This window comes from uncultured Pseudokineococcus sp. (assembly GCF_947495735.1).
Classification (GTDB): domain Bacteria; phylum Actinomycetota; class Actinomycetes; order Actinomycetales; family Quadrisphaeraceae; genus Pseudokineococcus.
Map to the genome: position 1 here is coordinate 1 of NZ_CANMAA010000003.1, position 115,343 is coordinate 115,343.

Annotated in this window: 92 protein-coding genes, 1 tRNA gene and 2 pseudogenes (1 of these 95 running past the window's edge); 33 read left to right on the forward strand and 62 right to left on the reverse strand. The window is 77.7% G+C overall.

Annotation, left to right across the window (positions count from 1 at the left end):
* Nucleotides 1-199: 199 nt before the first annotated feature.
* Together rlmB and cysS are read right to left on the reverse strand one after the other, a co-directional pair.
* A complete protein-coding gene (gene rlmB / locus Q0848_RS05345) occupies nucleotides 200-1,171 on the reverse strand; it encodes a 23S rRNA (guanosine(2251)-2'-O)-methyltransferase RlmB (protein WP_299035808.1) in 972 nt (323 codons plus the stop codon).
* 133 nt (nucleotides 1,172-1,304) lie between these two features.
* Nucleotides 1,305-2,729: a cysteine--tRNA ligase gene (gene cysS / locus Q0848_RS05350; protein WP_299035810.1), complete on the reverse strand. Its 1,425-nt coding sequence runs from the start codon at nucleotides 2,727-2,729 to the stop codon at nucleotides 1,305-1,307.
* A gap of 165 nt (nucleotides 2,730-2,894) precedes the next feature.
* On the opposite strand from cysS, the gene Q0848_RS05355 reads away from it, so the two are divergent.
* From Q0848_RS05355 to Q0848_RS05390, 8 genes are all read left to right on the forward strand, one after another.
* Entirely contained in the window at nucleotides 2,895-3,980 is a 1,086-nt protein-coding gene (locus Q0848_RS05355) for an S-(hydroxymethyl)mycothiol dehydrogenase (protein ID WP_299035812.1), read from the forward strand.
* Entirely contained in the window at nucleotides 3,980-4,621 is a 642-nt protein-coding gene (locus Q0848_RS05360; protein WP_299035813.1) for an MBL fold metallo-hydrolase, read from the forward strand. Before Q0848_RS05355 ends, Q0848_RS05360 begins: the two co-directional genes overlap by 1 nt.
* Nucleotides 4,622-4,803: 182 nt before the next feature.
* On the forward strand, nucleotides 4,804-5,067 hold the full coding sequence (locus tag Q0848_RS05365) for a hypothetical protein (RefSeq protein ID WP_299035815.1): 264 nt from the start codon (nucleotides 4,804-4,806) through the stop codon (nucleotides 5,065-5,067).
* A gap of 109 nt (nucleotides 5,068-5,176) precedes the next feature.
* Nucleotides 5,177-6,409 (forward strand): JmjC domain-containing protein, encoded by a 1,233-nt coding sequence (locus Q0848_RS05370; RefSeq protein WP_366146446.1) that lies wholly within the window; start codon nucleotides 5,177-5,179, stop codon nucleotides 6,407-6,409.
* On the forward strand, nucleotides 6,406-7,533 hold the full coding sequence (locus Q0848_RS05375) for a sucrase ferredoxin (RefSeq protein ID WP_299035819.1): 1,128 nt from the start codon (nucleotides 6,406-6,408) through the stop codon (nucleotides 7,531-7,533). The genes Q0848_RS05370 and Q0848_RS05375 overlap by 4 nt, the downstream gene beginning before the upstream one ends.
* A gap of 240 nt (nucleotides 7,534-7,773) precedes the next feature.
* Nucleotides 7,774-8,469, forward strand: a complete 696-nt coding sequence (locus tag Q0848_RS05380) for a GAF domain-containing protein (RefSeq protein ID WP_299035821.1) — start codon at nucleotides 7,774-7,776, stop codon at nucleotides 8,467-8,469.
* An 83-nt stretch (nucleotides 8,470-8,552) separates the two neighbouring features.
* Nucleotides 8,553-9,275, forward strand: a complete 723-nt coding sequence (locus Q0848_RS05385) for a GAF and ANTAR domain-containing protein (protein WP_299035823.1) — start codon at nucleotides 8,553-8,555, stop codon at nucleotides 9,273-9,275.
* A gap of 226 nt (nucleotides 9,276-9,501) precedes the next feature.
* On the forward strand, nucleotides 9,502-11,316 hold the full coding sequence (locus Q0848_RS05390; protein ID WP_299035825.1) for a diguanylate cyclase domain-containing protein: 1,815 nt from the start codon (nucleotides 9,502-9,504) through the stop codon (nucleotides 11,314-11,316).
* A 183-nt stretch (nucleotides 11,317-11,499) separates the two neighbouring features.
* Here the strand turns inward: Q0848_RS05390 and ispF are convergent, their stop codons facing one another.
* From ispF to Q0848_RS05405, 3 genes are all read right to left on the reverse strand, one after another.
* Nucleotides 11,500-11,985, reverse strand: a complete 486-nt coding sequence (gene ispF / locus Q0848_RS05395; protein WP_366146447.1) for a 2-C-methyl-D-erythritol 2,4-cyclodiphosphate synthase — start codon at nucleotides 11,983-11,985, stop codon at nucleotides 11,500-11,502.
* A 59-nt stretch (nucleotides 11,986-12,044) separates the two neighbouring features.
* Nucleotides 12,045-12,779, reverse strand: coding sequence for a 2-C-methyl-D-erythritol 4-phosphate cytidylyltransferase (gene ispD, locus Q0848_RS05400; protein WP_299035828.1), 735 nt, complete (start codon nucleotides 12,777-12,779; stop codon nucleotides 12,045-12,047).
* 83 nt (nucleotides 12,780-12,862) lie between these two features.
* Complete coding sequence (locus tag Q0848_RS05405) at nucleotides 12,863-13,345, reverse strand: CarD family transcriptional regulator (protein WP_299035830.1); 483 nt, start codon at nucleotides 13,343-13,345, stop codon at nucleotides 12,863-12,865.
* Nucleotides 13,346-13,690: 345 nt separating this feature from the next.
* Between Q0848_RS05405 and Q0848_RS05410 the strand changes: the two genes are divergently transcribed.
* Nucleotides 13,691-14,284 (forward strand): hypothetical protein, encoded by a 594-nt coding sequence (locus tag Q0848_RS05410; RefSeq protein WP_299035832.1) that lies wholly within the window; start codon nucleotides 13,691-13,693, stop codon nucleotides 14,282-14,284.
* A gap of 93 nt (nucleotides 14,285-14,377) precedes the next feature.
* Here Q0848_RS05410 and Q0848_RS05415 read toward each other — a convergent pair whose 3' ends face one another.
* The 3 genes from Q0848_RS05415 to Q0848_RS05425 form a co-directional block, all read right to left on the reverse strand.
* The gene (locus Q0848_RS05415) at nucleotides 14,378-14,794 is read right to left on the reverse strand and encodes a VOC family protein (protein WP_299035834.1); all 417 of its coding nucleotides are present in this window, start codon (nucleotides 14,792-14,794) and stop codon (nucleotides 14,378-14,380) included.
* Nucleotides 14,795-14,964: 170 nt separating this feature from the next.
* Complete coding sequence (locus Q0848_RS05420; RefSeq protein WP_299035836.1) at nucleotides 14,965-15,648, reverse strand: response regulator transcription factor; 684 nt, start codon at nucleotides 15,646-15,648, stop codon at nucleotides 14,965-14,967.
* 83 nt (nucleotides 15,649-15,731) lie between these two features.
* The gene (locus tag Q0848_RS05425) at nucleotides 15,732-16,925 is read right to left on the reverse strand and encodes a cell wall metabolism sensor histidine kinase WalK (protein ID WP_299035838.1); all 1,194 of its coding nucleotides are present in this window, start codon (nucleotides 16,923-16,925) and stop codon (nucleotides 15,732-15,734) included.
* A 122-nt stretch (nucleotides 16,926-17,047) separates the two neighbouring features.
* Here Q0848_RS05425 and phoU point away from each other — a divergent pair, with 122 nt between their 5' ends.
* On the forward strand, nucleotides 17,048-17,722 hold the full coding sequence (phoU, locus tag Q0848_RS05430; protein WP_299035840.1) for a phosphate signaling complex protein PhoU: 675 nt from the start codon (nucleotides 17,048-17,050) through the stop codon (nucleotides 17,720-17,722).
* 103 nt (nucleotides 17,723-17,825) lie between these two features.
* On the opposite strand, the gene Q0848_RS05435 is transcribed toward phoU, so the two are convergent.
* Both Q0848_RS05435 and mshA read right to left on the reverse strand, forming a co-directional pair.
* Nucleotides 17,826-18,581: a phosphoglyceromutase gene (locus Q0848_RS05435; protein WP_299035842.1), complete on the reverse strand. Its 756-nt coding sequence runs from the start codon at nucleotides 18,579-18,581 to the stop codon at nucleotides 17,826-17,828.
* A gap of 162 nt (nucleotides 18,582-18,743) precedes the next feature.
* Entirely contained in the window at nucleotides 18,744-20,078 is a 1,335-nt protein-coding gene (mshA, locus tag Q0848_RS05440) for a D-inositol-3-phosphate glycosyltransferase (RefSeq protein ID WP_299035844.1), read from the reverse strand.
* A gap of 300 nt (nucleotides 20,079-20,378) precedes the next feature.
* Here mshA and Q0848_RS05445 point away from each other — a divergent pair, with 300 nt between their 5' ends.
* Complete coding sequence (locus Q0848_RS05445) at nucleotides 20,379-21,257, forward strand: class I SAM-dependent methyltransferase (protein WP_299035846.1); 879 nt, start codon at nucleotides 20,379-20,381, stop codon at nucleotides 21,255-21,257.
* Nucleotides 21,258-21,548: 291 nt separating this feature from the next.
* Here the strand turns inward: Q0848_RS05445 and Q0848_RS05450 are convergent, their stop codons facing one another.
* The 4 genes from Q0848_RS05450 to Q0848_RS05465 form a co-directional block, all read right to left on the reverse strand.
* Nucleotides 21,549-24,092: an HNH endonuclease signature motif containing protein gene (locus Q0848_RS05450; RefSeq protein ID WP_299035848.1), complete on the reverse strand. Its 2,544-nt coding sequence runs from the start codon at nucleotides 24,090-24,092 to the stop codon at nucleotides 21,549-21,551.
* A 232-nt stretch (nucleotides 24,093-24,324) separates the two neighbouring features.
* Nucleotides 24,325-24,669 (reverse strand): DUF2516 family protein, encoded by a 345-nt coding sequence (locus tag Q0848_RS05455; protein ID WP_299035850.1) that lies wholly within the window; start codon nucleotides 24,667-24,669, stop codon nucleotides 24,325-24,327.
* 34 nt (nucleotides 24,670-24,703) lie between these two features.
* Nucleotides 24,704-25,141 carry a D-aminoacyl-tRNA deacylase gene (gene dtd, locus Q0848_RS05460; RefSeq protein ID WP_299035852.1) on the reverse strand — a complete coding sequence of 146 codons (438 nt, stop codon included), beginning with the start codon at nucleotides 25,139-25,141 and terminating at the stop codon, nucleotides 24,704-24,706.
* Complete coding sequence (locus Q0848_RS05465) at nucleotides 25,138-26,175, reverse strand: asparaginase (RefSeq protein ID WP_299035854.1); 1,038 nt, start codon at nucleotides 26,173-26,175, stop codon at nucleotides 25,138-25,140. Before Q0848_RS05465 ends, dtd begins: the two co-directional genes overlap by 4 nt.
* A gap of 354 nt (nucleotides 26,176-26,529) precedes the next feature.
* Here Q0848_RS05465 and Q0848_RS05470 point away from each other — a divergent pair, with 354 nt between their 5' ends.
* The gene (locus Q0848_RS05470) at nucleotides 26,530-28,554 is read left to right on the forward strand and encodes a CocE/NonD family hydrolase (RefSeq protein ID WP_299035856.1); all 2,025 of its coding nucleotides are present in this window, start codon (nucleotides 26,530-26,532) and stop codon (nucleotides 28,552-28,554) included.
* 46 nt (nucleotides 28,555-28,600) lie between these two features.
* A complete protein-coding gene (locus tag Q0848_RS05475; RefSeq protein ID WP_299035858.1) occupies nucleotides 28,601-29,413 on the forward strand; it encodes an MOSC domain-containing protein in 813 nt (270 codons plus the stop codon).
* A gap of 103 nt (nucleotides 29,414-29,516) precedes the next feature.
* Here Q0848_RS05475 and hrpA read toward each other — a convergent pair whose 3' ends face one another.
* The 12 genes from hrpA to dacB form a co-directional block, all read right to left on the reverse strand.
* Nucleotides 29,517-33,899: an ATP-dependent RNA helicase HrpA gene (hrpA, locus tag Q0848_RS05480; protein ID WP_299035860.1), complete on the reverse strand. Its 4,383-nt coding sequence runs from the start codon at nucleotides 33,897-33,899 to the stop codon at nucleotides 29,517-29,519.
* A 348-nt stretch (nucleotides 33,900-34,247) separates the two neighbouring features.
* Nucleotides 34,248-34,889: a HEPN domain-containing protein gene (locus Q0848_RS05485; RefSeq protein WP_299035862.1), complete on the reverse strand. Its 642-nt coding sequence runs from the start codon at nucleotides 34,887-34,889 to the stop codon at nucleotides 34,248-34,250.
* Between the two features lie 126 nt (nucleotides 34,890-35,015).
* Nucleotides 35,016-35,498, reverse strand: coding sequence for a DUF3180 domain-containing protein (locus Q0848_RS05490; RefSeq protein ID WP_299035864.1), 483 nt, complete (start codon nucleotides 35,496-35,498; stop codon nucleotides 35,016-35,018).
* The gene (folB, locus tag Q0848_RS05495) at nucleotides 35,495-36,496 is read right to left on the reverse strand and encodes a dihydroneopterin aldolase (RefSeq protein WP_299035865.1); all 1,002 of its coding nucleotides are present in this window, start codon (nucleotides 36,494-36,496) and stop codon (nucleotides 35,495-35,497) included. The genes Q0848_RS05490 and folB overlap by 4 nt, the downstream gene beginning before the upstream one ends.
* Nucleotides 36,493-37,308 (reverse strand): dihydropteroate synthase, encoded by an 816-nt coding sequence (folP, locus tag Q0848_RS05500; RefSeq protein WP_366146448.1) that lies wholly within the window; start codon nucleotides 37,306-37,308, stop codon nucleotides 36,493-36,495. Before folP ends, folB begins: the two co-directional genes overlap by 4 nt.
* 104 nt (nucleotides 37,309-37,412) lie before the next feature.
* Nucleotides 37,413-38,021: a GTP cyclohydrolase I FolE gene (folE, locus tag Q0848_RS05505; RefSeq protein ID WP_366146449.1), complete on the reverse strand. Its 609-nt coding sequence runs from the start codon at nucleotides 38,019-38,021 to the stop codon at nucleotides 37,413-37,415.
* 41 nt (nucleotides 38,022-38,062) lie between these two features.
* The gene (gene ftsH / locus Q0848_RS05510; protein WP_299035872.1) at nucleotides 38,063-40,144 is read right to left on the reverse strand and encodes an ATP-dependent zinc metalloprotease FtsH; all 2,082 of its coding nucleotides are present in this window, start codon (nucleotides 40,142-40,144) and stop codon (nucleotides 38,063-38,065) included.
* 202 nt (nucleotides 40,145-40,346) lie between these two features.
* On the reverse strand, nucleotides 40,347-43,529 hold the full coding sequence (locus Q0848_RS05515) for an FAD-binding and (Fe-S)-binding domain-containing protein (protein WP_299035873.1): 3,183 nt from the start codon (nucleotides 43,527-43,529) through the stop codon (nucleotides 40,347-40,349).
* Nucleotides 43,530-43,601: 72 nt separating this feature from the next.
* Nucleotides 43,602-44,156, reverse strand: coding sequence for a hypoxanthine phosphoribosyltransferase (hpt, locus tag Q0848_RS05520; protein ID WP_366146441.1), 555 nt, complete (start codon nucleotides 44,154-44,156; stop codon nucleotides 43,602-43,604).
* A gap of 96 nt (nucleotides 44,157-44,252) precedes the next feature.
* The gene (tilS, locus tag Q0848_RS05525) at nucleotides 44,253-45,470 is read right to left on the reverse strand and encodes a tRNA lysidine(34) synthetase TilS (RefSeq protein WP_299035874.1); all 1,218 of its coding nucleotides are present in this window, start codon (nucleotides 45,468-45,470) and stop codon (nucleotides 44,253-44,255) included.
* A gap of 10 nt (nucleotides 45,471-45,480) precedes the next feature.
* Nucleotides 45,481-46,671, reverse strand: a complete 1,191-nt coding sequence (locus Q0848_RS05530; protein ID WP_299035875.1) for a zinc-dependent metalloprotease — start codon at nucleotides 46,669-46,671, stop codon at nucleotides 45,481-45,483.
* Between the two features lie 64 nt (nucleotides 46,672-46,735).
* A complete protein-coding gene (gene dacB, locus Q0848_RS05535) occupies nucleotides 46,736-48,220 on the reverse strand; it encodes a D-alanyl-D-alanine carboxypeptidase/D-alanyl-D-alanine-endopeptidase (protein ID WP_299035877.1) in 1,485 nt (494 codons plus the stop codon).
* 163 nt (nucleotides 48,221-48,383) lie between these two features.
* Between dacB and Q0848_RS05540 the strand changes: the two genes are divergently transcribed.
* The gene (locus tag Q0848_RS05540; RefSeq protein WP_299035879.1) at nucleotides 48,384-48,878 is read left to right on the forward strand and encodes an inorganic diphosphatase; all 495 of its coding nucleotides are present in this window, start codon (nucleotides 48,384-48,386) and stop codon (nucleotides 48,876-48,878) included.
* A gap of 106 nt (nucleotides 48,879-48,984) precedes the next feature.
* Here Q0848_RS05540 and Q0848_RS05545 read toward each other — a convergent pair whose 3' ends face one another.
* Nucleotides 48,985-50,226 carry an MFS transporter gene (locus Q0848_RS05545; protein WP_299035881.1) on the reverse strand — a complete coding sequence of 414 codons (1,242 nt, stop codon included), beginning with the start codon at nucleotides 50,224-50,226 and terminating at the stop codon, nucleotides 48,985-48,987.
* A 21-nt stretch (nucleotides 50,227-50,247) separates the two neighbouring features.
* Between Q0848_RS05545 and Q0848_RS05550 the strand changes: the two genes are divergently transcribed.
* On the forward strand, nucleotides 50,248-50,844 hold the full coding sequence (locus Q0848_RS05550) for a TetR/AcrR family transcriptional regulator (RefSeq protein ID WP_299035883.1): 597 nt from the start codon (nucleotides 50,248-50,250) through the stop codon (nucleotides 50,842-50,844).
* 199 nt (nucleotides 50,845-51,043) lie between these two features.
* On the opposite strand, the gene Q0848_RS05555 is transcribed toward Q0848_RS05550, so the two are convergent.
* Together Q0848_RS05555 and Q0848_RS05560 are read right to left on the reverse strand one after the other, a co-directional pair.
* Nucleotides 51,044-51,553, reverse strand: a complete 510-nt coding sequence (locus Q0848_RS05555; protein WP_299035885.1) for a MarR family winged helix-turn-helix transcriptional regulator — start codon at nucleotides 51,551-51,553, stop codon at nucleotides 51,044-51,046.
* A gap of 11 nt (nucleotides 51,554-51,564) precedes the next feature.
* Nucleotides 51,565-53,877 (reverse strand): HAD-IB family hydrolase, encoded by a 2,313-nt coding sequence (locus tag Q0848_RS05560; RefSeq protein WP_299035886.1) that lies wholly within the window; start codon nucleotides 53,875-53,877, stop codon nucleotides 51,565-51,567.
* A gap of 438 nt (nucleotides 53,878-54,315) precedes the next feature.
* Here Q0848_RS05560 and Q0848_RS05565 point away from each other — a divergent pair, with 438 nt between their 5' ends.
* Nucleotides 54,316-54,873 carry a type 1 glutamine amidotransferase domain-containing protein gene (locus tag Q0848_RS05565; protein WP_299035888.1) on the forward strand — a complete coding sequence of 186 codons (558 nt, stop codon included), beginning with the start codon at nucleotides 54,316-54,318 and terminating at the stop codon, nucleotides 54,871-54,873.
* Nucleotides 54,874-54,940: 67 nt separating this feature from the next.
* Here the strand turns inward: Q0848_RS05565 and Q0848_RS05570 are convergent, their stop codons facing one another.
* The 3 genes from Q0848_RS05570 to Q0848_RS05580 all read right to left on the reverse strand — a co-directional run bounded on the left by Q0848_RS05570 (nucleotide 54,941) and on the right by Q0848_RS05580 (nucleotide 57,534).
* A complete protein-coding gene (locus tag Q0848_RS05570) occupies nucleotides 54,941-55,594 on the reverse strand; it encodes a hypothetical protein (RefSeq protein WP_299035890.1) in 654 nt (217 codons plus the stop codon).
* Nucleotides 55,591-56,898 carry an MFS transporter gene (locus Q0848_RS05575; RefSeq protein WP_299035891.1) on the reverse strand — a complete coding sequence of 436 codons (1,308 nt, stop codon included), beginning with the start codon at nucleotides 56,896-56,898 and terminating at the stop codon, nucleotides 55,591-55,593. The genes Q0848_RS05570 and Q0848_RS05575 overlap by 4 nt, the downstream gene beginning before the upstream one ends.
* Nucleotides 56,899-57,024: 126 nt before the next feature.
* Nucleotides 57,025-57,534 (reverse strand): SRPBCC family protein, encoded by a 510-nt coding sequence (locus tag Q0848_RS05580; RefSeq protein WP_299035893.1) that lies wholly within the window; start codon nucleotides 57,532-57,534, stop codon nucleotides 57,025-57,027.
* A 247-nt stretch (nucleotides 57,535-57,781) separates the two neighbouring features.
* Between Q0848_RS05580 and Q0848_RS05585 the strand changes: the two genes are divergently transcribed.
* Nucleotides 57,782-58,483 (forward strand): winged helix-turn-helix domain-containing protein, encoded by a 702-nt coding sequence (locus tag Q0848_RS05585; RefSeq protein WP_299035896.1) that lies wholly within the window; start codon nucleotides 57,782-57,784, stop codon nucleotides 58,481-58,483.
* Nucleotides 58,480-59,739: an MFS transporter gene (locus tag Q0848_RS05590; RefSeq protein ID WP_299035898.1), complete on the forward strand. Its 1,260-nt coding sequence runs from the start codon at nucleotides 58,480-58,482 to the stop codon at nucleotides 59,737-59,739. Before Q0848_RS05585 ends, Q0848_RS05590 begins: the two co-directional genes overlap by 4 nt.
* 13 nt (nucleotides 59,740-59,752) lie before the next feature.
* Here Q0848_RS05590 and Q0848_RS05595 read toward each other — a convergent pair whose 3' ends face one another.
* The 5 genes from Q0848_RS05595 to Q0848_RS05615 form a co-directional block, all read right to left on the reverse strand.
* Nucleotides 59,753-60,952 carry an ABC transporter permease gene (locus Q0848_RS05595; protein WP_299035900.1) on the reverse strand — a complete coding sequence of 400 codons (1,200 nt, stop codon included), beginning with the start codon at nucleotides 60,950-60,952 and terminating at the stop codon, nucleotides 59,753-59,755.
* A complete protein-coding gene (locus Q0848_RS05600; RefSeq protein ID WP_366146450.1) occupies nucleotides 60,949-61,803 on the reverse strand; it encodes an ABC transporter ATP-binding protein in 855 nt (284 codons plus the stop codon). Before Q0848_RS05600 ends, Q0848_RS05595 begins: the two co-directional genes overlap by 4 nt.
* A gap of 26 nt (nucleotides 61,804-61,829) precedes the next feature.
* Complete coding sequence (locus Q0848_RS05605; protein WP_299035904.1) at nucleotides 61,830-62,882, reverse strand: efflux RND transporter periplasmic adaptor subunit; 1,053 nt, start codon at nucleotides 62,880-62,882, stop codon at nucleotides 61,830-61,832.
* Between the two features lie 131 nt (nucleotides 62,883-63,013).
* Complete coding sequence (locus Q0848_RS05610) at nucleotides 63,014-63,460, reverse strand: hypothetical protein (RefSeq protein WP_299035906.1); 447 nt, start codon at nucleotides 63,458-63,460, stop codon at nucleotides 63,014-63,016.
* The gene (locus tag Q0848_RS05615) at nucleotides 63,457-64,200 is read right to left on the reverse strand and encodes an SOS response-associated peptidase (protein ID WP_299035908.1); all 744 of its coding nucleotides are present in this window, start codon (nucleotides 64,198-64,200) and stop codon (nucleotides 63,457-63,459) included. Before Q0848_RS05615 ends, Q0848_RS05610 begins: the two co-directional genes overlap by 4 nt.
* A gap of 122 nt (nucleotides 64,201-64,322) precedes the next feature.
* Between Q0848_RS05615 and Q0848_RS05620 the strand changes: the two genes are divergently transcribed.
* Nucleotides 64,323-65,030: a flagellar brake protein gene (locus Q0848_RS05620; protein WP_299035910.1), complete on the forward strand. Its 708-nt coding sequence runs from the start codon at nucleotides 64,323-64,325 to the stop codon at nucleotides 65,028-65,030.
* Between the two features lie 105 nt (nucleotides 65,031-65,135).
* On the opposite strand, the gene Q0848_RS05625 is transcribed toward Q0848_RS05620, so the two are convergent.
* From Q0848_RS05625 to tmk, 8 genes are all read right to left on the reverse strand, one after another.
* Nucleotides 65,136-65,209 (reverse strand) — tRNA-Thr (locus tag Q0848_RS05625).
* Between the two features lie 119 nt (nucleotides 65,210-65,328).
* Entirely contained in the window at nucleotides 65,329-65,832 is a 504-nt protein-coding gene (locus Q0848_RS05630) for a glutathione peroxidase (RefSeq protein WP_299035912.1), read from the reverse strand.
* A 10-nt stretch (nucleotides 65,833-65,842) separates the two neighbouring features.
* Complete coding sequence (locus Q0848_RS05635; protein WP_299035913.1) at nucleotides 65,843-67,216, reverse strand: MFS transporter; 1,374 nt, start codon at nucleotides 67,214-67,216, stop codon at nucleotides 65,843-65,845.
* Between the two features lie 80 nt (nucleotides 67,217-67,296).
* On the reverse strand, nucleotides 67,297-69,855 hold the full coding sequence (locus tag Q0848_RS05640) for a bifunctional diguanylate cyclase/phosphodiesterase (RefSeq protein ID WP_299035916.1): 2,559 nt from the start codon (nucleotides 69,853-69,855) through the stop codon (nucleotides 67,297-67,299).
* Between the two features lie 134 nt (nucleotides 69,856-69,989).
* The gene (locus tag Q0848_RS05645; protein ID WP_299035918.1) at nucleotides 69,990-70,547 is read right to left on the reverse strand and encodes a hypothetical protein; all 558 of its coding nucleotides are present in this window, start codon (nucleotides 70,545-70,547) and stop codon (nucleotides 69,990-69,992) included.
* A 101-nt stretch (nucleotides 70,548-70,648) separates the two neighbouring features.
* Nucleotides 70,649-72,256, reverse strand: coding sequence for an alpha/beta hydrolase (locus Q0848_RS05650; protein ID WP_299035920.1), 1,608 nt, complete (start codon nucleotides 72,254-72,256; stop codon nucleotides 70,649-70,651).
* Nucleotides 72,253-73,407, reverse strand: a complete 1,155-nt coding sequence (locus Q0848_RS05655; RefSeq protein ID WP_299035922.1) for a DNA polymerase III subunit delta' — start codon at nucleotides 73,405-73,407, stop codon at nucleotides 72,253-72,255. The genes Q0848_RS05650 and Q0848_RS05655 overlap by 4 nt, the downstream gene beginning before the upstream one ends.
* Nucleotides 73,404-76,760, reverse strand: coding sequence for a dTMP kinase (gene tmk, locus Q0848_RS05660; RefSeq protein WP_299035924.1), 3,357 nt, complete (start codon nucleotides 76,758-76,760; stop codon nucleotides 73,404-73,406). The genes Q0848_RS05655 and tmk overlap by 4 nt, the downstream gene beginning before the upstream one ends.
* Before the next feature lie 226 nt (nucleotides 76,761-76,986).
* Here tmk and Q0848_RS05665 point away from each other — a divergent pair, with 226 nt between their 5' ends.
* The 5 genes from Q0848_RS05665 to Q0848_RS05685 all read left to right on the forward strand — a co-directional run bounded on the left by Q0848_RS05665 (nucleotide 76,987) and on the right by Q0848_RS05685 (nucleotide 84,899).
* A complete protein-coding gene (locus Q0848_RS05665; protein ID WP_299035926.1) occupies nucleotides 76,987-78,192 on the forward strand; it encodes an acyl-CoA dehydrogenase family protein in 1,206 nt (401 codons plus the stop codon).
* Between the two features lie 52 nt (nucleotides 78,193-78,244).
* Nucleotides 78,245-79,330, forward strand: a complete 1,086-nt coding sequence (locus tag Q0848_RS05670) for an XRE family transcriptional regulator (RefSeq protein WP_299035927.1) — start codon at nucleotides 78,245-78,247, stop codon at nucleotides 79,328-79,330.
* Nucleotides 79,330-79,881, forward strand: coding sequence for a hypothetical protein (locus tag Q0848_RS05675; protein WP_366146451.1), 552 nt, complete (start codon nucleotides 79,330-79,332; stop codon nucleotides 79,879-79,881). Before Q0848_RS05670 ends, Q0848_RS05675 begins: the two co-directional genes overlap by 1 nt.
* A 70-nt stretch (nucleotides 79,882-79,951) precedes the next feature.
* The gene (locus Q0848_RS05680; RefSeq protein ID WP_299035930.1) at nucleotides 79,952-82,555 is read left to right on the forward strand and encodes an RNA helicase; all 2,604 of its coding nucleotides are present in this window, start codon (nucleotides 79,952-79,954) and stop codon (nucleotides 82,553-82,555) included.
* A gap of 262 nt (nucleotides 82,556-82,817) precedes the next feature.
* A complete protein-coding gene (locus Q0848_RS05685) occupies nucleotides 82,818-84,899 on the forward strand; it encodes an EAL domain-containing protein (protein WP_299035932.1) in 2,082 nt (693 codons plus the stop codon).
* Between the two features lie 55 nt (nucleotides 84,900-84,954).
* Here Q0848_RS05685 and Q0848_RS05690 read toward each other — a convergent pair whose 3' ends face one another.
* Complete coding sequence (locus Q0848_RS05690) at nucleotides 84,955-85,941, reverse strand: Gfo/Idh/MocA family protein (RefSeq protein WP_299035934.1); 987 nt, start codon at nucleotides 85,939-85,941, stop codon at nucleotides 84,955-84,957.
* 553 nt (nucleotides 85,942-86,494) lie between these two features.
* On the opposite strand from Q0848_RS05690, the pseudogene Q0848_RS19000 reads away from it, so the two are divergent.
* Nucleotides 86,495-86,560, forward strand: a pseudogene (locus Q0848_RS19000) (hypothetical protein); the annotation flags it as partial.
* 160 nt (nucleotides 86,561-86,720) lie between these two features.
* Here Q0848_RS19000 and topA read toward each other — a convergent pair.
* The 7 genes and pseudogenes from topA to Q0848_RS05725 form a co-directional block, all read right to left on the reverse strand.
* The gene (gene topA / locus Q0848_RS05695) at nucleotides 86,721-89,606 is read right to left on the reverse strand and encodes a type I DNA topoisomerase (RefSeq protein WP_299035936.1); all 2,886 of its coding nucleotides are present in this window, start codon (nucleotides 89,604-89,606) and stop codon (nucleotides 86,721-86,723) included.
* 796 nt (nucleotides 89,607-90,402) lie between these two features.
* Nucleotides 90,403-90,885, reverse strand: a pseudogene (locus Q0848_RS19005) (DUF309 domain-containing protein); the annotation flags it as partial.
* Nucleotides 90,886-90,890: 5 nt separating this feature from the next.
* Complete coding sequence (locus Q0848_RS05705) at nucleotides 90,891-92,534, reverse strand: methyltransferase (protein WP_299035941.1); 1,644 nt, start codon at nucleotides 92,532-92,534, stop codon at nucleotides 90,891-90,893.
* Between the two features lie 99 nt (nucleotides 92,535-92,633).
* A complete protein-coding gene (locus tag Q0848_RS05710) occupies nucleotides 92,634-93,674 on the reverse strand; it encodes an L-idonate 5-dehydrogenase (protein ID WP_299035943.1) in 1,041 nt (346 codons plus the stop codon).
* A gap of 78 nt (nucleotides 93,675-93,752) precedes the next feature.
* The gene (locus Q0848_RS05715; protein ID WP_299035945.1) at nucleotides 93,753-94,520 is read right to left on the reverse strand and encodes an SDR family oxidoreductase; all 768 of its coding nucleotides are present in this window, start codon (nucleotides 94,518-94,520) and stop codon (nucleotides 93,753-93,755) included.
* A gap of 322 nt (nucleotides 94,521-94,842) precedes the next feature.
* On the reverse strand, nucleotides 94,843-95,727 hold the full coding sequence (locus Q0848_RS05720) for a phosphatase PAP2 family protein (RefSeq protein ID WP_299035948.1): 885 nt from the start codon (nucleotides 95,725-95,727) through the stop codon (nucleotides 94,843-94,845).
* Between the two features lie 17 nt (nucleotides 95,728-95,744).
* A complete protein-coding gene (locus Q0848_RS05725) occupies nucleotides 95,745-96,098 on the reverse strand; it encodes an STAS domain-containing protein (RefSeq protein WP_299035949.1) in 354 nt (117 codons plus the stop codon).
* A 137-nt stretch (nucleotides 96,099-96,235) separates the two neighbouring features.
* Here Q0848_RS05725 and Q0848_RS05730 point away from each other — a divergent pair, with 137 nt between their 5' ends.
* On the forward strand, nucleotides 96,236-98,674 hold the full coding sequence (locus tag Q0848_RS05730) for a DEAD/DEAH box helicase (RefSeq protein WP_299035952.1): 2,439 nt from the start codon (nucleotides 96,236-96,238) through the stop codon (nucleotides 98,672-98,674).
* 91 nt (nucleotides 98,675-98,765) lie between these two features.
* On the opposite strand, the gene Q0848_RS05735 is transcribed toward Q0848_RS05730, so the two are convergent.
* From Q0848_RS05735 to ssd, 7 genes are all read right to left on the reverse strand, one after another.
* Nucleotides 98,766-99,254 carry an Rv3654c family TadE-like protein gene (locus tag Q0848_RS05735; RefSeq protein ID WP_299035954.1) on the reverse strand — a complete coding sequence of 163 codons (489 nt, stop codon included), beginning with the start codon at nucleotides 99,252-99,254 and terminating at the stop codon, nucleotides 98,766-98,768.
* Nucleotides 99,251-99,658, reverse strand: coding sequence for a TadE family type IV pilus minor pilin (locus Q0848_RS05740; RefSeq protein ID WP_299035956.1), 408 nt, complete (start codon nucleotides 99,656-99,658; stop codon nucleotides 99,251-99,253). The genes Q0848_RS05735 and Q0848_RS05740 overlap by 4 nt, the downstream gene beginning before the upstream one ends.
* 169 nt (nucleotides 99,659-99,827) lie before the next feature.
* A complete protein-coding gene (locus tag Q0848_RS05745; protein ID WP_299035958.1) occupies nucleotides 99,828-100,253 on the reverse strand; it encodes a DUF4244 domain-containing protein in 426 nt (141 codons plus the stop codon).
* A 984-nt stretch (nucleotides 100,254-101,237) separates the two neighbouring features.
* Nucleotides 101,238-101,903, reverse strand: a complete 666-nt coding sequence (locus Q0848_RS05750; protein ID WP_299035959.1) for a type II secretion system F family protein — start codon at nucleotides 101,901-101,903, stop codon at nucleotides 101,238-101,240.
* Nucleotides 101,900-102,508 (reverse strand): type II secretion system F family protein, encoded by a 609-nt coding sequence (locus Q0848_RS05755; RefSeq protein ID WP_299035960.1) that lies wholly within the window; start codon nucleotides 102,506-102,508, stop codon nucleotides 101,900-101,902. Before Q0848_RS05755 ends, Q0848_RS05750 begins: the two co-directional genes overlap by 4 nt.
* A 197-nt stretch (nucleotides 102,509-102,705) precedes the next feature.
* Nucleotides 102,706-104,019, reverse strand: coding sequence for a TadA family conjugal transfer-associated ATPase (locus Q0848_RS05760; protein WP_299035961.1), 1,314 nt, complete (start codon nucleotides 104,017-104,019; stop codon nucleotides 102,706-102,708).
* Nucleotides 104,016-105,308 (reverse strand): septum site-determining protein Ssd, encoded by a 1,293-nt coding sequence (ssd, locus tag Q0848_RS05765; protein WP_299035962.1) that lies wholly within the window; start codon nucleotides 105,306-105,308, stop codon nucleotides 104,016-104,018. Before ssd ends, Q0848_RS05760 begins: the two co-directional genes overlap by 4 nt.
* 231 nt (nucleotides 105,309-105,539) lie before the next feature.
* On the opposite strand from ssd, the gene Q0848_RS05770 reads away from it, so the two are divergent.
* Genes Q0848_RS05770 through Q0848_RS05780 form a run of 3 tightly spaced genes read left to right on the forward strand, consistent with a single transcriptional unit; the run spans nucleotide 105,540 to nucleotide 108,480 of the window.
* Entirely contained in the window at nucleotides 105,540-106,313 is a 774-nt protein-coding gene (locus Q0848_RS05770; RefSeq protein WP_299035963.1) for an HAD family phosphatase, read from the forward strand.
* Nucleotides 106,310-107,440, forward strand: a complete 1,131-nt coding sequence (locus tag Q0848_RS05775) for a hypothetical protein (protein WP_299035964.1) — start codon at nucleotides 106,310-106,312, stop codon at nucleotides 107,438-107,440. Before Q0848_RS05770 ends, Q0848_RS05775 begins: the two co-directional genes overlap by 4 nt.
* A 5-nt stretch (nucleotides 107,441-107,445) precedes the next feature.
* Entirely contained in the window at nucleotides 107,446-108,480 is a 1,035-nt protein-coding gene (locus Q0848_RS05780) for an endonuclease/exonuclease/phosphatase family protein (RefSeq protein ID WP_299035965.1), read from the forward strand.
* A gap of 43 nt (nucleotides 108,481-108,523) precedes the next feature.
* On the opposite strand, the gene Q0848_RS05785 is transcribed toward Q0848_RS05780, so the two are convergent.
* Together Q0848_RS05785 and Q0848_RS05790 are read right to left on the reverse strand one after the other, a co-directional pair.
* Nucleotides 108,524-109,684 carry a hypothetical protein gene (locus Q0848_RS05785; protein ID WP_299035966.1) on the reverse strand — a complete coding sequence of 387 codons (1,161 nt, stop codon included), beginning with the start codon at nucleotides 109,682-109,684 and terminating at the stop codon, nucleotides 108,524-108,526.
* The gene (locus Q0848_RS05790; protein WP_299035967.1) at nucleotides 109,681-110,172 is read right to left on the reverse strand and encodes a hypothetical protein; all 492 of its coding nucleotides are present in this window, start codon (nucleotides 110,170-110,172) and stop codon (nucleotides 109,681-109,683) included. Before Q0848_RS05790 ends, Q0848_RS05785 begins: the two co-directional genes overlap by 4 nt.
* A 465-nt stretch (nucleotides 110,173-110,637) precedes the next feature.
* Between Q0848_RS05790 and Q0848_RS05795 the strand changes: the two genes are divergently transcribed.
* From Q0848_RS05795 to Q0848_RS05810, 4 genes are all read left to right on the forward strand, one after another.
* Nucleotides 110,638-110,946, forward strand: coding sequence for a DUF485 domain-containing protein (locus tag Q0848_RS05795; RefSeq protein WP_366146452.1), 309 nt, complete (start codon nucleotides 110,638-110,640; stop codon nucleotides 110,944-110,946).
* Nucleotides 110,943-112,613 carry a cation acetate symporter gene (locus tag Q0848_RS05800; protein WP_299035969.1) on the forward strand — a complete coding sequence of 557 codons (1,671 nt, stop codon included), beginning with the start codon at nucleotides 110,943-110,945 and terminating at the stop codon, nucleotides 112,611-112,613. The genes Q0848_RS05795 and Q0848_RS05800 overlap by 4 nt, the downstream gene beginning before the upstream one ends.
* 114 nt (nucleotides 112,614-112,727) lie before the next feature.
* Nucleotides 112,728-114,737, forward strand: coding sequence for an acetate--CoA ligase (gene acs, locus Q0848_RS05805; protein ID WP_299035970.1), 2,010 nt, complete (start codon nucleotides 112,728-112,730; stop codon nucleotides 114,735-114,737).
* 228 nt (nucleotides 114,738-114,965) lie between these two features.
* Nucleotides 114,966-115,343 carry the 5' portion of a phage holin family protein gene (locus Q0848_RS05810; protein WP_299035971.1) on the forward strand. Its footprint extends 27 nt past the window's final position, so 378 of the gene's 405 nt are visible here — the first part of the coding sequence; the start codon lies at nucleotides 114,966-114,968; the stop codon falls past the right edge of the window.

Sequence of the window (115,343 nt, forward strand, 5' to 3'; positions counted from 1 at the left end):
GGGGGGGGGGGGGGGGGGGGGGGGGGGGGCCTTGTGTCCTTTGCTGTGGGGGGGGGGGGCCCCCCCGGGGGGGGGGGGGGGCGGGGGGGGGGGGGCCCCCCCCCCCCCGCCCGACCCAGCCACCCCGCACTGCCCCAGCCACCCCGCCCGACCCCAGCCGCTGAGCCGCTGAGCCGCTGAGCCGCTGAGCCGCTGAGGATCAGCCCCGGCGGCGCGCCACCTCGTAGAGGGCGACCCCCGCCGCGATGCCGGCGTTGAGGGACTCGGTGGAGGACTCCATGGGGATGGAGACGACCTGGTCGCAGGACTCGCGCACGAGCCGGCCGAGGCCCTTGCCCTCGGAGCCGACGACGAGGACGACGGGTCCGGTGGCGAGCTCGAGCTCGGGCAGCTGGACGTCACCGCCCGCGTCAAGGCCGACGACGAAGAGCCCCGCGCTCTTGAGCTGCTGGAGTGCGCGGGTCAGGTTGCCCGCGCGGGCGACCGGGACGCGCGCGGCCGCGCCGGCGGAGGTCTTCCACGCGGACGCGGTCACGCCCGCCGAGCGGCGCTCGGGCACGACGACCCCGTGGCCGCCGAAGGCCGCCACCGAGCGCAGGACGGCGCCGAGGTTGCGGGGGTCGGTGACGCCGTCGAGCGCGACGAGCAGCGGCGGTCGGCCGGTGCGGGCCGCGGCCTCGAGCAGGTCCTCGACGTCGGCGTACTGGTACGGGGGCACCTGCAGCGCGAGGCCCTGGTGGACGGCGCCGTCGGTGAGGCGGTCCAGGTCGGTGCGCGAGGCCTCCAGCAGCGGGACGCCGCGGTCGGCCGCCGTCTTGATGGCCTCGCGGGTCCGGTCGTCGGACTCGACCCGGGCGGCCACGTACAGCGCCGTCGCGGGGATGTCGGCGCGCAGCGCCTCGACGACGGAGTTGCGCCCGGCGACGACCTCGGTGCTGCCGGCAGCACCGCGGCGGCGCTGCCCCGCGGCGCGACCGCCCTGGGGGCCGCTGCGGCCGGCGCCGGAGGTCTGGGCGCGCTTGTGAGCCACGTGGTAGGGCCTGTCCTCGGCCTTCGGCGTGGGCCCCTTGCCCTCGAGGGCCCTGCGCCCCTTGCCGCCGCTGCCGACGACGGCGCCCTTCTTGGACCCGGCGCGGCGCACGGCGCCGCGCCGCTGGCTGTTGCCGGCCACTTGGTGCTCCTGACTGATCGGGTGTGGTGCTCGGGGGTCGTGCTCAGTGGTGGTGCTCGGGGGTCGTGCTCAGTGGTGGTGCTCGGGGGTCGTGCTCAGTGGTGGTGCTGGGTGGTCGTGCTGACGACCGGGGTCAGGCGCCGTCGGCCCAGGACCAGCGGGCGCCGTCGGGGGTGTCCTCGACGGCGACGCCCAGGTCGGCGAGCCGGTCGCGGACGCCGTCGGCGGTCGCGAAGTCGCGCTGCTCGCGCGCCGCCTGGCGGCGCACCAGCTCGCCCTGGACGAGCTGGTCGACGGCCACCTCGGCACGGCTGGCGGTGGAGGACGCCGCGCCCCAGTGCGGGTCCAGAGGGTTGAGGCCGAGGACGTCGAGCATGGCGACGACCGCGTGCGCGGCCGCCTGCGCGGCGGCGCCGTCTCCCGCGTCGAGGGCGGTGTTGCCCGCCCGGACGGTCTCGTGGACGACCGCGAGAGCCCCGGGCACGTTGAGGTCGTCGTCGAGCGCCGCGCGGAAGGCCTCCGGGAAGGCCATCTCGAAGGGCGCGTCGGCGGCACCGGGCGCCTGGCGGGCCCGGCGCAGGAAGCCCTCGAGCCGGTCGAGGGCTCGACCGGCCTCCACGAGGTGCTCCGGCGAGTACTCGATCATCGAGCGGTAGTGCGCCGTCCCCAGCGCGTAGCGCAGGGCCAGCGGCCGCGCGCCCGAGGCGAGCACGGTGTCGACGACGAGGGAGTTGCCGAGCGACTTGCTCATCTTCTCCCCGCCCACGGTGACCCAGCCGTTGTGCAGCCAGGTGGTGGCGAAGGCGTCGCCCGCGGCGCGCGACTGCGCCTGCTCGTTCTCGTGGTGCGGGAAGCGCAGGTCCAGGCCGCCGGCGTGGACGTCGAAGGCGCGCCCGAGGTAGCGGCGCGCCATGGCCGAGCACTCCAGGTGCCAGCCCGGCCGGCCGCGGCCCCAGCGGGAGGGCCAGCTGGCCGCCTCGCCGTCCTTGGCGCCCTTCCAGAGGGCGAAGTCCCGCGGGTCCCGCTTGCCGCGCGGGTCGGCGTCGGCGGCGGGCTCCATGTCGGCGAGCGCCTGGTGCGTCAGCGAGCCGTACTCGGGCCACGAGCGGACGTCGAAGTAGACGTCGCCGCTGCCGTCGGGGGCGGGGTAGGCGTGCCCGGCGTCGACGAGCTCGTCGACCATCTCGAGCATCTCGGTGACGTGCCCCGTCGCCCGGGGCTCGTACGTCGGGCGGCGGACGCCGAGGGCGTCGTAGGCGCGCGTGAAGGCCTGCTCGTGCCGCGACGCCCACGCCCACCACGCGACGCCGGCCTCGGCCGACTTGGCGAGGATCTTGTCGTCGACGTCGGTGACGTTGCGGATGAGGGTCACGCGCAGGCCGTGGCCCGCCTCGAGCCAGCGAGCGAGGACGTCGAAGGCGATGCCGGACCGGACGTGCCCGATGTGCGGGGGCGCCTGCACGGTGGCGCCGCAGAGGTAGATCGAGACCTCGCCGGGGACGAGGGGGGTGAGGTCGCGCACCGCTGCCGTGGCGGTGTCGTGCAGGCGCAGGCTCACCCGCCGAGACTACCGGCGCGCGCGGCCCCGGCCGGGCGGCCGCCGATGACGGCTGCTCGCCGGGCCCAGCGCGCCGCGCCGAGCGTGGTTAGGGTCTCGGACGGGGGTCGGTGCGGACCGCCCGACCCTCGACGCACGTCAGCCGCCGCAGGATCGGAGCACGCGATGCCGCACACCGTCCAGGGGGTGGTCTCCCGCAGCAAGGGGGCCCCCGTCGAGCTCGTGGACGTCGTCGTCCCCGACCCGGGTCCGGGCGACGCCGTCGTCGACGTGCAGGCCTGCGGGGTCTGCCACACCGACCTGCACTACCGCGAGGGCGGCATCGGCGACGACTACCCCTACCTGCTCGGCCACGAGGCCGCGGGCGTCGTCTCGGCCGTCGGCGAGGGCGTCGTCGGCCTCGAGGTGGGCGACTTCGTCATCCTCAACTGGCGCGCCGTGTGCGGCGTCTGCCGTGCCTGCTCCGCCGGCAGGCCCTGGTACTGCTTCGACACCCGCAACGCGAGCACGCCCATGACGCTGGCCGACGGCACCCCGCTGTCGCCCGCGCTGGGCATCGGCGCCTTCGCGAGCAAGACGCTCGTGGCGGCCGGCCAGTGCACGAAGGTCGACAGCCGCATCGCGCCCACGGCCGCCGGCCTCCTCGGCTGCGGCGTCATGGCCGGCTTCGGCGCGGCCGTCAACACCGGCGGGGTGACCCGCGGCCAGTCGGTCGCCGTCATCGGCTGCGGCGGCGTCGGGGACGCCGCGATCGCCGGAGCGCGCCTCGCGGGCGCCTCGACGATCGTGGCCGTGGACGTCGAGGACCGGAAGCTGGAGTGGGCGAAGGGCTTCGGCGCGACGCACACCGTCAACAGCCGCTCCGAGGACGTGGTGGAGCGGATCCGGGAGATCTGCGGCGGGGTCGGCGCCGACCTCGTCGTCGACGCCGTCGGCCGCCCGGAGACCTACCGCCAGGCCTTCGAGGCCCGCGACCTCGCCGGCACCGTCGTGCTCGTGGGCGTGCCGAACCCCGAGCACGTGGTCGAGCTGCCTCTGGGGGACGTGTTCGGCCGCGGCGGGGCGCTGAAGTCCTCCTGGTACGGCGACTGCCTGCCGAGCCGGGACTTCCCGATGCTCGTGGACCTGGCGCTGCAGGGCCGGTTCCCGCTGGAGGACTTCGTCTCCGAGACGATCGGCATCGGCGAGGTCGACGAGGCCTTCGCCAGGATGCAGCGCGGCGACGTGCTGCGGTCCGTGGTGGTGCTCTGATGGCGGGCGGCTCCGGCGTGCGGGTCGAGCACCTCGTGACCTCGGGGACCTTCAGCCTCGACGGCGGCACCTGGGACGTCGACAACAACGTGTGGCTGGTCGGGGACGACGAGGAGGTGCTCGTCGTCGACGCGCCGCACGAGCTCGGCCCCATCGCCGAGGCGGTCGGCACGCGCCGCGTGGTCGCGGTGGTCTGCACCCACGCGCACGACGACCACGTGACCGTGGCGCCCGACCTCGGGGAGCGCTTCGCCGCGCCGGTGCTCCTGCACCCCGCGGACATGGGCCTGTGGACCCTCACGCACGCCACGCGCGCCCCGAGCGGCACCCTGACCGACGGCCAGGTGCTCAGCGTCGCCGGCGTGGACGTGCACGTCCTGCACACCCCTGGCCACTCCCCCGGCTCCGTGTGCCTGCACGTGCCCGCCCTCGGCGTCGTCTTCACCGGGGACACGCTGTTCCAGGGCGGGCCGGGGGCGACAGGGCGCTCGTACAGCGACTTCCCGACGATCATCTCCTCCATCCGCGACCGGCTGCTCGCGCTCCCGCCGGAGACCGAGGTGCGCACCGGCCACGGGGACGGCACGACGGTCGGCGACGAGGCGCCCCACCTGCAGGAGTGGGTCGACCGCGGCTCCTGAGCCCCGGCGCGACCGCACGCCCCGCGCCGGCGCGGCGCCTCGCGCTCGCCGGCTGGCGCCGACGCGCTCGGCGTCGTAGGCATAGGACGTGCCGGTCGGCCGTCCCGACGGTCCGGCGCGCACACGCACGACCGCACGGCTCGACCGCACGAGGCACGACACCGACCACCCCAGGAGGAGCCATGAGCACCAACGACATCGAGGGTCCCGCCGACAGCGGCGCGGGCCAGGGCGTCCCCGGCCAGCACGACGGCGGCGCCGACGGCGGCGCCGAGGGCCCGGCGGACTCGGGCGCCGGCTCGGCCACGCCCGGCCAGCACGACGGCGGCGCGGACGGCGGCGCCGACAGCGGTGCCGACAGCCCCGTCGAGGGCCCGGCCGACGCGGGCGCCGGCGAGACGAGCGTCCCCGGCCACCACGACGGCGGCGCGGACGGCAGCGCCTGAGGTGACCGCCCTGCACGAGGACCGGGCGGCCGGGCGCGAGCCCGGCCGCCCGGCCCAGCGCTCGCGCGGTGCGGAGGACCCCGGCGCCGCGCTCCCCGCGCTGCGCCGCCTGGTCGGACCCGCCGCGGACGGCTTCGCGGGGTCCACCTGGGGCGAGCGCCCGCTGCTGACCCGCGCCGAGGACCTGCCGCGCGGCTTCGAGGACCTGCTGTCGGCCGGCGCGGTCGACGAGCTGGTGTCCCGCCGCGGCCTGCGCACGCCCTTCCTGCGGGTGGCCAAGCAGGGCAGCACCCTGCCGGACCGCTCCTTCACGGCCGGCGGGGGCGTCGGCGCCGCGGTCGGCGACCAGGTCAGCGACGACAAGCTGGTCCACCTCTTCGCCGACGGCTCCACGATGGTGCTGCAGGGGCTGCACCGCACGTGGCCCCCGCTGGTCGACCTCTCGCAGGCGCTGGCGGCCGACCTCGGCCACCCCGTCCAGGTCAACGCCTACGTCACGCCGCCGCAGTCGCGCGGCTTCGACGACCACTACGACGTCCACGACGTCTTCGTGCTGCAGGTCGAGGGCGAGAAGCGCTGGCGCATCCACGAGCCCGTGCACCCGCGGCCCCTGCGCGACCAGCCCTGGACGGCGCACCGCGCCGCTGTCGAGGAGGAGGCCGCGCGCGAGCCCCTCATCGACGTCGTCCTGCGCCCCGGCGACTGCCTGTACCTCCCGCGCGGCTACCTGCACGCGGCGACGGCGCTCGGCGGCGTCAGCACGCACCTGACGATCGGCGTGCACGCGTGGACCCGGCACGCCCTGGCGGACCAGCTGGTGCGCGCCGCGCTCGCCGACCTCGCGGAGGACGAGGAGGTGCGCGCGTCCCTGCCGCTCGGCGCCCGCGTCGAGGACCCGGCGTCGACGGCCGACGACCTCGAGCTCGTGCGGGACCGCCTCCTGCGCGCGGTGGAGGCCGTCGACGCGGCGCGCCTCGCCGCACCGCTCGGGGCGCAGGTCCGCGCGAACCAGCGCGCCGAGCCGGTGGGACCGCTCGCCCAGCTGCGGGCGGCCCAGGAGGTCGAGACCTCCGGGGACGCCGGCGGCCTCGTCCTGCGCGCGCACCTGGCCGCGACGGTGGAGGAGCGGCCCGACGGCAGCGCCCTCCTGCGCAGCCGCGCCGGCGACCTGCCGCTGGCCGCGGAGGACGTCGCGCCCGTGCGCCGGCTCCTGGACGTCGACCCACCGGCGGTCGGCGACGAGACCGCCGGCGGGCGGGACCGGAGCACCGGTGGTGCCGCGGACCTCGGCCCCGACCTCGCGCGCCGCCTCGTGCTCGCGGGAGTCCTCGTCCCCCGGTGAGCACCCCTCACGACGCCGGGGCGGGGACCGAGCAGGACGCCTCTCGCGGGCTCGCGGTCCCCGCCCAGGTCGACCCCGGCAGCGCCGAGGCGCCCCAGCGCCGACGCGACCTGCCGCGCTGCTCGGACGCCGCGCGCGAGCGGTGCGACCCGCTCGGCGCCACGGCCGCCTGGACGCACCGCTGGCTCCTGCTCGAGCACCCCGGCCCCTGGGCGCCGGACGCGCTCGCCGGGTCGGGGCTGCCGGAGGACCGCCAGCAGCAGCTGCGCGAGGCCGCAGCCGCCGCCGGAGGGCGCGTGCTGCTCGTGCGCCGTCCCGGCGGACGGCGCACCCCGGGCGTCCCCGCCTCGACGGCGCCCGCGGGGGCCCCCGACGACGCGGAGCTCTCCGAGACGGCCGGAGCCCGCCGGTGGGCGGTCGTGGACCAGCCCTCGGGCCTCGTGCGGTGGGGCTGGTGGGACGCCGACGCCGCCCGGCCGGACGCCCCGCCGCAGGCGGGAGCGGGGCTGGACCGCGCGGCGGCGGCCCTCGCCGAGCCCGTCGTCCGGGGACGCGACGGCGGCACGGACGCGCCGGTGCTGCTCGTCTGCGCGCACGGCCGGCACGACGCCTGCTGCGCCGTGCGCGGCCGTCCCGTGGCCGCCGCCCTCGCGGCGCGCTGGCCCGCCGCGACGTGGGAGTGCTCCCACGTCGGCGGTGACCGCTTCGCCCCCAACCTCCTCGTGCTGCCCGACGGCGCCTACTACGGCGACCTCGACCCGGGCTCGGCCGAGCAGGTCGTCGCGGACCACCTCGCGGGCGCCGTCGGCACACGCCACCTGCGCGGGGTGAGCAGCGGGCCGCCGGTCGTGCAGGCGGCCGTCCTCGGCGTCCTCGGGCGCTTCGGCCCCGCCCCGGTGCGCGCCGCCCGCGGCGGGGCCCCGGTGCCGGTGGGCGAGGACCGGTGGGAGGTCGTCGTCACCGGCTCGACGCCGCTGCCCGCGCGCTGCGTCGTCACGGTGGCGCGCTCGCGGCGGGCCCCGGCCCGCCTGACCTGCCGGGCTCCCGGCGAGGCCGTCGCCGCGGTGCACGAGGCCGTCGACGTGCGCGTCGAGGACGTCGACGACGAGGCCCGCTCGACCTGAGAGGCCCTGCGGCACATCGTCTTGCGCGGCCGGCGTCCCGCCCCCGACCCCGCGCCGGGGCCGCCTCGGCCCGCCGCGACGGGCGCCGGCGACCCGGACGACGGGTGGGCGACCTCGCGGGCGCGAGCCCGCAACCGGACACGCTCCCGCACAGGCGCTTCGGGAGACCCGCGCCCCCACGGCGTGCGGGCCCGCCCCCGCGAGACGGGCGCGATCTCCCTGAGACGGGACACTGCAGGCATGACGACCACGCGGACGACCGAGATCCTGTCCGAGGTCGCGCGCGGGGACGTCGACAGCGCCGTGCTCCCCGACCGGCTCGTCGCGCTGTGCGCGCAGGCGCTGCCGGTCACCGGCGTGGGGATGGTGCTGATGACCGACGCGGGCCCGGCCGGGATGGTCGCGGCCTCGGACGGTGCGGCGGCGACGCTGGAGGAGCTGCAGTTCACCCTGGGCGAGGGCCCGTGCGTGGACTGCTCGACCTCCGGGCGTCCCGTGCTGGTGCCGCACCTCGCCGTGGTCGGCGGAGCCCAGTGGCCCGCGTTCACCCCGGGAGCGCTCGGGGCGGACGTGGCGGCGGTGTTCGCCTTCCCGCTGCAGGTCGGGGGCATCCGGCTGGGGGTGCTGGACCTCCACCGTGACGTCACCGGGCCGCTGGCCGCCCCCGACCTCGCCGAGGCCCTGGCGTTCGCGGACGCCGCCACGACGGTCCTGCTGCACCTGCAGGCCCACGCACCGGCGGGCACGGCCGTCGCCGTCCTGGAGGACCGGACGGAGGTCCACCAGGCCACCGGCATGGTCTCGGCGCAGGCCGGCGTGGACCTCGCCTCGGCGCTGCTGCTGCTGCGGGCCCGGGCCTTCGCGACCGAGCGCCCGGTCGTGGACCTCGCCCGCGACGTCCTGTCCCGCCTCGTCCGCTTCGACGACGAGGCATGATCGGGGTCCGGCCCCCGACGGGTCCGGACCTGCACCACGACCACCCGCGGTGCAGACCTCGCCGCGGTGAGGAGGAGACCGACATGAGCGGACCGCAGCGGCTGGCCGAGGTGTTCGTGGAGCTGGCGGACACGCTCGTCGACGAGTTCGACGTCGTGGACTTCCTGCAGGTGCTCACCGAGCGGGCCGTGGAGCTGCTGGGCGCCGACGCCGCCGGGCTGATGCTCGCCGACCAGCGCGGTGGCCTGCGGCTGATGACCTCGACCACGCAGCGGGCGGGGTCGCTGGAGGCCTTCGAGATCCAGAGCTCCGAGGGCCCGTGCATGGACTGCTTCGCCACGGGCGCGCCGGTAGTGAACGTCGACCTGGCCGGCGCCGGCGAGAGGTGGCCGGCGTTCACGGCCGCGGCGGCCGAGCAGGGCTACGGCGCCGCGCACGCCCTCCCGCTGCGGCTGCGCGGGCACGTCGTCGGGGCGATGAACCTCTTCACCGACGCAGCGGTGCGCCTCGGGGAGGAGGACGTCGCGGTGGGGCAGTCGATGGCCGACATCGCCACCATCGGCCTGCTCCAGCAGCGCTCCCTGCGCGAGCAGACGGTCCTCTCCGAGCAGCTGCAGGGCGCCCTGACCAGCAGGGTCCTCGTCGAGCAGGCCAAGGGCGTGCTCGCCGAGCGCGCCGGCGTCGACGTCGGCGAGGCGTTCGCGCTGATGCGCTCGCACGCCCGACGCCGCGGGACGACCCTGACCTCGATCGCGACCGCCGTCGTCGAGGGCTCCCTGGACGCGCGCGAGCTCGCCCCCTCCTGACCGACCTCGCCCCCTCCCGGCCACCGTCGGCGGCGGCACGCGCACGACGGCGACGCCGCCCGTACTCGTGCCGGTCGCCAGGACGTCATCGGCACGGCTACCGCGACGGCGCCCCGTCTGCGACGATGGCACCCTTCGGCCCCCCGACCAGCACGGGTGGGCGCGGCTGCCCCGGTCCCGGCAGCACATCGATCCCCCTGCGATGTGCTCTGGACGGGAGACCCAGATGGCCACCGGCACCACCACATCCTCGCCGCTCGGACCGGCGGCCCCCTCCCGCCCGGACCCCCCCGGCGACGTCCTCGCCGGCGGGGCCGACGCCGCCACCGCGGCCGACGTCGTGCGGCTCGAGGTGGAGGGCGACCTGGACCTGACCACGTCGGCCCAGCTGCAGGAGCGGATCGAGGGCGCCGGGCGGTCGTCCGTCCGGGCCGTGGTCGTGGACCTGTCCCACGTCGCCTTCATCGACTGCCACGGCCTGGGCGTCCTGCTCGCCGCCCGCACGCAGCTGGGCACCCGCCTGGTCCTGCTGGCACCGGCGCCGGTGGTGACCCACCTGCTCGCGATGACCGGCACGCAGCACCACTTCGACGCCCCGGACGCCGGGTCGGGGACGAGCACCGAGTCCCCCGACGACGGGCCGGCGCCGAGCGGCGGCACCTCGCACGGCGGCCCGGCAACCGGGGACTCGGCGACCGGGGACTCGGCGACCGGCGGCACGGCGACCGGCGGCACGGCGACGGGAGGCACGGCGACCGGCGGCACGGCGACGGGAGGCACGGCGACCGGGGACGGGGCCACGGACGACGCGGCGACCGGCGACCCGACGGCCAGCAGCACCCCCTGGTCGGAGGAGGTGCTGCGGGTCGTCACCGAGGCCGTGGAGCAGCTGCAGCTCGAGCGCCCGGCAGACCTGTGGCTGGCGACCCGCGTCGAGGGCGACCACCAGGTCGTCGCGGCCGCGGCGGGCCCCTGGTCGGGCGAGGTGCCGACGGGGACGACGCTGCCCTGGCGGGGGACCCTCGAGGCCACGGACGACCTGGACGGCAGCGCCTGGCCCGTGACGGACGCCGACGAGCTGCTGGGGAGGGGGAGCGGCACCGGGCGCCCCCTCGGGGTCGGCGGCAGCACGGGCGCCCTGCTCCTCGCCGGCGAGGAGGTCGTGGGCACCGTGTGCGGCTTCACCTCCCGCACCACCACGACCGAGGATCCGCTGGACGCCGCCGCCCCCGTCGTGCGCCTGCTCGGCCAGGTCCTCTCCCTCGCCCTCACGGCCGTCCGCGCGCAGGGGGTGAGCCGCGACCTGGCCGAGACCGACGTGCTGACCGGCCTGCGCAACCGCCGCGGGTGGCAGGAGTGCCTGGCCCGCGAGAGCGGCCGGTGCTCGCGCTACGGCACCCGGGCCGGTGTCGTCGCCATCGACCTCGACGGCCTGAAGGCCACCAACGACACCTACGGCCACCCCGCCGGCGACGCGCTGCTCGTCGCGACCGCCGAGGTCCTGCGGCGCACCTGCCGGCCGAGCGACGTCCTCGCCCGTCCCGGCGGCGACGAGTTCGCCGTCCTCGCCGTCGAGGCCGACCCCGCGGCCCTCGCCGCCCTGAGCGCGCGGATCGGGGAGCACCTGCACGCCGCCGGCATCCCGGCCTCGGTGGCGGCGGCCCCGCACGAGGTCACCGGTCCCCTCGAGGACACCTGGGCCCGGGCCGACGAGCAGATGTACGCCGTCAAGGCCCTGCGCCGCACCGGGACCGCGACCTCGGCGTCGCACGTCGCCGAGCACGCCGCGGCCTCCGCGGTGCTCCGCTTCTACGCCCAGGAGCGGCTCCTGCCGACGTCCACCGCTCCCGCGGGCGAGGAGGAGGAGCGCAGCAGCACCGCCTCCCGCCTCGACTTCATCCACCGGGCCCGCGGGGCCGGCCTGAGCCCGGCCCAGGTCCGCGGCGCCCTGGCCCTGCGCCACTCCCCCACCCGTCCCAGCCAGCAGCTGCAGGACCTCCTCCAGGCGCGGCTCGCGCTCCCGGACGGCCGTCGCGCCTGATCGCCCGCGGGGGACCAGCCCGCGCCAGGGCACCCGCGCCACCAGCACCCGCACCACCAGCACCGGCCCCGACAGCAGTGGCCCCGTCAGCACCCCGCCCGTCAGCGGGGCACGCGAGCTCGCCCGGTCAGCGCTCGCCCCGTCAGCGGGGCACGCGAGCTCGCCCGGTCAGCGCTCGCCCCGTCAGCGGGGGACGACGAGGGCGGTGGCCACGGCCGCGAGCCCCTCGCCGCGGCCGGTCAGGCCGAGCCCGTCCGTCGTCGTCGCCGAGACCGCCACGGGCGCCCCCGCGGCGCGCGAGAGCACCTCCTGGGCCTCGGCCCGCCGGGGCGAGAAGCGCGGGCGGTTGCCGAGGAGCTGCACGGACACGTTGCCGAGCTCGAAGCCGGCGGCGCGCACCCTCCGGGCCGTCTCGGCCAGCAGGGTCGCCCCGGAGGCCCCGGCCCACTGCGGCTCGGCGGTGCCGAAGTGCTGCCCGAGGTCCCCGATGCCGGCCGCGGCCAGCAGGGCGTCGCACGCCGCGTGCGCGACGACGTCGGCGTCGGAGTGGCCGTCCAGACCGCGCTCCCCCGGCCAGTGCAGACCCGCGACCCACAGCTCGCGGTCGGAGCCCTCGGCGGCCAGGGCGTGCACGTCCACACCGGTGCCGACCCTCGGCAGGCCCGCCAGCGGGCCGCCGCCGTCCCGCTCGCCCCGCTCGCCCCGCGGCGGGAGCTCCCCGCCGGCGCTCACGAGCGCGCCTCCGCCGCGGCGGAGCCGCGCCGGGCCAGCACGGCCTCGGCGAGCAGCAGGTCGAGCGGGCTGGTCACCTTGAAGGCCTCCGGGTCGCCGACGACGACGTGCACGTGCTCCCCCAGGGCCTCGGCGAGGCCGGCGTCGTCCGTGGCGCCCTCCCCGGCGGCCGGTGCGGCGTGCGCGCGGCGCAGCACGCCGGCTGCGAAGCCCTGCGGCGTCTGGACGGCGCGCAGCCGGGCGCGGTCCACGACGCCGCCGTCGACGTCGCGCAGCGTGTCGTGGACGGGCACCGCGGGCACGACGACCGCGGCCCCCTGGTCGCGGACCGCCCGGACGACCCGCTGGACGAGCGCCGGCGGGGCCAGGGCTCGCGCGGCGTCGTGCACGAGCACGACGTCGAGGTCGCCCGGCACGGCCGCGAGACCGGCCGCCACGGACGCCTGCCGGCTGGGGCCGCCCGGCACGACCCGCAGCGGCGGCAGGTCCGGGACGTCGGCCAGCAGGCCGCGCGCCTCGTCCTCCAGGCCGGCGGGGACGACGGCGACCACGAGCACCACGGCGCCGGAGGCGGCCAGGCCCCGGGCCGCGTGGACGAGCAGGGCCGTGCCGCCGACGGGCACGAAGGCCTTGGGTCGCCCGGCCGCGAGCCGGGTGCCGCTGCCCGCGGCGACGAGCACGCACGCCGCCCCGGGCCCGGCCGAGCCCGGCACCTGGCCCGGAGCGCGCAAGCGCTCGGGCGGAGCCCCGCCCCGGACGCACGCGGAGCCCGTCGCCCCGGGAGGGACGACGGGCTCCGGCGGTGGTGCGGTGCTCAGGACGCGAGGACCTCGTCGAGGATGGCCTCGGCCTTGATCTCCTCGGTCTTCTCCGCGAGCGCGAGCTCGGAGACCAGGATCTGGCGGGCCTTGGCCAGCATGCGCTTCTCGCCGGCCGACAGGCCGCGGTCCTGGTCGCGGCGCCAGAGGTCGCGCACGACCTCGGCGACCTTGATGACGTCGCCCGAGGCCAGCTTCTCGAGGTTCGCCTTGTACCGGCGCGACCAGTTGGTCGGCTCCTCGGTGTAGGGGGCGCGCAGGACCTCGAACACCTTGTCGAGCCCCTCCTTGCCGACGACGTCGCGGACGCCGACGAGGTCGCAGTTCTCCGCGGGGACCTCGATGGTCAGGTCTCCCTGGGCGACCTTGAGGCGGAGGTAGAGCTTCTCCTCCCCCTTGATCATCCGGGTCTTGATCTCCTCGATCAGAGCCGCCCCGTGATGGGGGTACACGACAGTCTCGCCCACAGTGAAAGCCATCTGCTTATCCCCTTTCGCGGCCTCGAGGTTACCACGGCGAAGAAGTGGCCTCGGGCGCCGAGTGGTGCATCATCGCAGGTCAGAGGCCCGCCGTGCGCCGATCGGACATCTCGCGGGCCTTGACAGCGCACCCCGCGGCGTGCTGTCCGGAGCCGGCGCGAAGGGTCCCTCGCACGCCGCCGGCCTCCTGGGCCCGATCCTGCGCCCGCGCGGCCGGGGGTCCCCGTCGCTCCCGACAGGGCCCCGGCGAGAGCCGCGACGCCCGCGGGCCGCGCCCCGAGGGCGGGGGCGGCTCCCCCACGGCTAGTCTCGCCCGAGACGTCCTGCCGACCCGAGGAGACGCCCGTGCACCGCCCGTCCCGCCCCGCAGCGCGCCGCGCAGCCGCCGTGGTCGTCGCCGCGTCCGCGGTCCTCGCCAGCGCCGGCTGCGCCGTCTCCCCCGTGGTCAACCAGTACTCCACCGAGCTGGACTACGCGCCGTCCGACGGCGTGCAGGGCTACTTCACGCTCACCGAGACCGACGCCGAGGGGCCCGGCACCTCGCTCCTGATCCGCAACGCGCTGCTGATCGGCCCCGAGGCCGACGGGCCCGCCCGCCTCTACGGCGTGCTGGTCAACGAGGACCTCGAGGAGGTCACCGTCACCATCAGCGGTCCCGGCGACCTCCTGGCCGAGGTGGTCGTGCCCGGCCGCAGCAGCGTGCCCCTGGGCGAGGAGCAGACGGAGGACCTCGGCGACCAGTCGCTGCCCGAGGGCGCCGAGATCACCGGGGACCTCGTGGCCGACCCGGTCGACGCCGTCCCGGGCGAGCTGGTGCCCGTGCTCATGGCGATCGACGACGAGGTCCTCGAGATCGAGATCCCGCTGCTCAACGGCTCCCTGCCGGAGTACCAGACCCTGGTGCCCACCGCCGCGGCCACGACGCCGGGCGTCGGCTAGCCCGTCCAGCGGCCCCGCACCAGCGGTCCGCAGCGCACGAGCGGCGCCCGCCCCCCGACGGGGCGGGCGCCGCTGCTGCGTCCGGCCGACGCCTCAGCCGCCGGCGCCCGCTCCGGCGACGTCGACCATCCAGCTCACGCCCCAGCGGTCCCGGCACGAGCCGAAGAGGCTCCCCCACGGCGAGGGCGCCAGCGGGTGCTCGACCTCGCCGCCCTCGGACAGCACCTCCCACGCCCGGCGCAGCGCCGCCTCGTCGTCGCCCGACAGGCACGCGGAGCCGGCGGGCGGCGACCCGGCGCCCGGCGGCACGTCCGAGACCATCAGCAGACCGCCGAGCTCGGTCCGCAGGGCCGCGTTCGCCACCAGGTCGGCCAGCTGGGCGTCGTCCATCCCGATGTCGCCGTAGCTGGTGACCTCCGGCTCGCCGCCGCCCAGGGCGCGGCGGTAGGCGTCCAGCGCCTCGCGCGCGCTGCCGCGCGGGTGCAGGTAGGGGCACATCTCGACGGTCATGGCGCTCTCCTCCTCGTGGGCCGACCTCCGGCCCCGCACCCTTCGACCGCCGGGGGGCCGCGTCCTCATCGGTGGCGGGCGCGTCCTCATCGGTGGGCGCGGCCGCTCGTCGGGGGGGGGCTCGCCGCTCAGCCTCCACGCGCGCGCCCCGGGCCCGGGAGCTCGCCGGCTCAGCCCTCGAGCTTGTACCCCAGGCCCCGGACCGTGACCAGGCGCTGCGGGGAGGCCGGGTCCTCCTCGATCTTGGCGCGCAGCCGCTTGACGTGGACGTCGAGGGTCTTGGTGTCCCCCACGTAGTCGGCGCCCCACACGCGGTCGATCAGCTGACCCCGCGTGAGCACCCGGCCCGCGTTGCGCATCAGCACCTCGAGGAGCTCGAACTCCTTGAGCGGCAGGGCGATCGGCGCGCCGTCCAGGGTGACGACGTGCCGCTCGACGTCCATGCGCACGGGGCCCGCGGCGAGCGCGCCGGGGTCCTCGTGCTCGTCGACGTCGCCGCCGCGCCGCAGCACGGCCCGGATGCGGGCGAGCAGCTCGCGCGAGGAGTACGGCTTGGTGACGTAGTCGTCGGCGCCCAGCTCCAGCCCGACGACGACGTCGACCTCGCTCTCCTTGGCCGTCACCATGATCACCGGGACGGTGCTGCGGGTGCGGATCTGGCGGCACACCTCGGTCCCGGGCAGCCCCGGGAGCATCAGGTCGAGCAGCACGAGGTCGGCGCCGCCGCGGTCGAACTCGGCCAGCGCCGAGGGGCCGTCGGCGGCCACGGCGACGTCGTAGCCCTCGCGGCCGAGCTGGTAGGCGAGCGGGTCGCTGAGCGACTCCTCGTCCTCGACGAGCAGGATGCGGGTCACGCGGGGGTCCTCCCGGTCGGGCGCCGCCGGGGGCGGCGCGGGGTGCAGGGGCCGTCGGCGCGGGGCCGCCGCGGCGGTGGGCGTCAGGGAGTGCGCTGGGCCTCCTCGGCCCGTCGCAGCGGCAGTCGCAGCGTGAACGTGGAGCCCTCCCCCGGGCTGCTCCACACGGCCACCTCGCCGCCGTGGGTGGCGGCGACGTGCTTGACGATCGACAGGCCGAGGCCGGTGCCCCCCGTGGCCCGCGAGCGCGCCGGGTCCAGCCGGTAGAAGCGCTCGAAGACGCGGCCGACCTCGGACTCCGGGATGCCGATGCCCTGGTCGCTGACCACGACCTCGACGCGCTCGTCGACCACGGAGACGACCACGGCGACGCGGGTGCCGGCGTCGGAGTAGGACACGCCGTTGTCGACGAGGTTGCGCACCGCCGTGACGACCAGCTCGCGGTCCCCCCACACCTCGGCCGGCCCGCTCCCGTGGCGGGAGGGGTCCGAGCCCTCGCCGGAGAGCTGGGTCGTGATGCGCACGCCCCTGCCCTCGGCGACGAGCCGGGTGCGGTCGACGGCCTCCAGGACGGCCTCGTCGACGTCCACCGGCACCGGCTGGTGGCGGACGTCGGCGTCCTGGAGACGCGAGAGCTGGACGATCTCCTGCACCAGCGCGGACAGGCGCTGGGACTCGCGGGTCATGCGCTGGGCGAAGCGGCGCACCGTCGCCGGGTCCTCGGCGGCCTGGTCCATCGTCTCGGCGAGCAGCGCGATGGCGGCGACCGGCGTCTTCAGCTCGTGGCTGACGTTGGCGACGAAGTCGCGGCGGACCTCCTCGAGGCGCTTCGCCTGCGTGCGGTCCTCGACGAGGACCAGGACGTGCAGCGAGCCCAGGGGCGCCACCCGCACGCCCACCACGAGCACTCCCGCGCCGTCGGCGCCGGGCGGCACGAACGGGCCGCGCGGCAGGGCCATCTCCGCGTCGCGGATCTCCCCGTCCCGGCGCACCCGGGTGACCATGTCCGCCAGCTCCGGGTGCACGAGCTCGCGGTCGCGCACCAGGCCGAAGGCGTGGGCGGCGGCGCTCGCCCGCACGACCGCGTCGGCGACGTCGACCACCACGACGGCCGAGGAGAGCACCGCGAGGACGTCGGCGGCCCCGGCCGGCAGGTCGTCCTCCGGCGGGGGCATCGGCTCGGGCCGGCGCTCGCTCCACCGCGAGGCGAGGACGCCGACGACGCCCACCAGGACTCCCAGGAGGCCCGCGAGCGCCACCGTCCAGGAGCCGTCCACGGGTGGAAGCGTAGGGCTGGCGCCCGGCTCGGCCAGCGCTCCGCGCGGTGGGCACCGGCAGGTCGCCCCGTGTTCACCGACGGGGTCGACGCCGTTCATCCGCCGGTGACAGGCTCTCCCGCATGCGAGAGGTCTTCCACGACGAGCTGCGGTCCCTGGCCGAGCAGCTCACCCAGATGAGCGGGCTCGTCAGCGCCGCGATGGCCAACGCCACGCAGGCGCTCCTGGAGGGCGACCTGGCCCTGGCGGAGAGCGTGATCAGCGCCGACGCCCAGATCGACGCCCAGCAGCGCCACCTCGACGACCGCGCCGTGGCCCTCCTGGCGCGCGAGTCCCCGGTGGCCACCGACCTGCGCGTCGTCGTCTCGGCACTGCGCATGTCCACCTCGATCGAGCGGATGGGCGACCTGGCGCGCCACGTCGCTAGCCAGGCGCGGCTGCGCCACCCCCACCCGGTGGTGCCGGACTCGCTGGTGCCGACGATCACCGCGATGGGCGAGGCGGCCGCGAGCATCGCCATGACGGCCGGCACCGTGATCGTCACGCGCGACCTGGAGCTCGCCGCCCAGGTCGAGCGCGACGACGACCGCCTCGACGAGCTGCACCGGTCGGTGTTCGCCGCGATGCAGGCCGCGGAGTGGCAGGAGTCGGCCGAGCGCACCATCGACATGACGCTCTGCAGCCGCTACTACGAGCGCTTCGGCGACCACGCCGTGTCCGTCGTCCGCCGCGTCGGCTTCCTCGTGACCGGCGAGTGGATGAAGCCCGTCCACCCGGTCCAGTCCGTCGCCGGCTGACGAGCTCCGCTCCTCGCGCGCCGGAGGGCCCGCACCGCTGCTGCGGTGCGGGCCCTCCGGCGTCTCGCCCCGACGGCGCGGGGTCAACGGTGGACGGGGTGCGTCAGCGCCCGCGCCCCTGCGCGGCCACGGCGGCCGCCGCCTCGGCCGCGGCGTCCGGGTCCAGGTAGCGGCCGCCGGGGGTCACCGGGGACAGCTGCTCGTCGAGCTCGTACAGCAGCGGGATCCCGGTGGGGATGTTCAGGCCCGCGATGTCGTCGTCGCTGATCCCGTCGAGGTGCTTGACCAGGGCGCGCAGGGAGTTGCCGTGCGCGGCCACGAGGACCGTCTTCCCCCCGCGGAGGTCCGGGACGATCGCGCTGTCCCAGTACGGGAGCATCCGCGCGACGACGTCCTGCAGGCACTCGGTGGCCGGCATGTCGTCGCCGAGGTCGGCGTAGCGCGGGTCGCCGGCCTGGCTGAACTCGTCGCCCGCCTCGATCTCCGGCGGCGGCGTGCTGTACGAGCGGCGCCAGAGCATGAACTGCTCCTCGCCGTAGGTCTGGAGCGTCTGCGCCTTGTCCTTGCCCTGGAGCGCGCCGTAGTGGCGCTCGTTGAGGCGCCAGGAGCGGGTGGCGGGGATCCAGTGCCGGTCGGCGGCGTCGAGGGCGAGGTTCGCGGTGGTGATGGCCCGGCGCAGCAGCGAGGTGTGCACGAGGTCGGGCAGCAGCCCCTCGGCGGCCATGAGCTCGCCGCCGCGGCGGGCCTCCGCCTGCCCCTTCTCCGACAGGGGCACGTCGACCCAGCCGGTGAAGAGGTTCTTCGCGTTCCACTCGCTCTCGCCGTGGCGGAGCAGGACCAGGGTCATCGTGCTGGACATGCTCGCCAGCGTAGGGGCGCCGGGCGGGCGGGGCGCGGAGCCGGGCTCGGGGGCACGCTTCGGGAGAGGGCCCCGAGAGCCGGCCTCGGGGCAGGCTCCAGGAGCAGGGCCCCGAGAGCCGGCCTCAGGGGCACGCCCGAGAGCAGGCCTCGGGAGCAGGCCTCAGGAGCAGGCGGCCCTCACCGGCGGCCTGTCCTCCCCGCGCACGCCCCGCCCGGCGGCGGCGCGCGCGTACACCTCCTGCGTGCGCCGGGCGGTGGCGGCCCAGCTGAAGCCCGCGGCGTGGGTGGACGCGGCCTCGCCGAGGACCCGACGGCGGGGCTCGTCGTCCAGCAGGGCCCCGAGCGCGTCGGCCCAGCGGCCGGGGTCGGCATCCTCGACGAGCAGCCCCGTGCGCCCGTCGGCGACGGCCGTGCGCAGGCCCCCGGTGGCCGTGGCGACGACCGGGGTGCCGCAGGCCTGGGCCTCCAGGGCGACGAGGCCGAAGGACTCCGTCCTCGAGGGGACCGCGACGACGTCGGCCGCGCGGTACCAGCGGGCGAGCTCCGGCGCGGGCTGCGGGTCGAGGAGGCGGACGACGTCGCGGTGGCCGGCGCGGCCCGCGAGGCCGAGGCGGCCGGCCAGGGCGCGCAGGTCCTCGCGGGCCCGCTGGCCCGTGCCCCGGCCGGACGGGCCGCCGACGACGGCGACCACGAGGGAGCCGCGGAGGGCGCCGTCCGGGCGACGCGCGAGCAGCTCCGCCGCCGCGCGCAGCAGCACGTCGGGGCCCTTGAGCGGCTGCAGCCGGCCGGCGAAGAGCAGCACCCGGTCCTCCGGCCGCAGGCCGAGCGCGGCGCGCTCGCCCCCCTCGACCGGGCTCGGGGAGAACGCCGAGAGGTCCACGCCCGGCGGCACGACGGCGACGCGCGCCGGGTCCGCGCCGTACAGCTCGACGAGCTCGCGCGCCTCGTCGGCCGTGCTCGCGACGAGGCCGTCGGACGCCGCCACCACGGCGCGCTCCCCGCTCACGCGCACCTGCGGCTCCCGGGCCTGGCCGGGGCCCCGGTGCAGGTCCTTGACCAGGGCCATGGTGTGCATGCTGTGCACCAGGGGCGCGTGCCAGGCCGCGGCGAGGCGCCGTCCCACCTGGCCGGAGAGCCAGTAGTGCGAGTGGACGACGTCGTAGCCGCCGTCGGCAGCGGCGTCGGCGACGAGGTGGTCGGCCATGGCCCCCACCAGCCCCGGCAGCTCCTCCTTCTCGACCTCGCGCAGCGGACCCGCCGGCACGTGGCGCACCCGGACACCGGCCTCCACGGGCACCACGGGAGGCTGGTCGGGCGCCGTGGCGCGGGTGAGGAGGTCGACCTGGTCCCCGCGCGCGGCCAGGGCGCGGGCCAGCCCGACCACGTAGGTGTTGAGCCCGCCGGCGTCGCCGGTGCCGGCCTGCGCGAGCGGGGAGGTGTGCGCCGAGACCAGCGCGACCCGACGGGGCCCTCGCCGGGAGCGCGCGACGTCCACGCGGGCGAACCTACGCCCTGGCGCGGGCCTCGGCGGCACGCGCTCCTCCGCGCACCGCACCGCGGTCGTCGCGCGGGAGGGGCCGCGCGGACGAGGACCGGACCGGAGGAGGAGCAGGAGCGGGAGTGGGCGCGCGGGAGTGGCGCGCGGGCGCGGGTGCCGGTGCCGCTGCCGGTGCCGGTGCCGCTGCCGGTGCCGGTGCCGGTGCCGGAGAGAGCGCGAGAGCGCGAGAGCGCGAGAGCGGAAATGGGCGCGGGAGCGGGCGCGGGTGCACCCACGGACGGGCGGGAGGATGGGCACGTGCCCGCGCCGTCCTCCGCCGCTGTGCCGGCCGGTGCCCTGCGGCGTGGCCGGGGGGCGGGCGCGCCGCTGGGGGTCGCGACGCGCGGCACGACGGGCGTGGACCGGCTGCGCCGGACGGACCGCTGGCTCGCCGGCCCCGGCGCAGGGGCGCTGCGGGCGGCCGAGGACCCGCTCGTCGTGGACCTCGGGTTCGGCGCCTCCCCGGTCACCACGCTGCACCTGGCGAGGGCCCTGCGCCGCGTGCGGCCGGACGTCGAGGTGCTCGGCCTCGAGATCGACCCCGCGCGAGCGGCGCGCGCGACCGAGGTCGTCAGCGCCCTGGCGCCCGAGCAGCGCCGGGGGGTGGCCTTCGGCGTCGGGGGCTTCGAGCTCGGCGGGCCGGCTGCCGGCCGGCGCCCCGTCCTCGTGCGGGCCGCCAACGTGCTGCGCCAGTACGACGTCGCGGACGTGCCCGCGGCGTGGGGCGCCGTCGGCGAGCGCCTGGCGCCCGGGGGCCTGCTGCTCGACGTGACGTGCGACGAGCTGGGACGGCGCGCCGGCTGGGCCGTCGTCGAGCGGTCCGGGCCGCAGCAGCTCGTGCTGTCCGTCCGGCTCGCCGACCTGGGGCGGCCCTCGGAGGTCGCCGAGCGGCTCCCGAAGGCGCTGATCCACGCGAACGTGCCCGGGCAGCCGGTGCACGCGCTGCTGACGGCGCTCGACGCCGCGTGGGACCGCGCCGCACCGCTGGCGCCCTGGGGACCGCGCCAGCGCTGGCTCGCCTCCTGCCGCGGGCTCCGCGACGACGGCTGGCCCGTCCTGGACCGAGCCCCCGCCGGAGGGCCCCGCCGATGGCGCCTGGGCGAGGTGGCCGTGCGGTGGTCGGCCGTCGCCGGGTGACCCCGGCGGCCCCGGTCGACCTGGGCCCAGAGGCCCGAGAGCGCTCAAGGGCCCGAGAGCGCTCAGGGGCCCGAGAGCTCGAGAGCGCCCAGGGGCCCGAGAGCTCGAGAGCGCTCAGGGGCCCGAGAGCTCGAGAGCGCCCAGGGGCCCGAGAGCTCGAGAGCGCCCAGGGGCCCGAGAGCTCGAGAGCGCCCAGGGGCCCGAGAGCTCGAGAACGCCCAGGGGCCCGAAGAGACCCGGATGGCTCGAGCACCCCCGCGGAGCCTCGCCCCGGCACTCCGCGACCACCGCTCAGAAGGGCGGCGGGTCGTCGTCCGGTCCGGGCGCCCTCGTCGGTGCACCGCGCGACCTCGACGCCGGCGTCTTCGGCGCGCGGGGCCCGACCCCGGCGAGCGTGCGAGCGCGGCCGGCGTCGTCGCGCGCGTCGTCGTGGAGCGGGTAGGTCTCCGGCACCTGCGAGGTCGGCGGCCACGTCCCTGCCGCTCCTGCCGACCCGCGCACCGGGAGGTCGGCGGGCACCACGCCCCCGACGAACGCCTCGTCCGCCGCCGTCACCGTCTCGCCGAGGGCGACGACGGCTGGCAGGAACGGCTGGCCGGGGACGGTGACGACCTGGCCCAGCGGTGACCTCCACCGGGCGCTGGTGTCGCGGGGATCGGGACCGGCGGCCTCCACGCGCCACCCGAAGCGGTGCTTGGCCAGGTGGTGGCGCCGGCACAGCGGGGCCAGGTTGCACGGGCAGGTCGGCCCCTGCGGCCAGGCGGTGCGGTGGTCGAGGTCGCAGCGCGTGGCCGGGACCCGGCACCCCGGTGCGCTGCACCGCGGTGAGCGCGCGCGCACGAACCGCGCCAGCGCGACGCCGGGGACGTAGCGGCCACCGCCAGCGGCGGCCACCCGGCACTGCGCCCACTCACCGGGCTCCGCGCGGGTCCGCGTCGCTGGCTCGACCATCCGGGATCGGCCGTCCACCCCTGGCCCTTCGCCCGTGTCCGCGCCCCGCTCCACGAGCACGTGTCGGATCGGGTCCCGCTCGACGACCGCGTGCCGGCCAGCGTCTCGAGGCACGTCCCCGTGCTGATCTGCGCCCCGGTCCACGACCGCGCGCCGGCCTGCGCCCCGCTCGGCATCCGCGCCCGCACCTGTGCCTGAGCCCCGGTCCGCACTGGCGCCCGGGGCGCGGTGGACGTCCGCGTCCAGGTCTCGTGCCGCGGGCGACTCGGCGCCCTGCGACGCGGCGTCCTGCGACGCGGCGACCTGCGACGCGGCGTGGACCTCCCGCGCGCAGGGCGGCACGACGAGGCCACCGCACCGCGCGGCCACGCCTCCGGATGGCCCAGGAGGCTCAGCCGGTCCGCTGCTGCCCGGGACGCCCGCGAGAGCGGGTCCAGAGTCGAGCCCACCACCCAGCCCGGGCCCATCAGCCAGCCCGGGCCCATCAGCCAGCCCGGGCCCATCACCCGTCCCGGGACGCCCACGCGGGGCAGGCCCACGGCCCCGACCAGGCCCGCCCGGGGCAGGCCCACCACCCGGTCCGGGCCCGCCCGGGCCGGGCCCGCCCGGGCCGGAGCCACCGGGCCCCCCGTCCTCGGGCGCCCCGTCTCCCTCGACCGGTGGCAGGGGGCCCGGAGCCATCAGATGCCCGTCCACCCCGAGAAGCTGCCCGGTGAACGGGTGGGTGAGGACCCTCCGGAAGGGGTGCTCGACCAGCACCTGGCGGACCACCTCCACGGGCACCGGCCCCACCCCCGCGACCTGCGCGGGCTCGGCGTCCAGCCCCAGCACGCTGGTCAGCGCCACGAGCACCTGCGGACCCGTCGGGCGGGGCCACCTGCTGGCCCCACCCGCACCGCCGTCGGGCCCCCCGGCTCCCTCGCCGACGCCCAGGTCACGACCGCTCACGAGGTCGACCAGGGCGTCGAAGCGCCGCGCTCCCATCCCGCGCCGGTCCGCCAGCCCGGCCCCGGGGTCAGCCGCCGACCCGGCGGCCCCCTCGGGCCGGTCGGTCCGGGCGGGCTGGTCCGTCCCAGCGGCCTGGGGGTCGACCCCGGCGACGAAGGCGGCGTGCGGGTCCGTGCGCCCACCCGGGCGCGTGCGGTCCCGCGCCAGCCCCGTCAGCCGGTCGAACACCACCGCGAGGTCCAGGGCCGGACCCACGGCCGACAGCTGGGCCACACCGTCCTCGAGCGCCACCAGGCGCACCTGGCGATCGCAGACCGCCCGGCGCGCCCTCGTGCGCACCGCGCCCGCGTCCACCACCGCGACCACGTGCCGCACCCGCGCCCTCAGCTGCCCCGCTGTCAGCTCGGCCATCTCCGGCGCCAGCACCGCCTCGACGCGCGCCGCCGCCACCGGACCCAGCACCGCCGTCTGCTCCGCCACCACCCGCGCGCGGCCGTCGTCGATGCGGCCCGTCTCCAGCGCGGCCAGCGTCACCGGCAACCGCGTGCACAGGGCCACCGCCTGGTCCACCAGACGCTGCGCCGCCATCCCCGAGACCCGCAGGCGCAGCGCCACCTCCGCGGCTGCGGCGTCCTCCGCGTGACCCATCGGCCCCCCGCTGCCCCGCGGGCCCGGCTCTCCCTCGCCGACGACGTCGGGCAGACCCTCCAGCTCGCCCACGAGCTCCGCGACCGCCCGCAGCTGCGCCGCCCGCAGCGACGACATGCGCGCCCCCAGCGCCCCGACCCGCTCCACCAGCTCCGCCGCACGGCGCCGCCCCACCGGCAGGAGCGTCTCCGCCGCAGGGCTCTGCTGGTCCGCGTGCGAGCGGGCCGACGAGGACGACGACCCCGCCCACCCCTCGGTGGGCGACCACGACGAGCTCCCGACGCCCACCTCGCCCCCTCTCGCTCGAACGTCTGTTCGGTCGAGGAGACGCTACGAGACGGGCGCGGGACGCCACGGCCGTCGTCAGCACCTGTGGACAGCGCCGCACCGGGCCGGGGTTGTGGGCACCGCCCGGACTCGGTCCGCGGCGGTCGACCGGGAGTGCAGCACGACGCTCGGAGCGACAGGGGCGTCCGCCCCCGGGCCCCAGCCCGCGCGGACCCGCGTCAGCGGTGGCGCGTCACCAGCCGGTCGGGCCGGACCCGCTGCCGCGGCGCCCGCCGCCGACGGAGCGCAGCGCCGGGCGCACGTCGGCCAGGTAGATGCCGGCCGCCACGACGGGCAGCAGGACGAGGAAGCCGAAACCGCCACCGCCGCCGGCCAGGCGGCCCAGGAGGTCGGCGAGCATGAGCAGGAAGGCGACCGCGGTGATGCCGACCCACGCGGGCTTCGAGAGCTTGCCCGCGGCCTGGTAGGCGCCGGCGGGGTGGCGGACGGCGTCGGCCACCGCCACGACGGTCAGGACGAACGCCGCGAGGCTGAGGAGGAAGAAGATCCCGTACTGCGCTGCAGCGATGGCGCCCATGGTCGGAGCCTAGACGCCGCTCCCCCGCGGGCCCTCAGACGTCGAGCACCAGGGTGACGGGCCCGTCGTTCACCAGCTCGACCGCCATGTCGGCGCCGAAACGGCCGGTCGCCACCTCCAGGCCGCGCTCGCGCAGGCCCGCGACCACCGCGTCGACGAGCGGCTCCGCGACGTCGCCCGGCGCCGCCGCGGACCAGCTGGGACGGCGCCCCTTGCGGGTGTCCCCCTGCAGCGTGAACTGGCTGACGACGAGGACCGGCGCACCGGCGTCCACGGCGGAGCGGTCGCCGCGCAGCACCCGCAGCTCGGCGGTCTTGCGCACGAGCGCGGCCGCCTGCTCGGGGCCGTCGTCGCGGGCCACGCCCACGAGCAGGACCAGGCCCTGCCCGCCCGCGGGCGGCTCCACGGCGCCGACCACCTCGCCGTCGACGACGACCGACGCCCGGGTGACGCGCTGCAGGACGGCCCTCACGGCCGCTGCGCCGCCGGCTCGTCGGACTCCGGCCCGCCGCGCAGGGGCACCTCCACGCCGCGGACCTCGCCGACGGGCTCGCCGTGCCCGAGGACCGGTGCGCTGGACTGCTCCTCGACGACCGCGGCCTCGACCCCGAGCGCTCGCAGGGCCGCCGCCATGACCACCGGGCGCGCCCGGTCGCCGCCGTCGAGGATCTTCAGCGCCACCGCGCGCCCGTCCGGCAGCGCGGCGGCGTAGACGGCCTCGGCGCCGTCCTTGGCCACGAGGCCGGGGACGCCCCGCAGCAGCGCCGTCACGTCGCGGCGAGTGCCGCCCACCCACAGCGGGAAGTCGCGCACGGCGCCCGCGAGGGCGTGCTCGGGCGTCCCCGCGCCGGCCGTCGCGAGACGCGAGAAGGCCCGCGCCAGACCGGAGAGCGGGACGGCGGGCAGCGGGGTGCCGCAGCCGTCGGTCGTCAGGTGGTCCTCGACGTCGGCCGCGCTCGCACCGGTCGTCTCGCGCACGGCCTCCAGGACGGCTCGCTGCAGCGGGTGGCGCGGGTCGAGGTAGTCCTCGAGGGACCACCCGGCCTCCACGCAGGTGGCGAGCATGGCCGCGTGCTTGCCGGAGCAGTTCTGCGCCAGGCGCTCCGGCGCGCGGCCCTCGGCCTGCCACCGGGCGCGCAGCTCGACGTCGAAGGGGAGGTCCGGGGTGTTGCGCAGGGCGCCCTCGTCCAGGCCCACGGACTCCAGCACGCGCCGGGCGCCCCGCAGGTGGAAGTCCTCGCCGCTGTGGCTCGCGGTCGCGAGCGCCAGCAGGTCCCCGCCCAGGCGCAGCCCGGAGCGCAGCATCGCCAGCGCCTGCACGGGCTTGAGCGAGGAGCGCGGCAGCACGAGCGCGTCGGGGTCGCCCAGGCCGCCGAGCACCGCGCCGTCGGCGCCGACGAGCACGACGTGGCCGAGGTGGGCGGACTCCACGACGCCCCCGCGCCGGAGGAGGGCGATCGGGACGGCGCCCGCCAGGGGGCCGGGGGCGGAGGTCGTCGTCGTCACCTCGCGAGGGTAGGACGCGCCCGCCCGGCGCGGCACGGGTGCGCCCGGCGCCCGCCCGCCCCCGGACCCGGCTCCCGCCCCCGGACCCGGCTCCCGCCCCCGGACCCGGCTCCCGCCCCCGGACCCGGTTCCCGTCCCCGGACCAGCCCAAGACCCGGCCCCACCCGCACCCGGTCCTCGTCCTCGGTCCTCGGTCCTCGGTCCTCGGTCCTCGGGCCGGTCCACCCCAGATGCCCGGTAGACCCTGGTGCGGCCCGGTTCGCCCTGGGAGAGTGCCGCCGACCGGCGCGGGTCCCGCGCTCGTCCCTCCGCCGGCGACCGCCGCGGGGGCGACCGATCCCCTGGAGCCCGCCCGTGCCAGCACGTCCGCCCCTCGCTCGCACCGCCTGGGCCGCCGCAGCCCTCGTGGCACCGCTGCTGGTCGTCCCCGCCTCTGCCGGCGCCGCCACCGCTCCGGTCCCGACCGCACCGGCGCCGGCTGCCCCCGCTCCTGCTGCTCCGGCCCCGACTGCCCCCGCCCCCGCTGCTCCGGCCCCCGCTGCTCCGGCCCCCGCGCCGTCGGCGCCCGTCGTCGCGGACGGCCTCACGCAGCCGGTCTTCGACTACGAGGGCGCGGTCCGCGAGAGCGTCCGCGTCGAGGCCCCCGACGCCGACGGCGACGGGCAGCCGGACCTCGTGGTGGCCGACATCATCCGGCCCGCCGAGCTCGACGCCGACGTCCCGGTGATCATGGACGCGAGCCCGTACCACCTCTGCTGCGGGCGCGGCCTGGAGTCCCAGCGCAAGACCTACGACGCCGACGGGCAGCCGGTGGACTTCCCGCTCTTCTACGACAACTACTTCGTGCCGCGGGGCTACGCCTACGTCGCCGTGGACATGGCCGGCACCGGCCGGTCCACCGGCTGCACCGACGTCGGCGGCCGCTCCGACGTCGACTCGGTCGCCGCCGTCGTGGAGTGGCTCGCGGGCGAGGGCACGGCCTACGACGCGGACGGTGAGGTCGTCGAGGCCTCGTGGAGCGCCGGGCGCACGGGCATGATCGGCAAGTCCTACGACGGCACGCTCGCCACCGGCGTCGCCGCGGCCGGCACGACCGGCCTGGAGACGATCGTGCCGATCGCCGCCATCAGCAGCTGGTACGACTACACGCGCGCCGGGGACCTGCCCTTCTCCACCGGCTACCTGCCCTACCTCGGGCGCTACGTCTCGCAGCAGCGCACCGAGCCGGTCGACTGCGCCGCCTCCCTCACCCAGCTCGGCGTCGAGGCCGACGACGCGAGCGGCACCTACAACGACGTGTGGGCCGAGCGCGACTACCGCGAGGGCGGCGAGCGCGCCGACGGCCCCTACGACGCCTCGAAGATCGAGGCGAGCGTCTTCGTCGTGCACGGCCTGCAGGACGACAACGTCAAGATGCGGCACTTCTCCGAGCTCTGGGACGAGCTCGTCGAGCACGACGTCGAGCGCAGGCTGTGGCTCATCCGCTCCGGGCACACCGACCCCTTCGACTCCGACCGGCAGGAGTGGGTCCGCGAGCTGCACCGCTGGTTCGACGCCGAGCTGATGGACGTCGACAACGGCATCGGCGACGAGCCGTCGGTCCGCGTCGAGACCCGTCCGGGCGAGATCCGCCGCTCCGACTCCTGGCCGGTGCCGACCCGCACCGTGCGCCTGCAGCCGCAGGGCGACGGGACGCTCGCCCCGGCCCGCCGCACGCAGGGGGACGTCGTGGTCACGAGCGACCCGCGCCAGCGCGAGGCGGCCGCCGTCACCCTGCCGGTGGACGGGGCCGCCAACCCGCACCGGCTGCTGTGGACCAGCGGCGAGCTGCGCGAGGACGTGCGGATCTCGGGGACGCCGCGGGTGGACCTGGAGGTCGCGCACGGGGCGGCCACCGGCCAGGTCGGCGTCATGCTGGTCGACTACGGCGCGGCCGACCGCGTGCTGACGACCGGCGGCGGCGTCCGCGCGCTCGAGACCCGCTCCTGCTGGGGCGAGGGCGTGCCGGCCGACACCGGCTGCTTCCTCGACGCCGAGGTGCTCGTCGGCGAGACCCCGCTGCAGGTGCTCGCCCGCGGGGCGCTGCGCCTGCCCGGTGCGGGCACGCACGAGGTGAGCGTCGAGATGCAGTCGCAGGACGTCGTCGTGCCCGCCGGCCACCGCATCGGGCTCGTCGTCGTCGGCGCCTACCCCGGCTGGGTGACCACCGTCGACGGCGGCAGCACGTCGTACTCGGTCGACCTCGCGCGCACCGCGCTGCACCTGCCCGTCCAGGGCCGTGCCGCCTTCCTCGGCGGCGCCCGCGCCGCCGTGCCCGCCGCCGACGAGCTCGTCGCCGGCACGCTCCCGCGGCTCGGGGAGCGCCAGGTCCCGCAGTGACCGGGTGAGCGCACCGGCGTCCCCGCGCCACGGCTAGCGTCGTGGCGTGGGGACGCCGCAGGTCGTCGGGCGCGTGCAGCGCCTCGGGCTGACACCGCTCAAGGGCGCCGCGCACGTCCACCCCGAACGGGTGGAGCTCGACCGCTCCGGACCGGTCGGGGACCGCGGGTGGTGCCTGCTGGAGCGCGACGACGCCGGGGACTGGGTCGTCGCCCGGACCGTCCGCACCCCGGCGCTGCTGCGGGTGCGCGCCACGGCCCCGGCGGGCGGGGGCCTGGACCTGGAGCTGCCCGCAGCACGGCTGCACGTCCCCGAGCCGGCGTCCCCGGCGCCGGCGCCTCCGCTGGTCGCCGACTACTGGGGTCGGCCGGCCCCCGTCGCCCCCGTCCCGGGGCCGTGGGACGACGCCCTCTCCGGCCTCGTCGGGCGGCCCGTCGTGCTGGCGCGCGTCCTGCGCCCCGGCGCGGTCGTCTACGCCGACCCCCTGGTGCTGCTGACCACCTCGTCGCTGCGCGAGCTCTCCCGCCGCACCGGGCACCCCCTGGACGACGAGCGCTTCCGCTCGCTCGTGCTCGTGGGCACCGGCGCGGCCGAGCCCTTCGTGGAGGACTCCTGGCACGGGCGGGTGCTGCGCGTCGGCGCCGCCCGGGTCGCCGTCGGCGCCGGGGTGGCCCGGTGCGCCGTCGTCCAGCGGACGCCGGGGACCGGTGACCGGGCGCCGGACGACCTCCTCGGCGCGCTCGCGGCCGACCGGGCCGTCGAGGGCCCCGCGGGGCGCGAGCTGCTCCTCGGGGTCGGGGCCCGGGTGCTCGACCCGGGGACGGTCGCCGTGGGCGACGACGTCGTCCTCGAGCCCTGAGCCCCTGACCTCCTGACCCGCAGCCCTTCGAGCACTGACGCCTGGAGCCCTCGAGCCCGGGCCGGGAACGGCACGGGCCCGCGCGGCACGGAGCCGGAGCGGCTCAGACCTCGACGCGCGCCAGCGCCGCGAGGGCGCGCGTGATGCGCTGGGGCGAGACGGACCCGCGGGTGGGGAGGCCCTGGGCGAAGAGGCTCACCCGCAGCTCCTCGAGCATCCAGCGGACCTCGCGGACGTCGTCGTCCTCCCGGCGCACGGCCGGCAGGGCGGCCACGGCGGCCTCGACCTCGGCGGCGGAGCGCTGGACCACGCCGGTGCGGTCGCGGTCGCGGGCGGCGTCGGCGGGCAGCGCGGCGACGCGGCGCAGCGCCCCCTGCAGGTAGCGCTGCAGGTCCGGGAGCCGGTCGAGCCCGGCGGCCGTGACCATCCGCGGGTGGACGAGGCCGGCGAGCTGGCCGCGCAGGTCCTCGAGCGCCGGCCGCACGGCGAGGGCCCGCAGGCCCGCCCCCGCGCCGGAGGCGAGCGCTTCGAGGCGCGCCTCCAGCTCGGCGGCGCTGCGCAGCACGCGGATGACGACCCCGACCGCCTCGGGCACGAGGGCGGGGCCCTCCCGGCGCGCCCGCTCGCGCAGGGCGTCGTGGCCCTCCGGGTCCGTCGGCGGGCCGCCGGCCCGGCGGACGAGGTCGACGAGCACCGCCTCCCAGACGTCGTCCAGCAGCGCCGCCGTGCTGCCGTGGGGGCTGCGGGCCAGGGTCAGCAGCTCGGTGTTCGACAGCCGCTGCACGACGTCGCGGCCGGGGACGGGCAGCTCCAGGCGCAGCAGCCGCAGCGTCCCCGCCCGCTGGGCGACGCGCGCCTCGCCCGCCGTCGGGTAGACGCGGACGGCGACGGCGTCGCCCTCGTCCGTGAGCGCCGGGTACCCGGCCACGCCCGCCGTCGAGACCTCCTCCGGCAGAGCGCCGCTCGCGAAGGCCTCGGTCGCGTCGCGCGCCCCGCCGCGCTCGAGGTCGGACGCGGCCGCGGACACCGCCCGGCGCACGTCGTCGGTGAGCTCTGCGCGCAGGGCGAGGAGGTCGCGCCCCGCCCCCAGCACCCGTCCGGAGCCGGGGTCGTCCGCGTCGTCGGCGACGACGAAGCGCACCCGCAGGTGCTCGGGCAGCGAGCCCGGGTCCCAGTCGCCCAGGGGCACCGGAGTCCCCGTGAGGCGCTCCAGCTCGCGCGAGAGCACCTCGAGGACAGGGCCGTCCGCGGGGCCCGCGACGGCGAGCACCGCCTCGGCGCGGTCCGGCGCGGGGGCGAGGTGGCGGCGCACCGCCTTGGGCAGACCGCGGACGAGCGCGGTCACGAGCTCGTGGCGCAGCCCCGGCACCTGCCAGGCGAAGGGCTCGGGGTCGAGCTGGGCCAGTGCCCGCAGCGGCACGTGCACGGTCGCGCCGTCGTCCTCCTCCCCCGGGGCGAAGCGGTAGGACACGCGCAGGTCCAGCTCCCCCGCGCGCCAGGTGAGCGGGTAGTCGTCCACCTGGACGCCGGCGGCCGCGTCGGCCAGCAGGGCCGCCGGGTCGAAGGTGAGCAGGTCGGGCCGCCGCCGGCGCTCGGCCTTCCACCACTGGTCGAAGTGCGCCCCGGAGACCACGTCGGCCGGCAGGCGCTCGTCGTAGAAGGTGACGAGGGCCTCCTCGTCGACGACCAGCCCGCGTGTGCGAGTCCGGTGCTCGAGGTCCTCCGCCTCCTCGAGCAGCGCGCGGTTCTCCGCGAGGAAGCGGTGGTGGCTCACCCAGTCGCCCTCCACGAGGGCGTGGCGGATGAACAGGTCGCGGCTGGTCACCGGGTCGATGCGGCCGTAGGCGACCGTCCGGTCGGCCACGAGCGGGAGGCCGTGCAGGAGCACCCGCTCCCGGGCGACCACCGAGCCGCGCTTCTTGGACCAGTGCGGCTCGGAGTACGTGCGCTTGACCAGGTGCCCGGCCAGCGCCTCGACCCACTCCGGCTGGATGGCCGCGACGCCGCGCGCCCACAGCCGCGAGGTCTCCACCAGCTCGGCGGCCATCACCCACGCGGGGGGCTTGCGGGCGAGCACCGACCCCGGCCAGAGGGCGAAGCGGGCCCCCCGGGCCCCGAGGTACTCCACCCCGCGGCCGCCGCGCGCGGGGCGCTCGTCGCGCCCCTGCCGCTGGGCCTGGTCCCGGCCGCGCGCGGCGTCGCTCTTGCGCTCGTCGCGCATGCCGATGCTGGACAGGAAGCCGGCGAGCACGCTGGCGTGCACGCGGTCGGCGTCCACCTGCTGCTCGCTGCCGGGCAGGACGTCCTCGCCCGCGGCGTCGTCGTCCGCCTCGGCGAGGGTGTCGGCGGAGTCACCGGCCTCGTCGCCGTCCACGGGCGCCTCGTCGGGGGTGACGACAGCGCTGCTGGAGGCGTCGACGCCGAGGGAGCGCGTCAGCGAGCGCAGCTGGCGGTGCACGTCCTGCCACTCGCGCACGCGCAGCCACGAGAGGAACTCCCGCTTGCACATCCGGCGGAAGGCGCTGCTGGACAGCGTCTCCTGCTGGGCGTGCACGTAGCGCCACAGCGCGAGCAGGGTCAGCAGGTCCGAGCGCTCGTCCCGGAAGCGCGCGTGCGCGGCGTCGGCGGCCTGCTGGTGCTCGGCCGGGCGCTCGCGCGGGTCCTGCACCGACAGGGCCGCGGCGATGACGAGCACCTCGGCGACGCAGCTGTTGCGGTCGGCCTCCAGCACCATGCGCGCCAGGCGCGGGTCGAGCGGCAGCTTCGCCAGGCGGCGCCCGACCGGGGTCAGGCGCAGCTGGCGGGACTCGGCCGGGCCCCGATCCGTGGTCCGGTCGGTGCCCCGGTCGCGTCCGCCGTCCTCGCCGACCCGCTCGGCCTCGCCCGTCTCGAGGGCGCCGAGCTCGGTGAGCAGCGCGAGCCCGTCCGCCACCTGGCGGCGGTCCGGCGGGTCCACGAAGGGGAAGTCCTCGACGCGGCCGAGGCCGAGGGCCGCCATCTGCAGGATCACCGAGGCCAGCGACGTCCGCAGGACCTCCGGGTCGGTGAAGCGCGGCCGGGACTCGTAGTCGGACTCGCTGTAGAGGCGGATCGCGACGCCCTCGGCCACGCGCCCGCAGCGCCCCGAGCGCTGGTTCGCGCTCGCCTGGCTGACCGGCTCGACGGGCAGCCGCTGCACCTTCAGGCGCGCGCTGTAGCGGGAGACGCGCGCGAGGCCGGCGTCGACCACGTAGCGGATGCCCGGCACCGTGAGCGAGGTCTCGGCGACGTTGGTGGACAGCACCACCCGCCGCTGCACGCCGGGGGCGTGCGCGGAGAAGACGCGGTGCTGGTCGGCACCCGACAGCCGCGCGTACAGCGGCAGCACCTCGGTGCCGCGCAGCTGCATGCGCGCGACGGCGTCGGTGGTCTCCCGGATCTCCCGCTCGCCTGGCAGGAAGACCAGCACGTCACCGGGCCCTGTCGCGGCCAGCTCGCGGACGGCGTCGCAGATCGCCTCGACCGGCTCGCGGGCGGCCCGCGCCGGGGCAGCGCCACCGGAGGACGGGGCGTCGTCGTCCTCGTCCTCGTCGTCCTCCGCGTCCTCGACGAGCGGCCGGTAGCGGACCTCCACGGGGAAGGTGCGCCCCGAGACCTCGATGACCGGCACCTCGCCGGCGACGTCGGCGAAGTGGTCGGCGAAGCGCCGCGGGTCGATCGTCGCCGAGGTGATGATCAGCTTGAGGTCGGGACGCCGGGGCAGCAGCCGGTGGAGGATGCCGAGCAGGAAGTCGATGTTCAGCGACCGCTCGTGCGCCTCGTCGATGATGACCGTGTCGTAGCGCGAGAGCAGCGGGTCCCGCTGCACCTCGGCCAGCAGGATGCCGTCGGTGACGACGGAGACGAGCGTGCGGTCGCTCACGCGATCGGTGAAGCGGACGGCGTAGCCGACCTGCTCCCCCATCAGCACGGCCAGCTCCTCGGCGACGCGCTCGGCGACGGCGCGGGCGGCGATCCGCCGCGGCTGGGTGTGGCCGATCATCCCGCGGGCGCCGCGGCCGAGCTCGAGGCAGATCTTGGGCAGCTGCGTCGTCTTGCCCGAGCCGGTCTCGCCGGCGACCACGACGACCTGGTGGTCGCGGATGGCGGCGGCGATCTCCTCGCGCGCACCCGAGACGGGCAGCTCGGGCGGGTAGGAGACGGCCGGCACGGACTCGCGGCGGGTGACGAGCCGGGCCCGCGCGGCCTCGACCTCGGGCTCGAGGCGGTCCAGGGCCGGGCCGCGCTCGGGGCCGGGACGGCGCAGCGCGCCGTCGATCCGTCGGTCCAGGCGCTGGCCGTCGGCGACGCCCACCTCGGCGAGCGCCTGGCGGAGCGCGGCGCTCTGCGGGGTGTCCTGCGGCGGCTGGCCGTTCTGGTTGCCGCCGGGACGGCGAGGGCCACGGCGGGGGCCGCGTCGGGCGGAGGTGCGCTGGTCGGCCATGTCGTCGTCCAGGGTAGGCCTCATCAGCACGCGGACGGTCTCGGCTGGCGGCGCGCGAGACCCGCCGAGCGCCATGATGCCTCCCGCGTGACGCTTGAGTCATCACGTGCGGACGACGGTCACCTCGACGACGACCTCGGGGCCGAGCTCCAGCGGCGGGCCCGCGAGCGGAGCACCTCCTTTGAGGAGGTGCTCAACGGGGCTCTGCGGGCGGGGCTGCACTCCTCGAACGGCACGACGGCGACCCGCTGCGCTGAACGACGGCCTGCGCCGACTCCGGGCGCCACCTGGAGATGTCCCTGCTCCTAGCCTCGAAGACAACGAGGCGTCGCGGCCGACGGGGCGCCTTCGGCACTGCTGCGCGAAGCACCGTTACCACGGGCGCGTGCCAGTCACCGCCTCGAGATGTTGCGCGATAGACAGGTCCAACCTGCGGACGACCCCGTCGAAGAAGACGAGCCAGCTCTCCACGCCGATCTTGGTGAGCCGGCCAGATGTTTTTCCCTTGTGCACGATCTCACCACGGATCTCGTGGACGAACTCGTCGATGTTCTCCCGGACCTTGGCGTTGCCCGTGCCCTGCCACGACAGTTCGTGTAGGCCACTCTCTAGACCGAGAGCGAGGTCGAACAGTCGCTCCGCGTTCTGCACGTTCGGCGTGTTCAACTTGCCGACGTCCTTCTCCACGGTGCGCCGGGCCTCAAGCTGCCAACCGGACCCCGCGAGTGCCCAAGGGTCCCTCAGGTCGCCGAGCGCCTGCCGCAGACGTCGGTGCAACCGAGAGTGGTCGTCGCCGCACGCGAGCAGGACGACGTCAAGGCCCTCGACCGCCACCTGCTCGACGTAATTTTCCCATGCGGTGTGCAGCAGCACGACTGCGGACCTCAGCAGCGGACCGGTGTCGCCCGGCGGCCTCCCCGGCGTCCCGCTGCTCGAAGGATGCAGGGTGAGGAGGTTCTTCACGTCATCCAGTAGCAGCTGGTAGACGTCGGACTGCGCACGCGAGGTCGCCACAGCCGGACGTTAGTGCTGCCCGAAGCCACACGCACCACTTCTCGGCCTACCACGCCGGTTTTCAGCCACGACTTGTCGGTGGCTCCCGCAAATCCTGGACCGGCGGTCGCCCCCTCATCAGAGTTCTCAGGGGTTCAACTGCCCCGCTCCACCAGGCGGCAGGTCGTCGTCGTCCTCGGGCAGGCGGCACCAGCGCTCGACGACGAGGCCGGCGACCAGCAGGAGCGCCGAGGCGCCCGCGGCGACGATCAGGCTGGTCACCGACTGGCGGGGCAGCGGGAGGGCGACGTCGGGCAGCAGGTGCGCCACCTGGCCGAGGTACCAGCCCAGGAGCGCGGCCCCCGCGAGCGCCGACGCCTGCCCCAGGACGGCGGTGCGGGCCGCGCGCAGCGGGTCGAGCCGCCGGTCGCGGTGGCCCCGGTTCCACCGCCGCACGGGCCAGCCGAGCACGAGCACGACGACCGCGAGGAGCAGCACCGCGGCGACGGCCGTCCAGGGCAGCTGCGTCAGGCTCAGCCCCAGCATCTCGAGCGGGCCGACGAGGGCGAAGCCCACGACCGCCGCCGCGAGCGCGACCCCGACGGGCGTGGTCCAGCGGGTGGGGGTCACCGCGAGCCCTCTCCGGCACCGGGCACGGCGAGGGGGACGTCCTCGCGGACGACCACCGCCGCGGCAGGGTCGGCGGCGACGAGCTCGGAGGCCAGGTCGGCCACCGGGCCGCCCCCGGGGCCGACGAGGTGCGCCCCCGGGTCGACCAGCGCCCACGGCCGCAGGACGAAGGCGCGCTGGTGCGCGCGCGGGTGCGGCAGCAGGAGCCGCTCGTCATCGCGCGCGAGGGCTCCGCCCAGGTCGACGACGTCGACGTCCAGCGTGCGCGGCCCCCACCGCTCGCGGCGCACGCGACCGTGGCCGGCCTCGACGCGCTGGCAGGCGGCGAGCAGGTCCAGGGGCGCCAGCGTCGTCGTCCCGACCACGACGGCGTTGAGGAAGGGCTGCTGCTCGGGGTCGGGCGACTCGGCCGCCTCCGTGCCGGGCAGGCGCACGGGTGCCGACTCCACGACCGGCGAGACGCCGGTGAGCACGAGGCCGGGGACGCGGGCCAGCGCGGCGACGGCCGAGCGCAGCACCTCGGCGCGGTCCCCGAGGTCGGAGCCGAGCGCCAGCACCACGGGGGTCCCAGCCCCGGCACCACCCGGCCCTGCGGCCCGGCCCGCGCGCGCGGAGGTCCGGCGCACCCGCACCACGACGTCGTCGAACACCAGCGGGATGGGCGCCTGCGGCTTGTGCACCGCCACCTCGACCGCGAGCACGCGCTCGCGCGCGAGGACGACGTCGGCCACGCGCTGCGCGAGGCGCTCCAGCAGGGCGACGGGCTCCCCCGCGACGACGGCGGCCACCTCCTCGGCCACCTCGCCGTAGTGGACGGTGTCGAGGACGTCGTCGCTCGCCGCGGCCGCGCGGGTGTCCACCTCGAGCGCCAGGTCGACGACGAACTCCTGCCCCAGCTCGCGCTCGGCCGCCAGCACGCCGTGGCGCCCGCGCACGCGCAGCCCGCGCAGCTCGATGCGGTCGGTGACCACCGGCGGCGGAGCGTCCGGGGTGCTCACGCGCTCGCCCTCTGACGGCGGGCGGCGGCCACCCTCGCGGCCACGCGCACCGCGTCGGCGCTGGGGCGCACGTCGTGGACCCGCACGCACCAGGCGCCCGCCGCCGCCGCCAGCGCGGTGACGGCGGTCGTGGCGTCGTCGCGCTCGCCGGCGGGCCGGGGCGCGCCGGCCGGGTCCGCGAGCAGCGCGCCGAGCATCCCCTTGCGCGAGGCCCCCACGAGCACGGGGAGACCCAGCTCCACCAGCGCGTCCAGGTGCGCCAGCAGCGCCCAGCCCTGGTCGGCCGTCTTGGCGAAGCCGAGGCCCGGGTCGACGGCCAGCAGGTCCTCGCGGACCCCCGCGGCGACCAGCGCCTCCACGCGCCGGGCGAGGGCGTCGCGGACGTCGGCCACGACGTCGTCGTACTCGGCGAGGTCGGCCATGACGTCGCTGTGCCCGCGCCAGTGCATGACCACGCACGGCGCGCCGCGCTCGGCGAGCAGCGCCGCCGTGCCGGGGTCGGCGAGCCCGCCGCTGACGTCGTTGACGAGCGCCGCCCCGGCGTCCAGGGCCGCCGCCGCGGTGGACGCCCGCATGGTGTCGACGCTCACGGCGACGCCCTCGGCGGCCAGCGCCCGGACGACCGGGACCACCCGGCGGGCCTCCTCCGCGGCGTCCACGCGCGCGGCGCCGGGCCGGGTGGACTCCCCGCCGACGTCCACGAGGTCGGCACCGGCGGCGACCATCGCCAGGCCGTGCCGGACGGCGGCCGCGGGGTCGAGCCACGCGCCGCCGTCGCTGAAGGAGTCCGGCGTGGTGTTGAGCACGCCCATGACGAGGGTGCGGCCCGCCGGCGGACCCGTGAGCCCCGGCACCACCGGGGGCTCCGGCACCACCGTCGGCTCCGGCGCCGACCCGCGGGCGCCCACGGCGGCGCTCACCGGCCGTGGATGAGCGAGAGGGCCTCCGCGCGGGTGGCCGGGTCGCGCAGCTGGCCCCGCATCGCCGAGGTGATCGTGCGCGCCCCCGCCTTGCGGACGCCGCGCATCGACATGCACAGGTGCTCGCACTCGACGACGACGATGACGCCGCGCGGCTGCAGGTGCTCCACGAGCGCGTCGGCCACCTGCGTCGTCAGGCGCTCCTGCACCTGCGGGCGGCGGGCGAAGACGTCGACGAGCCGCGCGAGCTTGCTCAGCCCGGTGATGCGCCCGTCGGCCGCCGGCACGTAGCCCACGTGCGCGACCCCGTGGAAGGGCACCAGGTGGTGCTCGCACAGCGAGTAGACCTCGATGTCGCGCACGAGCACGAGCTCGTCGTGGCCGAGGTCGAAGGACGTGGACAGGACGTCGGCGGGGTCCTCGCGCAGGCCGCCCAGCACCTCGGCGTACATGCGCGCGACGCGCCCGGGGGTGTCCTGGAGGCCGTCGCGCTCCGGGTCCTCCCCCACCGCGGCGAGCAGCTCGCGCACCGCGGCCTCGGCGCGGGGGGCGTCGAAGGGGCGCGTGGAGGGGTCGGTCAGCGCGCTCGTCTCGAGCCGCCCGATCCGCGTGGGAGCACCGGGCTCCACGTCGCCCCCTCCTCCGCTCAGCCCCTGCCCCCGGGGTCGACCTGGCCGCCCTCGGGCACCTCGCCGATCCCCTGGACGGGGTGCTCGGGGCGGGCGCCCGCGGCCTGGTCCTGCGGCGCCGGGGCGCGGTGGCCGTTCGCCCCGACCGGCGAGCTGCCGTGCGCCGAGCCGTTCAGGCGACGCCGCTCGGCCGGGCTCAGCACCGGGGGCTGGTCGGAGACGTGGCGGCGCTCGCTGGAGAGCCACACCGGGCGCAGGGGCCGCTTGGCCACCTCGGCGAAGACCTCGCCCAGCTCCTCGCGGTCGAGCGTCTCCTTCTCGAGCAGGCGGCGCACGAGCTCGTCCAGGACGGGACGGTGCTCGACGATGACCTCCCAGGCCTCGTCGTGCGCGGCCTCGATGAGCCGGCGGACCTCCTCGTCGACGATCGAGGCCAGGCTCTCGCCGTAGCCGCGCTCGTGGCCCATGTCGCGGCCCATGAAGGGCTGGCCGCCGCCGGAGCCGAGCTTGATCGCGCCCACGCGCTCGCTCATGCCGTACTCGGTGACCATCTTGCGGGCCATCCCGGTGGCCTTCTCGATGTCGTTGCTCGCGCCCGTGGTGGGGTCGTGGAAGACCATCTCCTCGGCCACGCGGCCGCCCAGCGCGTACGCGAGCTGGTCGAGCAGCTCGTTGCGCGTGGTCGAGTACTTGTCCTCCGACGGCATCACCATCGTGTAGCCCAGCGCCCGGCCGCGCGGGAGGATCGTCACCTTCGTCACCGGGTCGGTGTGCCGCATGGCGGCGGCCACCAGCGCGTGCCCGCCCTCGTGGTAGGCGGTGATCTTCTTCTCGGACTCGTTCATGAGCCGCGTGCGCTTCTGCGGGCCGGCGATGACGCGGTCGATGGCCTCGTCGAGGGCGGCGCTGTCGATGACCTTCGCGTGCGTGCGCGCCGTGAGCAGGGCCGCCTCGTTGAGCACGTTGGCGAGGTCGGCGCCGCTGAAGCCGGGGGTGCGGCGGGCGACGGCCATGAGGTCGACGTCGGCCGCGAGGGGCTTGCCCTGGCCGTGGACCTTGAGGATCTGCTCGCGGCCCTTCATGTCGGGCGGCTCGACGGAGATCTGGCGGTCGAAGCGGCCGGGGCGCAGCAGAGCCGGGTCGAGGATGTCGGGGCGGTTCGTGGCCGCGATGAGGATGACGTTGGTCTTGACGTCGAACCCGTCCATCTCGACGAGCAGCTGGTTGAGCGTCTGCTCGCGCTCGTCGTGGCCGCCGCCCGTGCCGGCGCCGCGGTGGCGGCCGACGGCGTCGATCTCGTCGACGAAGATGATGGCCGGCGCGTTGTTCTTCGCCTGCTCGAACAGGTCGCGCACGCGGCTGGCGCCGACGCCGACGAACATCTCGACGAAGTCCGAGCCCGAGATGGAGAAGAAGGGGACGCCCGCCTCCCCCGCGACGGCGCGGGCGAGCAGCGTCTTGCCGGTGCCGGGCGAGCCGTAGAGCAGCACGCCCTTGGGGATCTTGGCCCCGACCTCCTGGAAGCGGGTCGGGTCGGCGAGGAAGTCCTTGATCTCCTCGAGCTCCTCGACGGCCTCGTCGGAGCCGGCGACGTCCGCGAAGGTCACCTTCGGGGTCTCCTTGGAGACCATCTTCGCCTTGGACTTGCCGAACTGGGCGATGCGGCTGCCGCCGCCCTGCATCCGCGAGAGCACGAACCAGAAGATGGCGACCAGGATGATCAGGGGCAGCAGCGTCGAGAGCAGCGAGCCGAGGAAGGACTGCTGCGGCACCTCGTCGTCGACCGTGGCGATCTGCGCGTCGTCGATCGCCTGCACGACCTCGTCGCCGCGCGGCTCGACGTAGTAGAACTCGACCTTGCGGGTCTCGGTGTCGTCCTCGCCGACCGCCGTGGCCTCCGAGAGGCCGAGCTCGACGCGCTGGGCGCCGTCGACCAGCTGGGCGTTGTCCACGGCACCGCTGGCGATGATCTCCAGACCCTCCGACGTGCTCACCTTGGTAGGAGCGCCGGGGTTCAGGAACTGGCTGGCCAGGAGCAGGATGAGCAGCGCGAGGACGACCCAGAGGATCGGCCCGCGAGCGAGTCGCTTCAGATTCATCGGTGTGCGAGGGGCTCGCGCCCCGTCCCTCCTGGTCGCAGAAGCCGTGGATCGACGGTACACCGGGGCCTGCGGGGCCCTCCCCGTCCGGGTGTCGCAGGGCCGCAGTGCTCCGGCACCACCCGGCTGAACGGACGGCCCGACGGGCGCGTTCCGGCGCCGCCCCCGCGTTCGCCCTCGGCGCAGCCGCGCCGGACGCGCGTCAGGCGCCGGGCTCGAGCCCGCGGGCCAGCAGCTCGGCGAGGTGGACGCCGCCGCGGTCGGCCAGCTCGGCCAGCTGGGTGCGGCAGGAGAACCCGTCCGCGAGCACCACCGCGTCCGCCGGCGCGGCCTCGACCGCCGGGAGCAAGGCCGTGCGCGCGACGGCGACCGAGACCTCGTAGTGGCCGCGCTCGACGCCGAAGTTGCCCGCGAGGCCGCAGCAGCCGCCGAGCGCCTGCACCGAGACGCCGTTGCCCTCCAGGAGCGCGACGTCGGTCTCGAACCCCAGGACGGCGTGCTGGTGGCAGTGCGGCTGGGCGACGGCGGTCAGCCCGTCCAGGTGCGGCCATCGCACGTCGGGGGCGTGGGCGGCGAGGACCTCGGCGAGGGTCCGCGAGCGCGAGGCGAGCTCGACGACGAGCTCCTCCGGCACCCCTCCCTCATCTCCCGGGTCGCCCGAGAGCAGCGCGGAGGCGTCGTGCCGCAGCACCGCCAGGCACGAGGGCTCGAGCACGACGAGCGGCACGGGGCCCTCGTCGCCGCCCGCCGTCGCCGCGGCGAGGCGGCGCACGGTGCGGCGCAGCTGGCGCCGCGCGAGGTCCAGCTGGCCGGTGGAGATGAGCGTCAGCCCGCAGCAGACGTCCTTCGGCGCGAGCTGGACGTCGAACCCGGCGTGCTCGAGCACCCGGAGCGCCGCGTGGCCGACCTCGGGCGAGAAGTGCTCGGTGAAGCTGTCGGCCCACAGCACGACCTTCTGGCCGCCCGCGCCCGGACGGCGCTGCTGCCCCGCCCCTGCGGCCGACGGCTCGACCTGCTGCCGGCCCTGCCGCTGGACCTGCGCCAGCACCGCGGGCGCCGAGGCGCTGAAGCGGCGGCGCGCGAAGCGGGGCAGGCCGCGCCGGGAGTCGATGCCGCCGACGCGCTTGAGCACGCGCGCCAGCGGCGGCACGGCGAGCGAGCCGTTGGCCAGGCGCGGCACCAGGCTCGCCACGCGCGAGAGGTACGGCAGCCACCCGAGGACGTAGTGGTTCATCGGGCGCAGCCGGCCCTTGTAGGCCTGGTGCGTGGCCTCGGCCTTGTACGTGGCCATGTCGACGCCGGTCGGGCAGTCCGACAGGCAGCCCTTGCACGACAGGCACAGGTCCAGGGCGTCGTGGACCTCCGGGGAGCGCCACCCCCGGCTGACGGGCGTCGGCGCCCCCAGCGAGCCGGCCACCATCTCCTGCAGCACGCGCGAGCGCCCGCGGGTGGAGTCCTTCTCGTCCTTGGTCGCCAGGTAGGAGGGGCACATGACGCCGCCCGACGGCGTCGTGTCGGCGCGGCACTTGCCCACCCCGACGCACCGGTGGACGGCCGCGGCGAAGCTGCCGCCGTCGGCGCGGTAGCCGAAGGCGAGCGGCGTGGGGCCCGGCCCGCGGCCCGCGGGGGCGCCGCCGTCCGCCGAGCCGCCTGCTCCCCTCGTGGCGTCGGGCCCCCCGGCCGGCACCGGCGCGCCCGGCGCGCGGCCCGCGCGAGCACGCCCCCGGCCGGTCTGCTCGGGCGAGGGCCACGGCCGGGGCCGCAGGTCGTCGTCGAGCGCGCGCGGGCGCACGAGCACCCCGGGGTTGAGGACGTCCCGGGGGTCGAAGACGTCCTTGACCTGGGCGAACAGGTCCAGGACCCGCGGCGAGTACATGTGGTGCAGCAGCTCGCTGCGCGCGCGCCCGTCGCCGTGCTCGCCGGACATCGAGCCGCCGTGGGAGGCCACCAGCCCGGCCGCGGCCTCGACGAACTCGCGGTAGACGCCCTCGCGGCCCGGCTGCTCGAGGGGGTAGTCGATGCGCACGTGCAGGCAGCCGTCGCCGAAGTGGCCGTAGGGGATGGCGGTCAGGCCGTAGGAGTCCATCAGCGCGTCGAACTCGCGCAGGTAGGCGGCCAGCCGCTCGGGCGGCACGGCGGTGTCCTCCCAGCCGGCGTGCCCCGGGCGCCCCGAGGGCGCACGGGTCGCCAGCCCGGCGCCGTCCTCGCGGATGCGCCACAGCGACCGCGCCTCGGCGGCGTCCTCGACGACGCGCGAGGCGGGCGTGCCCGCGTCGGCGACGACGGCGCGGGCCCGCGCGGCCAGGTCCGCGAGCCCCTCGGGCGTGGCGCCCCGCTCGTCCGTGCCCAGCTCGACGAGGAGCCAGCCGCCGCCGGCGGGCAGCGCCGGGACGGGGGCGCGCAGGTGCTGCTCGAGCGCCTCGACGATGCGCCGGTCCAGCCCCTCGCACGCCACGGGGCGGTGCCGCAGGATCGCCGGCACGGCCTCGGCGGCCTCGACCATGTCGCGGTAGCCGAGCACGACGAGGGTGGTGCGCTCGGGGGACCGCACGAGGCGCAGCTCGGCCCGCGTCAGCAGCGCCAGGGTCCCCTCGCTGCCCACGAGGAACCGGCTGGCGTCGAAGCCCTTCTCGGGCAGCAGGTGCTCGAGGGCGTAGCCGGAGACCTGGCGGCCGAACCGGCCGAGCTCGGTGCGGATCGTGCCGAGGTCGCCGGCCACGACGTCGCGCAGCTGCGCGAGCAGCGCCGAGGTCGCCGGCGTGGAGGCGTCCGGCGTCCCCTGGGCGCGGTCGGCGCCCGCGCTGCGGAGCACGAGCCGCTCGCCCGTGCCCGCGACCGCATGCAGGCCGAGGACGTTGGCGTCGGTGCGCCCGTACCCGAGCGCGCGCGAGCCGCAGGCGTTGTTGCCGATCATCCCGCCGATGGCCGCGCGGCTCCCGGAGGACGGGTCCGGGCCGAACCGCAGCCCGTGCGGGGCGAGGCGGCGCTGGAGGTCGCCGAGCACGATCCCGGGCTCGACGACCGCCGTGCGCGCCTCGACGTCGAGGTCCAGCAGGCGGTGCAGGTGCCGCGAGGTGTCCAGCACGACGCCGGTGCTCACGGCGTTGCCGGCGATCGAGGTGCCCCCGCCGCGCGCGACCACGGGCACGCCGCTCTCGCGGGCGACGTCGACGGCGGCGGCGACCTCGTCGGCGGAGCGCGGGAACGCCACGACCTGCGGGACGACGCGGTACAGCGAGGCGTCGGTGGAGTACTCCGCCCGCCGCCGCGAGGACGCGTCGACGTCGGTCAGGCCCGCGCGGCGGAGCGCGGCCTCGACGTCCTGCGGCGAGGGGCCGTCTGCGCCGCCGGGGGCGGGCGGCGGGGGTGCGGTGGTGGTGGTCACGGCGGCGCTCCCTGGTGAGCGGGTACGGCTCGGCCGGCGCCCCGGGCGTGCGTCAGGGCCCGGGACGACCGCTCAGCTGCTGTAGACGTGCGGCGCGAGCGTGCCCACGAAGGGCAGGCCGCGGTAGCGCTCGGCGAAGTCGAGGCCGTAGCCGACGACGAACTCGTTGGGGATCTCGAAGCCGGTGTAGCGCACGTCCACGTGCACCTTGGCGGCCTCGGGCTTGCGCAGCAGCGTCAGGATCGAGACCGAGGCGGCGCCGCGGCTGCTGAGGTTGGCGACGAGCCATGACAGCGTCAGCCCCGAGTCGATGATGTCCTCGACGATGAGCACGTCGCGCCCGGTGAGGTCGGTGTCCAGGTCCTTGACGATCCGGACCACGCCGGAGGACTTGGTGCCCGAGCCGTAGCTGGAGACGGCCATCCAGTCCATCTGCGCCGGGGTGTGCAGCGCCCGGACGAAGTCCGACATCACCAGCGACGCGCCCTTGAGGACGCCGACGAGCAGGAGCTCGCGCCCGGCGTAGTCCTCGTCGACCTGCGCGGCGAGCTCGGCCAGGCGGCCGGCGATCTCCTCGGCGCTGATGAGGACCTTCTCCAGGTCCGCTCCCATGTCGGAGGCGTCCACGCAGCTGCTCCTTCGGCCCGGCGCGCCCCGGACGCCGGGCGCGGGCCCGGGCGGAGGGGGTGCGGCGTCGTGCGGGGCGCGGCAGCGCCGCGGGCGTCAGCGGGAGGCCGCCGCCAGGAGAAGCCTGCCACAGGCGCGACGGCCCTCGACCGCACCGGGCAGCGCGGCCGGGCCCTGCCCGCGCCAGGCCACCACGAGGGCGTCGAGGGCGGCGACGTGCGCGGCCGAGACGTCCCCCGCCGGGGCGCCGGCGCGCACGGCCGCCGCGCGCAGCGCCCGGCGCCGCAGCGCCGGCGGAGCCCCGGCGAGCGCGGCGACGGCGAGGACGACGCCCCGCTCGGCGGCGGCGCCGCCCTCCGCGACCTCGACCCCCTCCGCGACCTCGACCCCCTCCGCGACCTCGACCTCCTCCGCGGCGTCGGAGCTCTCCGCCTCGGCTGCGGCGACCCCCTCCGCCCCTCCTGCGGCGTCGGCCAGGGCCCGGGCGAGCAGGTCGCCCGCGAGGTCGTCGAGCAGGTCGGCGTCCTCGCGCAGCAGCGCGGCCGAGCGCGCCAGCGCCGCACCGACCCCGGGCCCCAGGTCCTCCTCCAGGGCGGGGAGCAGGTGCGCGCGCACGAGAGCCCGGCGCCGGCCCGGGTCGCCCGGGTCGTCGAGGCGGGGGTCGCCGTTGGTCGGGTCCTGCCAGGGGTCGAGCCCCAGGGCGGCGCAGGCGGCGGTCGTCGTGGCGCGCGGCAGGTCGAGGAGCGGTCGGCGCAGCAGCCCCCGCCGCGGCGGGATGCCGGCCAGCGACCGGGCGCCCGAGCCCCGCGCGAGCCCCAGGAGCACCTGCTCGGCCTGGTCGTCGCGCGTGTGGCCCAGGAGGACGGCCACCGCCCCCTCTCGCTCGGCGGCTCCGGTCAGCGCGGTGTGGCGGCCCTCGCGGGCGCGCGCCTCCGGGCCGCCGTCCCCGCGGGGGGAGCCCGCCCCGAGCAGGCGCAGCGCGACGACGTGGACGGGGTCCAGGCCCATCCCCCGGCAGGCGCGCGCAGCCCTCGCGGCGACCTCGTCGCTGCCCGGCTGCAGGCCGTGGTCGACGACGACGGCCCCAGCGCGGCCCCGGCGCCCCCCGCGGCGGCCGGGCCGGGCCCACCACGCGAGCCCGACGGCCAGGGCGAGGGAGTCGGGTCCGCCGCTGCACCCGACGAGCACGAGGGCGCCGTCCGGGACGTCCGCCAGCGCGGTCTCGACGGCCCGGCGGACGTCGGCCACGGCCGGGTGCGGGCCGCGCCGCCCGGCCGCCTCGCCCGCCTGCTCGCCCTGGGTCCGGGCGGCCACCTGCGGTGGCCTAGCCGTGGACCCGGCGCACCCACGCGCGCGGGTCGGCGATCTCCGCGGGGGCCGGCAGCATCTCGGGGCCGGTCCAGACCGCGTTGAGGCCCTCGAACCCGACGTCGGCGACGACCCCGCGGACGAAGGCCGCGCCGTCGGTGTACTGGCGCATCTTGGCGTCGAGGCCGAGCAGGCGGCGCACCACGCGGTCCATCCCCGGGCGGCCCTCGCGCCGCGTCGCGAAGCGCTCGCGGATCGTCGCGACGGTGGGCACGACCGAGGGCCCGACCTCGTCCATCACCACGTCGGCGTGGCCCTCCAGCAGCGACATGACGGCCGTGACCTCCGTGATGACCGCCTGCTGCTCCGGCGTCGCGAGCAGCCCGACCAGCCCGTCGCCGCCCTCGCCGACGGCCGCGGGGAGCCGCCGCGCGGCCGTCCGCAGCCGGGCGAGGAGCTCCCCGGGCTCCCCGACGACGTCGCCGACGAGCCCCTCGGTGCGCGCGCGCAGGTGCGGGGCGAGCCAGGGCGCGGCGGTGAACTGCACCCGGTGGGTCTCCTCGTGCAGGCACACCCACAGCCGGAAGTCCCGCGGGCGCAGCTGCAGCTCCCGCTCGACCGCCACGATGTTGGGCGCCACGAGCAGCAGGCGCCCCGGCTCGTCCGGCGTGCCCGTCGCCCTGGTCGCGGCCCCCGGCCCCGACGGGTCCGGGCCGAAGGGGTCGTACTGCCCGAGCACCCGGGGCGCCAGGTACGACAGCAGCCCGCCCACCTCCGCGGCGGTGGCGCGCCGTCCGAGCGCGACGGCGGCGGCCGCACCGGGGCCGTCCTCGCGGCGCTGGCGCCCCTCGCGCGCGTCCTTCTCCCGGCGGGCGTCGCGGGCGCGCACCACCGGCACCTCCAGCAGCGAGCGGAAGGCGGCCACGTTCGCCCGAGCCCAGCCGCGCCGGTCGACGACCACGGCCCCGGTGTCGGGGGCGACGTGCAGACCGCTGGTCTCCCCCACGTGGCCGGTCGCCCGCTCCGCCAGGCGGCGCATCTGCGTGACCGCCCGGTCCGCCTGGTCCCGCGTCACCGGCGGGCCGGGCGGGGCGAGCCGGCCCGCGATCGACACGGCGAGCTCCCAGTCGACGAGCTGGTCGACCAGCGGGGTGCGGTCGCCCGCCGCGGTGGTCTCGTCCGGCGGGCTCGCCTGCGCGGTGGTCACCTCGCCACCGTACGGCGGCTCCCGCGGCGACGGCCCGTCGCGGGGCGGCGGTCCCGGGCCGGGGTCAGCGGCAGCCGCAGGCGGCCAGGGCGGCGGCGACGTCGTCGACGGCCCCGCGGGCGGGCTCCGTGGCCGGCACGGCGTCCGCCAGGACGGCGAAGGACAGGAGGCGGGCGTCGGCGTCCACGACGACGCCGGCCAGGGACGTCACACCGGTGAGCGTCCCCGTCTTGGCCCGCACGACCCCGCGGGCGAGCGGCTCGTCCCCGAGCCGCTCCGCCAGGGAGCCGGTGAGCCCGGCCACGGGCAGCCCCTGCAGCACCGGGCGCAGGTCGTCCTCGCGGGCGGCGACGCCGAGCACGTCGGTGAGCGCCCGCGCGGTCACGGCGCTGCCGTCGCCCAGACCGCTGGCGTCGGTGAGCACGACCCCGTCCACGTCGGCGCCGAGGCCGGCCACGGCCGCCAGCACGGCGCCCGACGCGCCCTCCGCCGTCACCGGGCCGCCGCCGGCGCGCGCCACCAGCAGGGCGAGCGCCTCCGCGCCGGTGTTGTCGCTGACGCGCAGGACGTGCGCGACGACGTCCTCCAGCGGCGCCGAGCGCACCTCGCCGAGCACCGGCGCGTCGGCGGGGACCCCCGCGGGGTCGGTGCGGGCCGGCTCCCCGACGACGTCCACCCCCCGCGCGCGCAGCAGGTCGGCCAGCGTCGCCGCGGCCGCGAGCGCCGGGTCCGGCGCCCGCGGGGCGTAGGCCCGGGGGTCCAGCCGGCCGGCGTCGACGGCCACGCCCGTGACGTCGGCGGCGTAGCCGTCGGCGACGTCACCGGGCGTCCACCCCGGCGGCCGCACCGGGCCCGCCGGCGCGAGCGGGTCCGCCACCCGCAGCACCACCCGGTCGGCGCCGACCGGGGCCAGCGACGCCGCGGTCTCGTCGGCGAGGTCGGCCAGGCCCGCCCTGCCCACCACGGACGTCGGGTCCCCGGCGCCCGCGCCCAGGAGGACGTCGCCCCCGGCGACGAGGACGACGACCGGCGGCCCGTCCTGCGCCGCTCCCTCCCCCGTCGCGCCGGGGCCGCCGAGGACGACCGACGTGGGCAGGGTCGCCGCCCCGTCGAGGACGGACAGGGCCGCCGCGGCGGTGAGCAGCTTGGCGGTCGAGGCCGGCTGGCGAGGGGTGCCGGCGCCCTCGTCGAGCAGGACCGCCCCGGTCAGGGCGTCCGCGACGACCACCGACCACGAGGGGCCCAGCGACGGGACCGCGAGCAGGGGGCCGAGCGCCGCCGCCAGGGCGTCGGGAGCCGGCAGCGGGGCCTCGATGCCGACCTCGGGGAGGACCGGCTCCGGCGCCGTCGGCGGCAGGACGGCTCCGGGCGCGTCGGGCCAGGGGTCCGGGTCGGGCGGCGGCGCGGTCGTCAGCGGGCCCGGGACCACGTCCGCGACGTCGGCCGCGGCGTAGCCCGCGAGCGCCAGCACCGCGGCCAGCACCCCGGCGAGGGCGCGGCGGCCCCGCCGCGGGCGCGGGCCGGGCGCCTGCACGGGCCTGCCTGCCACGCGTCCTCCGGGTCTCGAGCGGGCCGGTCCGCCGCGCCGGCGCGAGGCCCCGCGGGCGGCGCCGAGCGGGCCGTCCGGGTGATGGCGCGACGCAGCAGCGGACGCGGCGCGCCCGCTGCTGCGTCACACTACGCAGCGACACCGAGGCACTGGGAGGCAGCACGTGGAGTTCGACGTCACGATCGAGATCCCCAAGGGGAACCGCAACAAGTACGAGGTGGACCACGAGACGGGTCGCATCCGCCTGGACCGCACGCTGTTCACCGCGACGCGCTACCCGGCGGACTACGGCTTCATCGACAACACGCTCGGTGACGACGGCGACCCCCTGGACGCGCTCGTGATGCTCGACGAGCCGACCTTCCCCGGGTGCGTCGTGCGCGCCCGCGCGGTCGGCATGTTCCACATGCGCGACGAGGCCGGCGGTGACGACAAGGTGCTGTGCGTGCCCGCGGGCGACCCCCGCCTGGAGCACATCCAGGACCTCACGGACGTGGGCGAGTTCTACCGCCAGGAGATCGACCACTTCTTCCGCATCTACAAGGACCTCGAGCCGGGCAAGTCGGTCGAGGGCTCCCACTGGGTGGGTCGCGTCGAGGCGGAGGCCGAGATCGAGAACTCCCGCACGCGCCTGAAGGAGTCCGGCCAGCAGCACTGACCGCTGGACGAGGGCTCCGACCCTCGCCCGCACGAGCGCCCCGCACCGCACCGCGGTCCGGGGCGCTCGTGCGTCCGGGGCCGTCTGCGGGACGGCCGGTGGCCGGTCAGGCCGTCGCGGACGGCGTCCGGCGCCGTCGCGGCGCGCCGTCGCGCCCGGGATGGCGCGGCAGGACGGCGGCGGCGAGCAGCAGCAGGCCGGCGCTGAGGAGGAAGGACGCCGGGGCGCCCGTGCGCGCCGCGAGCGCCCCGGTCGTCGTGGCGCCGACCGCCTGCCCGGCGGTGAGGGCGACGAAGAGCGTGGCGGTGGTCGCGCCGGCCGCGTGCGGGCGCAGCGCGGCGGCCCAGGCGATCAGCACCCCGCTGAGGGCGGTGTAGGCGCCGCCGAAGAGCGCCCCGGCGGTCCCCGCCAGCAGCACGTGCCCGGGGGCCAGGGCCAGGACGGCGGTGCCGGCGGCCGACAGGGCCGCGGTCCCCGCCCACGCGCCGCGCAGGCCGACGACGCGGACGGCGTCGCCGCTGAGCCCGCCGAGGACGGCCGCGGCGCCGAGGGCGACCCACAGCGCGGCGGTCGTCCGCTCCGGCAGCCCGCCCTCGCCGGCGAGCAGGTCGCGCCCGAAGGTCCACACGGCCGCGCTGCCGACGCCCGCCAGCACCGCGGCGAGCACCGGCCGCACCAGCTCCGCCCCCGCCCCGGACCCGGACCCGGCTCCACCACCGGCGGCCTCCCGCTCTCGCGCCGCCCGGTCCGGCCAGCGGGCGCGGCGGTCGACCACCGCGGCGAGGACCAGGGCGGCGACGGCGGCCGACGCCCAGACCGGGCGCCACGTCGACGGCCAGGCGAGCACCGCCGCGCCGGCGACGGCGACCCCGAGGCCCGTGCCCCCGTTCACGAGCGCCTGCGCCCGCGCCGCCGCGCGCTGCGGCACCGTCGCGGCGACGGCGACGACGAGCGCCGGGGAGGCCGCCCCGGCCGCACCACCGGCGACCAGCACGCCCGTCGCCAGCACGGCGGCCGAGCCGGCCGTGGCCACGACCAGGGCGCCGGCTGCGGCCACCGCGGCGGCCAGCCACAGCACCGCCCGGCCGCCGAGGCGCTCGCCCGCGCCCCGGGCCACCAGCGCGGTGGCGCAGTACGCGGCGAAGCTCCCCGACGCGATGCCGCCCGCCAGCTGCGGGGACAGGGAGAACTCCGCGGCCAGCTGCGGCAGGTGGAGCCCGTAGCCGAAGCGGACGACCCCGTAGGTGAGGGCGATCAGTCCTGCACCGGCCGCGACCAGCCCTCGCGGCGTGCGCTCCGCCACCCCGACCCCGACCGCGGTCCCCGTCTGTAACGTTCGTTTCACCATAGTGGTCGTTACAGTAGGCCCGTGGTCGAGGAGAGCGCACGCGCACCGGCGCGGACCCGGCTGCTGGACGCCGCGGAGGAGCTCTTCTACGAGCGGGGCATCGCCGCGACCGGCGTCGACTCCGTCCTGCGGCGGGCGCACGTCGCCCCCGCGACGCTGTACGCCCACTTCGCCGGCAAGGACCACCTCGTCGCCGCCTACCTCCAGCGGCGCCACGAGCGCTGGTGGGACGTCTGGGACGACGTGCTCGAGCGCTGCGGCGACGACCCCGTGCGACGGGCGCTCTCGGTCTTCGACGCCCTGGCGGAGCTGGGCAGCCGCTCCCGGACGGGACGGGGCTGCGCGTTCCTCGGGGCCGCGGTCGAGATCACCGACCCCGACCACCCGGCGCACGCGTGGCTGGTCACCGGCAACCGGCTGCTCACCGACCGCCTGCGCGAGCTCGCGGCGGGCACCGGCGCGCTCGACGCCGACGCCCTGGCGGCCGAGCTGCTGCTGCTCTACGACGGCGAGCTGGCCGCCGGGCGGCGTCGGGCCACGGGCGGCTCCCCGCCGCCCTCGGTCGCCGTCCGGGACCTCGCCGCCGCGGCCGTGGACCGGCACCGCCGCGCCGGCTAGAGCCCTCGAGCGGCGCCGGGGCAGCCGCTGCCGGCAGCGGTGACGGCCGGCGGGCCCCGGCTCGCTGCTGGTCGGGCCCGGTGCCGGTCAGCCCTGCTTGCTGGTCGGGCTCGGTGCCCGTCAGCCCTGCTGCCGGTCAGCCCTGCTGCTGGCGGGCTCGGTGCTGGGCGGGCTCGGTGCTGGTCGGTCCTGCTGCTCGTCAGCCCTGCTGCTGGTCGGGCTTGGTGGCCCAGAGGTCGTTGAACCGCTCGAGCAGCTGCGCCAGGGCGAGGACGTCGTCGTCGGCCCACGGCCCGAGCATCACGCGCAGGGTGGCGCGGCGGTCGTCGCGCACCCGCCCGAAGCGCTGCTGCCCCTCGGGGGTCAGGCGCACGAGGGAGGCGCGCCCGTCCGTCGGGTCGCTGGTGCGCTCCACCAGGCCCAGCTCCACCAGCTGCGACAGCTGGCGCGACGTCGTCGGCTTGCCGACGCCGAGGAACGTCGCCAGGTCCGTGGTCCGCTCGGCGCCGACCGTGGCGAGGCGCAGCATGATCCCGTAGGCCGAGTGGTCGAGGTCGGGGTGCACCTCGGTGGCGACCGACGTCGAGAAGGCCCGCGCCCGTCGGACCAGGAGGCCCACCTGGGTCTCCAGCGCGGCGACCGCCTGCTCGTGGCCGTCCGGGGCGGGGTCGCCGCCCGTCTCGCCGCCGCTCGTCTGGTCCTCGTCCACGACGTCCTCCTTCACGGGGTCAGGGCCCGGGGGCTGCGCAGCCGCCGCGGCAGCGTGGTGCGCGCCGCCCAGACCTCCACGGGCCAGCCCGCCCCGCGGGCCGCCCGCAGCAGCGGCACGTCGGGCGAGACGGCCGTGGGCAGTCCCACGGCGCGCAGCAGGGGCAGGTCGGAGTGGCTGTCCGCGTAGGCGTAGCTCTTCGCCAGGTCGAAGCCGTGCACCTCGGCGTAGCGCACCACCCAGGCGGCGCGCCCCTCCCCCACCAGCGGCGGGGCGGTCAGGTGGCCGGTCGCCCGCCCGTCGGCGTCCACGGCGAGCCGGGCGGTGACGACCTCGTCGAAGAGCGGCGCGAGGGGCCGGGCCAGCTGCTCGACGGCGCCGGTCAGCAGCACCGTGCGGTGCCCGGCGGCCCGGTGCGCCTCCACCCGCTCCAGCGCGGCGGCGCTGGCCCGCTCGAGCAGCACCGGCGCGAGCACCGTGTCGGCGAGCTCGTCCAGGACGGCCACGTCGGCGCCGCGGTAGCGGCGGTAGACCTGGCGCAGGAAGTCGCTGCGGTCGCGGCGCTCGGTGATGAGCATCGAGGGCAGCCGGCCGGCCAGGGTCGCCACCTCGCGCGCGGCTCGCGCGGTGCGCAGCCCGGGCAGCCGGGTCCACAGGTACGTCTCGACGACGTTGGCCGTCAGCAGCGTCCCGTCGAGGTCGAAGACCGCGAGCACGTCCGACGGCGCGGCCCCGGGCTCGGCGGGCACCAGGGGGCGCCGCACCCCGGCGGGCCCGCGCTTGGCGCGCAGGCGGCGCAGCTCGTCCTGCTTGCGGACCGGCTTGGTGACGCTCGGCACGTGCACGTCGCGGATGTAGTGCTCCCAGTCCACGACGGCCGTGTCGAAGCCGAGCGCCTCGACGTCCTCGGGGTCGAGGGCGCGGTGCAGGGCCAGCGTGGCGTCGTCGACGAAGTGCAGCTCGGACTGCGTGTAGGGGTGGTACAGGTCGGAGTACCGGCGCAGCGTCTCCAGCCGCGTGCCCAGCCTGTCCAGGTCGCGGCTCCACGCGCGCACGCGCTCCGAGCGCGGCACGTAGGTGAGGACCCGCTCGGCCGCGGCGTGGACGGCCTCGCCCATCGCCAGGCGGCGCTCCACGGGGGCGGCTCCGGGGAACTCCCAGACCGGCAGCGGGCCGGCGTCGTCACCCGTGTCGAAGGGGTGGGCGAGGAAGTGCTCGCGCACCAGCTCGTAGAGCCGGCGGATGGTCAGCGGGTTCCGCGCGCCCGAGGACACGTGGAAGTACTGGGGCGAGCCCGGCTCGGGGCGGGTGGCGCACACGGCGACGAGGGCGTTGACCACGTGGTCGACGGGGACGACGTCGATCGTCGCGTCCGGAGCGGCCGGCACCTCGGGGAGCTCGCCGCGGCCGTAGGCCATGATCAGCGGCTCGGCCATCTTGAAGCCCTCGATCCACCCCGGGTGGGGGTGGACCAGCGCGGACTCCACGATCGAGGGCCGCACGACGCTGACCGGGAGGGGAGCGCCCATCTCCTCCACGACGCGCTCGCCGAGCGCCTTGGTGAAGGTGTAGACGTCGGTCCAGCCGAGGCTGTGGCCGCGCTGGCGGCCCGCCTCGCGCTGCTGGTCGAGCACCCACTCCCGCCGGCGGCGCTCGGCGTCGGCCGCGACGGTCAGGGGCCCGGCGCGGCCGTGGACCGCCTGCGCCTCGGCGTTGACGCGCGAGAGCACGTCGGCCGTGCGGGAGTCCTGCTCCAGCCGCACGGCGAGCCGGACGGCGGCGTCGAGCTCGCTGCGCCAGTCCACGGAGTGCTCGACCGGCGCCTCGGGCACCGGGCCGCGACGGCGCCCGCCGACGTAGGCGGTGGAGACGTGGACGTAGTGGACGGGGCCGCGGTCGCCCCGCTCCGGCCCGGGCGCCCCGGCCTCCAGGACCCGCTCGAGCAGGTGCTGCGTGCCGACGACGTTGGCCGCGAAGGCCTCCTGCACGGGCGGGGCGAACCCGACCTCGCCGGCGCAGTGCACGACGACGTCCAGGTCGCGGGGCAGCGCGGGGATGTCGGACAGGTCGCCCTCGAGCACCTCGACGCGCGCGAGCAGCTGCTCGGCGCCGCCGGCGGCCTCCACCGCGGGCGCGAAGGTGCGGCGGCGCAGCACCCGGGCGACCCGGTCGACGGCCGGCTGCCCGGCCTTGGGGCGCACGAGCACGACGGGGCGCGCCTGCGGGACCTCGACGAGCAGGGTGCGCAGGAGCGCCTCCCCGATGAACCCGGTCACGCCGGTCACCAGGATGCGGCGACCCGCCAGGGCTTCCCTCAGCCGCACCTGTCCAGCACCTCCGGCCTCCTCACGCCCGCGGCGACCATCGCCCGGGCCCGACGGGCGCCCGCGGGCCCGCACGGGGCCGCCGGCGCCGTCCCCGCGCGCGCGGGACGTCGGTCGGCGCCGACCCTACGGGAGCCCGAGGCGCTCCCCGCCCGCCTGCACCCGCCCGCCGGCGCCCGCCCGCCCACCAGCACCCGACCGGGCGACGGCGCTCGCCGGGCGCTCGCCCGGGCCGGTGCCTAGCGTGGAGGCGAGGGGTCGGGCCCCCGGCGCGCAGCACCCCGGCGCGGTGCACCGGTCGGCCGGGGCCGACTGCCGGCCCCGCCCCCTCCCCGAGGGGCGGCGACCCGAGCACGACCCCGGAGCACACCCCGAGAGCACACCCCGAGAGCACACCCCGAGAGCACACCCCGCAGGCACGATCTTGAGGAGGACCCCATGGCAGGCAAGCTGGACGGTCTCACCGTCGCGTTCCTCGCCGCCGACGGCGTCGAGCAGGTCGAGTACGTCGAGCCCCGCGCGGCCCTGGAGCAGGAGGGCGCCACCGTCCACCTGCTCTCGCCGGGCACCGACCCCATCCAGGCGATGAACGGCGACATCGAGCCGGCGGACACGTTCACCCCCGACCGGGCGGTGGGCTCGGCCGACCACGGCGACTACGACGCGCTGGTGCTGCCCGGCGGCACCGTGAACCCCGACAAGCTGCGGCTGTCCGCCGACGCGGTCTCGTTCGTGCGCGACTTCGTCACCTCCGGCAAGCCCGTGGGCGCCATCTGCCACGGGCCGTGGACGCTCGTCGAGGCCGACGTCGTCCGCGGCCGCACGCTCACGTCCTGGCCCAGCCTCACGACGGACATCCGCAACGCGGGCGGCCACCGCGTCGACGAGGAGGTGTGCGTCGACAGCGGGCTCGTCACCAGCCGCAACCCCGGCGACATCCCCGCGTTCTCGGCCAAGCTCGTCGAGGTCTTCGCCGGGGCCCGCCGGCACGCCTGAGCCGCACCTCGCTCGCCCGGCGGCGCACCACCTCCCCAGGTGGTGCGCCGCCGGCGCGTCCGGCCGGCTACGCGCCCGGAGCCGCCTCGACGGTCGAGACGACGCGGACCAGCGAGGGAGCGGGCGGCGTCGAGCCGAACCCGAAGCGCACGGGCGGGGAGACGGGCGCGAGCGGGCCGAGGTCCTCGCCGTCCCAGGTGGTGGTGGCGCCGGTGATCGCGCGCACGTCCCGGGCGCCGTACCACTCGCGGCGCCCTCCCCCGGCGCTGCCCCGGGTGCTCACCCCCCGCAGCACCACCCGCGCCACCGGGTCGACGGCCGTCGCCCAGGCGGGCGAGGCCGCGAGCGGGCCGGGCACGGCGCGCAGCAGCCAGCCCAGCGGCGTCCGCCTCCCCACGACGAGGCGCAGGTGCAGGGGCCCGGCGCTGACCTCCCACACCGCGCCGGGCCGCACGGGCGGCGTCGTCAGCCGGACGTCGACCACCCGGACCTCGTCGAAGCGGTAGACACCGCTGACGTACTCCCCCACCTCGGGCGTCGGCGCGAGCAGCAGGCGGTGGCCGTCGGCGCGCTCGACCATCGCGTCGGTGAACGCCCCGGCCGCGCCGGGGCCGAAGGGCGAGCGCCGCCAGTGGCCCAGGACGACGCGGGTGCCCTCGGCGGTGCCGACGCCGGCGATGGCCCCCTCGAAGCGCTCGCGGCGCCCGCGCGCGGCGCTCACGCCCGGTCCCCGGCCGGCAGGAGCGATCGCGTGCGGCGCAGCAGGAGCGCCAGCACGAGCGCACCCGCCACGCACGCGCCGACGAGCGCCACGACACCGGGCCAGCGGGCGGCGCCCCACGCCACCCCGGCGACGCTGCCCCCCACCGACGAGCCGGCGTAGTAGGCGACGAGGTAGGTCGAGGCCGCCTGGGCGGTGGCGCGACCGCCCGCGCCCGCCCGGGCGGCGACCCAGCCGCTGGCGACGCCGTGGGCGGCGAAGAAGCCGGCCGTGAGCACGGCGAGGCCCACGACGACCAGCCACAGCGGGGTGGCCAGGGTGAGCAGGGCGCCGGCGAGCACGACGGCCACCGCCACCGGCACCACGGCCCGCCGGCCGACGGCGTCCGCGACCCGGCCGGCGGTCGTCGACGAGACCGAGCCGAGCGCGTACACGACGAAGACGAGCCCGGCCAGGCCCGGCCCGAGGCCGTAGGGCTCGGCGGCCAGGCGGAAGGCCATGGCGTTGTAGACGGCCACGAAGGCCCCCATCAGCAGGAAGGCGAGGCCGTAGAGGGCCAGGAGAGCGGGGTCGGTGAGGACCCCGCGGGTGCGGCGGGCGAGCTGGCGCAAACCCGCGGGCGCTGGCGTGAACCGCCGGGAGGCGGGCAGCAGCCGCCAGACGGCGACCGCGACGCCCAGCGCGAGGACGGCGGTGCCCGCCGTGGCCGGGCGCCACCCGCCGAGCTCGGCGAGGCCCGCGCCCACGAGCCGCCCGGTCATGCCGCCGATCGCGTTGCCGCCCACGTACAGCCCCGTGGCCCACCCCGCGGCCGAGGAGTGCACCTCCTCGCGCAGGTACGCGACGGCGACGGCGGGCAGGCCCGCCAGCGCCAGGCCCTGGACGCCGCGCAGGGCGACGAGTGCCGACCACGTCGGGGCGACGGCGCAGGCGAGCCCCAGCAGGCTCGAGGCCAGCAGCGAGGCGTGCACGAGGCGCGTGCGCCCCAGGCGCTCGGACAGGGGCGCCGTCACCAGCAGACCCACGGCGAGGCCGGCCGTCGCCGCCGAGAGGGCGAGGGTCGAGGCACCGGCCGACACGGCGAAGTCGTCCGCGAGGACCGGCAGCAGCGGCTGCGGGACGTACAGCAGCGCGAAGGTCGCCAGGCCGGCGAGGAAGAGCGCCGTCGAGGCGCGGCGCAGGCCCGGCTCGCCCGCGCGGTAGCCCGCGGGCGCGGCGGCCGGCACCCCGGCGGCCGGCACCCCGGCGGCCGGCACCCCGGCGGCCGGGCCGCCCGGCGCACGGGCGGCGGGGTCTCGGGGCACGTCGCGACGGTAGCCCGCGGTCGGCGGCACCGCCGGAGGACCGGTTCGCGCGCCGCGGGGGCGACGCGCCCCCGGCGGTCGGGCGGCGGCGCGGGCGCGAGCGCTGCCCGGGCGGCGGGCCGCTCCTCAACCCCTGCGCGGCGCGTCCGGGACGGCGTAGTGCGGCTCCAGCGCCGGGTAGTAGGCGTCCCAGTCCGCGGGAACGGGCCGGCCGCCGACGACGGCGCCGAGCCGGTCGAGGTAGTAGTGCCAGCCCGGGCCGATGCTGCCGGCGTCGTACGGCTCGTCCAGCCGCTGGGTGAGCACCAGCGCAGCCAGCCGCCCCTCGGCACGCAGCACCACCGACAGGCGCCAGGGGCCGTCGGGGCTGGGCAGGTCGACGACGAGCCGCGACGGCGGCACGCACTCCACGACGCTGACCACCTCGGCGGCGGCCCCGTCGTCCTCGCTCATCACGAGCTCGACCGTCCCGCTCCTCGGGTCCCCGGTCACGGTGCCGATCCACCGGGCCAGGCCGTCGGGCTCGGTCAGCGCGGCCCACACGTCCTCGACGGGGTGCTCGTAGGTGCGCTCGAACTCCAGGCGGACCCCGTCGGCGTCCCGCAGCACGCGCCCGAGCGGACTCTCGACGACCATCCCCGTCCCCCTGCTCCTGCGCCCCTGCTCCTGCGCCCCTGCTCCTGCGCCCCTGCTCCTGCGCCCCTGCTCCTGCGCCCCTGCTCCTGCGCCCGGGGCACCTGCACCTGCGCCCGGCACCTGCCCCGGCGCACGTCCGGGCGTCGTCGGCCCGCCTCCGCGCCCAGCATGCCCGCCCCGCACGCGCCGAGGAGCTCCAGGCACCTGCGGGTAGTGCAAATCCTGGTTTGCAAAGTACTCTTGGCACATGGCGACCGACGCGCCCCCGGACCCCCCGCACCTCCCCGACGCCGACGTCGTCACCGAGGCCTCGCGCCTGCAGGCGCTGGCCCACCCGCTGCGGCTGCGGATGCTCGGGCTGCTGCGCCTGGAGGGCCCCTCGACGGCCAGCCGGCTGGCGCAGCGGTGCGGGGAGTCCTCGGGGCTGACGAGCTACCACCTGCGCCAGCTCGCCGGCGCCGGCTTCGTCGTCGACGCCGACGCCGCGGACCTCGTCGGCCGGGAGGTGCGCGGCCGGGACCGGTGGTGGAAGGCCGCCAGCCGGTTCACGGTGACCCACCGCCCGGCCCTGGGCGGCGACGCCGAGGCCGCGGCCAGCGGGGACTACTACCGGGCCGTCGTCGACCTCTACGCCGAGCGGGCCCGCGCGTGGCTGCTCGTCGAGCACACCTGGCCCGAGCAGTGGCAGGCCAGCTCCTCCCTCGGCGACCGGATGCTGAGCCTGACCCCCGAGGAGGTCACCGCGCTGCGGGCGGACCTCGACGGCGTGCTCGCCCGGTACCGCCAGCACGACCCCGCCCTGCCGCCGGGCACCGGCAGCGTCCCCGCGGACGCGGTCGGCGTCTCGCTGCAGCTGCAGCTCTTCCCCGACCCCGAGCAGACCCCGCCCGGGCCGGCTGAGCCCGCGCCGCACGACGCCGGGCCGGCTGGGCCCGGGCCGGCGTCGTGAGCGCCCGCGCGGCGGAGCCCGTGGGCCGTCCGCGGCTGGCCCTCGGCGGGCTCGCGGTCGCCCACACGATGGCGCAGGCCGGCAACACCATCACCGTCTTCGCGACGCCGTTCTACGTCCGCTCGACCGGGGGCTCGGCGACCGACGTCGGCCTGGCCACCACCGCGGCCACCCTGCCGATCATCATCGGCGGCCCGCTCGGCGCCGTCCTCGTCGACCGCCTCGGCTACCGGCGCTCCAGCGTCGTCGCCGACCTCGTCAGCGGCCTGACGGTGCTGGCGATCGCCGTCCTCGGCTCCACCGGGAACCTGCGCCTGGAGGGGCTGCTCGCCCTGCTCTTCGCCAGCGGCCTGTTCGACACCCCCGGCGCCACCGCCCGCACCGTCCTGCTGCCCGCCCTGGCCCGCCGCGCCGACGTCCCCCTCGAGCGCGCCGTCGGCCTCGTCTCCGGCGCGGAGCGCACCGCCATGCTCGCCGCCGCACCCCTCGGCGGGGTGCTCGTGACCCTCGTCGGACCCGCGGAGGCCTTCTTCGTCGACGCCGGCTTCTTCGCCGTCTCCGCGCTGCTCGTCACCGCCCTCGTCCCCCGGGGCGCCCAGGCGGAGCAGGGCCGGCACGACGCGTCCCAGGACGCCGGCTACCGGCGCCAGCTGGTCGACGGCGCCCGCTTCGTCCTCGAGACCCCGCTGCTGCGGGACATCGCCCTCGTCGTCCTGCTCCTCAACGCCTTCGACACCGCCCGGCTGACGGTCCTGCTGCCGCTGTACGCCCTCGACGAGCTCGGCGGCGCCACCGCCGCCGGGCTGATCGGCGGCGCCCTGGCCGGCGGCTCCGTCGCCGGCGCCGCCCTCTTCAGCGCCTGGGGCCACCGCCTGCCCCGGCGCGCCCTGTTCGTCGCAGCCTTCGCCCTGACCGGCGGGCCGCTGTCGGTCGCCTTCGCCCTCGGCGCCGGGACCGTCCCGCTCGTCGTCGTCGGGGCCGCCACCGGCCTCGCGGCGGGGATGGTCAACCCCCTCATCGGCACCCTGCGCCTGGAGCTCGCCCCGCCGCACATGCTCGCCCGCGTCCAGACCCTGATGATCTCCATCGCCTGGGCGGGCATGCCGATCGGCTCGCTGCTGGGAGGCGTCGCCGCCGACGCCCTGGACCTGCGCCTCGTCTACGCCGCGATCGGCGTCGCGTACGTCCTCGTCGCCCTCGTCCCCCTCACCGGCGGGACGTGGCGCCGCCTGGACGAGCGCCCGACGCGGCCGTGACCGGACCGGGCGTCTAGTACCGGATCGCGTCGACGACGCGGGCGCGCACCGCCATCACCGCGGGCACCAGGCCGGCCAGCGCGCCGACGGCGACCGCGGCCACCAGGCCCTCGACGGCCGCGCTCACCGGGAAGGGCGGGACGTCGGTGAGCGAGAGCCCGTAGCCGGCGAGCAGCTCCAGGGGCAGGTTGGTCACGACGGCGACCGAGACGACGACCGCGGCGAGCCCGGCGAGCGTCGTCGCGACGACGCTCTCGAGCAGGACGGCGGCGAAGACCCGCGACGACGTCGCCCCGAAGCTGCGGCGCACCCCGATCTCGCGGATGCGCTGGCGGACCGTGACGAGGCCGACGTTGAGCACGCCGATGCCGCCGAGCAGCAGCGCGAAGAGCCCGACGCCGCGGACGCCGTAGGCGAGCACGGCGTCCAGCACCTGCGTCGTCTCGCCGGCGTCGCTGCGGTAGACGCTCAAGGACGCCCCCGGCACCGCGGAGCCCAGCTCGGCCTGGGCCATCTGCTGGACCGCGTCGGCGTCCTCGGGCGGCACCCAGAGCTCCACGGAGACGGAGGAGTCGGCGAGCAGGTCGGGCATCCACCGCTGCGCCGACTCCTCGAGGAGGTAGCCGGAGGGCACCTCCTGGCCGTCGTCGGCCACGCCCACGACCACGGCGGTCACCGGCGTCGTGCCGCCGAGCACGACCGTGCGGGGCTCGCTCGCCGAGAAGCCGCCCAGGGCGTCGGCGAAGGCCTGGTTGACCACGAGCGGGGGCGCCAGGCGCTGCGCGTCGTCCTCCCCGAACCAGCGCCCCTCCGCCACGACGACGCGGTGGATGACGCCGTAGGCGGGGTCGACGGGCACGAGCTGCACCAGCTGCGCGCCGCCGGGGAAGCGCACCGGCGCCTGCAGCCCGTAGCCGGTGGAGGTGCTCCACCGGACCTCGTGCCGCTCGACGAACTCGTCGAAGGCCGCGCGGGCCGCGGGGCGGTCGATCGAGCCGCTCTCGGGGTAGGCCTCGACGAGGAGGGTGGCCGGCCGGCCGCCGAAGCGCTCGCTCTGCTCGGTGACGAGCTGGCGCGCCATGGCGCCGAGCGCCGTCACCGTGGTCAGCGCCAGCACGGCCAGGAAGACGCCGACGAGGGAGAGCAGGACCCGCACGCGGTGCACGCGCACCTCGCCCCAGGCCTCGGCGAGGACGCCGACGAGCCCGGTCACGAGGCGCCCCCGACGAGGCGGCCCAGCCGGGTCCGGCTGCCGGCCGTGGGGCCGGCTCCGAGGTCCTCGGCTCCGGTGCCGCCGCCTCCGGTGCCGGCGGCGGGGCTCCCCGCGACGGGGGAGGTCCCCGGCTCCTGCCGGTCGGCGGTGGCCCCCGCGACGTCGCGGTCCCCCATGGGGGTCAGGACGCCGTGGTCCAGGCGCAGCACCCGGTCGGCGCGCGCGGCCACGGACAGGTCGTGGGTGATGGTCACGAGCGTGGTGCCCTGCGCGGTGACGAGGTCCTCGAGGAGGTCCATGACCGCCGCGCCGGTGTCGACGTCGAGCGCGCCCGTGGGCTCGTCGGCCAGCAGCACGCGGGGGCGGCGCACGAGGGCGCGCGCGACCGCGACGCGCTGCTGCTCACCACCGGACAGGCGCTCCGGCACGGCTTCCAGCCGGTGGCCCAGGCCGACGCGCTCGAGGGCCTCCCGGGCCCGCCGCCCGCGCGTCCAGAACGCCCGGCCCCGCGCGTAGAGCAGCGGCGACGCCACGTTCTCGGTCGCCGTGCGCCGCGGCAGGAGGTTGAACTGCTGGAAGACGAAGCCGAAGGAGTCCCCGCGCAGCCGGGCGCGGCGACGGCCGGACAGCCGCGCCGCGTCCATCCCGTCGAGCAGGTAGCGCCCGCTCGTGGGCGTGTCCAGCAGCCCGAGGATGTTCAGCAGCGTCGACTTCCCCGAGCCGGACCGGCCGACGACGGCGACGTGCTCGCCGGGCCGGACGACGAGGTCCACCCCGGTCAGGACGTCGAGGGAGCCGCCGTCCGGGAGGGCGACGCGGCGGCCGACCTGCTCCAGCCGCAGCTCCCCCACCGGTCCGGCGGGCCGGGGGCGCGCACTCACCCGAAGGACTCCACGGCGAAGGGGTCCTCGGCGAGCTCGTCGCTGCCCGGCACGAACTCGAGCACCGGGTCGCCCTCCTCGAGCCCCTCGGTGATCTCCACCTGGGTGCCGTCGGTGAGCCCGAGGCCGACCGGGGTCTCCTCCGCCTCCCCCGTCGCCGGGTCCACCCGCCAGACGGCGCCGGTGCCCACGAGGCCCTGCACGGCCGTCACCGGCAGCACGAGCACGTCCTGGACCGACCCCGCGGTCAGCTCCAGCGTCGCGGACAGGCCGGGGAAGGCGACGGCGTCGTCCGGCACGCGGCAGGTCACCTCGGCGCCGGTGGGGGTGCTGCCCGCCCCCGCGAAGGGGTCGGCGAAGGGGTCCGCGGCGGGCGCGTCCGCGCCGCCCGAGGCCGCGTCCTCCCCCTCGGGGACGCCCGCGCGGACGTCGGTGCACGCGAAGGGGGCCGACCCGCCGGGGACCGTGACCTGGGCCTCCCGGGGGGGCTCGAGCAGCCGGAGCTGCTGGTCCTGGGTCAGGGGGGCCACCACGGAGAGCGTGCCCGGGGAGACGGCGGCGACGACGTCGCCCACGGACACGACCTGGTCCTCGAGCACCGCCAGCGTCGACACGGTGCCGTCGGCGGGGGCGCGGACGACCTCGGTGCGCGTGGTCGGCGCCTGCGGGACGGTCGTCGTCGTGCCGTCGTCGAGCGTCTCGGTCCGGTCGGGCCGCTCCTCGGAGACGGTGACCTCGACCAGCGGGGCGCCCTGCTCGACCTCGTCGCCGACGTCGACGCGCACGCGCGCCACCTCGCCGGCGCCCGTGGAGCGCACCTCCGCGGCGGCGTCGCCCTGCACGGTGCCCTCGAGCTCGACGGTGTTGACGACGTCCCCGCGCGCGACGACGGTCTCCGGCGGCGTCAGCTCGACGGACGGCTCGGCCGCGTCGGAGCCGCGCAGGTCGGTGGCCCCGCCGCCGAAGGCGAGCCAGACCAGGGCCGCCGCGATGACGGCCCACACCACCAGGCGCAGCGCCGGGAACACGACATGGCGCAGGACACCCACGCAGACCTCCCTCTCCACGGGCGCCGCCCCCCGGCGCCGGGAGGACGGTAACCCGGGAGGGTGACACCAGGAGGGACGCCCGGCCGCTCGGGCCGGGCGGTGGGGTCGGGCGGTGGGGTCGGGCGGTGGGGTCAGCGACCGGTGACGGCCCGGGCGCGCGTCGCCCGGGCCAGGCCGGCGACGCGCAGGAGGGCGAGCACGACGCCCGCGCCGGCGAGCGCCGGCCCGGCCCACCACGCGGCGAGCGACGCCGAGACCACCACGAGCAGGCCCGCGGCCACGAGCGCCGTCGTCACGACCACGGGCAGCGGGCGGACCCCGGTGCCGGCCTCGAGCTGGGCGGCGACCAGGCGCGCGCCCAGGGCCCCGGTGGCCGCCCCGAGGGCGGCCGAGAGCGCCACCGCCGCGAGGACCACGAGGGCTGCGTCCCGCCCGTCGCCGAGGAGCAGCAGCACGAGCCCGCTGGCGAGGCCTGCGACGACGCCGAGGACGACCCCGGAACGCGCCCCGCGGCCGACGAGCCGGGCGCGGTCGAGCTCGGGCCGGCCGCGGCCCCCGGGGGGTGCGGCGCCGCTCACCGCCCGGCCTCCGCCCCGGCGACCGGCTCCACGAGCTGCGGGCCGTCCTGGCGGACGTCGCCCACCGCGGGGCCCACGACGTGCGGGACGAGGCGGGGCTCGGGCAGGGAGGCGACCAGGGCCCGCACCTCCTCGAGCTCGGTGGTGGCGGTGCTCAGCCAGTCCGCGCGCGCAGCGGGCGGCACGAGCAGCGGCGTGCGGTCGTGGATCTCCCCCAGGGCGTCGTGGGCGGCGGTCGTGACGACGGTCACCGACCACAGCCAGCGCGCCGGGTCGTCGTCGGAGCGGGCGGGGTCGCGCCACAGCTCGTACAGGCCGGCGAACGTCAGCAGGGAGGAGTCCTCCGCCCGCAGGAACCACGGCGTCTTGCGCCGCTGGCCCGCGACGGCCTGCCACTCGAAGTAGCCGTCGGCCGGCACGAGGCAGCGGCGGCGGCTGGCCGCGGTGCGGAACGCCGACCGCTCGGTGACGGTCTCCGAGCGGGCGTTGATCATGCGCGCGCCGGTGGAGGGGTCCTTCGACCACGGGGGCACCAGCCCCCACCGGGCGGTGCGCAGCTGCCGCCGCGGCTCCTGCGGCCCGTCGTCGCCGTCGCGGGCGGGGCGCTCGACGACGACGCGCACGTCGTCGGTCGGCGCCACGTTCCACGAGGGCGGGAGCTCGTCGCCGACCACGTCGTCGACGGCGAGCTCGTCGACGACCTCCGCGTCGCGGACCGAGCTCGCGTAGCGACCGCACATGCGGGCCAGTGTGCCCCGAGCCGCCGGCGCCCTCCCCGCCAGCCCTCAGGTGCGCCCGCACCGCGCCGATGGTGACCGCGAGGTCCCCGCACGCGCCGGGGACGGCGAAGGAGGTGGACCGCGTGAGCAGGTCGACGAGCACCGCCGCGCGCCCGCACCTGCCCGTCGAGGAGGCCCCGAGCCCCGGGGAGCTGCTGGACGTGTCGCTGCACCGCGCCGGCGTCCCGCTGACGGCCCGCGTGCTCGGCGTCGAGCCCGACCGCCTGCTCCTCGCGCCCCCGGAGGACGTCGGCGGCGTCCCCTCGCGGCTCGTGGAGGGCGAGCGGGTCGACCTCCTGCGGACCGACGGGTGCGACCTGGTCGGGATCCCCGTCGTCGTCCAGCGCACCGGGGGCTCGGACTGGTCGGCCGTCGTCGTCGGGCCGCCCCAGCGCGTCCAGCGGCGCGACGCCGTCCGGATCCCGATGGACGCCCGCGCCGTCCTGGTCGGGGCCCGACGGGCGGCGCCCGGCCCCCAGGACGGGGAGGTCGACGCCGCGGACGGCGACCTCGAGGTCCCGGTCCTCGACCTCAGCGAGGGCGGCGCGCGCTGCCTCGTCGACCCCGTGGTCGTCGGTCTCGAGCAGGGCGGCACGGTGCGGCTGCAGCTCCCCGTCGAGGGGCTGTCGGCTCCCGTGCGGGCGCGCGTGGTGCACCGGCGGTTCCGGCACGGCACCCGCCACGTCGACGTCGGTCTGAGGTTCCTCGAGCTGGGCGAGGACGACGCCGACGCCCTCCGCCGCCACGTCTTCACCCGGATGTGGGAGCTGCGCCGCCGCGGCGACCTGTGAGGACCCGGGTCCTGCGCACGGGGCCAGGCCCCGGCTCGACGCCGCCGGACCCGGCCCGGACGCGGCGAGGCCCCCGTGCGCCGGAGCGCCGGGGGCCTCGGTGGGAGCCGCCTAAGGGAGTCGAACCCTTGACCTACGCATTACGAGTGCGTCGCTCTAGCCGACTGAGCTAAGGCGGCGGGCGCGCCGGAGCGCGTCGCGGCGACCATGCTACCGGGCCGCGGGGGGTGGTCTCGACCCCCGTCGCCCGTCGGGCCTCCGCCGACCGCGGGAGACCTCCCGGACCGCCCCGGCGGGCTCAGGCGTCGCGGGGGGCGCCCGGCAGGTGGGCCTCCAGCGCGGCGACCAGCTCGGGCGCCTCCGGCTCGACGCCGGGCCGGAAGCGGGCCACGACGGCGCCGCCCGGCGCCAGGAGGAACTTCTCGAAGTTCCACTGCACGTCCCCCGCCTCCCCCTGCGCGTCGGGGGACTCGACCAGGCGGCGGTAGAGCGGGTGCCGCTCGTCCCCGTTGACGTCCACCTTCTCCGTCAGCGGGAACGTGACGCCGTAGGTCGCCGAGCAGAACTCGGCGATCTCCTCGGCGCTGCCGGGCTCCTGGCCCCGGAACTGGTTGCACGGGACCCCGAGCACCGTCAGGCCGGCGTCGCCGTAGCGCTGCTGCAGCCGCTCGAGCCCCTCGTACTGCGGCGTGAGGCCGCAGCGCGAGGCGACGTTGACGACGAGGACCGCGCGCGCCGCCAGCGGCACCGGGTCGAGCGGGGTGCCGTCGAGGGCGGCGGGGACGAGGTCGAGGACGCTCACGCGAGGGACCCTAGGACCGCGCGCCCCGGGCCGGGACCACCGCCCCGGTCTCGCCCGTGCCCGCGAAGTCGCTGCCGCGGGTCTCGCGGGAGACGAGCAGCGCGACGAGCGTGACGACGCCCATGCCGGCCAGGTAGAAGCCGACCCACGAGAGGCCGCCGCGCGCGTTGAGCGCCGTGGCGATGTACGGGGCCACCGAGGCGCCCAGGATGCTCGCGAGGTTGTAGGACAGCGAGGCGCCCGTGTAGCGGACCCTCGGCGGGAAGAGCTCGGGCAGCAGGGCCCCCATCGGCCCGAAGGTCAGGCCCATCAGGCCCAGGCCGACGAGCAGGAAGAGCAGCACCCGGCCCTGGCCGCCGTCGCCCACGACCAGCGGCATGAGGAGCCCGAAGCCGATGATCGCCGCCGTCGTCAGCAGGAGCGGCGTCCGGCGCCCGAAGCGGTCGGCGACCAGGCCCGCGACCGGCACGAGGGCGCCGAAGGCGAGGACGCCGACCATGAGCAGGACGAGGAACTCCTCGCGGGTGTAGCCGAGCCCGCCGTCGGCCGCCGCCGTGGTGCCGTACGTGAGGGAGAAGACCGTCATCAGGTAGAAGAGCGTGTAGGTGGCGAGCATCACGCCGATGCCGATGACGAGCGGGCCCGGCGAGCGGCGCAGGACCGCGGCGATGGGGACCCGGACCTGCGAGCCCGAGGCCACCACGCGCGCGAACACCGGCGTCTCAGCCAGCTGCAGCCGCACGTACAGCCCGACCAGGACGAGCCCCGCCGACAGGACGAAGGGCACGCGCCAGCCCCAGGCGAGGAAGGCCTCGTCCGACATCGTCGCGGACAGCACCAGGAACACGCCGTTGGCGACGAAGAAGCCGATGGGCGCGCCGAGCTGCGGGAAGGACCCGAAGAGCGCGCGCCGGCCGCGCGGCGCGTTCTCGGTGGCGAGCAGCGCGGCCCCGCCCCACTCCCCGCCGAGGCCGAGGCCCTGCCCGAAGCGCAGCACGCACAGCAGGAGGGGCGCCCAGACCCCGATGGAGGCGTAGGTGGGCAGCAGCCCGATGAGCACGGTCGAGACGCCCATCACCAGCAGCGAGGCCACGAGGGTCGCCTTGCGGCCGACGCGGTCGCCGAAGTGCCCGAAGAGGGCCGACCCGAAGGGCCGGGCGACGAAGGCGATGGCGAAGGTCGCCAGCGACTGCAGCTGCGCGCTCGTCGGGTCGTCCTGGGGGAAGAACAGCGCCGGGAACACGAGGACCGCGGCTGTCGCGTAGATGTAGAAGTCGTAGAACTCGATGGCCGTGCCGACCAGGCTGGCCGTCACCACCCTCCGGGTGGGGTTGACGGGGCCGTCGGTCGCGGCGGTGCCGCGCGCGGCGGGGGTCGTGCTCATGGCGCCTCCTGCGGTGCTGGTGCCCGCACGCTAGGAGCGTCGCCGCCTGCCGAGACGGTGCTCTCGGATCGTGGGACGGGTCAGCCCGGCAGCACCTCCCCGGCGCGCTCGCTCACCCACCCCGGCACCTGGTCGCCGGGCATGGGCCGCGCGACCACGAAGCCCTGCACCAGCTCGCAGCCGAGGGCCTGCACGCGCTGGCGCGCGACGTCGCTCTCCACCCCCTCCGCGACGACCCGCATCCCCAGGTCGTGGGCGAGCAGGACGATCGAGCGCACCACCGTGGAGTCGGTCGCCTCGACCTCGAGCCGCTTGACGAACGACTGGTCGATCTTGACCTCGTTGACCGGCAGCCGCTCCAGGTAGGCCAGCGAGGAGTGGCCGGTGCCGAAGTCGTCGACGCTCACGCCGACGCCGAGGCGGTGCAGCGCCGCGAGCACCTCCAGGCTCCGCTCGGGATCGCTCATGACGCCGCTCTCGGTGATCTCCAGCACGAGCGCGGACGGCGGCGTGCCCGTGGCCGCGAGCAGCGCCCCGACGGAGCCGGGCAGCGACAGGTCGGAGATGTCGCGCGCCGTCACGTTGACCGAGATGTCGAGCTCGTGGCCGCCGCGCGCCCACTCGGCCCGAAGCCGCAGCGACTCCGCCAGCACCGCGAGCGTCAGTCGCCCCAGGACGCCCGTGCGCTCGGCGATCGCCACGACCTCGGTGGGCGGGACCCAGCCGTAGGACGGGTGCCACCAGCGCAGCAGCGCCTCGACGCCGGTCACGGCACCGGTGCGGGCGTCGGTCTGGGGCTGGCACCAGACCTCGAACTGGCGGTGCTCGATGGCGCTCGGCAGCTCTCCCGCGAGCGCGAGGCGGCGGTGCACCGCGTCGGTGTCCTCGGGGACGTAGGGCATCACCCCGCTGCCGGCGGCCTTCGCCGCGTACATGGCCACGTCGGCGTGGACGAGGAGCTCGTCGCTGTCGCGCGCGTCGAGGGGGATGGGGGCGACGCCGATGCTCGCCGTCGTCGTCAGTGTGATGTCCTGGATCGGCACGGGGGCGGTGACCGACTCCAGCAGCTCGCGGGCCCGGCGGACGGCCTCGTCGGCGCCCACCCCGGGCAGCAGGACGGCGAACTCGTCACCGCCGAGGCGGGCCACCGTGCCGGACTCCTCCCCGGCGCCGCCCGACGCCACGAGGGCGCCCAGCCGGCGCCCGGTGACCTGGAGCAGCTCGTCGCCCGCGCGGTGCCCGAGCGTGTCGTTGACGTCCTTGAAGTCGTCGAGGTCCATGAGCAGCACGGCACCGCCCGTCCCGGCGGAGAGGGTGCGCGCGACGGCCTCGTTGAAGGCGCGCCGGTTCGGCAGGCCGGTGAGGGCGTCGTGCAGCGCGTCGTGCTCGCGCTCGGCGGCGACGCGGCGCAGGCGGTCGACCAGCCGGGCCTTCTCCAGCGTCACCGCCGCGTGGGCGCTGAGCGTCTCGAACAGCTGCAGGTCCCGGGTCCCGAAGGTCTCCCGCTCGAAGGTCCGGTCCGCGACCAGGAAGACGCCGCGGAAGCCCTCCGACTCCAGCGGCACCGCGATGCCGTCCCGCGGCGCGCCGGGCGCGCGCCCGTCCCTGGCGTCGCTCGGCAGCAGGACCGGCGCCCCGGCCACCGCCGGTGACCACCACGCGGAGCCCAGCTCCTCCTCGAGCAGGCGCCTGCTGGTCAGCCCGTCCCGCGGGCACGACCCGAAGATGGTGCCGACCGCACCCCCCTGGCCCAGCATCACGAGCTCGGCGCGCTCGGCGCGCAGCAGCCGGCCCGCCTCGGCGAGGACGGTCCCCATCGCGTCGTCGAGCTCCGCGGCCCGACCCGTGGACCCGACGAAGCGGTACAGGGTCTGCAGGCGGGCGTAGCCGTCGACGAGCGAGATGTAGTGGCGGTAGCCGTACAGCAGGACGGCGGCGGTGAACGTGAGCACGAGCAGCGCCAGCGGCCGCACCTCCACCAGGACGAGCAGGAGGACGGCGACGCTCGCGCTGATCAGGGCCGCGAGGAGCCCGGTCCGCACCCACGCGGAGAGCTGGAACGAGGACGACGAGGCGCGGCCCTCCGAGGCGCGGATCACCGCGGTGACCGCGACCGCCGCCATGAGGTCCGTGGCGAAGACCGCGATCATCGCCGCCATCCAGCCCCGGGGCTCCGACGGGCTGCCGCCCCCGAGGACCAGCTGGTACAGCAGGACGCCGGCCGAGGCCTCCAGGAGGAAGAGGCTGACGTTGAAGGCGAGCTTCGCGGCGCCCTGGCGCGAGAGGACGGCCATCGCCGCCGTGCCGGCGACGTAGGCGACGACGTACCCGGTGGGCTCGAGCAGGGCGAGCCCGAGGACGGCCGGGATCTCGCGCAGCGTGAAGCTGTGGGCGCCCTGGCTCGTCGGCAGGTGGGCGACCACCCGCTCGCCCGCGGCGAAGAGGACCAGGAGCAGGAGCCACGGGGCCCCGAGCCCGAGCGCGGGGCCGTGGACGAGGACCACGAGCGCGGTGAGGAGGGAGGCCAGGAGGAGGAGCCCCGCCGTCAGCCCCGGGATGCCCGCCGCCCGCCTCGCCGCCCGGGACGGCCGGCGCGTCGCGCGACCACGGCCGTCCCGTGCGGCTGTCGACCCGCTCACCGCGCCTCCCTCACCGCCTCATCATGACCTCCGGGCCCGGGGTGCCGGCGCACCCCCGCAGACCCCGGCCCGACGGGCGGCGGGCGGCCGCCTCCGGAGGGCGCCGCGTGCTCGGGCCCGGCCCGACCTGGAGGTCAGTCCCAGCGGTGACCGGCGTCCGTGCGGTTCGAGGTCACGACCGCGTCCCAGCGGTGACCGGCGTCGGTGCGGCTCGAGGACACCGCGTCCCAGCGGTGCCCCGCGTCGGTGCGGCTCGAGGACACCGCGTCCCAGCGGTGCCCCGCGTCGGTGCGGCTCGAGGACACCGCGTCCCAGCGGTGCCCGGCGTCCGTGCGGCTCGAGGACACCGCGTCCCAGCGGTGACCGGCGTCGGTGCGGCTCGACGAGACCGCGTCCCAGCGGTGCCCGGCGTCGGTGCGGCTCGACGAGACCGCGTCCCAGCGGTGCCCGGCGTCGGTGCGGCTCGAGGACACCGCGTCCCAGCGGTGACCGGCGTCCACACGGCTCGAGGACACCGAATCCCAGCGGTGACCCGCGTCGGTGCGGGAGGCGGCGCTGGCCGCACCGGACGCGCCGAGGAGGGAGGCGCTGACGACAGCGGCGCCGAGGACGGCGCTCAGGGCGCGACGGGCGGGGCGGCGAGGGCTCTGCGTGTTGGTCATGGAACCGGCGTCGGGGCGATGCGCGTTCATCTTGACTCCCGCGGAGACGTGGCCACCCGGTTGGGTGACTCGGTGAGTGATCAGCATCAAACATCGGGGAACCGCTTTCCGGTACCCCTCGGAGCACGACATCACGTCTCGCAGGCCGCCCCCTCACCCGGGAGGACGCCCTGCAGCAAGTAGGCGTCGACGGCGCCGTCCACGCACTCCGAGGCGCGCAGGTAGGCCGTGTGCCCCTCCCCCTCGTAGGTGAGCAGCCGCCCGGAGGCCAGCTGGTCGGCGAGCGACTGCGCCCAGGCGTAGGGGGTCGCGGGGTCGCCCGTCGTCCCCACGACGAGGACGGGTGCGGCGCCGGCCGCCTCGACGGGCGCCGGGGTCCGCACGGGCTGCTCGGGCCAGACGTCGCAGGTGACGTCCTCGCCGACCAGGAGACCGGCGAAGGTGGGCGCGGCCTCCTCGAGCTGCTCGCGCACCCTCGCCTGCTCCGCCGGGTCGTCGGGCGCGGCCGGGTAGTCCAGGCAGCTCACCGCCGTGAACGCCTCGAGCAGGTTGCTGGCGTAGGACCCGTCCTCGGCGCGCCCGGAGTAGGCGTCCGCGAGGGCCAGGAGCCCCGCGCCGTCACCGTCCTGCGCCTGCGCGAGAGCCGTGGCGAGCACGGGCCACAGGGCGTCCTCGTAGAGCGGCGCCACCACGCCGGTCGCCGCCAGCGGGCGGGTCAGCGGGCGGTCCGGGTCGCCCGTGGGCAGGGGCGTCTCCGCGGCGCCCTCGACGAGGGCGGCCACCTCGGCCAGGGCGGCGTCGACCGCGCCCTCGCCCCCGTCCCCGGGCTCCAGCGGGCAGTCGTCGACGTCACCGGCCAGGCACGCCGTCACGAAGGCGCGCAGCGAGGACTCGAGGCCCCGGGCCTGGCCGACGGCGACCTCCTCGGCCGTGCTCGCCGGGTCCAGCGCGCCGTCGAGCACGAGGCGTCCCACCCGCTGGGGGTTCAGCCGGGCGTACTCGGCGCCGATGAGGGTCCCGTAGGACTTGCCGAGGTAGCTCAGCCGCTCGTCGCCCAGGACGGCGCGCAGCACGTCCAGGTCCCGCGCGACGGACGGCGTGCCCACCTCGCCGAGCAGCGCGCCGGCGTCGGCCTCGCACCCGGCGGCGAACTCGCGCGCCCGCTCGACCGCCTCGGCCCGCCCCTCGAGGGTCGTCGTGTCGACGTCCTCGGCGAGGTAGGCGTCCAGCGCCGCGTCGTCGACGCAGTCCACCGGCTCCGAGCTCCCGACGCCGCGGGGGTCGAAGCCGACGACGTCGTACCGCTCGCGGACCTCCTCGCTGACCACGGCGGCGGCGTCGGCACCCACCCACTCGACCCCCGAGGCCCCGGGGCCCCCCGGGTTGACCAGCAGCGACCCCAGGCGCTCGTCCTCGTCCCCGGCGGGCACGCGGGCCACGGCCAGCTCGAGCACCTCCCCGGCCGGCTCCGCCCAGCTGACGGGCACGGTCACGGTCGTGCACTCCCGGACCTGACCGCACGGCACCCACTCCGGCTGCTGGTCGTAGAAGCGCGCCAGGGCCGGATCCTGCGCCGCCTCGCCCGCGGTCGCCGTCACCGGCCCGGGGGCGGGCAGGGTGGTGGCGGGCCCGCCCACCGGCTCCGCGGCGCCGCTGCACCCCGCGAGGACCAGGACCCCGGCCGCGGCGACCGCCCCGCGCCCCAGGACGCGCCGCGAGCGGGTCGACGTCCCGGTCACGCCGCGTCCGCCCCCTCGGGCAGCAGCGACACGCACAGGGCCTCCACCGCCAGCAGCGGGCTCACGTTCGCCTGGATGCGCTCGCGCGCCGTCCCGATCGCGTCCATGCGCCCCAGGGTCGCAGCCGGGCCGCCGCGTCGGGCGAGGGTCTCCAGCTCGCCGGCCATCGAGGCGTTGACGAGCTCGACGTCCGCGCCGAGCTGGAGGACGAGCACGTCGCGGTAGACCGACAGCAGGTCCAGCAGCGCACGGTCCAGCACGTCGCGGCGCAGCCGGGTCGCCCGCTTCTTCTGGTCCTCCTCGAGCTGGCGCACCTGGGAGCGCAGCGCGGGCGGCGCCGCGCGCCCGGGCTCCACCCCGAGCGTCCGCAGCAGGTCCGCACGCTCGCGCGCGTCGCGCTCGGCCGTGGCGGAGGCGGCCTCCTCCGTGGCCACGTCGACGAGCTCGCCCGCGCGCACGACGGCGTCCGCCGTGCCGCGCAGCTCCAGCGGCGTGCGGACGACCTCCCGGCGCCTGGTCCGCGCCCCCTCGTCGCGCGCGAGCCGGCGCGCCAGGCCGACGTGGCTCTGCGCGGCCCGGGCCGCGAACGCCGCCATCGCGGGGTCGACGCCGTCGCGCCGCACCAGCAGCTCGGCCACCGCCGCCACGGGGGGCACGCGGAGGCGGACCGGGCGGGCGCGCGAGCGGATCGTCGGGAGCACGTCCTCGGGGCTGGGGGCGCACAGGAGCCACACGGTGCGCGGCGGCGGCTCCTCGACGGCCTTGAGCAGCACGTTCGTGGTGCGCTCGAGCATCCGGTCGGCGTCCTCCACGAGGACGATGCGCCAGCGCCCCGTGGAGGGCCGCCGCTGGGCGGCCTGCACCAGCTCGCGGACGGCGTCGATGCGCAGGGTCAGCTGCTCGGTCGCGACCACCCGCAGGTCGGCGTGGGTGCCCTGGACGGCCGTGCGGCACGCGTGGCAGGTGCCGCAGCCGGTGCCGGTCTCGCACAGCAGCGCCGCCGCGAAGGCGCGGGCCGCCACGGAGCGGCCCGAGCCCGGCGGGCCGGTGAAGAGCCAGGCGTGGGCCAGCGCCCCGCTGCCGGGCAGGGCGGCGCGGCGCAGCACCTCGACCGCGTCCTCCTGGCCGACCAGGTCGTCCCAGACGCTCACCGGCCGTCCCGCCGGTCGTCGTCGTCCTGCCAGGAGAACAGCTCGTCCGCGAGCTCGCCCTCTCCTCGGCGCGGCTCGCCGTCGACCTCGGCGCCGGAGACCTGCTCGGACTCCGCGCGCCGGCGGGAGGCCGCTGCCCGGCGGCGCGCGCGCTGGAGCGCCTGGCGCCGGCGGTCGGCCGCCTCGAGCTCGTGGAGCGCCGGCCGGTCCTCTCCCACGGCCGGCAGCTCGGCCGTCCTCGGCGCCGGGTGCGCCCCGGACGAGGTGGCCCCGCTCCCCCGGCCCAGCATCTCCTCGAGCCGCTCGGTCTCCGCGCGCCGGGTCGAGCCGGCGCGGCGGACCTCCTCCGCGCGCGCCTCCTCGGCCTCCCGACGAGCCGTCCGCTCCTCCTCCTCCCGCGCCAGCGCGACAGCGCGCTCGGCCTCCTCGCGCTCGCGGGCGGCCAGCTCGCCCAGCCTCTGGTGCTCCTGGGCACGGCGCTGGTCGCGCTCGAGGCGGGCGCGCTGCTGCGCCGCCGCGGACAGGGCGGACGAGCGCGCCTCGCGCTGGGCGTCCGCGACGTCGACCGCCGAGCGCCGCACGGCGTCGGGCAGCTGCCGGAGCCGCTCCTCGGGGAGCCGCACCGGGAGGGCGGGTGACGGGGCGGCCGCCCCGCCCGCCGGGGCCGCGGGCACCTCGACGACCGGCCGGCGGGCGTCCCCGAGGGCCCGAGCCGCCTCCACGGCCACCTCGGCCGAGCGCACCGACTCCGCGGCGCGCTCGCGGGCCACCGCCTCCTGGTCGCGCCGCAGCTCGGCGTCCCGCCGCTCGCGCTCCTCGGCGCGCTGCTGCTGCGCGCTCTCCTCGGCCAGACGCCGCTCCTCGGCCTGGCGCCGCTCCGCGGCCTCGCGCTCCGCGGCCTGGCGCCGCTCCTCGGCCTGGCGCTCCTCGGCCTGGTGCTCCTCGGCGAGACGCCGCTCCTCGGCCTCGCGCCGCTCCCGCTCCACGGCCTCCCGCTCCACGGCCTCGCGCTCCACGGCCCGCCGCTGGTCCTCGGCCTGCCGCTGCTCCTCGGCCTGCCGCTGCTCCTCGGCCTCGCGGTGCTGACGCGCCCGCTCCTGCGCGCCCTCGCGCCCCTCCCGCTGCTCCACCACGGGCGCGGCGGGCGACACGGAGGGTCCCGGCGGCACGTCGGCAGCCGCGGAGGGGACGAGGTCGAGCGGCTGGGTGGGGGGCGCGGGAGCGGCCTGCGGCTGGACGGCACGGGCTCCGGCGCCCGTGCTCGGGGCGGCTCCGGACCCGCCCGGCGCGAGCGGGCCCGTCTCCTCGCGGGCTCCCTCGCCCGCGAGCGCGGGGAGCAGGGGCTCCACCCCGGCGAGCACGCGGCGGGCGACCACCTCGGGGGCCGCTCCCGCGTCCACGACGAGGTAGCGGTCGCCGCCCCGCTGCGCCAGCTCGAGGAAGACCGCCCGGACCCGCTCGTGGAAGGCGGCGGGCTCGGCGTCGAGGCGGTCGTCCGCCCCGCGACCGGCGCGCCGGGCGGCCGCCGTCGCCGCGTCCACGTCGAGGACGACGACGAGGTCGGGGACGAGGCCCTCGGTGGCCCAGCGCGACAGCGAGGCGACCTCCTCCCGGGGCAGCGCGCGGCCGGCGCCCTGGTAGGCGAGGGAGGAGTCGACGTAGCGGTCGGTGACGACGACCGCGCCGCGGGCCAGGGCCGGACGGACGACCTGCTCCACGTGGGCGGCCCGGTCGGCCGCGTACAGGAGCGCCTCGGCCCGCGGGGTGACGACGGGCTGGTCCGGGCCGCGGTCCAGCAGCAGCCGGCGCACGCGCGCCCCGAGCGGGGTCGCGCCGGGCTCGCGCGTCAGCACCACCTCGAGGCCCCGACGAGCCAGCTCCCGGCCGAGCACCTCGGCCTGCGTGGACTTGCCCGCGCCGTCGCCACCCTCGAGCGCCACGAGCACCCCGGCGAGCCCGTGCGGCTCACCAGCGCGCGCCGCCGGCGAGGCCGGGCCGACCGGCGCCGCCGAGCGGTCCAGCAGGACGGGCAGCAGCGGGCCGGCCGCGCGGTCCGCGAGGGGGCGGGCGACCAGGAGCGAGGTCGCCAGCGCCGCCAGGCCCACCAGGACCAGGACGACTCCCGCTCCCCCGACGTCGAGGGTCCCCGCCGAGCCGAGGGGGAAGGACACGGCGCCGAGGACGCCCGCGGCCAGCGCGGCCAGCACCGCGACGACGCCGAGGACCCAGCCCTCCGCCCCCCGGACGGTGGTCGTCGCGGCGGGGCCGGCGCCGTCGAGGTGGCCGGACGCGACGACCGCGACGCCGGCGGCAGCGCCCGCGAGCGCGAGCACGAGGGCCGTGAGCACCAGGTCGGTGAGGGGGCCGGCGAGCAGGACCAGGACGGCGGCTGCGCCGGCGGACAGCGAGAGCACCGTCCCGGGGGCGCCGGTCGCCGTGGGCCAGCGGGAGGCGCCGGCGGACCCGGCGAGGGCGCCGCCCCCCAGCGCCAGCAGCAGCAGCGCCGCACCCGACGCGCCGGCGCCGAGCCCGAGCACGTGCAGCGGCGCCAGCGCCGCCGCCACGACGACGGGCGCCAGGGCTGCGCAGCGGGCGGCGCCGCGGGGCGTGGCCACCACGCGTCGCAGGGCCTCGCCCCGGTCGGCCCAGCGGGCGCCGGCGGAGGGCGGGACCGCGCCCGAGCCGCTGCCGGCACCGCCCCGGGCGCGCAGCGCGAGGGCGGCGCCGGCGCCGGCCACGACGAGCAGCGCCGGCTCGGGCGCGGCGAGCGCACCCGTCACAGCGTCGAGGGCCCGCCCGAGGGCGCCCAGGAGCAGCGCCAGGAGCGCCGGCGGGAGCGCGGCGGCCACGCGGCGCGTGCCGCTGCTGAGGGCCGCGGCCCGCGACGCGGGCCGGAGGAGCTCCGCGACCGCGACCAGCGCGGCCGCCCACCACAGCGCTCCCGGTCCCAGCAGCTCGAGCGCGACGACCAGAGCCAGGGCGGCGAGCGCCCGGACGACGTGGCCGACCGGGCCGGCCGCCCCGCCCAGCCGCGCTCCCAGCGCCGCGACCGCCCCGGGTGCGAGCGCCCGCGGCGCCAGCCGCAGGGCGAGGACCAGCGCGAGGCCCAGCCCCGCCTCGAGGGCCCCGGCCCGCCAGCCCGCCAGCGCTGCGGCACCGGCGGCCGACAGGACCCACAGCACGTCCACGCCGCCCGGCAGGTCCCCCGCCGGCAGCACCCCGGCGGGACGGTGCAGGGCGAGGCGATCGGCGGGCACGCCCGGCGCGGCGAGCGAGGCCCCCCGACCGCGTCGAGGTGCGGCCGGGCGACCGACGCCGCGCTCCGGGGGGCGGGAGGGGCGTGCGGGAGTCACGCGGCCGAGCGTATCGACGGGGGCCGACACTCCCCTCTCCCCCGCGCCGTCCCGGACGTCCGGAACGTCCCGGATCGGCGCGAGCGGCCCGCCCGCCCGGCGGCTCAGCGGTGCCCGCCACCCGTCCGGGCGGGTCCGCACCCCCCGCCGGCGGGAGCGCCTGGCGCGCCGGGCGGGCGGTGGCGCACGATGCGCTCGTCCGCTCGACGAGGAGAGGCGACACCTGATGAGCACGCGCGACCCGCGGCCCCCCATGACCCCCGACCTGCTGGCCGGCGACTTCTTCGGCTACCAGCAGCTGCTCACCGACGACGAGCGCGAGCTCGTCGTGCGGGCCCGGCGGTTCTACGCCGCCGAGGTGGCGCCCGGCGCCTCCCAGCGGTGGGTCGACGAGCAGGTGCCGCACGCCCTCGCCCCGCGCTTCGCCGAGGAGGGCCTGATCGGGCTGGGCGTGGCGGCTGACGACGAGCCCGCACGGCGGACGCTGCTCACCGGGTGGCTGCGGATGGAGCTCGCGCGCGTCGACCCCTCGACGGCCACCTTCATCGGCGTCCACGACGGCCTGGTCATGGGGACGCTCGCCGTCCTCGGCTCGGCGGAGCAGAGGGCGCGGTGGCTGCCCGCGATGCGGCGCATGGACGTCGTGGGCGCCTTCGCCCTCACCGAGCCCGAGGGCGGCTCCGACGTCGCCGGCGGGATGCGCACGACCGCGCGCCGCGACGGCGAGGAGTGGGTGCTCGACGGCGCCAAGCGCTGGATCGGCAACGCCTGCTTCGCCGACGTCGTCGTCGTGTGGGCGCGCGACGTCGCGGACGACCAGGTCAAGGGCTTCCTCGTCGAGAGGGGGACGCCGGGGTTCACCGCCACGCCGATCCGGGGCAAGACCGCCCTGCGCGCCGTCGAGAACGCCGACATCGCTCTCGAGGGCTGCCGCGTCCCCGCGGCGAACCACCTCGAGGGCGCGAACAGCTTCCGGGACACCAACGAGGTCCTGCGCCGCACCCGCGGCGGCGTCGCCTGGGAGGCCGTGGGCGTCTCGGTCGGGGCCTACGAGCACGCCCTCGCCTACACGCGCGAGCGCACCCAGTTCGGCCGCCCCCTGGCGTCCTTCCAGCTCGTCCAGGACCACCTCGTGCGGATGCTCTCGGACATCACCGCCTCGCTCGGCATGGTCGTGCGCGTCTGCCAGCTCGAGGAGGCCGGCGAGCGCCGCGACGAGCACGCGGCCATGGCCAAGGCCTTCTGCACCGCCCGGATGCGCGACGTCGTCGCCCGCGCCCGGGAGGTGATGGGCGGCAACGGGATCCTCGTCGACCACCACGTCGCCCGCTTCGTCGCCGACGCCGAGGCCCTGTACTCCTACGAGGGCACCCGCGAGATCAACACCCTCGTCGTCGGCCGCGCGATCACGGGCTCCAGCGCCTTCGTGTGACGGGCACGCAGACCGTCTCCGCGCGGCATCCGGGCGTGCGATATTCGCACGCATGACCACGATGGCTTGGGCCGACGTCGGAGAGCGCGTTCGTGAGGCACGACTGGCCGCCGGGGTGACGCAGAAGCACCTGGCCGACGCGCTGGGAGTCGATCGCACGGCCGTGCTCAAAGTCGAGTCCGGCGACCGAAGGCTCTCCGCCCTGGAGGCTGCAGTGGTCGCGGAGGAGCTTCGCGTACCTCTCACCCTGCTCGTCAGCCCAAGACCACTCGCCATCACATCCCAACGTCAACCGCTCGGTGACGACGCCGCTGATGTCGAGCGGATGAGGGCCCGCGCCGACCTGCTGCTGGAGGCTCACAGCCGCGACGTCCGATGGCTGGTCGAGCAGGGTTACTTAGCACCCACTGACAGGCCGGACCCTTGGAAGATCACCGATGTCGCGAGCGCGGTGGCCGCCGCCGGCGCCGTCCGCAAGCGGTTGCAGTTGGGTAACGAGCCGCTGCCTGGCCTCGCCGATGTGGCCGAGTCGCTGGGTCTCTTCGTCCTGGTCGTCGACGAGGACGTGGAAGGAGCGAGCCTTGATGAGGGCCAGTGGGGCGTCGCGGTCGTGGGTGGCGCAGTCGACCCTGGACGCAGACGGAGCACTGCCGCTCATGAGCTCGCCCACCATCTCGCTGGGGACGCCTACTCGAGTGACCTGCCGGTCTCCACCGCGACGAGCGAGCGCGAGGCGCTCATCGACTCCTTCGCCACGGCGCTGCTGCTGCCAGCTGCCGTGGTCCAAGGAGCCCTAGCCGCTAGCGACACGCCACAGATGCGACGGAGTGCGCTCGTCTCGACCGCAGCCACGTACCGCGTCTCCTGGCGCACAGCACTGGCAGCGGCACGCCCGTTCTTGTGGAGCGGTGAAGAACGACGGCTCCGTCCCACCCCGACGCTCGGAGAGTTCCTGGCGGTCGTCGGGCGCGGTGTTCAACCGGACCTCCCCCCTGGCGAGACGGGAGCTCGATACACGTCGGCGGTGATGGCCGCCTTCGAGGACGGCGCAGTCACTGGGGAGGGAGCCGTGCGCCTGTTGCACGACCGCCTGAGCCTCGACCAGCTGCCCTCGACGGAGGCGCCTGACCTGTGGTGATGCTCGACGGACGCCCATGGGTCTGGGACACGAGCCCGCTGCTGCACGCCGCGAGAGCGGAACGCCTTGACGTCGTGGCTTTCCTCGCCGGCCAGCGAAGCAGCGACCACCGCACGACCAGCGTGGTCAGGAGCGAGCTCGACCGCGGAGGAGTCCTCGGCGAGGTGCTCAGGCTCGGGTGGCCAGTCAGCGAGGGGGACAGGGAGGATTCCGAATGGCTCGCCAGAGTGGCCGAGTGGGAAGTTCCCTTGGGCGTGCGCGGACTCCACAACCTCGGCGAGGCCACCTGCTTCGCCTTGGCGACGTCCATCGACGGTGTCGTCGTGGTCGACGACAAGGCTGCGGCCCGGGCGGCTGAGAAGCGAGGCCTCGCGAAGATCGGTCTCCTCGGCGTGCTGGATGATGCGGAGCGCTTGGGTCACCAGACCATGACCCAAGCCGTCGCCGTCGTCCATGCCCTCGCCGAGACTGACGGCCGCTACCCCAGAGATGCAGTCGCGGACTTCCCCGCCTGGTGCCGTCTGCGGCGTCGGAAGCTGCATCTGACGTGACTCCTCCGATGTTGGCGCGAGCCGCTGACCACGGTCGGCCCGCCGGACGAGCGGTGGGACCCTGATCCCGATGACCAGCGACGCAGCCCCGACCACCCCGCCGGTGACCGAGCCCTCGACGCGCCCGGCGCCCTCCCTCGTGAGCGCGCTGCAGCCGCTGCGGCGCGCGGCGGTGGCGGCCGGGGCGGGGGTGGACCCGGACGAGCTGCTCGCGGCGTTCTCGACGTGGTCGGTGGAGCAGGGCCTGTCGCTCTACCCCCACCAGGAGGAGGCGCTGCTCGAGCTGGTGACGGGCGCGAACGTCGTGCTGGCCACGCCGACCGGCTCGGGCAAGTCGCTGGTGGCGACGGGCGCGCAGGCCTTCGCGATGGCGGAGGGCCGGCGGTCCTTCTACACGGCGCCGATCAAGGCGCTCGTCTCGGAGAAGTTCTTCGCGCTGTGCGCCGTGTTCGGCGCCGACCGCGTGGGCATGCTCACCGGCGACGCGAGCGTCAACGCCGGGGCGTCGATCATCTGCTGCACCGCCGAGGTGCTGGCCAACCTGGCGCTGCGCGAGGGGCCCGAGGCCGACATCGGCCTCGTCGTGATGGACGAGTTCCACTACTACGGGGACCCCGACCGCGGCTGGGCGTGGCAGGTGCCGCTGCTGGAGCTGCCGCGGGCGCAGTTCCTGCTCATGTCGGCGACGCTCGGCGACACGACCGGCATCCGCGAGGACCTCACCCGGCGCACGGAGCGGGAGACGGCGCTCGTCGCGTCGGCGGAGCGCCCCGTGCCGCTGCACCACTACTACGCGACGACGCCGGTGCACGAGACGATCGACGAGCTGCTGGAGACGCGGCAGTCGCCCGTCTACGTCGTGCACTTCACGCAGGCGGCGGCGCTGGAGCGGGCGCAGGCGCTCACCAGCGCGCAGGTGGCCACGCGCTCCGAGCGCGACGAGATCGCGGCGTTCCTCGGCGGCTTCCGCTTCACGACGGGGTTCGGCCAGACGCTGTCGCGCCTGCTGCGCCACGGCATCGGCGTCCACCACGCGGGGATGCTGCCCAAGTACCGGCGGCTGGTCGAGCAGCTGGCGCAGGCGGGGCTGCTCAAGGTCATCTGCGGCACCGACACCCTGGGCGTCGGCATCAACGTGCCGATCCGCACGGTGCTGCTGTCGGCGATGAGCAAGTACGACGGCACCCGCACGCGGCTGCTGTCGGCCCGGGAGTTCCACCAGGTCGCGGGCCGCGCCGGGCGCGCCGGCTACGACACGGCCGGGACGGTCGTCGTCCAGGCGCCCGAGCACGAGGTGGAGAACCTCAAGGCGCTCGCCAAGGCCGGCGAGGACCAGAAGAAGCGCCGCAAGGTGGTGCGCAAGCAGCCGCCGGAGGGCTTCGTCGCGTGGACGCGGGCGTCCTTCGACAAGATCGTGACCGCCGAGCCCGAGCCGCTGCGCCCGCACTTCGCCGTCTCCACGTCGATGGTGCTCAACGTCCTCGCCCGCCCCGGGGACCCCGCGGCGGCGATGCGGCACCTGCTGCTGGACAACCACGAGCCGCGGGCGCGCCAGCGCCGGCACGTGCGCGAGGTCATCGGCATCACCAAGGCCCTGCTGGCCGCCGGCGTCGTCGAGCGGCTGGACGAGCCCGAGCCGGACGGGCGCCGGTACCGGCTCACGGTCGACCTGCCGCGCGGCTTCGCCCTGGACCACCCGCTCTCGACCTTCGCCCTCGCGGCGGTGGAGCTGCTGGACCTCGAGTCGCCGACGCACGCCCTCGACGTGCTCTCGGTGGTCGAGGCGACGCTCGACGACCCCCGGGCGATCCTCGCCGCCCAGCAGTTCAAGGCCCGCGGCGAGGCCGTGGCGCAGATGAAGGCGGAGGGCATCGAGTACGAGGAGCGGATGGAGCTCCTCGACGACGTCACGTGGCCCAAGCCGCTGGAGGAGCTCCTCGAGGCCGCCTTCGAGATGTACGCGAAGGGCCACCCGTGGGCCTCGCGCGCCGTCCTGTCGCCGAAGTCGGTGGTCCGCGACCTGTACGAGCGCGGGATGACTTTCCGCGAGTTCGTCTCCCACTACGGGCTCGTCCGGGCCGAGGGCGCGGTGCTGCGCTACCTCACCGACGCCTACCGCTCGCTGCGCTCTGGCGTGCCCGCCGAGGCGCGCACCGAGGACGTCGTCGACCTCGTGGAGTGGCTCGGCGAGCTGGTGCGTCAGGTCGACTCGAGCCTGCTCGACGAGTGGGAGCACCTGACCGACCCCGACCGGGTGGACGCCGCGGTCGCCGAGGTGCGCGCCCCGACGGCGCCGGCCCGGCCGGTCACCGGCAACGAGCGGGCCTTCACCCGCATGGTCCGCAACGCGCTGTTCCGCCGGGTCGAGCTGGCGGCGCTGCGCCGCAGCTGGGACCTCGGCGAGCTCGACGCCGCCACCGGGTGGGACGCCGGCGCGTGGGCCGAGCAGCTCAGCGCCTACTACGCCGAGCACGACGAGATCGGGACGGGCGCGGACGCCCGGGGCCCGCGGATGCTGCTGTGGCGCAAGGAGCCCGACGTCTGGCACGTGCGGCAGGTCTTCGCCGACCCGGCGGGGGACGGCGACTGGGGCTTCTCCGCCGAGGTCGACCTCCCGGCCAGCGACGAGGAGGGCGCCGCGGTGGTCCGCGTCGTCGACGTCGGGCGGCTCTGAGGCGCCCCAGCACGCACCCCGAGGCCGCTCCGGGGCCCCGCCGCCGGCGCCGGTGATCCGTCACCCCCCGAAGTCACGAGGCGCTACGTTGCTCACCTGCTGTCATGGGGCGAGGGGGGCCGACGTGGAGCGAGCGGGAGCGGTGGCGCCCGGGCGCGGTCGAGCCGGTGCGGTGCCGCAGCCCGCAGGGCCGCCCGGGCCCGTCACGGACTTCGCCACGGCTGCCCGGGCGTCGCTGGCGGACCTCCAGAGGCGGTTCGGCATGGACTCCTGGCTGGTGGCGCGGCGCCGCGGCGAGGACTACGTCGTGATCGCCACCGCGCACGACGAGGACCCCCTCGGCAACCGCGTCGGCCTGGTCCGCCCGTGGCAGGACACCTTCTGCGCGCGCATGGTCGAGGGCTCGGCCCCGATGGTGGCCCCGGTCGTCGACGAGGTCCCCGCCTACGAGGGGATGCGGGCGGTGACGGGCCTGGAGGTGGGCTCCTACCTCAGCGTGCCGGTCGAGTGCCCCGAGGGGCGGCTGCTGGGCGCCCTGTGCGCCGCCGGCCTCGAGCCGCGGGGCCCCGACCTGGAGGCGTCCCTGCCGGACGTGCGGCTCCAGGCGTCGCTGCTGGGCGTCGTCCTCTCCCACGAGCTGCGGCTGGAGCGCGAGGTCCGGCGCGCCGAGCGCGCCGAGGCGGCGGCCTCGACCGACGCCCTCACCGGGGCCGCCAGCCGCCGGGCGTGGGACGCGGCGCTCGTCGCGGAGGAGGCCCGGGCCGACCGCTACGGGACGCCGACCAGCGTCGTCGTCCTGGACCTCGACGCGCTCAAGGCCGTCAACGACACGGGCGGCCACGCGGCGGGGGACGCGCTCCTGCGGCGCACGGCCGAGCTCCTCGGCGAGCGCCTGCACGGCGGCGACCTGGTCGCGCGCCTGGGCGGCGACGAGTTCGGCGTGCTGCTCGTGGAGACGCCGCGCGCGGAGGCGCAGGGGCGCGCCCAGCAGATGCAGGAGCTGCTCTCGGCGCACGGGATCGAGGCCTCGGTCGGGCTGGCCTGCCTCGAGGGCGGCCGCGACCTGCAGGCCGCGTGGCGCGCCGCCGACGCGGCCATGTACGCCGACAAGGCGGTGCGCCGCGCGACGGCGCCGCGGGTGCTGGGGGTCCCGCGGGCGCAGGGCGCACCGGTCGCGGCGGGCGCGCCGCTGTCCGGGGTCGAGGCCCTGCTCGCCCTCGTGCGCGAGCAGCTGGGCATGGACACCGCCTACGTCGCCCGGGTGCGCGACCACCGGCTGACCTTCCGCCACGTCAGCGCCCGCGGGCCGGCGATGGTGCGGGCGGGGGACTCCGAGCCGCTCGAGGCCACCTACTGCCACCGCGTCGTCGAGGGCGAGCTCGAGGAGGTCGTGCCGGACACGGGCGCCCACCCGGTGACGGCCGCCCTGGCGGTCACGCGGGCGCTCGGCCTCGGCGCCTACGTCGGCGTCCCGCTGCGCCGCGCCGACGGCAGCCTCTACGGCACGCTCTGCGCGCTCTCGCGCACGGCGCGCCCCGAGCTGCGCGCCCGCGACGCCGAGGTCCTGCGCAGCGTCGGCCCCGTGGTCCTGGGGCTGCTGGAGGACGAGGAGCGCCAGGAGGACGGCCGGCAGGAGCTGCTCGCCGACCTCGACGCCCTCGACGCGGCCGGCGGCCCGACGACCGCGCTGCAGGCCGTGGTCCACCTCGGGAGCGGGTCCGTGGTGGCCGCGGAGGCGCTGAGCCGCTTCCCCGAGCCGCGGACCTCACCGCTCGGGTGGTTCGCCCGGGCGCAGCGGGCCGCGGCGGCCGAGCACCTGGACCTGCTGTGCCTGCGGGCCGCCCTGCGCCACGCCGACCGCTCGCCGGGGCGCCTGTCGGTGAACGCCGCACCGCGGACGGTCCTGACGCCGGCCTTCACGCGCCTGCTCGGCGAGGGCCGGCTCGACCACGTCGCGGTCGAGATCACCGAGCACGAGCCCGTCGACGACTACGCCCCGCTCGTGGCCGTCCTGGCGCCCCTGCGGGCCCGCGGGCTCGCCGTGGCCGTCGACGACGCCGGCGCCGGCTTCGCGAGCATGCGCCACGTCGTCCAGCTGGCCCCCGACGTCGTCAAGATCGACATGAGCATCGTCCGGGACGTCCACCGCTCGCCGGGCGCCTCCGCCATGGCCGCGGCTCTGGTGGGCTTCGCGCGGCGCACCGGTGCGCTCACCGTGGCCGAGGGCGTGGAGAGCCCCGCCGAGCTCGAGCACCTCGTCGACCTGGGCGTCGACATGGCCCAGGGCTACCTGCTCGCGCGGCCCGCGCCGGCCGAGGCGTGGGAGCCCGTCACGACCGCCTAGCGCAGGGCGACCGCGTCGCGACGGGCCCGCCGGCACCGGCGCGGGCCGGCGGGCGTCAGCCGAGCGGGCGGTCGTCGTCCATCCGGACGCCGAGGGCCTGCAGGGCTTCCTCGAGCACGCCCATCACCTCGAGCGTCGTCGACAGGGGCCACAGGGGGCTCTCGGTGCGCCCCTGCTCCAGGCACTCCTGCACGTGCTCGAGCATGTGCGCGTACCCGCGCCCCGTGCGCGGCAGGGAGGTGCGCTCGGGCTCGGCGTCCGGGCGGTGGACGACGAAGGCGTCCGGCGCGTGCACCACGCCCTCGAGCTCGACGCGTCCCCCCGTGCCCGTGATGACGCCCCGCCGCGGCGGCCGGGCCGTGATGGTCGTGTGCACCGTCGCGGTGGCCCCGCCCGGGTGGGTGAGCAGCAGCGAGGCCTCGGCGTCCACCCCGGAGCTGGTCAGCGTGCCGCGGGTCAGCACCTCCGAGGGCGCCCCGAGCACCATGCGGGCCACCGAGACCGGGTAGACGCCCATGTCGAGCAGCGCGCCGCCGCCCTGCACCGGGTCGTGGAAGCGGCTCGAGGGGTCCTCGGGCACCGGGAAGCCCAGGTCGGCGTGGACGTGGCGCACCTCGCCGACGACGCCGGAGCCCAGCGCGTCGAGCAGGGCGACCACCGTCGGCTGGAACCGCGTCCACATCGCCTCCATGGCGAACAGCCCGCGGGAGCGCGCGAGGTCGACGAGCTCGTGCGCCCCCGCGAGCGTCGTCGTGAAGGACTTCTCCACCAGCACGTGCTTGCCCGCCTCGAGCGCGGCCCGGGTCACGGCGCGGTGCTGGCCGTGCGGCGTGGCCACGTAGACGACGTCCACGTCCGGGTCGGCGAGCAGGTCGGCGTAGGAGCCGTAGGAGCGCTCGAACCCGTGGCGCTCGGCGAAGGCGGCGGCCCGCCCGGCGTCGCGGGAGGCGACGGCGAGGGCGCGGGCCCCCGGCACGAGCGGGAGGTCACCGGCGACGGTCGTCGCGATGCCTCCGGTGGCGAGGAAGCCCCAGCGCGTCATGGCGGCCACCCTAGGAGGCCCCGGCGGTCCTGCGTCCGAGCCGCCTCCCACCACCCGTGGCGCACCACCCGTGGTGGTCCTCCCCGCCGCAGGTCGACCGGGGCGACCCCGGCGACCACCGTCGTCCCCCGGCCGCAGCGCGCCCGCGCTCGCAGCCCGGCACCCGCGAGGTCGCCCCGGCGCGGGCCCGAGCCCGCCGCAGGCCCCACCGCGGGGCCGCTGGCGGAGCACCAGATCCGCGGGCCCGGGGAGCCCGAGCCCCGCACGGCGCGGCAGTCGCGCCGGGATCCCGCGCTGAGGGGCCCCGCCCCCTCACGCCCCCGGCGCCGCCCCACCTGACGACCAGCGGCCCGCAGCCGGCGGAGCCGGGCAGAGGACGCCGTGCCAGCAGTCTCCGCGAGAGGCCTCTACCAGGTCCTCGGCCCGCGGCCGGACGAGGCCGTGCGCCGCATGCAGGCGGGCGCCCCCGTCGCCGACGTCCGCGCCGAGGGCTCCACCCCCCGCCGTCGTGGACGTCGACCTGGACGTCGAGCCCGGCGAGATCTCCGTGGTGATGGGCCTGTCCGGCTCGCGCGAGTCCACGCTGATCCGGATGCTCGACGGCCTGCTCGAGCCGACCGCGGGCACCGTGCGCATCGGCGGCACCGAGCTCGACGACCGCCGCGCTCGGCGGGGCCGCGCGGGGCTGCGCACCGGCCGCTGCGCGTCGGCCGCTGCGCGTCGGCTGACGCGCGAAGGGCCGCACCCCGAGGGGTGCGGCCCTTCCTGCGTGGCGCGGATCAGCTCGTGGCGGCCGTCGTGCCCGCCGGGGCCCTCTTCGCGGCGGGCTTCTTCGCCGCGGGCTTCTTCGCCGCCGGCTTCTTGGCCGGGGCCTTGCGGGCCGGCTTCTTGGCGGGACCGCGGTCGCGCTTCTCCTGCAGCAGCTCGGCCGCGCGCTCCGGGGTGATCTCCTCGACCGCGTCGTCCTTGCGGAGCGTCGCGTTCGTCTCGCCGTCGGTCACGTACGGGCCGAAGCGGCCGTCCTTGACCACCACGGGCTTGCCGGAGACCGGGTCGTCGCCGAGCTCGCGCAGCGGCGGGGTGACCGTGCGCCCGCGCCCGCGCTTGGGCTGGGCGTACAGGGCCAGCGCCTGCTCGAGCGTGACGTCGAAGAGCTGGTCCTCGGACTCCAGCGAGCGCGAGTCGGTGCCCTTCTTCAGGTACGGCCCGTAGCGGCCGTTCTGCGCGGTGATCTCCTGCTCGTCCGCCGGGTCGACGCCGACGACGCGCGGCAGGGACAGCAGTCGGAGGGCGTCGGTCAGCGTGACCGTCTCGACCTGCATGCTCTTGAACAGCGACGCCGTCGGCGGCTTCGGCTTGGCCGGTGCCTTCTTGCGCCCCTTCACCGGCGCCTCGGGCTCGGGCGGGTCCTCGACGACCTCGGTGACGTAGGGGCCGAACCGGCCGGCGCGCGCCACGACGGTGCGGCCGGACTCGGGGTTGACCCCGAGCTCGCGGTCGCCCTCGCCCTGCGTGGCGAGCAGCTCGCGCGCCTTCTCGACCGTCAGCTCGTCGGGGGCCACGTCGTCGGGGACCGACGCGCGCTGGGGCTCCCCGTCCTCCCCCGCGACCTCGAGGTAGGGGCCGTAGCGCCCGACCCGCAGCACGATGCCCTCGCCGATCGGCACGGAGTTGATGTCGCGGGCGTCGATGTCGCCCAGGTCGTCCACGAGCGGCTTCAGCCCCGCCGGGAGCGCCTCGCCGGCGGCGCCCGCCGGGCTCGGGCCCCGACCGCCGCTGCGGGCACCGGCGCCGTCGGGCCCCTCGTCGTCGCCGCCGCCGAGGCCCTGCGGCCCGTAGTAGAAGCGCGCGAGCCACGCGCGCCCCTCCTCGGCGCCGGCCGCGATGCGGTCGAGCTCCTCCTCCATGGAGGCGGTGAACTGGTAGTCGACGAGCTGGCCGAAGTGCTCCTCCAGCAGCCGGGTGACGGCGAACGCCAACCACGTGGGCACCAGGGCGGAGCCGCGGTGCTGGACGTAGCCGCGGTCGCTGATGACCGAGATCGTCGCCGCGTACGTGGAGGGGCGCCCGATGCCCTGCTGCTCGAGGGCCTTGACCAGGCTCGCCTCGGTGTAGCGCGGGGGCGGGGAGGTGCGGTGGTCGGCGGCCTCGACGTCGGACAGGTCGACGCCCTGGCCCTGCACCAGCTCGGGCAGGCGGCGCTCGTCGTCGTCGCCGGAGCCGTGGCGGTCCTCGTCGCGGCTCTCCTCGTAGGCGGCCATGAAGCCGCGGAAGGTGATGACCGTCCCGGACGCCGAGAGCTCGACGTCGCGGCCGGCCGCGCCCGCCTCGCGGGTGGCCTCCGTCGTCGGGACGACGGCGCCCAGGCGCACCGAGGCCGTGGAGCCGCGGGCGTCGGCCATCTGGCTGGCGACGGTGCGCTTCCAGATCAGCTCGTAGAGGCGGAACTCGTCGCCGCGCAGCTCGCCGGAGACCTGGGCGGGCGTGCGGAAGCTGTCTCCCGCAGGCCGGATGGCCTCGTGGGCCTCCTGGGCGTTCTTGGACCGGCTGGCGTAGACGCGGGGCGCGTCGGGCACGAACTCGGCGCCGTAGAGCTCGGTGGCCTGCCGGCGCGCGGCGCCGACGGCCTCGCTCGAGAGCGCGACCGAGTCGGTGCGCATGTAGGTGATGTAGCCGTTCTCGTACAGCGACTGCGCCGTGCGCATGGTGGCGCGGGCGTTCGAGCGCAGCTTGCGCGAGGCCTCCTGCTGCAGCGTGGAGGTCGTGAACGGCGCGGCGGGCCGGCGCGTGTACGGCTTGGTCTCGACCGAGGTGACGACGGCGCCGAGGTCCGCGCCGGCGTCCTGCAGGGCCGTGGCCAGCGCGCCCGCGACGGCGCCGTCCAGGACGACCGCGTCCGAGGTGAGCCGACCGCTGTCGTCGAAGTCGCGGCCGGTGGCGACGCGACGGCCGTCGTAGCGGCCCAGCCGGGCCCGGAAGGTCTGCGCGCCGGCCTCGCCCGCGGGGGCGACCTGCGCCGAGAGGTCCCAGTACTCGGCCGCGCGGAAGGCCATGCGCTCGCGCTCGCGCTCGACCACCAGGCGCGTGGCCACCGACTGCACGCGGCCGGCGGACAGGCCCGCGCGGACCTTGCGCCACAGCACCGGCGAGACCTCGTAGCCGTAGAGGCGGTCGAGGATGCGCCGGGTCTCCTGCGCGTCCACGAGGTCGGTGTCGATGTCGCGCGTGGACTCCAGCGCGCGCTGGATGGCCTCGCGGGTGATCTCGTTGAACACCATGCGGTGCACCGGCACCGAGGGCTTGAGGGTCTCCAGCAGGTGCCAGGCGATGGCCTCGCCCTCGCGGTCGCCGTCCGTGGCGAGGAAGAGCTCGTCGGCGTCCTTGAGGAGGCGCTTGAGCTCGGTGACCTTCTTCTTCTTGTCGGCGTCGACGACGTAGTACGGCTCGAAGCCGTGCTCGACGTCGACGGCGAAGCGGCCGAAGGGGCCCTTCTTCATGTCGGCGGGGAGCTCGCTGGGCTGCGGCAGGTCGCGGATGTGGCCGACGCTCGCCTCGACGTCGTACCCGTCGCCGAGGTAGCCGGCGATCTTGCGCGCCTTCGCCGGCGACTCGACGATCACGAGCCGTCGGGTCGTCGTGCTGGCCGTCCCGGTCTTGCCTGCCACGGTGCCCCTTCCTCGTGCTCCGCTCCCGCGCCGTGCGCGGGCCCGCCCGGGCCCGGAGAGTGCGGCCCCGCGGAGACCGTACGTGCCCGGCACGGGTGCTCGCGCCCGGCACCCGCCTCGGCGCGGCGCTGGGGGCGCCCCGCGGCGGACCCGGCGATCAGCTCGCCGGCGCCTCGCCAAGCGCCGCCAGAGCGCCCCGGAGCTCGACGAAGACGTCCCCGCCCGGCCCCGGGAAGCGCGCCCGCGCCGTCAGCCCGGCGCGGGCGAGCACGGCCAGGGCGCGGCCGTCCTGCTCGCGGGCCACGGCGCGCAGCTCGTGCGGCGGTGAGGCCTCCGCCGCGAGCGCGGCGACGAGCGCGGCGAGCGCCAGGCCGCCCGTGCCGGAGGAGAGCAGGTCCGGCCGCACGCCCAGGCCGACGTCGAGCACGCCCCCCGCCGGGGGCGCGTCCGGCGCCGCGGCGGCCGTGCGGTGAGGCTGCCCCGGCACCGTCGCCTCGACGCCCAGGCACACGAGCGCCACCACGCACCCCTCCTGGTCCAGGACCGGCTCGTACCCATCGCGGCCGCTGCTGGAGCGCACCTGCAGGGCGGGGACGTCGTGCGGGCCGAGGTCGTGGCGGTCGTGCGGCGCGGGGTAGCGCCAGGCCGCGACGTCCGCCGCCTCCTGCGGCGTCAGCGCCCGCCGCTCCAGGCGGAGCCGGGCACCGGTGCTCCCGGCGCCGTCGCGCCGGCCGAGCCGCGGCGTGCGCGGCGGCTCGAGCGGCGGGTCGGCGTCGTCCGCCGGGCCCGCGGACCGCACGACGTCCAGGAGGTCCTGCGACCAGCGCAGCAGCCCGTCGACGTCGACGAGCGCGGCGGCCCCCTGCCCGGCGGCCGGCCCCGTGGAGGCCCACGGCGCGACCCGGCCCCGGCCCCGCTCGAGCAGGACGGCGGCGCCGCGCGGGCGACCCCGCAGGTGGTGCGTCAGGCCGACGGCCAGCTGCGCGAGCCCCTGCCAGAGGTCGCGCTCGTGCTCCGGCGCCGACTTCCAGACGCCCTCGAGCACCTCGTGGGCGTGGAAGGGCATGCCCGCGTCCAGCAGGCGCTGAGCCTCCCGCAGCGCCTCCTCCGGGGGCAGCACGAGGTCCTCCGGCACGCGCGGGACACCCTGCGCCCCGCGCGGCAGGGGACGGCCCAGCTCGTCGCGGGGCCGGGCGTTCTGCGGGCGGCCCCGGTCGTCCCGCTCGCGCCGCCGCTCCCGGCGATCCTGCTCCGCGCGCTCCTCCTCCCGCTCCGGCAGCGGGCTCACGCCGCACCGCCCGCGACGGGCGCGGGGTCCGCGAGGAGCATCGCGTCCCCCACCAGGCCGCGGACGACCGGCAGCACCTCGGCGACCACCTCGTCCGCGGGCCGCTCCAGCAGGGCGGCGACGGCGCCGACGAGGACGCCGACCGGCAGCTCGCCGTCGCAGGCGCCGACGACGCCCGCCACCGCGGTGCCCACCCGCACCGTCCGGCCGAAGCCGCCCCCCTGGCGCAGGAGCACGACCTGCGGGTGCTCGGCGCCGGGGCGGGCGTGGCGCTCCTCCGTGACGTCGCCCGCGACCCGCAGCCGGAGCGCGGCGAGCCCGTCGTCGTCGAGGCCGGCGAGGAGCTCCTCGGCCGCCAGGACGTCGGCGACGTGACCGCCCAGCGGGCCGGCGACGGGGCCCGGCAGCTCCTCCAGCCGCCGCAGCCGGCCGCCGCGCTCCTCCCGGGGGCGGCGCAGGACCACCATCCCGAGCCCGACCGCCTCGACCCGCCGGTCGGCGAGGTCGTCGAGCCAGGAGCCGACCAGCGCGTCGAAGCCGGGGCCCGCCTGCTGCCCGCCGTCGCGCACCCAGGTCTCGGCGTAGGCGGCCGGGTCGAGCAGGTCGCGCTGGACCACCCAGCCGTCGAGGCCGCTCGCCTCCAGCCAGGCGCCGACGCGCTCGCGCCAGGGCTCGCCGTCCCGGTGCTCCCAGTTCCCGAGCAGCTGCGCCGTCCCGCCGGGGGCCAGGACGTCGCCGACCCGCTCGACGAGGTGCTGCACGAGGGCGTCGCCGACCAACCCGCCGTCGCGGTAGTCGTAGGCCGGCACGCCCGCGGCGCGCGGGGTGATGACGAAGGGCGGGTTGGAGACGACGAGGTCGAACCGCTCGCCGGCGACGGGCTCCAGCAGGCTCCCGCGCCGCAGCTCCACGGGGGCGACCGGCGGGCCGCCCCGGGCCCCGGCGGCGCCGTCGTCGAGCGCCAGGGTCAGCGCCGCGAACTGCAGGGCGCGCGCGGAGGTGTCGGTCGCCACGACCTCGCGGGCGTGCCGGCGCAGGTGCAGCGCCTGGACGCCGCAGCCCGTCCCGAGGTCGAGCGCCCGGCCGACCGGGGGGCGCACCGTCGCCTGCGCCAGCGTCGTCGAGGCCCCGCCGATGCCCAGGACGTGGTCGGTCCGCAGGGGGCCGGCGACCGCCATCTCGCCGAGGTCGGAGGCCACCCACCAGTCGGCCGGGCCCGCCGCGTCGACGGCGGCGTAGGGCCGCAGCTCGACGAGCGGGCGGACCAGACCGCCCTCCCCCGGCTCGAGGAGCCCCAGCCGGCGAGCCCCCTCGAGCCCGCAGCGCGGCAGCGCCGCGGCGAGCGACGCGACGGGCAGCTCCAGGCCGAGCACCAGGGCGCCGACGAGGGCGGCCAGGGGGTTCCCCGCCGCCGTGGCGGCCTCGACGACGCGCCGGGCGGCCAGCGGCTGCTCGCGGTGCAGCGCGGCCTCCGCCACGGGCCCGAGGAGGTCCGCCACGGCGTCCACCCGGTACCCCTGCCCGCCGACCGCGGCGAGGTCCTCGCGCAGCGCCGCGACGAGGTCCGGCAGGACCACCGGGGCGTCCGGGACGGCGGGGGACGCCGGCCCCGCGGGGCGCGGACCGGTGCGCTCGCTCACGCCCGCCAGGCTAGGCGCACCCCGGAGCCACCCGGACCGGTCGGCACCGGACCGGTCGGCACCGGGGCGGTCGAGCGGGGCCGCGGCGCCGCGGCGGCGTCAGAAGCGGAGCAGGACCTTGGACGACGTCGAGCTGTCCTTCGCCCGCTCGAAGGCGGCGGGGGCGTCGGCGACATCGTGCTCGTGGGTGATGACGGGCTCGACGGCGAGGCTGCCGTCGGCGAGGGCGCCGACGACGTCGTCGATCTCGTCGGCGAACCGGAAGCTGCCCACGAGCTCGAGCTCGCGGGTGATGGCCGTGGCGATGGTCACCGGCTGGTCGCCCGCGGGCAGCAAGCCGAGCATGACGACCCGGCCACCGCGCGCGGCCCCCGCGAGGGCGCTGCGCAGGCCCAGGTGGTGCCCGCTGGACTCGACGACGACGTCGGCCTGGCAGTCGGCGATCGCCTCGGCGTCGTCGGCCCGCAGCGTCGCGTGCGCGCCCACGGCCCGGGCCACGACCAGCGGCGCCTCGTGCAGGTCGACGGCGGTGATGTGGGCCGCACCGGCCCGCGCGAGCACCGCGACGACGAGGGCGCCGATCGGCCCGGAGCCCACGACGAGGGCGCGGCGCCCCCGCACGTCCCCCGCGCGGGAGACGCCGTGCCAGGCGACCGCGGCGGGCTCGGCGAGCGCTCCCGTGCGCAGGCCGACGCCGTCCGGCAGCTCCCGCAGCATCCGCGCCGGCAGCACGGCGTGCCGGGCGAAGGCCCCGTCGGTGTGCGGGCGGTGCGCGGCGCTGCCGAGGTAGGTGCCGAGCGGCGAGAGGTTCGGCCGGTCCGCCGGGTAGCGCGTGCGGCCGTCGTCGCGCGGCGTCGCCGGGTGCACCACGACCTGCGCCCCCTCCTGCGGGCCCGAGCCGTCTGCGGCGGCGCGCAGGACCGTGCCGGAGACCTCGTGGCCCAGCACCATCGGGTCGCGCAGCACCGACTGCCCGGCCGCGCCGTGGGTCCAGTAGTGCAGGTCCGACCCGCACACGCCCCCGTAGGCGATGCGCAGGACCGCCTCGTCGGCGGCGGCCGGGCGCAGCGGCACCTCCTCGACCCGGAGGTCCCCCGCCGCGTGCACGACGACGGCGGTGGTGGTCTTCGGGACGGTCATCTCGGGGCTCCTGCGCTCGGTGGGGCTGGGCGGTGCGGACGGGCCCTGGAGCCGCTGACGCGCGGGGCGCCCGCGGGCTCACACGACGGCGGTCATCCCGCCGTCGACGAGGAGGTTCTGCCCGCTGACGTAGCTCGAGGCGTCCGAGCACAGGAACAGCAGGGCCCCGACCAGCTCCTCGACACGGCCCCAGCGCGCGGCCGGCGTCCGGGCCTCCACCCAGGCGGTGAAGTCGGCGTCCGCCACGAGCGCTGCGTTCATCTCGGTCGCGAAGTAGCCGGGCGAGATGGCGTTGACCTGCACGCCGTGGCGGGCGAGGTCGGCGGCCATGCCCCGCGTGAGCGCGACGAGCCCGCCCTTGGTGGCCGAGTAGGGGGCGATGGTCTGGCGCGCCAGCACCGACTGCACGGAGCCGATGTTGACGATCTTGCCCGAGCCGCGCTCGACCATGCCGCGGGCCGCCACCCGGGAGGTGTGGAAGGCGCCCGAGAGGTTCGCCGCCACCACGTCGTCCCAGTCCTGGACGGAGAACTCGGTGATCGGCGCCCGCCGCTGGACGCCCGCGTTGTTGACGAGAACGTCGAGGGCGCCGTGCTCGGCCACGAGGGCCTCGATCGCGTCGCTCGTCGCGGCCGCGTCCGTGACGTCGAAGGAGGAGGCCAGCGGACGCCGGCCCGTGGAGGCCTCGAGCTCGTCCCGGGCCTGCTCCAGCGCGGGTCCCCCGCGCCCGTGCAGGACCACGCGGGCACCGGCCTCGGCCAGCCCACCGGCGAGCGCGCGGCCGATGCCGCGCGAGGAGCCGGTGACGAGCGCGAGGCGGTCCGTGACGTCGAAGACTCCGCTCACGCCGGCACCGACGAGCCCGGGACGGCCGGCCGGGAGGCGGGCGCGCACTGGGGGCCGACCGCCTCGCGAACCGGGGGTGCAGGGGTGCGGTGCACGGGGACGCTCTCCCTCGGTCAGCGGCGGCTCGACTGCCCCGAGGACGCGGACGGCGCCGCCCCCTCGACGCGCGGAACCTAGCAGCGGCGGCGCGGCGGACGACGTGCTCCCCGGCCGCGTCCGAGGTGGCTCCGGACGGCGCAGCCCGGGGCGGGGCAGGCTGGACCGGGGCGGGCTGGAGGCGGGGCGGGGCGCAGCCGGACGTCGCACCGGCGCGCCCGCGACGTCAGGCCGGGGTGCGGTGCAGGAGCGCGAGCGAAGTGCCGAGCAGGGCCGCTGAGCCCCCGGCGCCGGCCAGAACCCCACCGGCGTAGGAGAGGAGCTGGACGGTGCGCCCCGCGTCCTGCCCCGCGCTCTCGACGACCACCGTGCCGCCGGCGTCGAGCACCAGGGCCGCCGCCGTCATGGCCGCGAGGCCGACCAGCACCGCCGCCGACCCGGCCGCGACCAGCAGGACCCAGACGGCGCGGCGGTCGGGGCCGCGCACGGGAGCCCCGCCGTGCAGGCGCAGCCCCGCCACCGCGAGCCCGGTCCACGCCGCCACGACGAGCAGGGCAGCCGCCACGTCGCTCGGGCGGTGCCACCCGGCGACCAGGGTGGAGACGCCGGTGGCGGCCGCGTAGACCGCCCCCAGGACCGCCGCCGTGCTGCGCACGGCGACCGGGACGACCAGCACGAGGGCCACCGCCAGGGTCGCGGCGACGGTCGTGTGGCCGCTGGGCAGGGAGTTGGCGTCACCGAGCCCGAGGTCGGGTCGCTCGAGCAGGACCTTCTTCAGCAGCTGGGTGCTGACGTTCGCGCCGCCGACCACGAGCACCGACGCCACGGCCAGCGGGAGCCGGCGTCGCAGGACGGCGAGCACGACCAGCAGCAGGAGGCCCAGGGCGAGGGTGCCCTCGGAGACGACGGAGAGCACCGTCATGGCCTGGTCGTCGAGGAGGTCGCGCCCCCTCGCCGACCCCGCGAAGGCGATCTCGTCGACGACCTGGCCGGGCCCCGTGGTCACGAAGCCGAGCCACAGGCCCACGACCCCCGCCGCGGCCAGCAGCGCCAGCAGCAGCGGGAGGACCGGGCCCGCCGGCGCGTCGTCGCGCGGGGGCCCGGTCCTCACCGGGAGGGACGAGGTGCTCAGTCCTCGGAGCTCGTGGAGGCGGAGACCGCCTCCTCGACCGAGTCGTGGATGGGGAAGACCTTCGTCAGCCCCGTGATGCGGAAGACCTTGAGGATCTTCTCCTGCACGCAGACCAGGCGCAGCGACCCGTCGTGGGCGCGGACGCGCTTGAGGCCGCCGACGAGGACGCCGAGACCGGTGGAGTCGAGGAACTCGACCCCCTGCATGTCCACGACCAGGTGGTACTGGCCGTCGGCGACGAGGTCGTTCAACCGCTCCCGCAGCTGGGGCGCCGTGTAGACGTCGATCTCCCCGCCGACGGCGACGACGGTGCGCCCACCCTGCTCGTGACTGGTGACGGACAGGTCCACGTGTGCACTCCCAGGCGTCGAGCTCCGCGACCCGGCTCGGGCCGCCCGGCGATGGCCGGCTCGCAGCATTAGACCATCCACGCCCGGTCGCGCGCTGCCCGCACCCGCTGTCGGACCCCTCTGGCAGCGTCCCGGAGGTGGTCGCCGAGCTCTCCCCCCCGAGTCCTGCGCCCCCGGCGGCAGGACCCGGCGCCCGGGCGCTCGAGGCGCTCCTCGGCGCCCCCGGGCGCGCCGAGCGGGTGCTGCACGTCCACGTGCGCTCCGCGCGCCCGGGACGGCGGGCGGCGTGGCCGGCCTGGGCCGACCCCGAGGTCGTGGCGGCCCTGCGGCGCCGGGGCGTCCCCGCGCCGTGGGAGCACCAGGTCGAGGCGGCCGGGCTCCTGCGGGCGGGGCGCTCGGTCGCCCTGGCCACGGGGACGGCCTCGGGCAAGTCGCTCGCCTACTGGCTGCCCGCCCTGACGGCCGCCCGGGAGGCGGGTCCGGCCCGCTGGGGCGGGCGGGGCGCGGCCACGCTCTACCTGGCCCCGACCAAGGCGCTCGCGGCCGACCAGCTGGCGAGCCTCGAGGCGCTGGCCGTGCCGGGCGTCGTCGCGGCGCTGTGCGACGGCGACACGCCCCCGGACGAGCGCGCCTGGGTCCGCCGCCACGCCGACGTCGTGCTGTCCAACCCCGACCTCCTCTCGCGCTCGGTCCTGCCCGACCACGCGCGGTGGGCGCCGCTGCTGCGCCGGCTGCGGCACGTCGTCGTCGACGAGGCGCACGTCTACCGCGGCGTGCTGGGCGCCCACGTCAGCGCGGTGCTGCGCCGCCTGCTGCGGGTGGCCGCGCGCTACGGCGCCGAGCCGGTCGTGGTCCTCGCGAGCGCCACGAGCGCCGACCCCGGGCGCACCGGGCACCGGCTCACCGGCCTGCCCGTGGAGGTCGTCGACGAGGACGCCTCCGAGCGCGGGGAGCTGTCCCTGCTGATGTGGCGTCCCCCGCTGCTGCCCGCGCGCGGGCCCGCGGTCCCCGCAGCCCGGCGCCCGGCCCCCGCCGAGGTGGCCGAGCTCCTCGCGGACCTGGTCGCGGCCGGCGTCCGCACCCTCGCCTTCACGCGCTCGCGCTCCGCCGCGGAGTCGGTCGCGCTCGCGGCGGCCGAGCGCGTCGGGGCGATCGACCCGGCCCTGGCCCGCGCGGTGGAGGCCTACCGCGGGGGCTACCTGCCCGAGGAGAGGCGCGAGCTCGAGCGGGCCCTGCGCGGCGGCCGGCTGCTCGGCCTCGCGACCACCTCGGCCCTGGAGCTCGGCGTGGACGTCGCCGGGCTGGACGCGGTGCTGCTCGCCGGCTGGCCGGGCACCCGGGCGTCGCTGTGGCAGCAGGTCGGACGCGCCGGCAGGGCAGGGGACGACGCCGTGGCGGTGCTGGTGGCCCGCCAGGACCCGATGGACACCTACCTGGTGGAGCACCCCGAGCAGGTCGTCGGCCGCTCGGTCGAGGAGGCCGTCCTCGACCCGCAGAACCCGCACGTGCTGGCGCCCCACCTCGCCGCGGCGGCCGCGGAGCACCCCCTGGCACCGGAGGAGCTGGCGCGCTTCGGCGACCCGCTCGTCGTCCGGGCCCTCCTCGACGCGCTGGTGCGGCGCGACCTGCTGCGGCGCAGGGCGGCCGGCTGGTACTGGGTCGGCGAGGGCCGCCCCGCCGACTCCATCGACCTGCGGGGCGCCGGGGGCGACCCGGTCGCCGTCGTGGAGCGAACCACCGGACGGGTGGTGGGCAGCGTGGACGCGGGAGCTGCGCACGCCACGGTGCACGCCGGGGCCGTGCACCTGCACCGCGGACGCACCTACGTCGTCGAGGAGCTGGACCTCGAGACCTCCACGGCGCTCGTGCGCCGCGAGGACACCGACGTGACCACCTCCGCCCGCGACACCAGCGACGTGCGGGTCCTCGCCGAGCACGACCGGCGCACCTGGGGCCCGGTGGTGCTGCGCACGGGGCTCGTGGAGGTCAGCAGCCAGGTGGTCTCCTTCCTGCGCCGGCGCGCCGCGGACGGCGAGGTCCTCGGCGAGGAGCCCCTGGACCTGCCGCCGCGGGTCCTGCGCACCGCGGCGGTCTGGTGGACCGCACCGGCGGACCTCCTCGAGCGCCACGGCGTGGAGCCCGCAGACCTCCCGGGCGCGGCGCACGCGGCCGAGCACGCCGCCATCGGCCTCCTGCCCCTCGTCGCCACGAGCGACCGCTGGGACGTCGGCGGCGTCTCGACCGCGCTGCACCCCGACACGGGCCTGCCCACGGTCTTCGTCCACGACGCCGCCCCGGGCGGTGCCGGCTTCGCCGCCCGGGGCTTCGCGGCGGCGCGGACGTGGCTCACCGCCACGGCCGAGGCCGTGGCGGCCTGCCCCTGCGCCGAGGGCTGCCCGGCGTGCGTGCAGTCCCCGAAGTGCGGCAACGGGAACGAGCCGCTGAGCAAGGCGGGCGCGATCGCCCTGCTGCGCGCGGTCCTGCAGGAGGCCGACGACGACCGGAGCACCGAGCCCACCGGCGGAACCCGAGCCGCGGGAGCCGGCGGGGGCGACGAGCCGCGCGAGGGGAGCTGAGACGACGAGCCAGGCGGGGCGACGAGCCAGGCGGGGCGACGGCGCCGGCACGGGCCGCGGCGGCACCGCGGCCGAGCGCGGTCGGGAGACCTCACGTCGGCGCGGGGCCGGCCCGGGCGGCGGCGCGCGCCGGACCGAGCCCGCCGAGAACCCCTGCGACGTCGACGGCGACCTCCACGACCACCTCCTGCCCGACGGGCCGGCAGCCCAGGAGGCGGGCGCCACCGCGGCCGGCGACGCGCACCGCCGCACCGCAGGCGTCCCCCGCGCTCCGGCCGACGAGCACGTCCGCCGCCGCCAGCGCGGCGAGGTCCGCCGCTGCCGACGCCCGGTGCCGGGCGACGACGGCCTGCCCGAGCGCCGCCCCGGCCGAGCAGACCAGGAGGCCGGCCAGGACGACCGCCACCACCAGCACGGTTCCCGCCCCGCAGTCCCCCCTGAGCCGCCCCAGCTCCCGGCGCCCGCCCTCCCGGCGCCCGTCCTCCCGGCGCCCGTCCTCCCGGCGCCCGTCCTCCCGGCGCCCGTCCTCCCGGCGCCCGTCCTCCCGGCGCCCGAGGACCCCGACCGGTCGTGCGGTCATGTCGATCCCCTGGAGGGCGGCACCTCGGCGGTGACGTCCGCCGGCCCCCTCCGCGCTGCGTCGCCGGCGGCCGCACCAGCGGCGACGCCCGCCTCGACCGCCGCCGCCGCGCGCCCCCTCACCACCAGCTCGGGCGCCCCGGGCAGGACGAGGTCGACGGGGGCTGTCACCACCACGTCGGCGAGCCCGGCTCCGACCTCGACCGAGGCGACCGCACCCGAGCCGGCCAGGGCGGTCGCCAGGGCGGTGACCTCCCCCGACGGCGCGCCGCGGGCCGCGGCCCGGGCGCCGGCCGCTGCCGCGTCGGTGCAGCGCAGCTGGGCTGTGACGGCCTGCCCCACCGACAGCGCACCGGCCATCACGACGACGACGGCCACCGTGCCGAGGGCGAGCTCGGCCGTCACGGCGCCCCGGTCACCTCGGTCGCCCCGGTCCCCCCGGCCACCCCGGTCGCCGCGGTGGAGCTCGACTGCGCCGGTGGTGCGCGGCCGAGGCGCGACGCCCCGGCCGCGCACCGCACTGCGGGAGGTCGACCTCATCCCGTGCTCCCGCCGCCGCTCGCGCGCTCCGGCGTCACCCGATCGTCAGGGCGCGCTGGATGATGGCGAGGAGCAGCCCGCGCACCTCGCCGCTGGCCAGCAGCGCGACGAGCAGACCGGCGAACCCGCAGGCCGCCAGCGTGGCCACGGCGTACTCGGCCGTGGCCATGCCGACGTCACCGCGGGGCCTCCTCAGCGGCTCCAGCGCGACCCCGGTGGCGCAGGCCGAGATCCGCTCGGCCCCGGCGGAGGGCGTGAGGACGGAGCCGGTCAGCGTCGCCCGGGCAGGAGGCGTCGGGCCGGCCGCGGACTGGGCGGTCCCGCCCCTCGTGCCGCGCGCGGTGCAGGCGCGCGCCGGGGCGGGGACCGCGCGGCGGTGCGCGCACCGGCGCGGGTCGGGGCGGCCGAGGGCGCGCGGTCGGGGCGTGTGGCGGGTCGAGGTGCGGGTGCTCGCGGACATGGGGTCCTCCTCCCGGGCCGCCGGGTGCGGCCCGCTGCGTCGAGGCTGGCTCTCACGGGGCCTCTCCCGGCGCGAGCACGGAAGGGTGTGGAGGAGCCGGCCCTTCCTCCCCGCTGTGGGCGCGGGATGGACGCTGGACCGGCCGGGCGGGACGCACGGCCGGAGACGTTGAACGCTTGACCTCTTGCTCCTGCCGCCTCATCCTGGGAGCTGGTCCAGCAGGCGGCCGCACGACGCGACGCGCACCAGAGGTGCCGGCACGGGGCACGGCCCGTGGGACGTCGTGCGCACAGCGCTGACTCCTGGGGACCGATGACCGCACCGACCTCCTGCTCGTCTCCCTCCGGACGAGGCCACGGCCCGTCCTCCTCCGAGGCCCGGGGGTCCCAGGAGGACCGGCGGTCCGTCGAGTGGGCGGGCGAGCAGGTCCGAGAGGCCGTCGACCGCAGGCTGGGGGCGGCTGCGCCGGGGCACGAGCGCGACCGGGCCGGGGACGACCTGAGGCGACTGCTCGAGGGGCGCCCCGGCTCCTGAGCCGCGGGCCGTCACGCCGTCGAGGCGGCGGTGGTCCGGCGACTGCCCGGGTGTCGGGCCAGGTGGGAGCTGCTGCAGCCGTGCGCTCCGGCGCGAGGTGTGTCGGGCCAGGTGGGAGCTGCTGCAGCCGCGTGCTCCGGCGCGAGGTGTCCTCGGCCGGACCTCGGGTCACGGACGTGCAGCACGGCCCGGTCTCCCTGCCGGGGCGCGCGACGGCCCACGACCCCGCTGGGCACCAGCGAGCTGGTCGACCGGGGTACGGGTGGCGACCCCGCGCGGCCCGGCCCGGCGCTCGCGCTGGCAGCTCGGGTGTCCACGCAGGCGGGCCCGGGCATCCACGCATCCGGGCTGTCCGCCCACGCCCGCGGGCCCGCGCGCCCACGCACGCGGTGCGGGGTCCGCGGACGGCCGTGCACGGCCCGGGGCCGCCCGGCGGCCCCGGGCGAGGCGCTAGCCGAGCACCTCCTGGGCGAGCGAGACCACCACCGGCACGACGGCCACGGCGACGAAGGCGGGCAGCGCGCAGGCGCCCAGGGGCAGCACCAGCCGGACGCCGAGGGCCTGGGCGCGGCGCTGGGCCTCGCGCGCCCGCCGTCGGCGGACCTCCGAGGCCGCGTCGCGCAGCAGGTCGGCTCCCGGGGCGCCCGCGCGCAGCGCCAGCCCGAGGGCGTCGCGCACCGGGACCAGCGCGGCCGTCGCACCCAGCCACGCCTCGTCCCACCCCGCGCCCAGGCGGAGCAGCGCGCAGCGCCCGCGCAGCTCCTCGTCCTCGCGGGAGGAGGAGGTCAGGGCGAGCGCGGAGCCAGCGGCCTCCAGCGCCGCGAGCGGCGGAGCCCCGGCGTCCAGGGCCGCCGCCACGAGGTCCAGCAGGAGCGCGGGGTCGACCCCGCGCGCGGGCCTCTTCGCCGATCCTCGCCCGCGCCCCCCGCCCTGTCGGCCCCCGCCTTGTCGGCCCCCGCCCTGCAGGCGCTCGACGCGCGGAGCCCGGGGAGCGACGGCGCCCGGCCCGACCGAGCCCGCACGCCGCAGCCTCGCCAGGCGCGCGGACGGCGGCGGTGGCAGCCAGAGCAGCAGCGCGACGAGCAGGAGGGCCCCGGTGGCGACGGCGGAGGTCACCGCGGGGCACCCCGCCCGGTCGGCAGCGCCGGCCCGACGTCGACCGCCGCGCGCGGGACGGTGGCCACCCGCACGAGACGGCGGGTCCACAGCCACCCCGCGAGCGCCAGCAGGGCACCGACCAGCCCGGCCAGGCGCCCGGGCGCCGTCCCCACCAGCACGAGCAGGGGGTCGGCGCCGACGGCGTGGCCCAGGAGCAGACCGAGCACGGGCAGGGCCAGCAGGACGCGCGCCGTGGCGCGCGGCGCCGCCAGCGCGGCCTCCCGGGCGTCGCGGGCGTCGGCCTCCTCGCGCAGCGCGCCCGCGAGGCGCGAGAGCAGCTGGGCGGTGGGAGCCCCCGTGCGCTCGCAGACCTCCCAGGCGGCCGCCACCGCCTGCAGCGCCTCCTGCGCGTCGTCGGGCCGGCCCCGGCGCTCGACGGCGTCCCGCAGGGCCGGGGCCACCGGCTCCCCCGTGGCGGCCGCTCCGGCCGCCGCCGACCAGGCCCCACCCGGGCCGGGTCCTGTGGCCTCGACCAGGTGCGCCCAGGCGCCACCCGGCGCCAGCCCCGCCCGCAGCAGCACGGCCAGCCGGGAGACGTCCTGCGCGACGTCCTCCGCGCGCACCGAGCGCTCCCGGGGAGAGGGGGACCGGAGTCGGCGCAGCCGCCGCGCCCCGCCGCCGGCGGCCCCCGCGGACGCGCGGCCGGCTCCCGCCTGCGCCCGGCGAGGAGCGGCGACGAGTCGTCGCAGGCGCCGCCCGGCGGAGGGCCCGCGCGGGGCCAGCAGCCCTGCGAGCAGGAGGAGCCCGACCGCTGCCCCCGTCACCGCAGCGCCCCGGCGGGGGCGGGGTCACCGGCGACCGCCGGGCGGGCCGCGCCCCGCGGGAGCAGCCGCTCGCCGCCCGCCGACGCACCGGCGGGCGGCTGCCCGGGGTCCAGGTCGAGGCGGGCGGCGAGGTCACCCCAGGCCGGTCCCGGCCCCGAGGCCGTCAGCGCCGGCACGACGACGAGCTCGTCCCCGCGGCGGCCCACGAGCGCCACCTCCTCCATCCGCCGGCCCCGCGCGTCGCGGCGCAGGTGCAGCACCACGTCCAGGGCGCTGGCCGCCTGGGTGGTGAGCGCGCGGGCGTCGAGGCCGGCGAGCGCGCCGAGCGCCTCGAGGCGGGCGGGCACGTCCGCCGCCGTGTTGGCGTGCACGGTGCCGCAGCCGCCGTCGTGCCCGGTGTTCAGCGCCGCGAGCAGGTCGCGGACCTCCGCACCCCGGCACTCCCCGACGACGAGCCGGTCGGGGCGCATGCGCAGGGCGTGGCGCACGAGCTCGTCGAGGCCCACCGACCCGACGCCCTCGACGTTGCCGTGCCGCGCCTCCAGCCGGACGACGTGCGGCAGCCGCGGCTGCAGCTCCCCGGCGTCCTCGACCAGGACCACCCGCTCCCGGGGGTCGGCGAGGCCGAGAAGGCTCGCGAGCACCGTGGTCTTGCCCGACGAGGTCCCTCCGCTCACGAGGAAGGCGAGCCGGTGCTCGACCACGCGGCGCAGCACGAGCGCCCACCCGGCGGGCACCGACCCCGCGGCGACGAGCTGGTCGAGGTCCATGCCCTCGCGCCGCGGCACGCGCAGGGAGAGCAGCGTGCCGGCGGGCGAGACGGGCGGGAGCACCGCGTGCAGCCGCACGCCGTCGGGCAGGCGCGCGTCGACGCAGGGGCTCGCGTCGTCGAGGCGGCGACCGGCCCCTGCCGCCAGGCGGACCGCGAGGGCCCGGACGGCGGCCTCGTCGCCGAGGCGGACGTGCGCGCGGCGCAGCCCGCGCCCGCGGTCCACCCAGACCGCGTCGGGACCGTTGACCAGGACGTCCGTGACGCCCGGCTCGTCGAGCAGCACCTGGAGCGCGCCGGCCCCGACGAGGGCGGCCCCCAGGCGCGGGGCGACGCGCAGGGCACCCGCCGTGCCGAGCGGCTCGGCGCTCGCGCGCAGCGCGTCGACGACGACCGGGGGCGTCACCGGGCCGCTGCTGCGGCTCAGCGCGGTGCGCACCCGCGCGAGCAGCCGCTCGTCGACGCCCTCCTCGCCGTCGGGCCCCGGCCCGTCCGCGCCGCCGACCGCCCTGCCGCTCTCCCCCGTCCCGGCGTCCTTCACGGGGCACCGGCGGCGGGGAGCCAGCCCGGCGGTGCTGTGGCGGCTGCCGCGACGCGGGCGGGCGCTCCACCCGCCGGGTCGGCTGCCCGCGCGGGCCGGGGACCCGTCGGCGCGCGGCCCGGCGGGGGCAGCAGGTGCTCGAGGAGCTCGGCCGCGCGGAGGAGCCCCCCGCCGGAGCGCTCGCGCGAGAGCAGGGCGCCCTCGGCGGCGCGCGCGGCGAGCGCGGGGTCGTGCGGCACGACGCCGGCGAGCGGGTGCCCGAGCGCCTCGGCCACCTCGTGCGGCCGCAGGCGCCCCGTCGGGCGCGGCCCCGCGCGGACGACCACCCGCACGTCCGTCGGGGACGTGCCCCGGGCGAGGTCCTCCAGCTGGCGGGACGCGGCGACGGCGGCGGGCACCTCGGCGGGCACGACGAGCAGGAGCGGCGCGCACGCCCGCAGCAGGTGCTCGGCCCCGCGGGCGCCGCGGGGCAGGTCGAGGACGACGACGTCGTGGGAGCGGCGCGCAGCGGCGACGACCGCCGCCGAGGCGGGCGGAGGGACGTCGTGGCGCGCCAGGGCCCCCCGCCCCCTGGCCAGGACGTCGACGCCGCCGCGCCGCGGCAGCGAGGCCTCCAGCACGTCGGGCCGCAGCGACCCGCGCACCCCGCGCAGGTCCTCCCACCGCAGGCCCGCCTCGTCCTCCAGACCCAGCAGGAGGTCGGCGCCGCAGCCGAGGGGGTCGAGGTCGGCGAGGAGCACGCGCGGCCCGGCGCCCGAGCGGGGAGCCCGACGGGTGGCGGCGCCGGCCAGGCACGCGGCGAGGACGGAGGCCCCCGCACCGCCGCAGCCCCCCAGCACCCCGAGCACCAGGGCGTCGGCAGGACGCGGGTCGGCCGCCTCGAGCAGCGCCTCGACGAGGGCGTCCTCGTCGTCGGGGAGCAGGAGCACCGCGGACGCGCCGGACTCCAGGGCGGCCCGCCACAGGCCCTCGGGGACGTCGACCCCCGTCAGGGCGAGGCGCCGGCACCCGGGCGCCGGGGGCGGCGCGCCGGCGCCCGGGAGCACCGAGGCGTCCCACAGCTCGAGCGCGCCGGCGGGCGTCGCGCCGCCGGGTCCGCGCGGGTCCAGCACCTCGAGCGGCGCGCCGGCGGCCGCGGCGCAGCGCCGCACCTGCTCCTCCACCCAGGCCGAGGACGAGACGAGGACGACCCTCCCCGCCGGACCGCCGCCGGCGACGTCCCCGGTGGTCCCCGCGGGAGTGCTCCCGGTGCCCCCGGCATGGCCTCGTGCGCGGCCGCTCGTGCCCACGGCGCTCCCTCCGGCCGCGCACCCTGCGCCGCCGGGAGAGCCCACCGCGCCCGACCGCCCCGGCGCCGCGGGCGACCGCCGCCTGGGGACGGACGACGGCGGGGCGGGGGCTGTGCGCACCGTCGGGACACCCCCGCGAGCCGGCCTCCGGGACCCGGGGCGACCAGCCCGTGCGGGTGGTGACGAGCGCTCCGGCACGCCCGCGCCGCAGTCGCCTCCTACGGTGGGGGCGTGGAGGCGACGCCGCACCGACGCCGCGTGGCGCTGTTCGACGTGGACCGCACCCTCGTCTCCCGCTCGAGCGTCCTGGCCCTCGCGGGGCCGCTGCACGCCGCCGGCCTGCTGCCCGTGCGGGCGCTGGCCCGCGCGCTGCGGGAGCAGGTGGCCTTCTCCCTCGGCGGCGCGGACCACACGCGCATGGAGCGCGGCCGGGACCTGCTCGCGGCCCAGGTCGTCGGGTGGGAGGTCAGCGTCGTCAGCGACGTCGTGGAGCGAGCCCTCCACACCCACCTCGCGCCGCTGCTGTTCGCGGAGGCGCGCGCGCTGGTGCGCGAGCACCAGCGCCGCGGCGACGCGGTCGCCCTCGTCACGAGCGCGGCGGCCGAGGTCGCCGAGCCCCTGGGGCGCCTGCTGGGGGCCGACCACGTGCTGGCCTCGCGGATGGCGGTGGAGAGCGGCCGGTGGACCGGGCTGCTCGACGTCTACGCCTACGGCGAGGGCAAGGCGGTGCTCGCGCGCGAGCTCGCCGACGAGCACGGCTACGACCTCGCCGCGAGCGCCGCCTACTCCGACTCGGTGACCGACCTGCCCCTGCTCGAGCTGGTCGGGCGCCCGCACGCCGTCAACCCCGACCGCGCCCTGCGCCGGGTGGCGCGCGGGCGCGGCTGGCCCGTGCTGCGCTTCCGCGCCCCGTCCCGCCGCGGGCCCCGCTCCCGGCGACGACCGGACGGCGCCCCGGTGGCGGGGACGACCGGCCGGGACGGCCCCGCGCGGGACGCCGCGTGAGCCGCGACGAGCTGGGGGGCTCGCCGTGGTCCGCGGCGCCGAGGGCCGCGCCCCGGTGGCGTCCGGACCCGCGGGACGCCGACCGGCTGGACCCGACGCAGCAGGACCCGACGCAGCAGAGCCAGGCGCAGCAGGACCGGACGCCGGGGTTCCCGGCGCGCCCCGCGGGGGCGCCGGACGACGTCCACGACGACCTGGACGCGCCACCGCCGGGCACCACGGCCGAGCGCGCCCAGGACGGCGCCCCGGGCTCCCCGGGGCGGGGGCGCCGCGTCGGGGCGCTGCTGCTGGCGGCGGGTCTCGGCGCCGGCGGGGCGCTCCTGGCCGTCCGCGGGTCGGACGCCGACGGCGCGGCGCTCGTCTCGCTGGGCTCCTACCCCAGCTCCTACTCCGCGGCGTGGGCCGAGGAGGATGAGCTCTCCCTCACGGTGGTCGTGGGCAACACCGGCGAGGAGGACCTGGTGGTCCTCGCCGGAGGCGTCCGCACCGCCGAGGGGGACGCCGTCGGCGAGCTGGAGCCCTCGGGCTTCGCGGCGCCCCGGGAGACCGGGGAGGGCGTCGCCGACCTCCCCTCCGGCGGCACGGCCGTGCTGGGGCTGACGGTGGGCGGCTCGTGCGAGGACCCGCCGGCGTGGGACCCGTGGCTGAGGGTGCGGACCCCGTCCGGCGACACGGCCGACGTCGCCGTGGCGGTCCTCGAGGACGCCGAGTCCGCCCGGTTCGAGGGCTTCGAGGACGCGTGCACCTTCTCCCTCGACGACCAGCCGTTCACCCCCTCCGTCGTCGGGCAGCGCGGCAGCGACGAGGGCCTGGTGCTGGCGGTGCGCAACGACACCGAGTCCCCCTACGGCGTGGAGGTGCTCTCGGGCGGCGTGGCCGGCCTCGAGCTCGTCGACGCGGACGTGGTGCTCGAGCCGTCGAGCACGACCGACGTCGCGGTGCGCGTCGCACCGCGCAGCTGCGAGAGCGCCCTCGAGGCGCCCGACCTCGTCACGGACGTGGCGATCCGGGCGACGCGCTCGGGGGACGGCCAGGGCGCCAGCACCGTCCGGCTCGACCTGGACGTCTTCACCGCGGGCAGCGCCGTCGGCGTCGGCGTCGGCCGGGCCTGCGCGGCGGGGGCCTGACGCGCGTGCTCGTCGGCCTCCTGGTCGTGGTGCTCGGCGCTGCGGCCACCACGACGCGCTGGTGGGACGTCGACCCGGCTCGGCGCGCCGCCCCGCTGGTGGTGCGCGTGCAGGCGCTCGTCCCCCTCGTCGGCCCGGCGGCCCTCGTCGTCCTCGCGCAGGCGCTGGTGGCCGGTGCGGGGTGGACGGCCGCCGCCGCGGGGGCCCTGGTCGCCGTCCACGCGGGACTGGCGCTGCCGGGGTGGTGGGTGGCCGGCGCGCAGCCCGCGGGAGCGGCCCCGGGACCGGCGGGGCCCCGGGTGCGGGTGCTCGCGCTGAACACCTGGTACGGGCGGGCGGACGCCGCCGCGGCGGCCGCGCTGGTGCGCCGGCTGCGGCCGGACGTGCTGGCGCTCGTCGAGGTCTCCCCCGCCGCCCTCGAGCGCCTGGAGCGCGCCGGGGCCACCGACGAGCTGCCGCACCGCGCGGGCCGCGCCGCCGACGACGGCGTCGGCACGCTCGTCCTCTCGCGCTGGCCGGTCGCCGCGCGCGACGACGACCGCCTGGGCTCGCTGCCGGCGCGCGGCACCGCCGACCCGGCCGGGGGCGCCGACCGCACGAGCGACAACCCGCTCGTCGAGGTCGCCCCGCCGGGCGGCCCGCCGCTGCTGGTGCGCGCCGTCCACCCCTACTACCCGGCGCTCGACGACGTCGCCCCGTGGCGGCGCCAGCTGCGCTCCCTGGACCGCTGGGCCCGCGAGCAGGCGGCGGCCCGCCCGGACGTCCCCCTCGTGGTGCTCGGCGACCTCAACGCCACGGCCGACCACCCCGCGCTGCGCCGGCTGCTCGCGCCGCAGGGCCCCCTGGCCCTCACCTCGCGCTCCTCGGGCCGCGGGCGCCCCCGCACCTGGCCCGACGTGGGACCGATGAGCGCCGTCCTCGCCCTCGACCACGTGCTCGTGCGCGGCGTCGTGGTGCGCGCGTCGGGGACCGCGTCGCTGCCGGGGACCGACCACGCCGCTGCGTGGGCCGACCTGGAGCTGCCTCCCGCCGCCCCGTGAGGCCGGCCCTCGTCACGGTCCGGCCCCACCCCGGTTCGGGACGTCAGGTCTCGACGCAGCGCCGGACCTCCGACGTGCGCAGCCGGTCGACCGCCGCGCGGCGGGCGACGTCCTGGCGCCGCCGCTCCTCGCCCGGCGTCCGACGCGCCGTGCCCTCGTACCCCGGCACCTCCCACGGCTCCGGGGCCGGGGGCCCGGGGAGCCCGCCCAGGGCGGCGTCGTAGCCGTGCCCGACGGCGTCGGCCCGCCGGGCCGCGTCCGCGCCACGCCGCGCCAGGAGCCGGGGGACGGCGCCGGCCCCGAGGCTCGCGCCCGCGAGCCCGAGGTGCTCCAGGGCCCGCCCGCCGTCCTCGGCGACGACCAGCGAGAGCCCGGCGTAGCCCAGCTCGCTGCCCGCGCCGAGCACCCTGCTGGCCACCTGCGCCGGCGGCGGGGGCGCCAGGGCGGTGACGCCGGCGAGCGCGGCCGCCCCGTCGGAGGCGGCCGCGATGCGCCCGGCCCGCTGGTGCACGGCCTCCGCGAGGAGGTCCTCCCCCACCCCTCGCTCCAGCACCACGTCGAGGTCGCGCCGCGGACGGACCCATCCGCCGTCGAGCGACGCCGGGCTGCGCACCAGCCCCGTCCACGGTGCCCGCAGCCCGTCGTCCACGGCGGACGCCGCCCTGCGCGCCGCCGCCGCGCCCCGCTCGGCGTGCTCGAGGTGCAGGCGCTGCGCCTCGGCCTCCACGGCCACCTGCCCCGCCGCGGCGCCCTCGAGCAGGTCGCGCGCCCGCGCGTGGGCCGTCGTCCCCGGCAGCCGCCCGCGGACGACGTCCTCGCCCGCGACCGAGCGCGCCACCAGCGCGGCGGCCAGCGACGCCTCGCCCACGGCGTCGCGGGCGAGCACCATGCGGCGCTCCACGTCGTCGGCGCGCGCCTGCAGGCGCGCGAGCGTCCCGGCCCACTCCTCGACGACGGCCGCGAAGGCCTCCACGGACCCGGCGACGAGGCGCAGGCACGTGGGCAGCGCCTCCACGCGCGCGCGGTGCTGCGCGGCTGCCGCGCCCCGCCACGCCGGCGCGTCCGCGCGGGCGTCCTCCTCGCCACGGCGCAGCGCCCGCGCCACGACGCGGAGGTCGTCGGCGACGGCCCGCGCGCCCGCGACGTCCCCCGGGCACGGGTCCCAGCCGAGCGCGGGCAGGTGCCGCCCGCCCGCCCCGCTCATCGGCCCGCCCCGGTGACGGTCGGGTCGGCCGCGACGGCCACCGCGGGGACGGGCGGCCCCGGCGCGGGAGCCGCCGGGGGGACGGGCGGCCCCGGCGCGGGAGCCGCCGGGGGGACGGGCGGGCCGAGGACCGGGGGCGCGGGCGCGAGGACGGCGGGCGGCGCCCCCGCCACGTCGCCGCCCGGGGCGGCGACGGCCTCGCCCGCCCGGGCGACCAGGCGCTGGGCGCCGGCCTCGCACTCGGCGTAGGCCGCGGCCGCCGTCCCGAGGTCGCGCGCCGCGACGTGGGCCAGGAGCCGCAGCGACGCGACGTGGCCCAGCCAGTCCTCCTGCGCCCGCTCGACGGCCTCGACCATGCTCCGGTCCCCCAGGGCGAGCGCGTCCCCCGCCGCCGTGCGCGCCGCCGCGGACTCCAGCTGCGCGGCCAGGTCCTCCAGCCGGGCTCGCACGCGCGCCAGGTCCGCCGTGTCGACCGCCAGGTCAGCCACGCCCGCTCCCTCCCGGCCGCTCCCGGCCGCCCCGCCCTCGACCGGCGACGTCCCGGCCGCGCCCGGTGCCCGGACGCCGCGGCGACGCTAGGGCGGTCTCGGCGCGCGCGCCGGGAGCCTGTGGACGACGGCGTCGGTCGAGGAGGCGGCTCCCGCGGGCGGCGCGGGGCGAGGGGCCCGCGGGACGCCGCACGACACCTCTGGGGACGGAGCGTGACCGAGGCGCCCGTGTGTGGCACCCTCCGACCGTCCCGGGCTGGTGGAGCCCGGCCGCGACGCCCGGCACCGCCGCCGGGCCCGAGGAGGCTTCCCGTGCCCCGACCCGACCCCGCGCGCCCGCACGACGACAGCACGGGGGCGCACGTCCCCGGCAGCGCACCAGACCCCCGCTCCTCCGACCGCAGCGCCACCTCCGGGAGCGCCGCGGGCAGGACCGCCGGCAGCACCCCCTCGAGCCCCTCCGGGCTGGCCACCGCCGAGGACGTGCGCGAGACCCCCGAGTTCGCCGAGCTCCAGCGCACCTTCCGGCGCTTCATCTTCCCCATGGCCGCGCTGTTCCTGGCCTGGTACGCCCTCTACGTGCTGCTCGCGGCTCTCGCCCCGGAGTTCATGGCGCAGCGGCTGGGCGGCAGCACCATCACCGTCGGGCTGGTCCTCGGCCTGGGCCAGTTCGTCTCGACCTTCGCGATCACGATGGTCTACCGCTCCTGGGCCGACCGGACCTACGACCCGCAGGCCACCGCGCTGCGCGAGCGCATCGAGGGCGTGGCGTGAGCGCCGCGACGGTCCTGGCGGCCGCACCCAGCGCGCTCGACGTCGGCTCCCCCGTCCTGAACATCACGATCTTCGTGGTCTTCGTCGTCGTGACGCTGGCGATCGTCCTGCGCGCCAGCAAGAGCACCAAGACGGCGGCCGACTACTACGCCGGCGGCCGCAGCTTCACCGGCCCGCAGAACGGCTTCGCCATCGCCGGCGACTACCTCTCGGCGGCCAGCTTCCTCGGCATCGCAGGAGCCATCGCCGTCTACGGGTACGACGGCTTCCTGTACTCGATCGGCTTCCTCGTCGCGTGGCTCGTGGCCCTGCTGCTGGTGGCCGAGCTCCTGCGCAACACCGGCCGCTTCACGATGGCCGATGTCCTCAGCTTCCGGCTGCGGCAGCGCCCCGTCCGCATGGCGGCGGCCCTGGCCACCCTGGCCGTCTGCTTCTTCTACCTCATCGCCCAGATGGCGGGCGCCGGCGGCCTCGTCGCGCTCCTGCTCGGCATCGAGGGGCTGGTGGGCCAGTACGTCGTCGTGGCCGTCGTCGGCGTGATCATGATCGCCTACGTGCTCATCGGCGGCATGAAGGGCACCACCTACGTCCAGATGGTCAAGGCGGTCCTGCTCATCGCCGGCGCCCTGGTCATGACCGTCTGGGTGCTCGCGCGCTTCGGCTTCAGCTTCACGGCCGTCCTGCAGGGCGCCATCGACACCTCCGCCGCGCAGGGCCTGGCCGACCCCGAGGCGCTGCTCGGCCCGGGGCTGCGCTACGGCTCGAGCGGCCTGACGCTGCTGGACTTCGGCTCCCTGTCGCTGGCGCTCGTGCTCGGGACCGCGGGCCTGCCGCACGTCCTCATGCGCTTCTACACGGTGCCCTCCGGCAAGGAGGCCCGCCGCAGCGTCGTGTGGGCCATCTGGCTCATCGGCATCTTCTACCTGCTGACCCTGGTGCTCGGGTACGGCGCGGCCGCCCTCGTCGGCCGCGAGGACATCCTCGCCGCGCCCGGCGGGGTCAACTCCGCGGCGCTCCTGCTCGCCTTCGAGCTGGGCGGGACGATCCTGCTGGGGCTGATCGCCGCGGTCGCCTTCGCGACGATCCTGGCCGTGGTCGCGGGCCTCGCCATCACCGCGGCGACGTCGTTCGCGCACGACGTCTACGCGAGCGTCCTCAAGAAGGGCACCGTCAGCCCCGACGGCGAGCTCAAGGTCGCCCGCCGCACGGTCGTCGTCATCGGCGTCGTGGCGATCTTCGGCGGCATGGCCGCGATCGGGCAGAACGTGGCCTTCCTCGTGGCCCTGGCCTTCGCGGTCGCCGCCAGCGCCAACCTGCCGACGATCCTGTTCTCGCTCTTCTGGCGGCGCTTCACCACCCGCGGCGCCCTGTGGAGCATGTACGGCGGGCTCATCAGCACCGTCGTGCTCATCGCCTCCTCCCCGGTCGTCAGCGGGCGGGTGGACCCGGTCACCGGCGCGAGCACCTCGATGATCCGGGACACCTCGATCGACTTCGCCTGGTTCCCCCTGGAGAACCCGGGCATCGTCTCCATCCCCCTGGCCTTCTTCCTCGGCTGGCTCGGCACGGTGACGAGCAAGCCGGAGGCCGACCACGACGCGAAGGCGGCCCAGATGGAGGTCCGCTCGTTCACGGGGGCGGGATCGGAGAAGGCCGTCCAGCACTGACGCACCACTGACCGCGCACGACCCGCAGCGCACCGCGGCCGCCGGCTCCTCCCCCGGGTGGGGTCGGCGGCCGCTACCGCGAGACCACGCACCCGCTCGAGGAAGGACTCGGCCATGGCCCAGCAGGAGACCCCGACCGACGCCCAGACGGACGCCCGGACGGGCCACCCGCAGGAGACCTACCCGCCGCCGCCGGAGCTGGCGCGCGACGCCGTCGCCCAGCCGGAGCTCTACGAGCGCGCCTCGGAGGACCGGCTCGCCTTCTGGGCCGAGCAGGCCCGCACGCTGCTCGACTGGGAGACCGACTTCTCCGAGACCCTCGACTGGAGCCGCGCGCCCTTCGCCCGCTGGTTCACCGGGGGCCGCCTCAACGTCGCGCACAACTGCGTGGACCGGCACGTGGACGCCGGGAACGGCGACCGCGTCGCGATCCACTGGGAGGGCGAGCCCGGCGACCGCCGCACCATCACCTACGCCGAGCTGGGCCGTGAGGTGCGCCGCGCGGCGAACGCCCTGCTGTCCCTCGGGGTGCGCGAGGGCGACCGGGTCGCGCTGTACATGCCCATGATCCCCGAGGCCGTCGTGGCGATGCTCGCCTGCGCGCGCATCGGCGCCCCGCACAGCGTGGTCTTCGGCGGCTTCAGCGCCGACGCGCTGCGCAGCCGGGTGGACGACGCCGAGGCCGTCGTCGTGGTCACCGCCGACGGCGGCTACCGGCGCGGGGCCCCCTCGGCGCTCAAGGCCAACGTCGACGAGGCGCTGGGCGACCCGGCCCGGGGCGGCGGCTCGGTCCGCAAGGTCCTGGTCGTGCGCCGGACCGGCCAGGACGTCGCCTGGGACGACGACCGCGACGTCTGGTGGCACGACGTCGTCGACGGCGCGAGCGAGGAGCACGAGGCCCCGGCGCTGGACGCCGAGCACCCGCTGTACATCCTCTACACGTCCGGGACCACGGGGAGGCCCAAGGGGATCCTCCACACGACGGGCGGGTACCTGACCGGGGCCGCCTACACCCATCGCAACGTCTTCGACGTCCGGCCCGAGACCGACGTGTACTGGTGCGCCGCCGACATCGGCTGGGTCACCGGGCACAGCTACATCGTCTACGGCCCGCTGGCCAACGGCGTCACGCAGGTGATGTACGAGGGCACGCCCGACTCCCCGACCCGCGAGCGCTGGTGGGAGATCGTCGAGCGCTACGGCGTCACGCTGCTCTACACGGCGCCGACGACGGTCCGCACGTTCATGAAGTGGGGACCGGAGCTGCTCGAGGGCCACGACCTGTCGAGCCTGCGCCTGCTCGGCAGCGTGGGGGAGCCGATCAACCCCGAGGCCTGGACCTGGTACCGCACGCACGTCGGGTCCGGGCGCACCCCCGTCGTCGACACCTGGTGGCAGACCGAGACCGGCTCGATCATGATCTCGCCCCTGCCCGGCGTGACCACCACCAAGCCCGGCTCCGCCCAGCGCCCCCTGCCCGGCGTCTCCGCCGCCGTCCTCGACGACACGGGCGAGCCCGTGGGCCCGGGGGGCTCGGGCTACCTCGTGCTCACCGAGCCGTGGCCGTCGATGCTGCGCGGCATCTGGGGCGACGACGACCGCTACGTCGAGACGTACTGGTCCCGGTTCCCGGGCAGGTACTTCGCCGGTGACGGGGCCCGACTCGACGAGGACGGCGACGTCTGGCTCCTGGGCCGCGTCGACGACGTCATGAACGTCTCCGGCCACCGCCTCTCGACCGCGGAGATCGAGTCCGCGCTCGTCAGCCACCACCGCGTCGCCGAGGCGGCCGTCGTGGGAGCGACCGACGAGACGACGGGCCAGTCCGTCTGCGCCTTCGTCATCCTGCGGTCCGGGGAGGGCGCGGGCGACGAGGCGGGCACCTCCGGCGAGGAGCTCGTGGCCGAGCTGCGGGCCCACGTGGCCCGGGAGATCGGCGCCATCGCGAGGCCGCGCCAGATCCTCGTCGTCGCCGAGCTGCCGAAGACCCGCTCGGGGAAGATCATGCGCCGCCTGCTGCGCGACGTGGCCGAGGGGCGCGAGACCGGCGACGTCACGACGCTCGCCGACAGCTCGGTCATGGGCACGATCCGCTCGGGGATGGCCTCCTCCGCCGAGGGCTGATCCCGCAGGGCCCGCAGGGCCGCTGGCCGCCGCGTGCGGGCAGCGGCCCTGCGGGCGTCCGGGGGCCGCCTGACGCGCGAGCAGCGCCGGGTCTGCGTAGGCTCGCCGATCGATCGGTGATCACGGGCCCCGCGCCAGCGAGCCACCGGCGGAGGGCACCACCGGCCCGCCCCGCACGGCCCCGACGGGGCCGGCGGACCACAGCACGACGACAGCGGGAGATGCGCAGTGGCGACGAAGGTTCAGCCGGCAGCGGCGACGCAGGACAAGACGATCGGCCAGCTCGTGGTCGACATCAAGACGGACGTCACGGACCTCGTCAAGAGCGAGGTGGCCCTGGCCAAGGCCGAGCTGGCGGACGACGCCAAGGCGGCGGGCAAGGGCGCGGGGATGTTCGCGGGTGCGGCCCTCTTCGGCTTCTTCGCGCTGATGCTCCTGCTCATCGGTGCCAGCCTCACCCTCGCGCTCCTCCTGCCGACGTGGGCCTCGTTCCTCGTCGTGGGTGTCCTGCTCCTGGTCATCGCGGGCGTCCTGGCCCTCGTCGGCAAGAGCAAGATCTCCAAGGTGAAGGCGCCCGAGCGCACGATCGCCACGTCCAAGGACTCG

Excerpts from the sequence above, each read along its gene's own strand:
- Q0848_RS05665 (WP_299035926.1), top strand. The coding sequence starts at position 76,987 with ATGAGCACGCGCGACCCGCGGCCCCCCATGACCCCCGACCTGCTGGCC.
- Q0848_RS05735 (WP_299035954.1), bottom strand. The coding sequence starts at position 99,254 with ATGACCGCACGACCGGTCGGGGTCCTCGGGCGCCGGGAGGACGGGCGC.
- Q0848_RS05415 (WP_299035834.1), bottom strand. The coding sequence starts at position 14,794 with ATGACCGTCGAGATGTGCCCCTACCTGCACCCGCGCGGCAGCGCGCGC.
- Q0848_RS05455 (WP_299035850.1), bottom strand. The coding sequence starts at position 24,669 with ATGGGCGCCATCGCTGCAGCGCAGTACGGGATCTTCTTCCTCCTCAGC.
- Q0848_RS05390 (WP_299035825.1), top strand. The coding sequence starts at position 9,502 with ATGGCCACCGGCACCACCACATCCTCGCCGCTCGGACCGGCGGCCCCC.
- Q0848_RS05545 (WP_299035881.1), bottom strand. The coding sequence starts at position 50,226 with ATGGTGAAACGAACGTTACAGACGGGGACCGCGGTCGGGGTCGGGGTG.
- Q0848_RS05615 (WP_299035908.1), bottom strand. The coding sequence starts at position 64,200 with ATGTGCGGTCGCTACGCGAGCTCGGTCCGCGACGCGGAGGTCGTCGAC.
- Q0848_RS05360 (WP_299035813.1), top strand. The coding sequence starts at position 3,980 with ATGGCGGGCGGCTCCGGCGTGCGGGTCGAGCACCTCGTGACCTCGGGG.
- Q0848_RS05690 (WP_299035934.1), bottom strand. The coding sequence starts at position 85,941 with ATGACGCGCTGGGGCTTCCTCGCCACCGGAGGCATCGCGACGACCGTC.
- Q0848_RS05365 (WP_299035815.1), top strand. The coding sequence starts at position 4,804 with ATGAGCACCAACGACATCGAGGGTCCCGCCGACAGCGGCGCGGGCCAG.
- Q0848_RS05670 (WP_299035927.1), top strand. The coding sequence starts at position 78,245 with ATGACCACGATGGCTTGGGCCGACGTCGGAGAGCGCGTTCGTGAGGCA.
- Q0848_RS05645 (WP_299035918.1), bottom strand. The coding sequence starts at position 70,547 with ATGAACGCGCATCGCCCCGACGCCGGTTCCATGACCAACACGCAGAGC.
- Q0848_RS05405 (WP_299035830.1), bottom strand. The coding sequence starts at position 13,345 with ATGGCTTTCACTGTGGGCGAGACTGTCGTGTACCCCCATCACGGGGCG.
- Q0848_RS05710 (WP_299035943.1), bottom strand. The coding sequence starts at position 93,674 with ATGACCGTCCCGAAGACCACCACCGCCGTCGTCGTGCACGCGGCGGGG.
- phoU (WP_299035840.1), top strand. The coding sequence starts at position 17,048 with ATGCGAGAGGTCTTCCACGACGAGCTGCGGTCCCTGGCCGAGCAGCTC.
- Q0848_RS05685 (WP_299035932.1), top strand. The coding sequence starts at position 82,818 with ATGGACTCCTGGCTGGTGGCGCGGCGCCGCGGCGAGGACTACGTCGTG.
- Q0848_RS05635 (WP_299035913.1), bottom strand. The coding sequence starts at position 67,216 with ATGAGCACGACCCCCGCCGCGCGCGGCACCGCCGCGACCGACGGCCCC.
- Q0848_RS05565 (WP_299035888.1), top strand. The coding sequence starts at position 54,316 with ATGGCAGGCAAGCTGGACGGTCTCACCGTCGCGTTCCTCGCCGCCGAC.
- Q0848_RS05785 (WP_299035966.1), bottom strand. The coding sequence starts at position 109,684 with ATGAGCGGGGCGGGCGGGCGGCACCTGCCCGCGCTCGGCTGGGACCCG.
- Q0848_RS05585 (WP_299035896.1), top strand. The coding sequence starts at position 57,782 with ATGGCGACCGACGCGCCCCCGGACCCCCCGCACCTCCCCGACGCCGAC.
- Q0848_RS05355 (WP_299035812.1), top strand. The coding sequence starts at position 2,895 with ATGCCGCACACCGTCCAGGGGGTGGTCTCCCGCAGCAAGGGGGCCCCC.
- Q0848_RS05385 (WP_299035823.1), top strand. The coding sequence starts at position 8,553 with ATGAGCGGACCGCAGCGGCTGGCCGAGGTGTTCGTGGAGCTGGCGGAC.
- hrpA (WP_299035860.1), bottom strand. The coding sequence starts at position 33,899 with ATGAGGCCTACCCTGGACGACGACATGGCCGACCAGCGCACCTCCGCC.
- Q0848_RS05680 (WP_299035930.1), top strand. The coding sequence starts at position 79,952 with ATGACCAGCGACGCAGCCCCGACCACCCCGCCGGTGACCGAGCCCTCG.
- Q0848_RS05745 (WP_299035958.1), bottom strand. The coding sequence starts at position 100,253 with ATGTCCGCGAGCACCCGCACCTCGACCCGCCACACGCCCCGACCGCGC.
- Q0848_RS05580 (WP_299035893.1), bottom strand. The coding sequence starts at position 57,534 with ATGGTCGTCGAGAGTCCGCTCGGGCGCGTGCTGCGGGACGCCGACGGG.
- acs (WP_299035970.1), top strand. The coding sequence starts at position 112,728 with ATGGCCCAGCAGGAGACCCCGACCGACGCCCAGACGGACGCCCGGACG.
- Q0848_RS05435 (WP_299035842.1), bottom strand. The coding sequence starts at position 18,581 with ATGTCCAGCACGATGACCCTGGTCCTGCTCCGCCACGGCGAGAGCGAG.
- ftsH (WP_299035872.1), bottom strand. The coding sequence starts at position 40,144 with ATGAATCTGAAGCGACTCGCTCGCGGGCCGATCCTCTGGGTCGTCCTC.
- Q0848_RS05380 (WP_299035821.1), top strand. The coding sequence starts at position 7,774 with ATGACGACCACGCGGACGACCGAGATCCTGTCCGAGGTCGCGCGCGGG.
- folP (WP_366146448.1), bottom strand. The coding sequence starts at position 37,308 with ATGGGCGTGCTCAACACCACGCCGGACTCCTTCAGCGACGGCGGCGCG.
- Q0848_RS05675 (WP_366146451.1), top strand. The coding sequence starts at position 79,330 with ATGCTCGACGGACGCCCATGGGTCTGGGACACGAGCCCGCTGCTGCAC.